This is a genomic window from Bradyrhizobium sp. URHA0013 (assembly GCF_000518345.1).
Classification (GTDB): domain Bacteria; phylum Pseudomonadota; class Alphaproteobacteria; order Rhizobiales; family Xanthobacteraceae; genus Bradyrhizobium.
Window position 1 is genome coordinate 1,283,853 of the sequence record NZ_KI912426.1, and the last position, 115,343, is coordinate 1,399,195.

Genomic DNA, 115,343 nt, shown 5'->3' on the forward strand with positions numbered 1-115,343 from the left:
GTCGCTGCAGCTCGCAATAGGTTCAATCAGAAACATCATTAGAAAGTTATCGCGCGTCGTTCGATCGAATGACGCGATTTTCCGCGCTCTATTCTACTGAACATCACACGGTCTGTTGTTCGACGTATCGGGCATTTGTGTGAAGCAATTCACTGCAGACGGAAGTGGATCCCGTCAACCTCTCGAACAGGTTGAGAGGAGATTGTCATGCGAACGGCGTCACCAGTTCTGACAGGCAGGTTCCGCGATATCGTCGCCCGCATAGGCGCGGTACTCCGCGCGCAGCGTGAAATCGACGCGCAGCGCGTGTTGCAACGCTATCGCCATCTGCTGGTGCAGCCGCACGAAACATTGCGTTTGAATGAAATCATTCCGGTCAGCAACGAAGAGGATATTGCAGAAAATGCCCACGGATCTGATGGGTGCGAGCGCGCCGCCGAACACCCCAAATTCGAACGTGCGTAACGTCAACTTCGTCGCGATCGCGCTGACCGCGGCGCTCGTCACGCTCCAACTGGTCGGCCTCGCGATGGTGGAGCGATCTCACGCTTACGCGATGCATCCGTCGGCTCCACTCGAGCCGGCCGCTTGCACGGAGAGCGCCGAGGTCCCTGTCTCGCAAATTCCCTACGATTGACCGGAGGGCGGATTGTGCCTGATGTCACGACTCTGATGCTGCTCAGCGTTGCCGTGTTCGCCGGTGCCTTCGTCTCCGGGCTCTCGGGATTTGCCTTCTCGGCGGTGGCGGGCGCCATCCTGCTCCGGGTGTTTCAGCCGCTCGAAGCCGTGCCGCTGATGATGGCGTGCAGCATCGGCGTGCAGGCCACCAATCTGTGGGCGCTTCGACGCAATATCCGCTGGGAAGGCAGCCTGCTGCTGATCGTCGGTGGATTGATCGGCGTTCCCATCGCGGTATCGCTGCTCCAGAGCACCGATACGCATCTGCTCCGGCGCGGCTTCGGCATCATCGTTGCACTCTATGCGGCCTACATGTTGCTCCGGCCGACGTTGGTGACGGCCGGCGAGGCGGTCGGGCGGCATTGGGTTGCCTTGATCGGGTTCGGGGGAGGGCTGGTGGGCGGGCTGACCGCGATGCCCGGCGCGATCCCGACGATCTGGTGCGACATGCGCGGCATGCCCAAGAGCGAGCAGCGCGGCCTGGTGCAGCCGTTCATCGCCGCGATGCAGCTGTTCGCGATCGCGCTGCTGGTCGGACATCAGGATCTGTCGTCAAAAGTGTTCGTCGATCTCGCGGTCAGCCTGCCGGCGCTGTTCGCAGGCTCCGCGCTCGGCGTGATCGCCTTCCACAGGGTCAACGAGACGGTCTTTCGCAAGACCGTGCTCGTTCTGTTGTTGCTGTCGGGGATTTCCCTGATCTAGTGCCCGATGGTTTGCACCGGCGCCGCGCTGGTGTCGCTGCCGTGATGCGTCAGCGGCTTCATGCCGGTGACGGTCCGCAGCAGCACATAAAACACCGGCGTCAGGAACAGGCCGAATACGGTGACGCCGATCATGCCGGAGAACACGGCGACGCCCATGGCGCGCCGCATCTCCGAGCCTGCGCCGGTAGACAGCACCAGCGGCAGCACGCCCATGATGAACGCCATCGACGTCATCAGGATCGGGCGTAACCGCAGCCGGCTCGCCTCGATCGCGGCCCGGATCGGCGTGCGGCCTGCGAACTCGAGCTCGCGCGCGAATTCGACGATCAGGATCGCGTTCTTGGCCGAGAGTCCCACCAGCACGATCAAGCCGATCTGGGTGAAGACGTTGTTGTCGCCCTTGGAGATCCAGACGCCGAACATCGCAGCCAACAGGCCCATCGGCACGATCATGAGGATCGAGAGCGGCAAGGTCAGGCTTTCATAGAGTGCGGCCAGCACCAGGAACACCAGCAGGATCGCCAGCGGGAACACCCAGAGGCCGGAATTGCCGGCGATGAACTCCTGATAGGTCAGGTCGGTCCATTCGAAGGCGAAGCCGGGCGGCAATGTCTCCGCCGCAATCCGCGTCGCGACCTCCTGTGCCTGGCCGGAGGAAAAGCCGGGCGCAGCCGCCGCGTTGATGTCGGAGGACAGGAAGCCGTTGTAGCGGATCGCGCGCTCGGGGCCCGCGCTCTGGCGGATCGTGAGCAACGCCGACAGCGGCACCATGTCGCCGGAGGACGAGCGCACCTTCAACTGCCTGATGTCGTCGGCACGCGCGCGGAACGGCGCGTCGGCCTGCACGTAAACGGAATAGGTGCGACCAAACTTGTTGAAGTCGTTGACGTAGTAGGAACCGAGATAGATCTGGAGCGTGTTGAACACCTCCGTCACGGGGACGCCGAGCTGGAGCGCCTTGGTGCGGTCGATGTCGGCAAAGAGCTGGGGCACGTTGACCTGGAAGCTCGAGAACACGCCCGCGATCTCCGGTGCCTTCTGCATCGCCGCCATGAACGCATTCGTCGCCTGGTTCAGCGCCTCATAGCCGAGGCCGGCGCGATCCTCGATCTGCAGCTTGAAGCCGCCGATGGTGCCGAGACCGTTGACCGGCGGCGGCGGGAACATGGCGATGAAGGCCTCCTGAATCCCCGCGTATTTCTTGTTGAGGTCAGCCGCGATTGCATTGCCGCTCAGCGCGGGGCCCTTGCGCTCGTCGAACGGCTTCAGCGTCGAGAACACGATGCCGGCGTTGGAGGAGTTGGTGAAGCCCGAGATCGACAGGCCCGGGAATGCAACCGAGCTCTCGACACCGGGCTGGGTCAGCGCGATGTCGCTCATCTTGCGGATGACGTCTTCGGTGCGGTCCAGCGTTGCGCCATCAGGCAGTCGTGAGAACCCGACCAGATACTGCTTGTCCTGACCCGGCACGAAGCCGCTCGGGACCTGCTGGAACAGGAAGGCGGTGAGGCCGACCAGGACCACATAGAGGCCCATGACGGCCGCCTTGCCCGAGATCACCTTGGTGACGGTGCCGCTGTAATTCTCCGACGAGCGTGTGAACACCTTGTTGAAGCCGCGGAAGAACCAGCCGAGGCCCTTTTCCATGATGTTGGTCAGCCGGTCTTTCGGCTCGTTGTGTCCCTTGAGCAGCAGGGCCGACAACGCCGGCGACAGCGTCAGCGAGTTGACGGCCGAGATCACGGTCGAGATCGCGATCGTCAGCGCGAACTGTTTGTAGAATTGCCCGGTGAGGCCGGAGATGAAGGCGAGCGGCACGAACACGGCGATCAGAACCATGGCGATCGCGATGATCGGCCCCGACACCTCGCGCATCGCCTGGTAGGTCGCATCGCGCGGCGACAGCCCGCCCTCGATGTTGCGCTCGACGTTCTCGACCACGACGATGGCGTCGTCGACCACGATGCCGATCGCAAGCACCAGGCCGAACAGGCTGAGCGCGTTGATGGAGAAGCCGAAGACGTGCATCACCGCGAAGGTGCCGACGATCGACACGGGCACTGCCAGCAGCGGAATGATCGAGGCGCGCCAGGTCTGGAGGAACAGGATCACCACCAGCACCACCAGCGCGATCGCCTCCAGCAGCGTGTGGATCACGGCCTCGATCGACGAGCGGACGAATTGGGTCGGGTCGTAGACGATCTGGTAGGACACGCCTTCCGGCATGTTCTTCTTGATCTCGGCCATGGTGGCCCGAACGTGGTCGGAAATCTCGAGCGCATTGGAGCCGGGCGCCTGGAAGATCGGGATCGCAACCGCCTGCTTGTTGTCGAGCAGCGAACGCAGGCCGTATTGCGAGGCGCCGAGCTCGATGCGTGCGACGTCGCGCAGCCGCACCACCTCGCCACGCGTGCCGGTCTTGACCACGATGTCGCCGAACTGCTCCTCGTTCGCAAGCCGTCCCTCGGCGTTGACGGACAGTTGCAGGTCGATGCCCTTGACGTTCGGGGACGAGCCGACCACGCCGGCGGCGGCCTCGACGTTCTGCGCCTGGATCGACTTGACGATGTCGCTTGCGGTGAGGCCGTGCTCGGCTGCCTTCTGCGGATCGACCCACACCCGCATCGAATAGTCGCCGGCGCCATAGAGTTGAACGTCGCCGACGCCGTCGATCCGCGCCAGCCGGTCCTTGACGTTGAGCACGGCGTAGTTGCGCAAATACGTCATGTCGTAGCGATTGTTTGGCGACAGCAGATGCACGACCATGGTGAGGTCGGGCGAGGACTTCTTGGTGATGATGCCGAGCTGCCGCACCACGGCGGGCAGGCGCGGCTCGGCCTGCTGCACGCGGTTCTGCACCAGCTGCGTCGCCTTGTCAGGATCGGTGCCGAGCCGGAACGTCACCGTCAGCGTCATCGCGCCGTCGGTGGTCGCCTGGCTCGACATGTAGAGCATGTTCTCGACGCCGTTGATCTGCTCCTCGATCGGCGTCGCCACCGTTTCCGCAATCACCTTCGGATTGGCGCCGGGATAGGTTGCGCGCACCACCACCGAGGGCGGCACGACGTCGGGATATTCCGAGATCGGCATCGCGAACAGCGAGATCAGGCCCGCGAGAAAGATCAGGACCGACAGCACGCCGGCGAAAATCGGACGATCGATGAAGAATTTCGAGAGATTCATGGCCTTGCCCCTGCGCGAGAGATGACTCTCCCGTCATTCCGGGGCGCGGACAAAGCCGCGAACCCGGAATCCAGAAGTATGTCTAGGTAGTTCAACGATTTCGACATTCCGGTTCGCGCTGCCCGCGCGCTCCGGCATGGCGGCGACGCTAACGCTGCACGACGTCCTGATTGCTGTGGTTGGATGCCTGCTGCGGCCCGCGCGCGCCCATTGCCGCGATCTCCGTCTTGAGCAGGGCACCCGGGCGCACGCGCTGGAGGCCGTTGACGATGATGCGGTCGCCGGTCTTCAGCCCGGCCGTCACGATACGCAACCCGTCCACCGAGCCGCCGAGCGTGATCGACCGGTAGACCGCGCGGCTATCGTCGCCGACCGCCATTACGAACTTCTTGTCCTGATCGGTGCCGATCGCGCGCTCGTCGATCATGACCAGCGATTGCTGCTTGGGTTGGCCCATGCGCACGCGGGCGAACTGACCGGGGATGAAACGCCCGTCCTCGTTGTCGAACACCGCGCGGACACGGATGGTGCCGCTCTGGCCGTTGACCTGATTGTCGATGAGCTGGATGTGCCCCTTCGCCGAGAGACCACCGGAGGTCGCCATCGCGACCGGGATCTGGTCGAGATTGCCGCGCTTGCCGGAGTCCTCGGAAATCGAGTTCAACGCCCGCACCACCAGCTCTTCATCCGCATCGAATGACGCATAGATCGGATTGACCGAGACCAGCGACGTCAGCACCGGAGAGGCGGTGCCGGCGGCGACGAGATTGCCGACGGTGATTTCGATCTTGCCGACGCGGCCGTCCACGGGCGCACGGACCTCGGTGTAATCCAGATTGAGTTTTGCGGTCTGGAGCGTCGCCTCGGCCGCCTTCACGTTGGCGATGGCCTCGCGGTTGGCGTTGTCGCGCTGATCGTAGTCGCGCCGCGTGACCACCGCGTTGCCTACCAGTTGCGCGCCGCGCTCGAGCTCATTCTGCGTGAACACGACGCGCGCTTTCGCAGCTTCGAGCTGGGCCGCGGCCTTGTCGACCTCGGCCGCGTAGGGCGCCGGGTCGATCTTGAACAGGACGTCGCCTGCCTTCACCAGCGCACCTTCGGTGAAGTTGGTCGACAGGATCGCACCGGCCACGCGCGGGCGAAGCTCGACGCGCTGGATGGCCTCGAGCCGGCCGGAGAAATCGTCCCACAGCACCGTCTGCTTTGGTTCGATCAGCGCGACAGTGACGGGGACGGCTTGCTCGGCCGCGGCGGTCGCGGCCGCCTGCGCGGCACGAAAGTAATGGCCGGTCGCGATCGAGCCGGCTACGACGAGAGCGCCCATGATGGCGACGCCGCCGAGAAGGCGGCGGACACGGCCAGGGCGAGAGGTATTTTGGGAGGGGGGCATTTGCGCGCTCCAGATATGTAGTGTTCACTACAGATGTGGAGCTGGATACCGCAGCGCAAGATACTTATGTACCGTCCGCTAAGAAAATTGTAGCCACTTACCGCAAGAGTTGGCAAGTGGAAGAGAAAATAAAGCGAGAACAAAGAGATAGGGTCTGGCGTTAGGCTCAGGGACGACGCCGATTTCGAGGAGAACAGGCACATGGGCATGGGACGCCCCCGCGAATTCGACGCCGAAACGGCGTTGGACCAGGCGATGGAAGTGTTTTGGCGCCATGGCTACGAGGGTGCCACGATCGCCCAGTTGACCGAGGCCATGGGGATCAATCCACCCAGCCTCTACGCCTGTTTCGGCAACAAGGAAGGGCTGCTGAAGGCCGCACTCGACCGCTATACCAAACTGCGCAACGTCTGGATGGACGAGGTGGTGGCGGCACCCACCGCCCGCGACGTCGCCGAGCGGATGCTGATGGGCATCGCCGACAAGCAAACTGATCCGGCCAACCCGCCGGGCTGCCTGCTCGTGCAGGGCGGCATTGCGTGCGGCACCGGATCAGAGAGCGTCCCTTTTGAACTCGCCGCCCGCCGCGCCGAGAACGAAGATCAGCTCCGCGATCGCTTCATTCGCGCAAAGGCCGAAGGCGATCTCAAGGAGAGCGCCGATCCCGCGGCACTCGCACGCTATGTCTCAGCGGTATCCGTCGGTATGGGCGTGATGGCGTCGTCAGGCTCGGACCGCGAAGCGTTGCAGCAGGTCGCGAGTGTCGCCGTGCAGGCGGTCGAAGCGCAGTCGGCCAACAGAACTTAATCGCCCTCGATCAGTTCGTCACTACTTGGCAGACAGCGACGGCGGCGGGACGAAGCCGCCGAACTCGCGTTCCATCAGTCCGGCGAGCGCAATCGTGGTGCGGTCCTCGAGATAAGGCCCGATGATCTGGACGCCGATCGGCAGGCCCGATGGCGTGCGCTCGATCGGAACGGCGGTCGCAGGCAGTCCGCAGGTCGAAGCGGGGTCTGCCCAGATGAAGCACGCATCGGCATAGGGATAGAGCTGTCCATCGATATCCAGTTGCCGCGCGTCGAACGGCTCGGACTGGTCCTGGGGAAAGGCCGGCACGGCGGCGGCGGGGTAGATCACTGCGTCGAAGTCGCGGAAAAGCTCCTGCCATCGTTGTTGCAGCCGCAGGCGCGCCGCATCGGTCGCCAGCCATTCACGATGGACCATCGCCCAGCCCCGCGCGCGCTCGGCCTGCAGGCTGCGGTCCTCGGGCGAGAGTGCCGCGGCAACTCCTTGCGCCTCCGCGAGGGCGGCCGGTGTCAGGCGCGGGCTGCGCGCGGCGTTGAGCAGCTTCATGTAGAGCCGCGCGGATTCGGCGAGGTCGGGCAGCGATGCGCTCGAGCGCGCAACCCGCGCGCCTGATCGTTCGAGCCGTTCGGCCAATCGCCCGATGGCGGAACGCACGGCGTCGCCTGTCGGCATCAACGGATGCGTATCGATCACGAGGATCCTGAAATCCCTGAGCTGGTCGTGGCGCGGGGCCGGTAACCCGAGACGATACCCGATCCCCTCGCGTGTCTCATCGGGGCCGGCGATCACGTCGAGGGCGAGCGCAAGATCCGAGGCGGTGCGCGTCATCGGCCCGACGACGGCCAGATCGCCCTGGCCAGGCACGGGCGGCGCCGGCGGCAGGCTGTATCCGCGCAGCGGGACCAAGCCGAGGCTCGGCTTGTGTCCGAACACACCGCAGAAATGCGCGGGCACCCGGATCGAGCCGCCGATGTCCGAGCCGATCGAGAGCGGTCCGAATCCCGCAGCCAGCGCCGCACCCGATCCGCCTGAGGAGCCGCCGGGCGACCGGCCGAGATCCCATGGATTGCTCGTCGTCCCGTAGATCTCATTGTAGCTCTGAAAATCCCGCAGACCGATCGGGATGTTGGTCTTGCCGATGATGACAGCGCCCGCTGCCTTCAAGCGCGAGACGACAAGGGCGTCCTCCGCCGGCTGGAAATCCCTGAAATGCGGAAAGCCCCATGTCGTCGGCAGGCCGGCGACGTTGAACGGTTCTTTCAACGTCACGGGGATGCCGAGCAATGGCTGCTGCTCGCCGCGGCCAAGCGCGGCATCGGCGGCGCGTGCGGCGTCTCTTGCGCGATCGAAATCGCGAACGACGACGGCATTGATCCGCCCGTCCAGCGCCTCGATGCGCGCGATCGTATGCTCGATCAACTCCGACGCAGAAACCTTGCGCGCGTGCAGGGCGCTCAGCAGTGTGCTGATCGAACCGTAGTCCCAGTCAGTGGGCATCTGCGGCAGTCCCCGTTGCATCACGATCTCCATTGTCTCGCCTCGCCGTGTCGAGGTCGTTCGGCTGCAAGCCGCGAGTCGATTCATGTATCGAACATGCGGCGGGAAAAGGTGCGGTCGGCCATGCCATCCGAACCGCTCACGGCGTCGGCGCGACTTGCGGATTCAAAATCTGGGATCATCCAATTCTGCGCCTGTTTTGCCCGACGAGTCAAACCGTCTTTGCGGGCAGGATACCCGCCACGCGGTGCGAAATTCTTCAATGATTTGTACTGTGCATGGGGTTGTTTTCGCGTTTTTTTTCGAGCGTCCTGCGGGGACCGGCGCTTGATGCGGATCGATGGGCTCTGTACGCGCTGCTGCTCGCGTGGCATTGGGGGCGGTGAAGTCTGGATACTGACGAGCATGTTCGCCCTGACATTCCTTGGGACCTCGGCAAGCGTTCCGTCGACGGAGCGCAACCATCCGGCTCTCCTCGTGGAGGCTGCGGGCAAGCGGGTCCTCATCGATTGCGGCGAGGGCACGCAGCGCCAGTTGCTGCGCAGCGGTGCGGGGTTTCGGCGGCTTGACCGCATTCTGCTGACGCATGCCCATCTCGATCACGTGCTCGGCATCCCCGGTCTCTTCTCGACGCTGGGGTTGCGCCAGCAATCGGACGTGATGACCGTCCATGGTGGGCAGGGGACACTCGACATCGTCATCCGCATGCTTGCCGGCCTGTGGGGCACAGGCAGGGCGCCGATCCCTGCGGAGTTCGCGCCGCTGATTGAAGGACAAGTTATCGACGCCGGTGACTTCACCATCGACTGCTTTCCGGTCCGCCACCGGGACACCGACAGCTTTGGTTTTTCCTTCCGGAGCCCCGCACGTCGCCATCTGGAGCGGGAGCGACTCGCTGGGCTCGGTGTTCCCGATGGGCCGATGCGCGGAGAACTGGCGGCGGGACGACCGGTCGTGATCGCCGGCCGTACGATCGATCCGGAAGACGTTTTGGGGCCGCCGAGCGGCGGCAGGAAGCTCGTGGTAATCGGCGACACCGAAACCACCGACGGGCTATCCAAACATGTCGTCGACGCCGATCTGCTGGTGGTCGAGGCGACCTTCCTCGATCGCGACGCCGCGACCGCACGGGACTATGGCCACCTCACCGCCCGCGAGGCGGCTGCATTTGCCGCAGCGAACAACGTCGGGCAACTCGTGCTGAATCACATGTCGGGGCGTTATCGGGACGAAGAAATTCTGGCCGAGGCGATAGGGATTTTTCCAAATACCCGGATCGCTGCCGACTTCGATCACATCGTGATTTGAACGCCGCCCTCAGCTCGTCAATCCCGACTTGATCGCGAGGTCCTGCACCTCTCGCGTCGCCTGCATCAGCCTTGGCAGTGCCTGGTCGCGGAAGGTCTGCATGTCCATGCGCATCGCATCGACAGTGACGCTCAATCCCCCGATCACGAGACCCCGGGCATCGAAGATCGGCGTTGCCAGCGTGCGCAGGCCATAGGCGTTCTCGCCGTCGGAGACGGCATGGCCCTTCTTCTTCACCTGATCGAGCCGGGCGAGCAGGGCATCGAGATCGGTCAGCGTTCGCTCCGACAATTTGACGCGAGGGCGCGCTTCCAGTCGCTCGATCTGCTCGTCCCGCGCCAGATGCGCCAGCATGGCATGACCGAGCGCGGCGCTGTAGGCGGGAATGCGCGTGCCCGGCCGGCGATCCATCTTGTGGCGGTCGAGGCCCGCGCCGATGCGCGCGAGATAAACCACGTCGCCGCCGTCGAGGATCCCGAGCGAGGCCGCATCGCCGACATCAGGCACGAGATCGCGCAGCAGCGGTTCGACGATCGGCCGCAACGATCCGTGCGACAGCACGGTGTAGCCAAGGTCGAGACAGGCAACCCCGAGGATCTGCTCAGTGGCCAGATCGATCTGGCCTTCGACAACGTGCCGCTGCTGCTGCCGCAGGTGAAGACCGGCCAGCTCGCGATGCTTGCGACCGCAACGCCCAAGCGCGCCGCCTTCGATCCGGAAACGCCCGCGGTCGCCGAATTCCTGCCCGGCTTCGAGGCCGTCGCCTGGCATGGCTTCTTCGTTCCCGCCGCGACGCCGAAGCCGATCGTCGAAAAGCTCTCGGCCGAGATCCGCGCCTTCATGCAGCAGCCGGAGACGGTGCAGAAGATGGCTGAGCTCGGCGCAACCGCGGCTGCGGTGGATTCCGAACCGTTCGCGGCCTACATCGCCGCGGAAACGGCGCGCTGGAAGAAGGTGATCGAAGCCGCGAACATCAAGCTGGAGTAGCTGACCGCGGGATCTCCGGGGGAGGCACGCAGCCCATCCACTGCAGCGCTTGCCAGCCCACGGCCGAGCGGGTAGAACGCTGCCACGCCTGAGCCGTGATTTGCGCTGAATGCGCTTCCGGCCCCAGCCGGGCTATTCAATAAGCCATTGAATTTGTTCGGCTATTCCGTTGGGGAATGGTGTAACGGTAGCACAACAGACTCTGACTCTGTTTGTCTAGGTTCGAATCCTAGTTCCCCAGCCAACTTCCGCACACGTCGACAACCACCTGAAAACATTGAATAGTTGTGCTCTGGGTAGCTGACGTACCCCAACGCCGACCCTAACGCCTGCCCCCAACGGCAAACTTCGGTGCCCGCCGTGTCGAGCGCCACCGCCACGCCGACCCAGAGTTGACATGCGACCAATCAAGTTGCTCACCCTCTCACTGTCTCTGCTGGCTGTCCAAGGGGCTTCTGGGAAGGATTGGGAGGTCTTTGGGCTCAGACCAAACATGTCGATGAAGGATGCTGCTCCCGTCATGGCTGCTGCTTGCGCCAGCAAAATTGACAGGCTTCAGCCTCCAAATCCCGTCGAGAATCTGGACATCCGAATTTGTAGGCGGCCCGATGGGGCATCGCTTGAAGTTTGGTATCGATGCGGAAAGCTCCTCTCGACGTCCGTCCGCAAGCAGGTCGAGAGTGGCGGTGAAGCAATGCGAGCGTTAACCGGCGCATGCATCCCACCTCTCTCAATCGACAATGTTGGTGTACGGCGGATCAGTTTACGTTGTGCCGACGGTGGGGCGGCGACCATTGAGTTTCCCGAGGTCGGAGAACGACTCGCTTTAACTCTGAGCTACGTATCCGGAAACGCGACTTGCCCCTGAAATTTTCTGACCAATCGAACACCCAGCAGAGCGTTGGGCGCCCTATGACAAAAGGATCGTCCATCAAGCCGCTCGCGACCGATCGCATCAGCTCGCAACGGGTGGCACCACTAGAGGCCGAGATCACACAGTTTGAGAAACTGCGGAGAGAAGCAGACATCTACCTTTTCGCTGTCCCTCTTGAAGCTGTAGCAATGAAGCTCAACCCCGCATTCACGGACGGCTGCAACGAGCGGGATGCTAGGTGAGCCGGGAAGAAGCAGAATTCGGCGGTGCCCGGAAAGCCTCGGCAACAGCCTCGGATAGAGGGTTAGCTGACCTATGCCCTCATAAACGTCTGCCGCCGCGACACCGGTCTTAATCTCAAGCAGCAGCTTCCCAGCTTGGGCTTCGACTACACCATCAACCTCGTAGCCGTAAGCGTGCAGGGGTTTGATCAGTTCACGCCCATCCGCGTCGACGAGGCCCTTCAGCTTCTGCCAGACCTCGCCATGGATGCGCCATCGCTCCTTGCTACTAAGCGTAGGTTGCCCCGCGATCTTGCCGCCTTTCTCCGGCGGACCGAATAATTCGACGAGGCGCCTATCGTCCTGTTTCGCCGCCGCCGCCGCGTCGGGGTTTCTCGCGAGGCCGCACCGAAGTACAAAGGCCGCCGTGTTCTGACAGATTTCCGCTGCCGGGCGGTCAAGCGGCGTCACTATGAACCACGCCCGTTTTGCTGGTTTGCCTTCTATCGTTACCGCAGCGGGCCTAAGGCCAGTTCGTTCTTCGAAATCAGGGCTCTCAATGCGAGCAGATTGAGCATTCTTGTGCAGCGTGCCTTGTCTAAGTAGATAACGTTGCCCGGCTGAATCTCGCGCCACGCCAGACAAAGGATTTTCTGTTCCTTGCTCGGGCTCGTTCAGCTCGACAGTCCAATGATCACCAGTAGGATCCAAGCCCAGTTTGTTATCATTGCCATTTCTGCGGAAGTAGATCTTCCCAGTCGAAAGCCACCAAACGCTCGCAAGCCTCTCGCCGTGCTGCTCCATAGCATCTCGCCAAACCGAGAAAGCATCACGGATGTCATCCAGGTCAGTCAACAATTGAAGCGATTCTTGGACCATTCATCCTCTTGGATTCTGCTTTGGCCGCGCGTGCCGATTTCCAGGGAAGCTGCTGACGCCACCCATCCATTCACCTCACAAAATCTTCAGACCGTAAACGAGGTGCCAAGCCCAATTCGTACGGGTTTCCGCACCATCAAGGCACGCCTCACGGTCAATTCGCTGTTGAGCATCCTTGATGTTGAACTGCGAACAGGCGCCAATAAAGTTAGCGTAGGGATAGCTTTCGAGCCGGACCACGGCCGCGCCGAGCCATACTACCGAGATCACGAGTGCCGCAATCGCAAAAAACAACACAGGCTTCACTGAGTTCCCCATGTCCTCCAAATCCTAGGCGGAGGGCTGAGCCTCGGGTTGCCCGACCTCGATCTCCTGGGCCAGATTCAGATTTCTTACTCGCGGGCCGAAGGCTTTCCTAAAGTTGTCGACCTCATTGACTAGCCAGTCGATGTACTCCGGCCACTTCTCTCGTTCATAGAGGTCTGCCTCGCGAGAAAGCGAGATGATCTTGTCATCATTCTCGGGATTCGGATTCCACTGCAATTTATGGCCGATCTCAGTTTCAACGGCGGAACGATGAACAAGCAGCTGGGGCAGAGCAGTTTCAGCAACTTTCTTTCCGAGGTACACTCGCACGCCGATACGGCCGTCAGCTGTGTTCGCGATGTTCGACAGATATATATTGGCTTTGCCAAGCGGCACATTGAACCAGTACTGCGCTTGTGGCGTTTGGGTAGACGGGACCACCTTTCTTTCCAACAGCTTCTTGCTAAACTCAGTCCAAAATTCCAGTTGCAATTTCCGAGCGTCGCTTAGTGGCGCAGTGGACTTTGCGACGTTTGCCTGCCGTGCAATATTTGTTGGCTTACTGAGTACATTGAAACGCACCGCAGGTTTCGACGCATCGATTTGCCAAAGCTCAACCTCTACGGCGTAAAGATTAAGATCGACACTTGTGTGCTCGTTGAGCCACTCGATCGCCTTCCGATGCTCATCCGTAAATCGCTCTGCAATCCAAACGACCGCACTCGCCCCGAGAGTCGCCGCATATGTAAGAACTTTTCCAAGATGATCGTGATCGGTTTTGCCGAACTGGTTTTCGATGACGACATAGCCGCCTTGAAGTTCTCGGGCGAGTATGTCTGCCCAATAAGGACCTACCGGGACCTCAACTCGTTCGACTTGCAACTCCAGTCCAATCTCCTTGCCTAGCTTCGCAATGTTCTCTTCTCGCGCCAACCAGGGGGTGAAGTCGATCTCCTCATGCGCCCAAACGCTCTTGGCGACAATTTTCTTTATCTCGCCTAAATCGGTCAATTCTAACCTCCCAAGCCGCGAGCCGACTCGATGAAGAGCCTGCAATCTGAAGAGTTGTATCGCAAGTCCCACACGCCTTGCCAAGCCTACTTTAGGCTCTTGCTTGTAGGGTGTTACGGCATTGCGTTCCCTCGGGCTGCAAATGCCTATTCGACCCCCTCAGAGCAATTATCCGACTTACGACCTTCATTGATGCAAGCGCGATATCGCCAAGGCGCCACGTAGCTCCCCGCCCATACTCCCCGCCCGGCGCGTTCGGCCTCGCGCTGTGCGCCATCGTATTTGCCTTTGGAGTAACGAGGCCAATCGAACGCGAGCCCGGCCCGGACTAGCCAGTCTCCCAGGTCCAAGTCCCCAACTGAACACTTTGCGACTGTGCGACCATAGACATCATGGCTTACGGGCTCAGAGCTAACTGGCCTGCTGCTATATATTTATCCAGCTCATTCGCTGACTTCGCTCCGCATCGATATGGCAAGCTGTCCTCGCCACGGCAGAACTGCGAGCTTTCGGGAGCATCGATACCCCACAGGCGAATGTGCGTGCCGTGGATGTCGAGCGTATCTCCATCTATGATGCTTGCTTGTCCCTTGATCACTGCGCTGGCGCTCACCGAGTGACAGAATGTGGCCAGGGTGAGCAATACCGACAAGCTTACGGCTCTCAACGGACCGGCTTCCAGTCCCGGGCAAGCTTTTGCGCTTCGGCGATCTGAGTCGCTGTCATCCTAGTAGCCAGCTCATCCCGTCGTTTTATGATGTCGTTGCGCATGTCGGCATATTTTACTCTAGGAGCCGCGACATTCAGCAGCTTGTGCGCTTCGACGTAATCTTGCGCAACGCCAATTCCCTCCGCATACGCGGTAGCTAGTGTTACTAGTGAGTCGAAATCACCTTGATCCGCGCCCCTCTGGAACCAAGTAATAGCTTCAGCCAGGTTCCCGGCGATTCCTGGAGTAGGCCTTGTCGCGTCGAAGCCTGGGTCGCCAATGGGGTAGTTCATTAGTCCGAGACTGTATTGAGCAACCGCGCTTCCTCTCTTTGCCGCCTTCTCGACCTCGGCATAAATCTCTGACGGCAGGGGCTGCCCCCGATTCATAAAGCGCCAGTTGCGCCCGATATGGCTCAGCGAAGCGATCGCCTCCTGGTCTCCGGCGTCGGCGGCTCGGCTGTACCAATTCGCAGCCTCACGCCAATCGCGCTTTGCACAATATCCAATACTACTAAAGTAACCCAACCTCGAAAGCGCCTGTGCAACGCCATGCGCCGCTTGCTCCCGATAAAGTTTAACCGCGGTTTGACAATCGTCGCGGCGTTCCGCTGCGGTAGCCTCCTCGATAGGCCCGGCATCGACGGATGAAGCAAAGCCCAACTCCAATCCGACAAGGATGATTGCCCACACGCGCATTTTCCTTCTCTCCTTACCTTGACTCGCTTAGAACACAATGAGAACTTTTCAATGAATATTGCGGGAGATAGAGCAATGCCTGCCACTACCGCCCCTACACTCCAGTCAGACGCACTAGCACTAGAAGCCGCGGCCGATCAGGCCATCGCAGCCTGTGGCAGTGACGCCCGCGAAGCTGTGAAGGCGCTGTTGATAGCGAACGAGTTCTTAGAACGCGAGATAGAACAGCGGGTGTCGGGCGGATACACTCGCGGCGTGAAGCACGGCAGGTTCGGTACATATTCGGGGTAATTATGCGTTTCATTCGTGCGCTTGCGGTTCTTCTCTTTTGCGCCGGCCCTTCAGTTGCAGCAGAGAAGGCAGAATCGTTCTTCAAGAAGCAGATCGACAATACGTGGGCTGTTCACGGCACCTCTTATCCGCTCAATTCAGGAAGGCCAGCTGCTTGTTTTGCTAATACTACACTGCCTGACGGTTCCCTGGCTCAGCTCACGGTGCGTCCGTCGTCGTTCGGCGACAAACGGGAGCCTCATCCCCAAGGATCGAAGCTCGTTATCCGCAATATGCAGTGGAGCATACTTCCTAAGACAGGAAAGCGCGTTGCACATATAAACCTGTACAACGGACGAACCGGTGTTCGCGAGATCGACGCGCCGTTTGCTGCTCAGGATAAGAACACTATCGTGATAGCAGATCTGTCTCGTGATTTCTTTGCGACTGTTTCAAAGTCCGACCGGATTATTTTGACGTTGCGGGATGACGATGCATCTATCGTACTCACATTCATGCATTCGCAAGAAGTCGTTAAGGGGCTTTACGACTGCTCGTGGAAGTACGAGAGCCTATACAACGGATAGCGCTTGCGGCGGACACGGGGCGATACGATGGAGCGTTTCGAACCTCGCAATCACGCTGGATGCATTGCAGTCCTATATAGCTTGCGGAGCCAACGAAGTTGAGCCGTCTTACTTTCATACTTTCTCTTTTCATGTTGGTTTCGGCACCAGCAGCCGCCGCGGAGCGCGTAGCATTGGTCATCGGCAACAGCGCGTACTTGCGAGTACCAACGCTTCCGAATCCGACACGAGATGCGGCAGATGTTGCGCGTGCTTTGGAACGCCTAGACTTTAAGGTCACCCAGATTAGTAATGGGACCGCTGCCGATATGCGCAAGGCAATCGTCGAGTTTGGCCGGGCTGCGGAAGGCTCAACGATGGCCGTTGTTTTCTATGCGGGCCATGGAATGGAAGCCGCGGGAGAAAACTGGCTGATTCCCACGGACGCTGAGTTAAGAAGCGACACTGATGTCGAAAGCGAAGCGGTCAGTCTGAGATCGCTCAATCTTCAAGTCAGCAAGGCGCGACAGTTGGGAATGATCGTTCTGGACGCCTGCCGCAACAACCCGTTTGAATCGAAAATGAAGCGTTCCTTGGCGACCCGCGCCGTATCGCGTGGATTAGCTCCTACAGAGCCAACAGAGAACGTCCTTATTGCATACGCCGCTCGTGACGGGACCACTGCCAGCGATGGCGACGGAAGAAATAGTCCATTCACGACCGCGCTTCTTCGACACATCGAGACGCCCGGGTTGGAAGTCTCGTTTTTATTTCGTCGGGTGCGCGATGATGTAATGACCGCGACCAAGCGCGGACAGCAGCCTTTTGTGTACGGGTCGCTGTCAAAGGAGGAGATCTACCTTAAAGGACCAATTGTAAGTCCTCCGGCCGCTCCCGCTTCTAGCGTCCTCGCATCGCCCGTTGCTCCCGCGCCGATCGTGTCTGCAGTTGACACGGAGATCAGACCCCCGAAAGAAGCAGCGGCCGGGAGCACAATAACAGCTGATCGCAACGTATTTACCACTGAGGCCAGTCGGCGGGTAGCGGCGATAGGAGCCGAGCAGCAATTAAAAATACCGGACTTCACCATCTCCGCCAGTAGGTCGGGGTCATCTGGCGCAAAGGCGAAGTTTGTTGGCGTGTGGTCCAGCAAGCAAGGCTGGGAAAAAGGCAGAGGCCGCCACGCGATGCTGATTATCACTGATGTTTCAGCCGCCGGCTTGGCCAGCGGGTACTGGCTCTGGGGCCCAGCCACAAAGGCCTCATGGCAGCAAACGCCGGCCGGATATTCCCAATTTGCCGAATACATTGAAGGAGACGGCTTCTCACTAAAGTTCCGCGAGACGATTGCCGTAAAGCTGGACGGAAAGAACGTGATTAGATTGTCGAACTCTAATCCCGACCATCCGACTGAGAAGCCCATCATTGATCTGTACCCGGTGTGGCAATTGATTAAGCCAGCTCTTACGGCCGGCGACCCGTCGAGCAATTCGGAGCGTTCCCAAAAGCCAAAGGAGACAGTCAATCGAGAGAACCAAACGCGAGCGGCGAAGCAGGCACAGCCGCCTAGCGGCGATTCTCGATGCGACAGAATGCACGATCGACTAGGTTGTCTCTGCGCGGTCCAAAACGGAGGTGGATTCTCGCCCGATGGGAAAAGTTGGTGGTCGAAGCGCCGCACGGGTGACGCTCCTAATGAGGCATTCGTTCGTTGCCAAATCCGAGCCGGCAGAAAGTAGGGAGTTCCGATGGCTCTTTACTTTAAAGGTGCGAAGGTTTGATGGACCACGGGGCTCACACTCGTCGGTATTGAGGATCAGCACCTCTATTGGGACGGTATCGACTCCCAACGTTTCGATCCTCAGTGAGACATCAGATCTTTGAGAAAAAAGGAGCTTCTTAATCTCGTGGCTAGCGCACCTTTGCCGTGGTGGTGAACCGTGCTCTTGGGCGGCAATTTCGTCCGGTGTCAAGTCGATCACTTTGAGCACCGGCCGCGAGGGAGCGGGGTCCGTCACAAGTAGCCGGACGACGCATTGCCGAAAATCGCTCCCGATCCAAAGCGGACTTCGGCAGTCACTCACACGATGTCAGCATGTGACCCAAAACGGAAGTCGCGCCGTATGGCTTCTATTTCGCCGCTACGATGGCAGGCGGCTGCCAAGTCCCCCCGCCAGCTGGCAAGACCGACGGCGGTTCGGTCTTCGGCCAATAGAGCCGCAGAACAATATAAATTGGCCCATTGGGAGCAGCCAGCCAGTTGGCCTCCTTATCAGCGCCTGGTGATTTGTTCTGGATGTAGAGCGTTAAGGAGCCGTCGGGATTTTTCTTCATCGTCGGCAGCATTGGCGTGTTTATCAAATACCGGTTGATCGGGTTTTCGATCAGCAATTGCGTCTTGCCGTCATACATGGTCACCGACCAGAAGGCGTCTACTGGCGGGAGTTGTCCTGCCGGAAAGGTGATCGAGTAGTTGGACTTTGACCCGTCAAGGATCTCGCCGTTAGCAAGCGCCTTAGTCATGGGGTAGACGGCTTCTACAGCGTCATTACCATAGATACCGCCCTTGGCGGCGGCAGCCCGCTTCAGCCAGTCGCCGCTATAAAATTCCCGGTTTCCAAACCACGATCCGATTTGCCAGCCATTTACTTCTTTCTGTCCGCTCGCAAGGTACTTCTCAACCTTGGCCTCGCCGTCCTTCATGCCCAGCCCGACTTCGAGCTTGTGCTCCAGTGGTAGATCCTTGAAGTTGAAGGTCTTGCCGGAGCCGACCCCAATGCGAGCGAGCTTCTCTCGGATCTGGCTTTCTTCCGGACCCGCTGGCGCGAACTGCAACGCGAAGTCGAGGTATTCGAAGAAGTTTTTTTTGACCAACTCGCTATTGGCTTTGGGAAAATCGATTGCGGGCGCGGCTGATGGCGCTGGCTGCTTCAGGTAAGTCGACAAAGGTTGCACTCCGTAGCCCGCCTGCACCTTCTCGACATTCGGCATGTCTTCCGGATTGAAGAGTTGGGTGCGGTAGGCTGCGACGGAAAATTGCGTCGTTGACTGAAATACCTTTTTGATGCCGGGCGGTGTCGGTCCGTTCCAATTGGGGCCGACTACTAGGTAGTCACCCGGCTCGCTGCCAGTCGCACGGCTACCAATATAGCCGTAGTTGAATGTGTTGCCGTCGCACAGCATGACCGAATAATAACGGCCTTTTTCGATGGCGGGCACCGACAGCACAATTGGTTCTGCACGCAAATCGAGCCATAACATGGAATACGGGGTATCGCTGTTGGGGGTGATGACGGCCGTATCCTTGTAGGTGAATACGCGCGGTTCATTTTTGATCTGATTGAATGGCGCCTTGTACTGCCCTGAGTTCTTGTCAACTGAATACTCGTACATCACAGCGTAGTTCATCACGATGGGCAGCCCGTAAATAAATCCTTCCTCTGCGATGGCCTTGGCTTCGAACAGATTCGGCCACGAGGGGTTTGTCTGCGCCTGCGCCAAGACGGAATTGGTTGAGGCCGTGATTGACGCTAGGGCGGCGGAGCGAAGAAAATCGCGTTTTGTGAACATGAGGGCGTCCCTTCGTCGAACGATGCGCCAACCGGCATCGCCTCGGAAAATGCGACCGCAAACTAGACCTAAGTTGTATGAGTAAATACGGGCAATCTCTGGCTTTAAGCGTGGCGTTTGGCCGCCTTTGGGAAGGTGAACCAAAAGCCTCTTGCGTCGACTAAGTCATTCGAAGCGAGTGCCCAATTCTTGTCTGTACCTTGCTCGTGGTGGGGCGGATGTCGGCCCCTCGCCAAAACAGACCCCAGTAGGCTCGGTCATTCTGCGTCGCGCTATCCCTTCGGCTTCATCATCGAGGGGGCTCAATAAAGGGACTGGGGGACTGATCCGCCCGAACTAAGAGGTGGCCCTACTGGATCGACCTTCGGGGCTGCAAGCTCGGCCTTCGTGGATATTAAAGGTGGCCATGTAGGAGGGGTGTGTAACCTCCCAACTTGAAGGAAAACCCTAGAGGCCCACAGGGATAAACCCACCAAGGTTGCTCCCCCCTCTAGGTTCTCACCCCCTCTAGCTTCCTCCTCCATTAGCGGAGGCGTAAGAATCAGGGTGCTGTAGTTATTGCGGAAATTTCACTGAGACGATCGCGCAGGGAGAGCGACTCCACCGCTGAAAAACGGCCCCCATCGTTTCTTGCGCCACACCCGCGTGGGCTTCAGCGACGAGCACCGCATCGTGGAGAGGCAGGGCGGTGACCCCAGCAGCTGACAACTCAGCAAGTACCGCGATGAGCATGTCACTCTCGATGCGCATCAGTTGGAACCCGAGGCCCTTCCCAAACAGGTGCGCAATGGGCGCATGCTTCGCGGTGAGTATCTCGACTGCTGTTCGAAGATTCATGCCGCGCGGAAAATGCTGGCGCGTGTCCTCGGGCCAATTCTTCAGCGGCCCCTTTACGAATAGGAGCGCGTTCATGAGCTTTTTGCAGCCATCGCGCCCGGTGCCATCTCCGAACACATCATAGAGGTCGACTTCTGGCAGCGGCGCTCCGGCCCGGACATACGCGAGGCGTGGGAATAGCTGTCGATAATCGACCTCCGCTATGCGTTGGCCGTCGATGCGGATGCGCTGGCGTTCCGCTCGCCCCATTGAGAGCCAAAAAGCGGCGCCCGCAAGGCGACCACCGTGCTGCCAAGTGCCGTTATTAAAGACGCGCCTGAGCGACCGGAGATAGGGCGCGATCACTTGCCCACCCTTACCTAGAGAGGGCCCGGAGTCGTCCTGGCCGGCGACCTCTATGTCAGCCCTGCGCAAGAAACTTCTTATGCTCCGAACTTGGCTCGCAAACTTTCTGGATTGGGCCGTTTCGCGATAGAGGATAGCAGCGGCGTTTCCATCCTCATCCTTTCCTTCCTTCAGGACAATCAGCACAGGATCATCAATCTGGTGGATTGCGCGCCAATCCGGCGGAGACATTGGAAGATGTTCTGCAAGACGTTCCAGTGGCTCGATAAGCGACGGCATCTTCGATCTAGCGGTGATCCTGTAGCCCCGCCGCCCCTGTACGATGAGGTCTAGAACGGACATGAGTTCGATAGCGTCTAGGAAGTGTTGGCCGAAAACAGAGTTTGCATTCCTCTTCCCCTGCCAGATAATGGCGTGTGACCGAGGCACTGCGAGCTTGGAGGCGCCCCCCGTGGCCTCTAGCAGAATAAGATTGCAGGCGAGCGCCTCCACGGCGACAATGAATTTCGCCTCGTCCGTCTTCTTTCGCGCTCGCTTGCGGGACCCGCTCGCGGCCTCGTAGTCCAACAACAGGCGCGCCAGCCCTTTGATTGCGGCTTGAAGCTCCGCGCTTTTCGCTCGAAGCAGGGAATCGAACATCATGCGTTGGGATTGAGGCATTGGCTTTAGTTATGTGTTGAAAATGATCAGCTCGAACGTCGAACATTGACGCACCCGGAGCCTGGAACGTGATCTTCCACGGGCGTTGCGTGGGGGGTGAAAAAGTACAGTCGGCTAGAACAGCTGATTGGGTGTCTGTCGCGGATGGCGTCCGTAGCGCTTCTTATGGATCAATACGCCCGAGAGGTGCTTCTCGACGACCCAATCGCAGGGCTCTTCAATCATGCGGCCCATTATTCGTAACACCTTCCCAGATGACCTGGGAAAGGCGTGGAGTTCGGTTCGTCTCGTCCGGCCTTGCCAGTCTTGAACTTCCCAAACCTTATGGGTGCCGCTCGCAAGGCGGTGTAAAGCCTTGCAGATCTGGACCGTTCGAAACTCCCTTATACGATGCGACTTGGGGTCATCCTCAATCAGCGCTGAAACTGCGAGTACTGTTGCGACGATCCGCTCCGGAGCCACCTCTGCGACCCTCAATCGAGCCAGGCCAATCTTCGCCCGCTTGGCAGCTGACATGCCCCTCAGCCGCGTAGCGATTTCTACGGGCCCAGCCTCATCTAGCGCGACGCGAATGTTGGTAATGGCGGCAGCTATGAATTTGTCAGAGGTTCGTCGCAGGCGAACGTACGTCGCAGCGGCCGTGAGATAGGGCCTCAGCTCACGCGACTTGTACGTGCTTTTCCAAAAAGAGCCGTGACGGGCGCGATGTTCGCAGTGACGTCTGCAGAATAACGACGAAAGTCCGACACCAGCTGCCCGCATTGTGGGGCGACCACATGCCTTCCCGCTTTCCGGGTGGGGGATGGAGCAGCGGAGCGCAAAGGCTGAGCCATCACGCAGCCGTTGCTCCATAGCGATCTTCCCGGACTTTGCATATCGCCCGCGAGGCATCGCGACTTCACTTCTTGCCGGGGCCGGGGCCGGGGCCAGGGCCAGATCGACCGATCTGATTGCGCAGCCTCCGCACTTGTTCGCGCAGCTGCTGGAAGAGGTGACGTCTTGCCGTACGCATCCGCCTAGCCACCAGATTTTCTAGGAGCACTAGATAGCCGCCGGTTATATCCAAGGCATACTGGGGCCTTTTTGAATCTCCTCCGTTGTCGAATGGACCATAGGATTTGCCTGCCATGCCAAGGATCGTTTCGGCGGCCACGATACGGTCGGGCTCCGTTGTCTTTAATTGCACGAACGGCTTGTTATCCTTGATGCCGAAATAGCCGACGCCATCGAGCAGTCCTGCCAACCATGTGGCGTCGATCTCTCGTTGTAGAATTTCCATGGTGTTTAGTCCTTGATTGGGTATTTAGTTGAGTGTCCGTCATTCGATGCGACGGGATGAGATTTTGTTTCTCGAGTCTTTTCGTAGTTCGTCGATCAAGTGCTCATTTCCTTCTTCGTCTTTGAATTTCCAGTTCAACCACGCGTTTTCCTCGCCGTCGTGCACCGAGCGCGAGAGCTTATTCAGAGAGTGATACGACTTGCCCGAAGCAGGCACGAACAACCTATCGCGCTCCGCAATCGCCTCATATTTTCGACCTTTATAAACTCGGAAGATTCGGCGCCCTTCAGGGAAATGCGTTCCGCTTCGCTCGTCATAGAACCCCCCGATCCGGCCGGCACCCGATTCAGAAGCAACGGGCGACGGGCCCGGAGGAAGATTGAGCAACCGGCGCAAAATTGTATCTTCGGACTCATCTCCGTCTTTGTGAGCCTTCCAAATAGCTGCGAACACCGCGCTCGAAACCGTGATCGTTTTCATTTCAATTTCTCTCCAATTACTGCACTACAGTAAACTCCAGTGATTGCAGTAACGCAAGCTGTTTCTCGCGCGTCAGGCTGCGAATCGCCAGAATGCTCGTAAGTCCCTGTAATTTCGCTGGAAAAAGAATCGACCGGACTTGGCGCGTCACCGTTCTAAAATGAGCAGTGCGCTGGCTTCTCTGCGTGAAAGGCCCGAGCTACGCGGTAAGTTCATCACTGCTCTAGCGCGCCATCAAGCCGCGTGGCACTTCCCCGCGAGCAATACGCCGGTCCCAGAAAGCCGGTCGGCTCTCGGCTAAGATGACCAGTGTCCTCCGGAGCTTCGGAGAGTCGTCGCCATGAGCGCAGTTAAGCTTCGTGGGCCGGAATGGTGCTGGCGTCGGAGCTTGCTTTGCAATGCTGGCCTAAGGCGGCCAAGCGGCGTTGCAGCTTGATAACAGCCTTAGAATCCCAGCGAGCCCCGCGCGGAGTCAATACACCCCTGGCATTGAGCTCAGTGGCGATGCTACGAGCCGACGTTGCGCCCGTTTCCATGACTGCCAGTAGACTTGGCCGGAGACGCCTTGCAGTGTCGTCGGCAGTTGCCTTCAGCGCAGAGACAGCAGCCAGATTGCCGTACCGCTTCAGGTGAGCCGCACCGTTCGGGTTGCCAAGGCGACGAACTTGGGGATGCCCTCGCTGACCGGTCTCTCTGATCCGTTCCTTCGCAACGGCCAGCGCAGCTCTTGTGCGTTCTGCTATCATCTCCCGCTCATGCTCGGCAACCGCGGCAAGAATTGTGATTGTTAATCTGTTAGCGTTTGGCAGGTCACACGCGATGAACTCGATGCCGGCTCGTTCAAGACCGGTGAGAAAGTGAACATCTCGTGACAGCCGATCCAGCTTTGCGATGACAAGGGTAGCGCGCGCATTTCGGGCGTGATCGATGCTCAGCAGCAATTGTGGTCGCGCATCCCGCTTACCGCTCTCGACCTCCACGTATTCTGCGAGGAGCGCCTCTGCGGCCCCCAGCCGCGAAACATAATCCTTAACCGCTCGCCTTTGCGCTTCAATCCCTAGCCCGTGAAGGCCTTGGGATTCCTTCGATACGCGCAGATATGAAATGAAACGCAAAGCCGCTCTGTCGTTCTGTGCTCGTTTCGCCATGAAGCCCTCCCTGTGCGGCTCATAGGCTACTGAACGTTTGGCAATTGGCCATGAGTCAAAACGACTCATATCCTCCCCGAAAGGGTTGGCGACGGGTGCAACGGGAAGTTCGAGGAAACTTAGTTCCCCCAGCGAGAGACCCACTGTGGCTGCGAGCTGCCACCCCCACGGGGGAACGACGACGTTCCAGCGGTCGAGGTCACGCCTCAAATTTGTGACCCAAAATTGATTTCGTTCCGGGGACAACCCAGGCCGATGCAATTCTCTCTAGGTAGTCAGGGTGCCCCTCTGACAGGCCGGCGCATCAAGCTTTCAAGAGAGCATCACGGGCAGACCACAATCGGATGAGCACGAGGAAAGGGCGTGCCATGATGAGCGCTGAAAATTACTTTGGCACCGACCTTAGCTTGCCCCGCGCCGTACAGGCTATCCTTGTGATAGAATATCTTTTCGCCGGTTGAAGATCGTACAAAACCGGTCGTCAGCCTGACTTCGCTGATTACGCCAAATTTGCGTGGTGCGAAATAGAAGCATAACTCCTCGCAGGATTGTACTAAGTCCAGAGCGAGCGGTCGCTGTGTTTTGTCGTATACAAGACACTTCTCGACAATCGCGACGATTGAACTTGAAAGCGGAGCGAATTGAGCTTTGCGCGTCAAGAACGCAGGCCAGGTGAGAGGTTGCTTCTTCTCAACATTCACGGGCACCATCATGCCTTCGCCGAACGGATACGTCCCTGTCATTAGACGGAATATCAGAGCCCCAAGAGACCAAATGTCTGCCTCGCACCCGATGTAATCGCCGGGCTTTCGAAAGATCATTTCGGGCGCCATATAGGGAAGAGCACCCTTTACGGTTCCAGACGTTGAACGCGTTAGGTCCCCGTTCTTGGCGATCACTTCCTCGAAAAGCTCCTCTGCAAGCGTCGCAATGCCGAAGTCGGTAATTTTGACAGAAGAGAAATCTGAACCGACCAAGATGTTGCTCGGCTTCAGGTCTCGGTGTGCCACCTGAGCTTGGTGCGAAGCAGCCAGACCTTTCGAGATACGAAGCATCAAATACGCTGCTAGATGCGGATCAATTTGTGGAATGATATCGAGTGTCGCTGCCTCTAACGTCGTCCCCTCAATGAACTCTTCAATTAGGTAGCAGGCATTGCCGGCTTCGAAGTAATCGAAGGTCTTTGCAACGTTGTAATTGCTTATTCGCGCCGACAAGATTGCGCTTTGCTTAAATCGCTTGTTCGCTTGACCAGCCTGCGGGGTCTTTAGGGCGACGACTTCGCCGGTCAACTTGTCGTTGGCTTTGTAGACATCTTGCATGCCACCCGAGGCGACGTAGGAAATGATCTCATACCGCGAAGCTAGCTCGGTGCCCGGCGCGATCATGCCATCACCTCGGGATTGGAAATATCAAAAGTGACGAATGCTCGCGGAGGGGCGGACCCGATAGTTATGACGCAGGCTGACAGCATAGTCATACCAACGGCGGCCCTTGTGTTGTTTACGTAAACGTCGCCAGTTAATGCGGTGATTGTGAATTGATACCCATCGTATCGAATCGATATGCTGCCTTGATTTTTGAAAGACAGATTCACGGAGCGTTTGGCAGCGTTCAACTCATGTGCGCCCTGGCTCTCCGTACCGACGCGAGCTCGGTGTTTGTCTCGAAGTAGATCGCGACCTAAGAGAGTCATAACGTCGTGCATCGAGGGCCGGCCTGCGGGGGATAGGTCGAGGCAAGCTTCCAACGTTTTGGCTACCTCGGCGTTCAGGCTGGGCTGTGCCGCAACGATTGTCCCAGCCGGAATGGCCTTCGGCTTCTCGTTATGCGGGTGGATGCCAAGAAGAGACAACGCGGTGCGAGCAAAAGCAAAGGTATCGATGGCGCCAGTGAAGGAAATTGTATTCGTGCCAAATAGCTCGGGCGCCATGTAGCCGATCGTTCCGATGATGCTTTTGGTCTTATCATCTTTGCCAGCTTCTCTCGCGAGACCAAAGTCGAAAATCTTTATGATTCCATTTGCATCACGACGAATGTTTTGAGGCTTGATATCACGATGGATCACACCTGCCGCGTGAATTTCCGAGATTCCAGTCGCAATCTGCCACAGCGTCTTTTGGTAGTCGGTGCCAGCTGAGAATTTAAGCTGGTCCAAGTCTGTGCCGGATATGTGCTCCAGCACAAGGCATCGAACATCTTGTTGGTTCCATTTGAACGACACTACGTCCAAAAGCTGCACAACGTGTTTTGAACGCAGACGTATGAGGGCTTTTTGTTCGTCCAGTAATCGTGGCAAGTCAGCCGGCTTGATGACACGTTTGAGCATCACTTTGCGCGACAGGTTCTTGTCTTCGCACTCGTTTAGCTCACCCATTCCTCCCCAGGACGCGTTTCCGGTCGGCTCGTACCGATTAGCTATCAGCGGCATCCTCGCCCTCATCGGAGGAGATCTTGATCTCCAGTTGGTCGCCTTGCTCGGACTTTTTTGAAGTCCTGCTCTTGCGTTTATTCGCGATCTTTTGCTTGGTCGCTTGTGAGCGTACCTGCTCATCGGTCGACTGACTCGGCGGAGAATCAACCGTCGATACTTTGCTTGGCGTGCGCTGGAGGTGGAGCTGAGAATAACCGCTCCAAACCGTGGGCAGCGAGCGATTCACGCGATTGAGCTTATTTAACAGGTGCGAAACGGTGAACGCGGCGACGGATGCGTTATCGGGCCCACCAAGCCAACGAGCCAAGGCAAGCAGCCTATCGGTTGCTCGAAGAGGCTCGGTGGCGCTGAGCAGCAGTTTCTCGAATATCTTATCATCGAAGTAATGCGCGCCATCAGACGTTACGAGAAAGGAATTTAAGCCGGCAGAGACTTGTTGAACATTCGGAACTAGCGATTTTCCGATGCCGATGAATTGGACCAGCCCTCGATCTGCACCGCCGAAGGCCTCTTTCAGATTGTCGTCGACGGTCACACGACTCAACTTCGACCATTCGGCATCAAGCGCGTAGACGCGACTATCGCCGACATTGGAGACGAAAATTGACTGGCTACCCTCGATTAGAACAGCCGATAGGGTGGCGCCGCCACGCCCCTGCCAGGTTCTGTAAACCGTCTCGTTCGCGATATTGGTGGCGATATGAAGCTTTCGCTGTGGTTCTAACTCTGAGGCAGAGATCAATGCGGAGAAGAAGGCCGCAATACTCACGGTCGCGCACGCTCCACCGTCCTTCATTCCTCCCATTCCGTCGCTTAGCGCGAAGCAGATGAAAGGTCTCGGACCGTCCGACACCCGCATGGCAGCTACGCGATCTTGGTTCTCTGTTCGCAACACTCCTACATCACTCGCAATTATAGCTTGGTCATCAAATAGCAATTGGCGCGACCGTTGATGCTCGGTCTCGGCTATCCACTCTGCTAGGAGGGTAAGATGATCAGAAATGGGGGGCTCCCGCTAGAGTTGTTGCGAAGACGATCACATCTTCCCCGCTGATGGCAATGGCCTTTCGAGTGCGCTGGCTGAGTTGTGGAATTCTCGGTGAGCGCCGGACTACGACCAGCATACATAAGTTCGAGCAGAATCATATAGTTATCGCTAAGCGTCCTTTCGTGCCAGTTCTTAATGCCGTTCGCAGAGGCCGAAATGGAGCGGCCAAGGCTCGCCATGCGGAGGTGCAACGAAACGGCCGGCTTGGCAGCGCAAAACGATGGTGCAGCGACCTCTAGGGGGCGCGGAGATAGCCGATCGCTTGATCTCCCGCGTGAGTTGCGAGAAGGTCAGCGTGTTGGGGGGCTTATTGCTTTCAGCGCAAACGCAAGAATTCATTCCGCAACTCGGTCTAGGTCGGGGGCACCACCCGCTGACGCGGAGATCGGAACGACTCGCCGAGGAGGCTGCCGGCGAGGAGTTATCGGTTGATTCGTCGTAAGGCTAGTGCGCCCTGCGCATCCTCTGGCAGTTAAGAAATAAATCCGCAGGCAGGAAATGACAATACTCACGCTGACGGCACAACAGGACCACTTAGAAAAGGTCGCCAAGACCCACGATCCCATAAAGGCGATCTCGGAATTCGTTTGGAATGGATTGGATGCCAATGCAACGAATGTCGAGGTGAGCTTCGCGTTCAACACTCTCGGTGGAATTGAATCGATCTCTATTGCCGATAATGGCGACGGGATTTCACCCCTACGTGCCAATAAGGACTTTTCAAATCTCGGTGACTCTTGGAAGAAGACTGCTTCCCGCGTTCGTTCGCAGCGTGCTCTGCACGGCAAGGAGGGCCGAGGGAGACTGCGTTTCTATTCATTAGCACAGAGGGCCGTGTGGGATTCGACATTTAGTATCGACAACAAGCTGGGGGATCTCCGCATTGAGATCGAATCCGCAGCGCTCGGGAAGTCGTCGGTGTCGGATCAGACGGTATCCGAGCGGGAGCACACGGGCACGCAAGTAGTTCTATCAAATCTAAAGGGCACCTTTGACTGGCTCGCTTCGAGGGTAGCCTTTTTGGAGATTAGCGCGGTGTTCGCCCCGTATCTCTTGCGGTATCCAACCGTATCGATCTCGTACAACGGCGAGAGGATACGTCCCACTGACGCGATCTCCGCGTCGTACGACTTCCCGACCGAGACAATCGTTTGCCCCCATCGCACAGTCAAAGATCTGGCTATCTCTGTAGTCGAATGGAATTCCCATGTTGAGAACCGCCGCATACACCTCGGCGGTGAAAACGGAATCGTCCTTGGGTCGCAGCCGGCGAACGTGGTTGCGCCCGGGTTCGAATATTCCGCTTACGCCTATTCCTCATTTTTCCAAGAGATTGCAGATGCCCATCTCCTCGAACTAGACGATCTGACCGATCCAGACTTCTCCTATCTTCTGACCTATATTCGGGATGCGCTCTCGGATTACTTCCGCCAGAGACAGGCCGCGCGATCAAAGGGTCTCATCGAGGAGCTGAGAGCGGAGGGCGCGTACCCATATGATGGCGAGCCGCGAGACGAGATCGAACGAAAGGAGCGGCAAGTCTTCGAGATCGCCACCTATGCTGTTTCTTCTTATTCGAAAGATTTCACCAGAGCCGACGCTTCGCTTCGAAAGATGACACTCACTTTTTTGAAGGAGGCGATAAGGCACAATCCCGATTCTTTGTCGACGATTTTGCGTGCCGTCGTGAACTTGCCGAAAGCGCGACAGGACGAGTTCTCTTCCTTGCTAGAAAAGACCCAGCTAGGAAACATCATTTTAGCTTCGAGCCTGATAGCTGAGCGCGTGGTGGCCCTGCAAGTCCTGAGAGGAATGGTTTTCGATCCAGAGTATCGGCACAACACAAAAGAGCGCGGAGAACTCGACGTCATTATTAGGGACAATACGTGGATGTTCGGCGAGCGGTTTCACATCGCTCTTTCCGAGGTCGGGCTTACCCGAGTCATGGAGCGGGTAGCTCAAGAGCTGGGCGTGAAGGGGGCAAAGAAGAGTGTCAAGAAGGTGGACGGGTCTTCAGGCCGGCTGGACAATTTCCTGGGGCGGGTCGTGCCGCATCCCGACCGGAGTAAACAAGAATTCATCGTGATCGAACTGAAACGTCCTTCTCTGAAGGTTGGGCGTAAGGAACTTGATCAGTTAGAAGATTACGTGAATGCTTTGATGGCGCAGTTGGACTACGCCCACACCGACACGCAATGGACCTTCTTTCTCGTTACCGGCGAATATGACGCTGCGATCGCTCCGAGAATAACGCAAAAAGATAGACCAGTTGGGCTTTTCTTGAAGACGTCAAATGCTGAAGTCTGGGTGAGAACCTGGGCCGAGCTCATCCGAGATTGTGACGCGCGACTGCATTTCATTCAAGACAAGCTGAGGGTTGAGGTGTCTGCTGATGAAATCGACGCAAAGATCGCAGCACTTCGCGCATCGGTCTTGAAAGAAGACCGCGCTACAACTTCAAGATTCTCGCGGCAGGCGCCTGGGGCCAAGGCGGCCGACAAGAGTTGATAGCCGGCGGGTGCGGCCAGCCCTGTGCGGAGGCGTTTCGTGGCGGCTGCGGTAACTTCGAACTGTATTCGATCGCCAGCAATGTAATGAGGAACAATGGTTGTCGATGAATGACACAGGTGCGTTTGCCTTTAGATCGGCAATTTGACGGACTCCACGCAAGATCTCTTTAGACGCTTTAGTTGAGCGTTCGAATAGAGCCCGAAAGTGATGCCAACCTCGCTCTCGTGACCCATAATGTCCGCCACGACATTCTCTCGGTGTCCGGCGTCTTCTGCCTTCGTTGCAAACCAGCGTCTAAAGCTGTGGAAGTTGACTTTGGACCTCCGCGCTCCCGGCCGCTTGTCATGCACGCCCAGCTTCTTGCGATAGTAGGTAAACCGCTTAGAGAGGGCCATAGTCCGGTTGCCATCCCAGCCGGTGTCCTGAAAGTTAGGAAACAGATAAGCCGCCGCATCGCGTTTACCCACGAGTTTCGCGATCATCGGTCGCAGCGCCGAATGGATCGGAATGATGCGAACGCCCGCCGCAGATTTACTCCGAGTAATGCTGAACGTGTCGTCGCGGCAATCACCAACGCGAAGCTGGCCGATCTCATCGAGGCGCATTCCCGACAGGGCTGAAATCCTCATAGCGTTGGCCATGTCGGCGTCTGCTTGGCCCCTAAGAAGGATGCGTACCTCGTCATCCGTGAACGGCCGCTCGGGTCCCATCGGACCGTCTGGGGCAATTCTGTGTGCCTTGGCCTTAGGAAGCGACTTGCGCATCCACGGATTCGACTTCACACCGAAGCTCTTCTCCAGCCAAGTCCAATATTGCCGTAACGCGGATAGCTTCTTGTTGGCCGTCTTGAAGTGCACGCCAGCCTTGACGAAAGCCTCATCGCGGAAATCGGCGGCAACCCGATCGGTCGTTGTCTCGATGAAGAAACCTTGGCTTGCCTTTGTGCACCAATCCTTGAACTGCGATAGTGCCGTGCGGGCGTCGGCTTTAGTGCGCTCGCTGTAGGTCGAGGCCGCAAGCCACCGTTCGATGTAGAGGTCGGCGGGGGTGACCTTTGCGGACGCCAGTTGAACGAACCCGACGGCTTGCTTGGCCGCCGCCCGGTGTTCTCCGAAAGGATCGTAATCGTCCCGGGTACCGCCGGCCGCGAGGTCGATCTCTTCGGCGCGGTCCGTGATCTGATACATGAGGTCATTGCGCCGCGCGGCATCTGCCCGGACGAACTCTTCCCGGAAAGCCATGGCCTCCAAGAGTAGCGGGTCCTGATCTTCGGGGCCGGGCGTCCGGTGCTTGGCAATCTCGGACTTCAAATCCGCAACGGCATTCCAACGGGCAATGCGGGCCACCCGGACGTCCGTGGTCTCCAGGGACTTCAGAAGCCGCTTCTTACCAATGGCCGGCCGTAGCGTTCTGGGGACCTCAGCGACGGCGTACCAAGTCGTCCCTTCGCCCCGGGGCTGGGTCAGGTAGCGTCGATCACCGCCGCCTTTTTCTGATCGTAGAAGGATGTTCACAGGCCTCTGCCCCTAACGGCGCCCCCAACGGGTCGCCCCCAACGCGGGGATCAACATAGGCCTGTTTTTGCAGTATTTCCAGTGCTTCAGACCGATCCGGCGTAGGGTCCTAGTTCCCCAGCCAATTCCGGCGCCTTTCTGTTTCGCCCGCTGCGCCGTGTCGGCGTTACCTCGAATTTCTGCGCGCCGGATTCTTTCCTTTTTTCGCTGCTGATTTCTTTTTCTTCGCTACGGCCTTCTTCGTCTTGGCCAGGGTGAAGGGGCGGGCGGCCATGAAGGCCGGATTGCTGGCGCCCACCAGCGACAGTTTGGGTGACTGATCCGGCGGCATCTTGGCGCCGATGGCGGTGTGGAAGCGCCGGTAAGATCCCTTGAATGTCCCGCCGTTCCAGACCGCCTTCAGCGTTCCCGTGAACAGGCCGTTGAATGTGCCGTCCTGCGAGAGCTGGTTGTCCTGGCAGCCGGAGATCAGCAGCACCGACGCCTTGACGTTGGAGAAGGCCTCGGAAAGATCGCGTCGCTTCAGGATCGGATCATAGGTCTTCCTGTTGGCCTGATAGACGCGCAGCGCCATCTCGTCCGGCATCGCACGATAGATGGTGCCGGGGACCGTGCGTGCCCTAGCCTGATAGTGCAGGGCTTTGCTCACGCTGCCGCTATGACAGCTATCCGAGAGCAGCAGAATGCGCACGCCGGCTGCAAATGCGCCCCATGAGGAATACAGCTCGTCATCGACCAACTCGCCGTCGTAGAGGCACCAAGTCTCGTCCTTGCCGTCAGGCTCGTCGCCGTTGAGGTCTGGCAACTGACCGCCGTGGCCCGAATAGGTCAGGAAGAACATGTCGCCGGATTTGAGGGACTTGGCCGCGTGCGCGATGCCGCCCAGGACGGCCGCGCGTGTCGCCTTGCGGGTGACGAGCCTGGTCGGCGCGAAGCCGCTTGTGTGGGCGAGATCCGCCATGTCGTTGGCGTCGGCTTCGCAGGCGTTGAGAGGGCCGCTCCAGCCTTCGTAATGCTGCGGATCGACGGCGTTCAATCCGATGTGCAGGGACATGCCTGTTGCCATGATTACTTCTCCAAAGCCTGATCGCGAGTGCTTTGCTATCTCTTCTTTCTCGTCGCCTTCTTTGTCGCCGGCGCCTGCTTGCGCCCCGTCTTACGCGGCCGCCTGGACGGTGTTTTCGCAGCAGGCCTGGCGGACGCCGCGCCTTGCGATTTGCCCCACGGCACAGGAGCCGCACAGCGAACCTTGGCGCCGACCAGATTCGGCGTCTGGCTGTATCGCATCCGCCTCAGTTTCTCCGTGACCAGCTCGTTGAGCGTCTTGAACGAGGGATTTTCGCCCTTGGCCCTCAGCTCGCGCAGAGTGCTGGCCATGGAGTAGGTGTAGATGCCATAAGACGTCACGCCATCCCGGTATTCATAGGAGAGCTGCTGCTCCTGACAGGCCTCGAGCAGGATCGGCATGTACGGCCCGAGATGGTCGAGCTCCTTGCGCGTCTTGTCGTAATCCTTGTCCGGCTTGGTTCGCAGCATCATCGCGCGCCCGAGCCGTTGTGTCGCCCCGTTCTGTCCGAGGAAGTCGGCTCCATTCTTCCTGTCCTTCAAGCTCCTGTTCAGCGGCGTGAAGTCGCGCGGCACCCACATTCGCTCGGCGGCATCCCATTTCAGCGCACGGTGGCGGACGTCGTCCGGCGGGCTCAAACCCCGTACACGAGGACCGCCATCGCGCGTCATCCCGCCCGAATGGCAGCAATCGAACATCGCTACGAAATAGCTGTCATAGGGCAGTTGCGAATACAGCTCGGCGAACTGGCGGTCCAGAATGGCGTGGGCCGGGGACCAGTCGAAATCATAGGGAACGAGACATTCGTCGACGTGATCAGGCTCGCCCTGGATGTTGTAGCGGGGAATTTGGGCGCCGTGCCCCGAATAGAACAGCATGCGCTCGTCACCGCCACGAACGCCGTCGAGCAACCAATGCAACCGGTCCATGATCCCTTGCGTCGTCGCGCGCTCGTTGAGAACGATGCGGATATCTTCCGGCTCGAAACCGCTCTCCTGGAGCACCGAGCTCATCAGGAACACATCGTTGACGCAGCCTTCGAGCCTGCTGGCCGGGTCAGGATAGTCGTTGATGCCGATCAGCAGCGCGCGGCGGCCGGGTTTGACAGCAAGGCTCGCCATCTCGCGCGTAGCGCTCAGGATCGCGCGCGAGGCAGGCGCCGGAGCGCCCTCATGCCAGACCGTCGCAACTGTGCTGGTGTGCGACAGGTACCATGTCGCATCGTGATTGAGCGCGTCGTTGGGAACGTCGAAGGACACGATGACCTGCTGATAATTATCCGCACGAATGTCGAGCGGATAGGTCAGCACGTGATCGCCGGGATTATAGAGGTGGTACCATTTTCGGCAGGTTAGGGGCTGAATGCGGCCGGCAAAGACGTCGCGCACCGCCGGGTTGCCGATTTGCGAGCCGAAGCTGACGAAGATCGCATCCTTGATCGCGTCGCCGTCGTGCAGGAAGGTGTCGTAGCAGATCAGCGAGCCGAGGCTGTGCGCCAGGACCATATCGTAGGTCTTGCCGTCGATCTTGTCGAGAATGAGCTGGCGGAGGTCCTTGCGGAGCTGTTCGTCGGTTGACCACTGGGCGATCATGCCTGCGGTCCATTTGATGACGGCGGGGATGTCGCCGATGCCTCGTGCGCCAGTCAGGAGGTCGCCGATGCCGTGAACGACCGCGCTCGCCAGCAGCTTGGCCGCGGCCGCGGCGTAGGTGAGGGAATTGAGCGGGGCCCTCTCGAACAGATCGTCGTAGCGAACGAAATCAATCTCGAGCTGGACTCCCTGGTCGACCTGCTCGACGGCACGCGTGATGACTTCGGACCAGGACTGCTGAAACCCGGCATCGATCTCCGCGTGACCGACGCCGTGGACGCAAAGCAACGACAGGCGGGTGCTCATGAAAGCGGCCTCCTCAAATACAATCTGAAATAGCGGCTGTGCGGATGCAAACGTCAGGGATGATGTCACGGAGCCGCGACGGGCGAATGTGAAGTAGCGCACGAATTGCTCGCGACAGTTTGCCTCACCTTGTGGGTGCCACGACGAGTCGGGCCGCCGCGCGCTGGATCGTCCTCCGGACACACAACCCAAGGAGATCCGTGATGCCCTATGTCGATGGTTTCGTGCTGGCCGTGCCAAAGGACAACATCGAGGCGTACAAGGCGCTGGCGACAACAGCCTGCGCCATCTGGATGGAGCACGGTGCGCTCGATTATGTCGAATGCATTGGCGACGACGTGCCCTATGGCGAGCTGACCTCGTTTCCGCGCGCGGTGATGGCGAAGGAGGACGAGATCGTGGTGTTCTCATGGATCGTCTATCGCGACCGGGAGACTCGCGACGCCGTCAACAAGAAGGTGATGGCGGACCCGCGGCTGAAGTTGGAGGGCATGCCGTTCGACGGCAAGCGCATGATCTATGGCGGCTTCACGACGCTGCTGAGGGCGAGCGACCCCGTGAAGTGAGGGCGCTGACCAGCCCCACATATCGGTGCTTGCCCATGCAGCAGCATCGTGGCTAGCCGTTTCACTTGCCGGCTACAGCCTTTACGTCAAGGACGGCGATCTCGTGCATGACCTCAGCATCGGCGGCAGTCACCAGATCGTCCGCTCGGAGCGCTAGGTGCCGTCGGGCGCGCGGCGGCTCGGCGTGCATGTCGAACGTCTCGTGCGCAAGGAGCCGCCGGCCAAGGGCTCGCGTACCGGCGTCACCGGCGTCACCGGCTACACGCGGCTGATCGACGGCGAGCCCGCGGGAGCGCTGCAGACCCAGCTCAGATTCCACATGCTGATCTCGTGGTCCGGCCTCGACATCGGCCGCGACAGCTCGGTGTCGCATTACGATGCGCCGTTCGAATTCGAAGGACGCTCTCGCGCGTCACTGTCGTCATGCACGACGACCAGAAGCTCGACGGCGACGCCGTCGGCAACGCGCAGATGGCGCGGCGGTGAACGCGCGAAAGAGCTACTTGATCTTGTCGTAGGCCGCCGCGAAATCGCCCAGCGGCATCGGGATCGCGATCGTTTCCTTGGCCATGTTCTGGAAGGAGACCTTCAGCTGCTTGCCTGACCTTAAAGTGGCCAACAGGTCTGGTGCGATCGGCGTCGATGCGTAGCAGCCGCGGTTCTCGCAGGTCTGGATTGGGAGATCGACCGTCTTGCCGTCGTCGACCTGGAGCTTGGTCCCGATGGGAAGGTTAAGGCCAAGCGGCAATTGCAGCAGCGCCACGGGTGTGCGGGTGTCGGGCGCGATGCGGATGTTGATCAGGACGACGGTCTGGCCGGTCTTGGTGAGCACCGCGTTCTGCTCCATCGCGCATTCGAGCGGTGCGTCGCGGCTGACGCTGGTGCAGCGCACGACCCAGCCGGGCTGCTGCGCCACAGCGCCGTCAGCCTGCGGCTGCGTCGGAGCGGGCGCAGGCTGTGCCGCCGGGGCAGAGGGAGTCGCGTTCTTCTTGGCGCCTTGCTGGGCATACGCGCCACCCGCAGACAACAGGACAGCGGCGACAAGGGCGACAAGTCTGGATTGCATGGGCATGGCAAGACCGCGTTGACGTGAACCAAGGGCCTCGCTGTAACGTCGTGAGGCGTGCGGTGCAAGCTGCTACTCGGCAGCTTCCTTAACGGTGCCGTGCTCGACCGTCTCGTCGCCTTCGCCGTCACCCTTACGGCCCCAGCCCGAGAACCAGTTGTTGAGCTCGTCGAGATAGAGATAGACGACCGGGGTGGTGAACAGCGTCAGCGCCTGGCTGACGATCAGACCGCCGACCATGGCGTAGCCGAGCGGCTGGCGAATCTCGGCGCCGGTGCCGTGGCCGAGCATCAGCGGCACGCCGCCGAGCAGGGCAGCCATCGTCGTCATCATGATCGGACGGAAGCGCAACAGCGCCGCCTGCCGGATCGATTCCGCCGGCGTCTTGTGCTCGTCGCGCTCTGCGGCGATGGCGAAGTCCACCATCATGATGCCGTTCTTCTTCACGATGCCGATCAGCAGAATGACTCCGATCAAAGCAATGAGGCTGAACTCGAAGCCGGCCGCCATCAGGATCGCGAGCGCGCCGACGCCGGCCGAGGGCAGGGTCGACAGAATCGTGATCGGATGGATGTAGCTCTCGTAGAGGATGCCGAGGATCAGATAGACCACGACCAGCGCGGCGAGGATGAGGAGCGGCACGGTGCCGAGCGATTGCTGGAACGCTTGTGCCGTGCCCTGGAAGCTGGAATTCAGCGTCGGCGGCGCGCCGAGATCGGCCATCGCCTTCTGCACAGCCTCGGTGGCCTGGCCGAGCGCGACGCCCTGGGCGAGGTTGAAGCTGATCGTGATCGCGGGGAACTGGCCCTGGTGGCTGATCGAGAGCGGGCGGACCGGATCGGTGCTCCAGGTCGCGAAGGTCGACAGCGGCACCTGGTCGCCGGTCAGCGGAGATTTCAGGTAGAGCTTGTTCAGGCTCTCGAGGCTGCCCTGCATCTCCGGCAGGATCTCGAGGATCACCTTGTAGGTGTTGAGCTGGGTGAAATACTGCGTGACCTGGCGCTGTCCGAAGGCGTCGTAGAGCGTGTCGTCGATCAGCTGCGGCTGGATTCCGTAACGCGCTGCAGTATCGCGGTTGATCTTGAGCTGAACCGTGGTGCCCTGGGTCTGCTGGTCGGTCGCAACGTCGCGCAGTTGCGGCAAGGTCTGCATCTTGGCGAGGATCTTCGGTGCCCAGTCGTTGAGCTCGGCGAGATCGGCGTCCTGCAGGGTAAACTCGAACTGGGTGCGCGTCGGCCGGCCGCCGAGCCGGACGTCCTGGGCTGCCTGCATGTAGAGGCGGGCGCCGGACACCTTCTCGAGCTTGGGACGCAGCCGCGCGATGATCTGCTGCGCGGAGGCTTCGCGCTCGTTGCGCGGCTTCAGCGTGATGAACATGTTGCCGTTGTTGCCGGCGCGGCCGCTGCCGCCGATGTTCATCGCGATGGATGCGATGTCGGGATCGTCCATCACGATCTTGCCGAGCTCGACCTGGCGGCGCTGCATCTCCGCGAACGAGATGTCCTGGGAGGCTTCCGAGGTCGCAGTGATCAGGCCGACGTCCTGTTGCGGGAAGAACCCTTTCGGGATCAGCACGAACAGATAGACGGACAGGGCAAGGGTCGCGAAGAAGATCGTGAGCGTGGTGCGGCGCCAGGCCAGGGCATGGTCGAGCATCCATTCGTAACCGCGCAACATCCGGTCGAAGCCGCGCTCGCTCCACTGGTAGAACTTGCCGTGGGTGACCTCGCCATGGGCGCGCAGGAAGCGCGAGGCCATCATCGGCGTCAGGGTCAGCGACACGAACATCGAGACGAAGATCGTCATCGCCAGCACGACGGCGAATTCGCGGAACAGGCGCCCGATGATGCCGCCCATCAGCAGCAGCGGAATCAGCACCGCGACCAGCGAGATGCTGATCGAGACGATGGTGAAGCCGATTTCCTTCGAGCCCTTGAAGGCCGCCGCCATCGGCGATTCGCCTTCCTCGATGTAGCGCGTGATGTTCTCCAGCATCACGATGGCGTCGTCGACGACGAATCCGACCGCGATGGTGAGCGCCATCAGCGACAGATTGTCGAGCGAGTAGCCGAACACCCACATCAGCGCGCACGCGCCCAGCAGCGCCAGTGGCACCGTGATGGTGGGAATGACCGTTGCCCAGAAGCTGCGCAGGAAGATGAAGATGACCATGACGACCAGCGCAATGGTCAGCAGCAGCGTGAACTGGACGTCTTCGACCGCGGCGCGGATTGTCGTGGTGCGGTCGCTGATGACCTCGATCTTGATCGCGGGCGGGATCGCTGCGACGAGGCGAGGCAACGTCGCCTTGATCCGGTCAACGGTCTCGATGACGTTGGCGCCGGGTTGCTTGAACACCACCAGGAACACGCCGCGCTTGCCGTTGGCCCAGGCCGCCTGCTTGGCGTCCTCGGGGCCGCTGACCGCCTGGCCGATGTCGCGGATTCGCAAGGGACCGCCGTTGCGATAGGCGATGATGACGTCGTTCCAGTCCTTGGCCTGGGTGAGTTGGTCGTTGGCGTAGATCGTGTAGGCGCGCTTCGGGCCGTCGATGTTGCCCTTGGGGCTGTCGACCGTGGTGATCGCGATCTGGCTGCGCACGTCCTCCATCGACAGGCCCTTGGCGACGAGCTTCGCCGGGTCGATCTGAATGCGGATCGAGGGCTTCTGCTGGCCGCCGATGAAGACCTGCGCGACGCCCGAGAGCTGGCTGATCTGCTGGGCGAGCTGGGCATCGACCGCGTCGCTGACGCTGGTCAGCGGCATTGTCTCGGAGGTTGCCGACAACAGCAGGATCGGGGCGTCGGCCGGGTTGACCTTGCGGTAGGTTGGTGGGGAGGGCAGGTTCTTCGGCAGCTGACCGCTCGCGGCGTTGATGGCGCCCTGCACGTCGTTGGCGGCGCCGTCGATGCTGCGGTTGAGGTCGAACTGGATGGTGATCGACGCGGTGCCCAGATAGCTCGTCGAGGTCATCTGGGCGATGCCCGGGATCTGGGCGAATTGCCGTTCGAGCGGCTGGGCCACCGACGAGGCCATGGTCTCGGGGCTGCCGCCCGGCAGATTGGCGGTGATCTGGATGGTCGGGAAGTCCACCTGCGGCAGGGGCGCGACAGGCAGCAGGGGATAGGCGACGAGACCGACGAAGAGAATGCCGGCCATCAGCAGCGAGGTGCCGATGGGATAACGGATGAAAGGTGCCGAAATCCCGCCCGCGTTCATTCCTGTCGAACCTTGTTCTGCGCCGGATCCGTACTCGCCACGGCCGTGGAGACGAGGCTTCCGGGCTGGACCTTGAATTGGCCCCCGGTGATCACCTGCTGCCCGGGCGTCAGCCCTTCGTCGACGACCGAACGTCCGTCAATCGCGTAGCTGACCTTGATCTTGTGCACCTCGGCCTTGTTGTCCTGATTGACGGTATAGGCGTAGAGGCCGTTGGTGGAGTGCTGGACCGCGTCATCCGGGACAACGGTCGCATCCTTCAGAGTGCGCACCAGCAGGCGCGTCGACACCGACTGCCCGGGCCACAGCGCGTGGTCCTTGTTGTCGAACACCGCCTTGAGCCGGATCGTCCCGCTGCTGGTGTCGACCTGGTTGTTGATGACCGCGAGCTTGCCCTCGGCCAGTGTCTTCTTGCCGTCGGTCGTGAAGGCGATCACCCTGAGCGCGCCGGCCTTCTGGCCCTCGCTGATATAGGGCAGCTGGTCTTCTGGTGCGGTGAAGATCACCGAGATCGGCTCGACCTGCGAGATCGTGACGATGCCGGTCTGCGTCGAGGAATTGACGATGTTGCCGACGTCGACCTGGCGCAGGCCCGCGACGCCGGTGATCGGCGCCTTGACCTGGGTGTAGTCGAGCTGGGTCTGCGCGTTGGAGATCGAAGCTTCGTCGGCGGCGATCTGCGCGGTGAGCTGGGCGACCGTGGAGCGCTGGGTGTCGACCCGCTGTGCGGTGGCGAATTCGCCGAGTTTCATGGCGCGCTGGAGCTCGAGATTGGCGTTGGCCAGATTTGCCTCGTCCTGCGCCTTCTTGGCCTTGGCCTGGTCGAGCGTGGCCTGATAGGGGCGGGGATCGATCGAGGCGAGGAGCTCGCCCTCCTTGACGATCTGGCCTTCGGTGAAGGCAATCTTGTCGATCTGCCCATCCACCCGGGTCCGGACTTGGACGGTGTTGAAGCCCGCAACCGTGCCGAGACCGGTCAGGTAAACCGGAAAGTCCACCTTCTGGACCGGCGAAACGCTCACGGGGACGGCGGGCGGGCGCTGCGGCCCCTTCTGTGCGGTCTGGGTTTTTCCAGCGTCGGGCGAGCCGAATTTCTGCCAACCATAGTAACCCGCGGAGGCCACGGCCGCGATGATCAGAATCCAGAGGATCGGCCGGGACTTTTTCATATCGTCTCGTGTCGGCTCTTGTGCCTTAAGCTACGAATTGTGAGGCAATCATAGGGTTCCAGCGCGCTTGTATAATACACGCCAAGTTCCAGTGTAAACAGCACTATCGGCTGAGAATCCTAAACAATTGGAAAGCTTTGCACTGTCTAGGCAGCTCCGTGTCACTACGGTGTGCAGTGCTGCATTCTCCCGCCACGAACGATCTGCGAGCAAATCTTGTGCAATGCTCGGAAGCGGTGTGCGCGGGATAGGGATGCGCTACGCGGGGCGGCTCCCAAGAACGGTTCTAAGTCGCGCAGAGGCCGTTTCGGTTGTCAGGAAATTCGGCATCGGCCATATCGGCGCGTTGCAATGGGAGCGCAGGATGGACGAACTGAACGGCAAGCTGATCGCGTGTCAAATCCTGATCACGGGACTGATCGCACGCGTCGCCAACGAGCAGCGTGATCCCTTGCACTTTCTCACCGACTTCCGCGACGAGATCAGAGCCGTCGTCGGGGGCGTCAACATTGCCGGCATGGACAACAGCGATCGCGTGCGCGCGGTGGCGCAGAAGACTGTCGATGAATTGTTCTCGCTGATGAAGCCGACGAGCAGTGATTGACGATGCGCGCGCGACCGCCGATCTCGCGCTCGCTTTAGAACAAATCCAATCTTGATTTAGAACGATTTCAAACTGCAGTTTAGAATCGTTTTGATCTGGACTTATTCAAGGGTTCTCGCGGCTTGCTCGCATTGACCCGCTATTTTGCGGCCGATACCAACACTCCAATCGCTCATCGAAGTGAATGGGCGAACAGGAATATGGGGCGTGTTGGTAATGGGGCAGGTGGTCGCACCGAAGTCGTTGCGTTCGGTCGCAGCATTCGATGAAAAGTTCACGGGCGTTTCCGGCAAGAAGGTCTCGGCTGTCGCGGGCCTGATCGCGGCAGCATCGGTGTCGAGCGGCGCGGAGGCGCAGCAGTCGAACCTGCCGCCGGTAACGGTCGATGCGCCGGTCGCGCGTCCGCGCCCGGTGGCTTCGAAGCCGACGGCGGACCAGGTCCGCGCGCGCAATGCGCTTCGCCGCGCCGCGCAGCGGCAGCAGGCGGCGCAGCAGACCGCTCCTACCGTTCCGGCCGGCGAAGCCGATCGCAATCCCTATTCCGATCCGGCGGCACCCTACAAGGTCGACCACGTCCAGGCCTCCGGCAAGTTTCCCGAGCCAATGCTGAACACGCCGAAGACCATCACCGTGCTCAGCAAGGAAGTGCTCGAGGACAAGAACGCCACGACGCTGAAGGAGATCGGGCGCTCGACCGCCGGCGTGACGCTGGGATCTGGGGAAGGCGGCAACGCGTTCGGGGATCGCTTCTTCATCCGCGGCTTCGATGCGCGCAACGACGTCTTCATCGACGGTATCCGCGATCCCGCGGTCTCGATCCGCGAGAACTTCTTCACCGAGCAGATCGAGATTCTGCGCGGGCCGGCCTCGTCCTACGCAGGCCGCGGCACCGCCGGCGGTGCCATCAACATCGTCACCAAGCAGGCTGGCGACGTCAATTTCAAGCGAATGGACACCGAGTTCGGCACCGACCGGACCAAGCGGGTCACGCTCGACGTCAACCAGGTCATCGATCCCACTTTCTCGGTGCGCGCCGGCGGCCTGTTCCAGGACGCCAACGTCGCCGGCCGCGATTACGTCACCGACAATCGCTGGGGTTCGTTCATCGCGACCAAGTATACCCCGACCAACGACATCAAGATCACGACGAACTACGTCCACACCGACCTCAGCGGCTATCCTGATTTCGGCGTGCCCTACTACAAGCAGGGCAACGTCCCGGTGACGTCGGCGGGCATTCCGCGTGGTAACTGGTACGGCTTCCTCAACCGCGACTTCCAGACCGCGCGGCAGGATTTCGGCACCGGCACGATCGAGTACAAGGTCAACGAGGCCATCACGCTGAGCAGCAAGGTGCGCGGCGAGCACTCGCTGCTGAATTATATCGGCACGCTGCCGCAGAACCCGGTTACGACGAGCCCCAATCCGCTGCTCTGGACCACGACGGCCAGTGCGCAGAGCCGCTACCAGAACGTCGACGTGTGGGCCAACCAGAACGAGGCCACGTTCAAGCTCAACACCGGCGGGGTCAAGCACACCGCGGTGTTCGGCGTGGAATATGCCAACGAGAACATCTCGATCGACCGTTACACCGGCCTCTCGTCGGAACTGTTCGGCGGCGGCTCGACCAGCAGCGGGGCGGTCCCGGGGGTCAACCTCTACTCGCCGCAGTACACCTACATTCCCTTCAGCAACACGCCGTCGCTGGTTGGAAATCCGACGCGCTATGGCGTCAACACCAGCAGCGTCTACGTCATGGACACCGCGAATTGGCAGGACACGATCATCGTCAATGGTGGCGTGCGCTACGACGGTTACAGCCAGAGTTCGTCGACCAACGCGGATCATCTCAAACAGAATGCCGATCTCGTCAATTACAACGTCGGCCTGGTCTACAAGCCGATGTCGATCGGCAGCCTCTATGCGGCCTATGCGACCTCGGCCAATCCGTTCGGATCGGAGCTTGACGCGACCGCCACCGACTACGGCGGCATTCCTGCCAACACGGCTATCTTGCTCGGGCCGGAGCGCAACAAGGCAGCCGAACTCGGCACCAAATGGGAACTGGCTGATCGCCATTTGCTGGTCAGCGCCGCGTTGTTCCAGACCACGAAGGACAATGCGCGCGAAACCGTCAGCGGCCTGCTGACTTCGGGCGCTGCCTACAGGATCCAGGGCATCGATATCGAGGCCGAAGGCAAGATCACCGATCGCTGGAGCATCTTCGGCGGCCTGGTGTTGATGCAATCGAAGGTCACGCAGAGCGGTCTCGCCTCAAATCTCGGCCTGCAGCTTGCCAATGTGGCTCATCAATCGTTCAGCATGCTGACCAAGTACAAGTTCGACGACGGCTGGGAGCTGGGCGGTCAGGCGGTGTACCGTTCGAAGGTGTATGGCGGCACGTTCGCGGCCAATACCGGCAACGAGCTGCCGAGCTACTGGCGCTTCGACGCGTTCGTCGAGAAGAAGATCGACAAGAACTGGACAATGAAGTTCTACGCCCAGAATCTCACCAACAAACTCTACTACGATACGCTCTATCGCAGCGCGGTTCCCTTCGTCGCGGTCGCGCCGGGGCGGGCGTTCTACCTCATCACGACGGCGAAGTTCTGATCATGTTGACCTGCCTTCCTGGCGTTCTGAGCAAGGATGATGTGGCGGATTTCCGCCGCATCATGGAGGCCAGCGAATGGGAAGACGGGCGCTCCACCGCGGGCTCGCAGTCGGCGATGGTCAAGCGCAACGAGCAATTGCCGCCGGACAGCGAGGTCGCGCGCAAGCTCGGCAACCGCATCGTTTCGGCGCTGACTTCGAACCCGCGCTTCATCGCCGCGGCGATCCCGCTCCAGATCTTCCCGCCGCTGTTCAACCGCTATGCGGCCAGCAGCGGCCACCATTTCGGCCTGCACGTCGACAATGCCATCCGCGGCGACCGGCTGACCGGCCTTCGGATCCGCACGGATCTGTCGGTGACGCTGTTCCTGGCCGAGCCGGAGGAGTACGACGGTGGCGAACTTGTGATCGAGGACAGTTACGGTTCGCACGAAGTCAAGTTGCAGGCCGGGGACTGCGTGCTCTATCCCTCGACCAGCCTCCATCTGGTCACTCCGGTGACGAGGGGAACGCGGGTTGCGTCTTTCTTCTGGCTTCAGAGCATGATACGGGACGATCAAGCCCGGAGCATGATCTTTGACTTCGACACCGCGATACAGGCGCTGGTGGAACGGCTCGGGCGTGACGATCCCGAAACGGTCAAATTGACGGGTATCTATCACAATCTCATTCGCTACTGGGCCGAAGTATGAAGATCATGTCCTTCCAAGCAAGCCTTGCCGCAGCTCTGGTGCTGGCGGCCGCCTGGCTTGCATCCCCTGTTTCTGCCCAGACACAGGCCGCGCCCGCGGCACCGGTCCAGTCGACGGCTCAGCCGTCCGCGGTCAGCCCGGCCCCGGTTGTTGCTCCGCCTGCGGCGCCCCAAGCTGTCGTGTCCGCGGCTGCAAAGTCCGATACGGCAGCCGGCATCGCGCCCGCCATGAAGGAATTGTCGCCCTGGGTGATGTTCCAGTCGGCGGATATCATCGTGAAGGCGGTGATGATCGGGCTCGCCTTTGCGTCGCTCGTGACCTGGACGGTGCTGATCGCCAAGTCGATCGAATTGTCGATCGCCTCGACCAAGCTTCGCTCGGCGCTGAAGAAGATCGCGGAGGCGCGCTCGCTCGCGGAAGCGCAGATGGCGCTCGGCTCCAAAGCGGGGATCCTGCCGTCCTTCCTGGCGGCGGCGCTGCGGGAGGCGCGGATGTCGGCCGGCCTGTCCAGTGACACCGGCATCAAGGAGCGGGCGGCTTCGAGCTTCTCCGAGATCATGCGCGCGGAGGCGCGGCGCATCCGCGTCGGCATGGGCGTGCTCGCGACCATCGGCTCGACCTCGCCCTTCGTCGGCCTGTTCGGCACGGTGTGGGGCATCATGAACAGCTTCATCGGCATCTCGAAGTCGCAGACCACGAACCTCGCCGTCGTCGCGCCCGGCATCGCCGAGGCGCTGCTCGCCACCGCGATCGGCCTGGTCGCCGCCATTCCCGCTGTCATCATCTACAATTACTTCTCGCGCGTGACGAAGAGCTATCTCGAGCTCGTCAGCCGTGCCTCGGGCGCGGCGGGGCGGTTGCTCTCGCGCGATCTCGACCGGAGCCACGGCAGCGTGCATTCGCGTGCGGCGGAGTGAATCATGGGCGTTTCGCTCGCAGACAATGATGACGACGACGATTTCGGCGAAACGCATGAAATCAACGTCACGCCGTTCATCGACGTCATCCTGGTGCTGCTGATCATCTTCATGGTCGCAGCGCCGCTCTCGACCGTCGACCTGCCGATCGATCTGCCGACGTCGAGCGCGACGCCGCAGAAGAAGCCGGACAAGCCGACCTATCTCAGCATCAAGCCCGATTTGACGCTTGCCATCGGAGAGAACCCGGTGCACCGCGCCGAGTTGATCGGCACGCTCGATGGTCTGTCCGACATGAGCAAGGACAAGTACGTCTTCCTGCGCGCCGATCGCTCGGTGCCGTATGGCGAGTTGATGGGCGTCATGGAGCTGTTGCGCTCAGGCGGCTATTCGCGGGTGAAGCTGGTTGCGCTGGAAGGCGCTCCGGGGGCGCCTGCGGCAGGCGCCGCTCAGCCTTAGAGGCCCGCGATGTCGGACGAGTCCAGACCAGCCAGGACGCTTTGGATTTTCGCAGCGATGGCGGCGCTCGCGCTGCATCTGGGCGGTGCGGCGCTCGCGCTGGCGCACCTGCGGGCCGATGACGGCGACGACGGCCTCGGCGCGGCCGGCGCGGAGTTCGCTGTCGAGATGGCCTCGCCGAAGGCGCCTGACACCGACCTTCCGCCGGGACCGGATAGCGAAGCGATGCAGGAGCAGCAGGCGCTTCCCGAGCAAAAGGCCGAGACCAAGGAAACCGAGCTTCCAAAGGATCAGTCGCAACAGGTCGACGATCCCGATCGGGTCGTCACGGAGAACATCTCGAAGAAGCCGCAGGACGAGGATCCGAAGATTGCAGCGGTCGAAACGCCCGCTGCGGAAGCTTCGCCGAAGTCCGTTGCGACGGCGCGGCAGACGCTCGACGAGGACGCGCGCGAGGCCGAGAAGGCGCTGGCGCCTGTGCTCGGCATCGGCAAGGACATTCTGAAGCTCACGGCGGACTGGAATCGCAAGATCAGCGCGCATCTCACGGCCCACAAGGTCAACCCGGAGGGCAAGGAGCCCAACAATCAGAAGGTCAAGGTCAGCTTCGCGATCAACCGACGGGGCAACGTGCTTTCAGTCGACGTTGTCGAGTCGTCGGGGGATGCAGCTTACGATGCGGCGGCGATCTCGATTGTCCGCAAGTCCGATCCCATCCCGCAACCGCCCGCCAGCCTGACCGACGACCGGTTCGAGCGCACCGTCGACATCATCTTCACGCCGCCGGACGCAAAGAAAAAGAAGAAGACGGCTCAGCGCCAGTAGAGCCGGATCCCGACATAGACCACGACCAGGCAGGCGAAGATCAGCGCCACTGGGAGCGGCCGTTTCTGGCTTGCGCCCGCGGTCGCTGCTCCGAAGAAACTGGCCTTTTTCGGCTTCGGGTCTGGGCGGCGGAACGCGGTAACATTGTCCGCCGCCGGCTCGGCCGCCCGTGGGCGGACGTCAGGCGGGGTTCCCGCGCCGCCCATCTCGGCATAGTAGGCCTTGTAGATGGCGCCGATGGTGGCCTCGGTAGCCTCACCCTCGTTCATCTGTGCCTGCAGGTTCTTGTAGCTCACGAGGAATTCCTGCGCCCCCGGAGGCAGCGCCGACGACCCGTTGAGCTTGGCCATCATCTTCCAGGTGGCGAAATCGGCGCGGGCGCGGGTATCGGCGCGTCGCGCGATCAGCATGTCGGCAGCTTTGACCAAGTCGGCCTCGAGCCCTTCGGCTTGTGTTCGGGTGTGTTGCTGTTCAACTAAGCATTGCCGGTCAGAATGAGAACAGCCTGAATCACATAACCGGTCAACGTTCGCAGTATTGCTGAAATAACATCAAGATTTAGACCGAACTGGGAGCCTGCCAGCGGTAGCAGGATCAGCAAGCCGATCAGGATCAGCATCCCGAAAGGCTCGAGCCGCGCCAGCGGCAGGGCAAGCGGCTGGGGCAGCAGCCCCACCGCGACGCGCCCGCCGTCGAGCGGCGGGATCGGCATCATGTTGAACACTGCCAGCACCGCGTTGATCAGCAGTGCGTTCTTGAGATTGTCGAAGATCCATTGCGCCGAGTTGGCCGGAGCCCAGGGCAGGGCGTGCAGGGCAAGAGCTGCGGCCAACGCCAGCAGGATGTTGGTGGCGGGCCCGGCCAGTGCCACCCACACCATGCCGAGCCTGGGGTTGTTGAGTTTGCGAAAATTCACCGGCACAGGCTTGGCGTAGCCGAACAGGAACGGCGAATGCGCGAACAGCAGCATCGCCGGCAATATCAGCGTGCCGAACGGGTCGATGTGGCGGAGCGGGTTGAAGCTGACACGGCCAAGCTGCCATGCGGTGTCGTCACCGAGACGATATGCGACGAAGGCGTGCGCAGCCTCGTGGAAGGTGATGGCGAGCAGCAGCGGCAGCACCCACACCGACAGGTCATACAAAGAAATGTTCACGGCCCGTCCGTCCCGGTTGCCTGCGGTCATGCAGCCGACCCAGCCAACCGGCGGTGCAGCAACGCTTCACCTCAACATAGGGTGGCCGGTTCCGAAATGCCACGCCGCAAATGATCGGCGCCCCGAACCTGCCGTGCAGTCGTGCAATTCATGCAGGAATGGTCCCCGGATATTGCGTCAGCCCGTCGTCGAGCTTCAGCCAGGCGAGCTTCTCGGAGACCCAGATGTGCTCGGTCGGCGCGAAGGCGTTGCGATCGTCGAACGTCGTCAGTGCGACGCCCGCCAGCGTGCCGTTGCGCCGCCAGGAGAACAGCCGCGTGCCGCAGCGTTTGCAGAACACGCGGTCGATGTTCTCGGACGACGCATAGCGGGCGGTGTCGCCCTCGACGGTCAGTGCGCGCTGGTCGAACTGCGCGCGGACGAAGTAGGGCGAGCCCATTGCCTTTTGGCATATGCGGCAATGGCAGATGCGAACGTTGAGCGGCTCGCCTTCCGCCTTGAATCGCACCGCGCCGCACAGGCATCCGCCTTCTCTGACCATGACGCCCTCAGTAAGTTGCGCGCCCGCCGGAGATGTCGAACACGGCGCCGGTCGAAAACCCGCAGTCCTCGGATGCGAGCCAGCTCACCATCGCGGCCAACTCCTCCACCAGCACGAAGCGGCCTTTCGGAATCTTCGACAGCATGAAGTCGATATGCTGCTGCGTCATCTGGTCGAAGATCGCGGTCTTCGCAGCCGCGGGCGTCACCGCATTGACGAGGATGTCATGTGCCGCCAGTTCCTTGCCGAGCGACTTCGTCAGCGCGATCAGGCCGGCCTTGGACGCCGAATAGTGCGAGGCGTTCGGATTACCTTCCTTGCCGGCGATCGAGGCGATGTTGATGATGCGCCCGTATTTTTGCTTGAGCATCGCGGGCACGATTGCCTTGCAGACGATGAAGGGGCCGTCGAGGTTGATGCGCAGAACTTTCCGCCATTCCTCGAGATCGGTCTCCCAGACCGGCTTGTTGACCCCGGCAATGCCGGCGTTGTTGACGAGGATGTCGATCTTGCCGAAGGCGGCCAGCGTGGCGTCGCGGGCCTGCTCGACGGCCGCGGCATCGGTGACGTCGACCTTGAAAACGCGGGCATTGTCGCCGATTTCCTTTGCCGTCTTCTCGGCGAGGGCTGCATCAAAATCCCAGATCGCGACTTTGGCGCCGGAGGCGACGAAGCGCTGAACGATGGCGCGGCCGAAGCCCTGCGCGCCGCCGGTGACGATCGCGACACGGTCGTTGAGATCGATCTTGTTCATGCTGGATGCCTTCTGGATGCCTTGGCGTCAGAGCATGTAGCCGCCGTCGACGACGAGGTCGACGCCGGTGGTGAAGGCGCTCTCGTCACTGCCGAGATAGACCGCCATGGACGCGATCTCGTCGGCGGTGCCGAGCCGGCCCATCTTCTGGCGGGAGACGAACATCTCCTTGCCCTGCGGCCCTTGCGCCGCGGCGCGGTCGAGCATCGAAGGCGTCTCGACGGTGCCAGGGCAGATGCTGTTGCAGCGGATGCCCTTGGTGATGAAGTCGAGCGCGACCGCGCGCGTCAGCAGCGACACCGCGGCCTTCGAGGAGCTGTAGACGTAGCGGTTGGCCGGCGGCCGCAGCGCCGCGCAGGAGGAGATGTTGACGATACTGCCGCCGCCGCCCGCGAGCATGTCCGGCAGGAAGGCCCTGATGGTCCGGTGCATCGACTTGACGTTGAGGTCGAACGAGAAATCAAAATCCTCTTCCGAACACTCCAGGATGGTGCCGTGATGCACGAAGCCCGCTGCGTTGAGCAGGATGTCGACCTTGCCGACGCGCTTGGCGAAGGCGTTGACGTCGGCGGTGTTGCGAACGTCGAGCTTCGCGGTCTCGGCGATACCTTCCTTGGCCAGGCTCGCGATGCCGCTCTCGTTGATGTCGGTGGCGATGACGGTCGCGCCTTCACGCGCGAATGCGACGGCGCATGCGCGTCCGATGCCTGCCGCTGCAGCCGTGATGACGGCGCGCTTTCCCTTGAGGCGGTCTGCCATTTTTTCTTCTCCCTTGCCTGAAAGTTCTATCGGATCGTCATTGCGAGAAGCACTTGCGACGAAGCAATCCAGACTGTCTCCGCGGAGATAGCTCTGGATTGCTTCGCTGCGCTCGCAATGACGGTGTGGCTATCAGTGATTATCCCGCGCCACGCCAAATGTGCCGGCGACGTTCTGGTAGCGCGTGGCGAGTTCCATGCAGGCACCGGTCGACTGCTGTCCAACGGTGTTGCGATAAAGCTCCTGCCACGGCGTCTGGTTCGGCGGATGCTTGAAGCCGCCATTGGCCTTGAGCTCGGCATGGCGCTTCTTCACCTCGTCGTCGGAGATGAGAATGTTGGCGCTGCCCTTGTTCAGATCGACGCGCACCTTGTCGCCGTTTCTGAGGATCGCGAGCCCGCCATTGGCGGCGGCTTCCGGCGAAGCATTGAGGATCGAAGGCGAGCCCGAGGTGCCCGACTGGCGGCCGTCGCCAATGCAGGGCAGGGACATGATGCCGCGTTTGATCAGCGCCGCAGGCGGCTGCATGTTCACGACCTCGGCGCCGCCGGGATAGCCGATCGGGCCGGTGCCGCGGATGAACAGCACGCAGCGCTCGTCGATCTCGAGCGAGGGATCGTCGATCCGCTCGTGATAGTCCTCAGGCCCCTCGAACACGACGGCGCGGCCCTCGAAGGCATTGAGATCGGTCGGATTGCTAAGGTAGCGATCGCGGAATTCCTTGGAGATCACGCTGGTCTTCATGATCGCGGAATCGAACAGATTGCCCTTCAGCACCAGGAAGCCGGCGTCCTTCACCAGCGGCTTGTCGTAAGCCCAGATCACGTCGTTGTCCGGCTTTGGCGCATTGGCGCAGTTCTCGCCGATGCCGCGGCCGTTCACGGTGACCGCGTTCTCGTGGATCCGCTTGTGCTTCATCAATTCGCGCACCACCGCCGGCACGCCGCCGGCGCGGTGGAATTCCTCGCCGAGATAGAAGCCGGCCGGCTGCATGTTGACCAGCAGCGGCACGTCGTGGCCGACCTTCTGCCAGTCGTCGATGGAGAGCTCCACGCCGATGTGGCGCGCCAGCGCGTTGATGTGGATCGGCGCGTTGGTCGAGCCGCCGATTGCCGAGTTGATCACGATGCAGTTCTCGAACGCCTCGCGGGTGAGGATGTCCGAGGGCTTTAGATCCTCCCAGACCATCTCGACGGCGCGCTTTCCCGTCTCATAGGCGATCTGGCCGCGCTCGCGATAGGGAGCGGGAATCGCCGCACAGCCCGGCAGCGAAAAGCCGAGCGCTTCAGCAAGTCCGTTCATGGTGGAGGCGGTGCCCATGGTGTTGCAATGGCCGACCGAGGGCGCCGAGGACGCTACGATCTCCATGAATTCTTCATAGTCGATCTCGCCGGCGGCGAGCCGCTCGCGCGATTTCCAGACGATGGTGCCGGAGCCGGTGCGCTCGCCATTGTGCCACCCGTTGAGCATCGGCCCGCCCGACAGCACGATCGCGGGCAGGTTGACGGTCGCCGCCGCCATCATGCAGGCCGGCGTGGTCTTGTCGCAGCCGGTGGTCAGCACCACGCCGTCGAGGGGATAGCCATAGAGGATCTCGACCAGGCCGAGATAAGCGAGGTTGCGGTCGAGCGCCGCGGTCGGGCGCTTGCCGGTCTCCTGGATCGGATGGGTCGGGAATTCCATCGCGATGCCGCCGGCCTCGCGGATGCCTTCGCGGACGCGATGGGCAAGCTCGATGTGGTGGCGGTTGCAGGGGGAGAGGTCGTTGCCGGTCTGTGCGATGCCGATGATCGGCTTGCCGGACTGGAGCTCGGCGCGGGTGAGACCGTAGTTCAAATAGCGCTCCAGATAGAGCGCGGTCATGCCCGGATTATGCGGATTGTTGAACCATTCCTGCGAGCGGAGGTGGCGGCGAGCGCCGTTGCCGGCGGGGGCATGCCCATTGGTTGTTTTTTTTGTCATTGGTTTCTCCTGCAATGCAAACGCACCGGCGTCCGTTCTATGGTATCGGCTTGTGCGATGCCCAACGGCGCGAGCGACGATTTGCCTGCCCGCTGGCGGGTCGTTCTCTCACAAATCCGATACTAGTCATGGCCGCTTGGTAACGCTACCATTTTGTTCGCAGCGCCCGTGCCTGAAGCGGCTGGCCGGTTGTCCGACCGCCGGGCCAACGAGCTTTGCCGCTCGATCACCTTGAAGCCGAGATCGAGCACCGGATGCTCCGGGCGCCGTCCGTCGATAGCGTCGATCAGCATGCTGGCGGCCGTGTTGCCCATCTCGTAGCGGTTGGTGCGCACGCTCGTGAGAGTCGGGACCGCGGAGGCCATGAATTCGAGATCGTTGAAGCCGACGATCGCTATCTGTTCGGGGATGGCGATCTCGCGGCGCCTGCATTCGAACAGCACACCCAGAGCGAGGTCGTCATTGGCGCAGAACACCGCGTCCATGCCGGGCTCCCGCGCCAGGAGATCGGTGAACAGGGCGCCTCCGAGCGTTACCGAGGTCGGAGTCGCCGTCGTGACGACGAGGCGTTGCTCGAACAGTCCGGCGTCCTTCATGGCCGAGACATATCCGTCGAGCCGCCGCTGCACCCGCGGATCCATCCGCGCGCCGACGAAGCCGATCTTGCGGTGACCTTGCGCGAACAGATGCGCAACCGCCGCACGGGCTGCGTCATAGTGCGAAAAGCCGATCATCATGTCGACCGGATTGGGTCCGATCTCCATGATTTGCACGATCGGGCAGTCGGCGGCATCGAGCATCGCGCGCGATTCCGTGGTCTGGTCGATGCCGGTGACGATCAGCCCGGCCGGCTTCTGCGCAAGAAACAGGCGCAGCAGCTTCTCCTCCTGGAGAATACTGTAGCGTGTGTTGGACAGCTGGATCGAGTAACGGCTGTTTTCGGAGGCGTCGTAGATGCCGCGCAACACGTCGGAGAACACATTATTGGTTAGTGACGGAATCAAGACACCGATCACCTCGGTGCGCTGCGAGGCCAACGCGCGTGCCGCCAGGTTCGGCACATAGCCGAGCTCTCTGGCCGCGCTCTCGACCCGGGTCCGCTTGGCGACCGACAGCGCCTCGGGATTGCGGAAGAAGCGGGACGCCGTGATCGGGCTTACGCCGGCAAGCTCGGCGACTTCCGCCAGCCGGATTTTGCCTGACTTGGTGCGGTTTCGACCCATTTGCTGCTCTTAACACACTCACTGTCGCAAACAAAGGAACGTTGACAGCGCTACCAGCACAGACTAACCAAAGACAAATTGCCAAAACCGCACAAACTGCCGACAATGGCGCCCGCTAAGGTTGGGCTTCGTTCGGTGAAGTCTGAAAAAACAAGACGGTCGCGGCGCGAGATGCGTCGTGGACTTTCGAGGAGGGAGCTAGATGTCGTCTGTGCAAATCCGCGACGTGCGGAAATCGTTCGGCAATTTTGAAGTCCTGCACGGCGTTTCGATTCCGATCGAGGACGGCCAGTTCGTCGTCCTGGTTGGTCCCTCCGGCTGCGGCAAGTCGACGCTTCTGCGCATGCTCGCCGGTCTCGAGAACATCACCTCAGGCACGATCTCGATCGGCGACCGGGTCGTCAACAATGTCCAGCCCAAGGAGCGGGACATTGCGATGGTGTTCCAGAACTACGCGCTCTATCCGCATATGACGGTCGGCGAGAACATGGGCTTCTCGATGAAGCTGCGGGGCGAGAGCACCGAAGAGATCAACAAACGCGTCAAGCGCGCCGCCGAGATCCTTGCGCTGTCGCCGCTGCTCGAACGCTATCCCCGCCAGCTCTCCGGCGGGCAGCGCCAGCGCGTCGCCATGGGCCGCGCCATCGTGCGCGATCCGCAGGTGTTCCTGTTCGACGAGCCCTTGTCGAACCTCGACGCCAAGCTGCGCGTCGCGATGCGCACCGAGATCAAGGAGCTGCACCAGCGGCTGAAGACCACGACGGTCTACGTCACCCACGATCAGATCGAGGCCATGACCATGGCCGACAAGATCGTCGTTATGCACGATGGCATCGTCGAGCAGATGGGTACGCCGCTCGAGCTCTACGACAAGCCCGAGAACCAGTTCGTCGCCGGCTTTATCGGCTCGCCGTCCATGAACTTCCTGAAAGGTCATGTGCGCGTTAACGGCGTTGCGACCTTCGAGGGGCCGAATGGCGTCAAGCTGCCGCTCAGGAACGCGCCGGCGGCATCCGACGGGCGTCCTGTCGTTTACGGCGTGCGTCCCGAGCATTTCACCATCGCTGACGACGGTGCCGATGCCGAGATCGTGGTGGTCGAACCGACCGGCTCGGAAACGCAGGTGTTTGCGAAGCTCGGCGGTGAGCAGGTCGTCGCGGTCTTCCGCGAACGTCACCAGTTCAATCCGGGTGACAAGGTCAAGCTGAAGCCCGATCCCTCCGTGATTCATCTGTTCGACGAGGCGACGGGTAAACGCGTGTAGCGACGCCAAAGAACTGCCCAAGCAGAACTGCCCAATACAAGACGACCCAAATACAAATATAAAATTTAGGGAGAGAACGATGAGCGATTTCGACAGGCGAAGTGTGCTTAAAGTCGGTCTGGGCGGCGCGGCGCTGCTGGCCGGCCCGGGTATCGTCCCGGTGCGCGCGGCGGAGTGGACCAACACGCCCGAGCCGAACGCCTCTATCCGCGTGCTGCGCTGGAAGCAGTTCATTCAGGCCGAGTTCGACAAATTTGCCGAGCAGACCAAGGCGTTCTCCGAGAAGACCGGCGTCAAGATCAAGCTCGAGGCCGAGAGCTGGGAGGACATCCGTCCCAAAGCCGCGGTCGCCGCCAATGTCGGCGCCGGTCCTGACCTGATCATCGGAACGCTCGATGATCCCCACAAATTTCCGGAAAAGCTGATCGACATGACTGACGTCGCCGACTATCTCGGCGCGCAGTATGGTGGCTGGTACCCGGTTGCCGAGCGCTACGGCAAAAAGGGCAACAGCTGGATCGCCATTCCGCAGGGCGCGACCGGCGGCTGCCTGAACTACCGCGTCAGCCACGTGAAGGCCGCCGGCTTCGATGAATTCCCCAAGGACACCGCCGGCTTCCTCAAGCTCTGCCAGGCGCTGAAGAAGAACAACACGCCGGCCGGCTTCGCGCTCGGCCACGCCACGGGCGACGCCAACGGCTGGTGCCAGTGGGCGCTGTGGGCCTTCGGCGGCAAGGTCGTCAACGACAAGAACGAGGTCGTGATCGATTCGCCGGAGACGATCGCCGCGCTCGAATACGTCAAGCAGCTGTACGAGACCTTCATCCCCGGCGTGCTGTCGTGGAATGACTCGAACAACAACAAGGCGTTTCTCAACGGCGAGCTCAGCCTGACGCTGAACGGCATCTCGATCTGGACCGTCGGAAAGAACTCGACCGATCCGAAGCAGCAGGAAATCGCCAAGGACATGAACCACGCGCCGATGCCGATCGGGCCGGTCGGCGTGTCGACCGAGCAGCAGAACGTGCTCGTCTATTACGGTTACAAGCACTCGAAGTATCCGAAGGCCGTCAAGGAATACATCAAGTTCATGATGGACAAGGCGAACTACGACGCCTGGGAGGTCTCCTCCAACGGCTACGTGTCGCCGCCGCTGCCGGCCTACAACGACAATCCGGTGTGGACCTCCGATCCGAAGATCACGCCGTATCGCGACTGTCTGAAGCGCTGCCGCGACAACGGCTATGCCGGCGATCTCGGCTATGCCTCCGCCGCCGTCATGGGCGACTTCGTCGTCGTCGACATGTTCGCGGAGGCCGCGTCAGGCTCCGTGACGCCGAAGGCGGCAGCCGCACGCGCAGCCGAGCGCGCCAAGCGCTACTACCAGGTCTGATCAGCTCCAATCTACGCGGCGTCCGGTTCGCCGGACGCCGCGACTTTTCGTCGAGGGGAATCCGACATGGCAGTTATGGCCGAGCCCGTTGCCGCGCAGGTCAAGCGCAGCAGCTTGTGGACCAGAGCATTCGAGAGCCGGAATTTCCTCGGCGCGATGTTCATGGTGCCGGCGATCGCCATTCTCATCCTGTTTCTGGCTTACCCGCTGGCGCTGGGCTTCTGGCTCGGCATGACCGACACCAAGATCGGTGGCGCCGGGCGCTACATCGGCTTCCAGAATTTCGTCTCGCTGGCGAAGGATTCGGTGTTCTGGCTTTCGGTGTTCAACACCATCTTCTACACGGTCGCCGCCAGCGCGGTGAAATTCGCCATCGGCCTCTATTTGGCGCTGCTGCTCAACGAACGGCTGCCGATGAAGTCGATGGTCCGCGCCATCGTCCTGTTGCCCTTCGTCGTGCCGACGGTGCTCTCTGCGATCGCGTTCTGGTGGATCTATGACAGCCAGTTCTCGATCATCTCCTGGGTGTTGATCAAGGCCGGCCTGATAACACGCTATATCGACTTCCTCGGCGATCCCTGGAATGCGCGCTGGTCGGTCGTCGCCGCCAATATCTGGCGCGGCGTGCCCTTCGTGGCGATCACGCTGCTGGCGGGATTACAGACCATCTCGCCCTCGCTCTACGAGGCCGCCAATCTCGACGGCGCCACCAATCTGCAGCGCTTCCGCCACATCACGCTGCCGATGCTGTCGCCGATCATCGCGGTCGTGATGACGTTCTCGGTGCTGATGACTTTCACCGACTTCCAGCTCATCTACACCATCACGCGGGGCGGGCCGATCAACTCCACCCATCTGATGGCGACGCTGTCGTTTCAGCGCGCCATCACCGGCGGCAATCTGGGCGAGGGCGCGGCGATCTCGAACGCGATGATTCCGTTCCTGGTTGCGGCGATCCTGCTCAGCTTCTTTGGGCTTCAGCGTTCCCGCTGGCAGCAGGGCGGGAGGGACTGACCATGACCACGGCAGACGACCAAAGCGTCGGAATGGACTACCTCGAGAGCTTCCCGCGGAAGTTTTTTCGGGTCTACCTTCCGCTCGGCCTGATCATCTTCTTCCTGCTGTTCCCGTTCTACTGGATGGCGGTCGCGACGTTCAAGCCGGACGCGGAAATGTACGACTACGAAAAGTACAATCCGTTCTGGATCGTGCATCCGACGCTGGAGCACATCAAGAAGCTGTTCTTCGACACCGACTATCCGCTCTGGATGTGGAACACCGTGATCGTCTCGGTGTCCTCGACCTTCATTTCGCTGTTCGCCAGCGTCTGCGCCGCCTATGCGATCGAACGCCTTCGCTACAGGGGCTCGCGCTATGTCGGCCTTGCGATCTTCCTCGGCTATCTCGTGCCGCCCTCGATCCTGTTCATTCCGCTGGCGGCGATTGTATTTCAGCTCGGCCTGTTCGACGGCAATCTGGCGCTGATCCTGACCTATCCGACCTTCCTGATCCCGTTCTGCACCTGGCTGCTGATGGGCTATTTCCGCACCATCCCCTATGAGCTGGAGGAGTGTGCGCTGATCGACGGGGCGACGAGGTTGCAGATTCTGATGAAGATCACGCTGCCGCTTTCGCTGCCGGGCGTGATCTCGGCGGGCATCTTCGCCTTCACGCTATCCTGGAACGAGTTCATCTACGCGCTGACCTTCATCTCCTCGTCCGAGAACAAGACGATCCCCGTCGGCGCGATCACCGAGCTCGTCAATGGCGACGTCTACCATTGGGGTGCGCTGATGGCGGCGGCTCTGACCGGCTCGGTTCCCGTAGTTATCCTTTATTCCTTCTTCGTGGAGTATTATGTGTCGGCGATGACCGGCGCCGTGAAGGAATGATCGCGGGGCCTGCCTCGAGAGCGTGCCAGGACGAATCGCCAAGGGCGCGTTCCGGCCAATAAAAAGGAGTAGGCTCTTGCACATCCTGGTTCTCGGCGCCGCCGGCATGGTCGGCCGCAAATTGTGCGAACGGTTGTTGCGCGACGGCCGGCTTGGCAAGAGCGACATCACCAAGCTGACCATGCATGACGTGGTCGAGCCGAAGACGCCGGAAAAGGCCGGTTTTGCCGTCGAGACCGTGTCGAGCGATTTTGCCGTCCCGGGTGCGGCCGAAAAGCTGATCGCCGGCCGTCCGGACGTGATCTTTCATCTCGCCGCGATCGTCTCGGGCGAAGCCGAGCTCGACTTCGACAAGGGCTACCGCATCAATCTCGACGGCACGCGGATGCTGCTCGATGCCGTCAGGGTCGCAGGGGGCGGCTACAAGCCGCGCGTGGTCTTCACGTCCTCGATTGCGGTGTTCGGCGCGCCGTTCCCCGATGCGATCGGCGACGAGTTCTTCCACACGCCGCTTCTGAGCTACGGTACGCAGAAGGCGATCGGCGAATTGCTGCTGGCCGACTATTCCCGCCGCGGCTTCCTCGATGGCATCGGCATCCGCCTGCCGACCATCTGCATTCGGCCCGGCCTGCCCAACAAGGCGGCATCGGGCTTCTTCTCCAACATCCTGCGGGAGCCGCTGGCCGGCAAGGAAGCGGTCCTTCCGGTGTCCGAGGACGTCCGCCATTGGCATGCCACGCCGCGCTCCGCCGTCGGCTTCCTGCTGCATGCGGGCACCATGGACCTCGCCGCGGTGGGGCCGCGCCGCAATTTGACCATGCCGGGCCTGTCGGCGACGGTTGGCGAGCAGATCGCTGCGCTGAAACGCGTCGCCGGCGACAAGGTCGCCGCCCGCATCAAGCGGGAGCCCGATCCCTTCATCGTCGGCATCGTCGGCGGCTGGCCGCGCAACTTCAATGCAAAGCGGTCGCTCGAGCTCGGCTTCACCAGCGCCGAAAAGATTTTCGACGACATCATCCGCATTCACATCGAAGACGAGCTCAGCGGCAATTTCGTCGCCTGATCTCTGACTGAGCGGGTAAAGTGATGGCGAGCGTTGCTTGCATCGGCGAATGCATGGTCGAGCTCCGGCAGGCCCAAGGTGGACAATCCGCCGGACATTCCAGCGGGCAGGGCGGGGGCCTCTACTCGCGTGGATTCGGCGGCGACACTCTCAACACGGCCGTGTACCTCGCGCGGCTCGAGGTCAAGGTCGACTATCTCACCGCGCTTGGCGACGATGCCCTGAGCGATGAGATGATCGCAGCCTGGACTGCGGAGGGCGTCGGCACGAGGCGCGTCGCGCGGCTGCCCGGCAAGCTGCCCGGCCTCTACATGATCCAGCTGGACGCGAAGGGCGAGCGCCAGTTCTTCCACTGGCGCGACAGTGCGGCGGCGCGCCAGCTGATGAATCTGCCGGAGACGGACGATCTCCTCAACTCCCTGATGAGCTACGACATCGTCTATCTCTCTGCGATCACGCTCTCGATCTACGACGCGGCCGGGCGCGAGCGCCTCTTCGCGGCGATCAAGCGCGCGCGCCTGCTCGGCACCCGCTTCGTGTTCGACACCAATTTCCGCGCGCGGGGATGGCCGGATCGCGACGTCGCGCGTGAGGTGTTTTCAGCCGCCTTCGCGGCTGCCGACATCGTGCTGACCTCGACCGAGGATCTGCTCGCTCTCTATCCCGGCGAAAGCCACGAGCAGTTGATGGCGCGCATCCCGACCCCCGAGTTGGTGTTCCGGCTCGCCGAGCCGGTCAGCCTGCTGCGCTTTCCCGGGGGCCCCTACGAGGTCCGCGCCGAGCCCATGACCAAACCCGTGGTCGACACCACCGCGGCCGGCGACAGCTTTGCGGCGGCCTATATCGCGGCGCGGCTCGCCGGTTCCAACCCGGTCGAGGCCGCCCAGGCCGGGCACCGCCTCGCCAGCCTCGTGATCTGCTATTCCGGCGCCATCATTCCGGGTTATGCCATGCCGCCGAAGAAACGGCACCGGCCGGCGACGACGCGTCAAGCGACCAAGTGAAACGAAAGCCAAGATGACCACGACTGCCCAGCAGAACCACCTCGCCGCGCTGTTCAAGGCCGCGACCGTCATTCCCGTCCTCACCATCGAGCGTATCCAGGATGCTGTGCCGCTGGCGCGTGCGCTGGTGGCCGGCGGCGTCCGTACGCTGGAGGTGACCATGCGTACCCCTGTTGCGATCGAGGCTGCGAGGGCGATGATGGCCGAGGTGCCCGAGGCGGTGATCGGCATCGGCACGATTCTCAATCCGGCCGACTTCACCCGTGTCGAGAAGCTCGGCGTCGCCTTCGGCATCAGCCCGGGCTTGACCCCGGACCTGTTGAAGGCCGCCACCCATAGCTCCTTGCCGTTTGCGCCGGGTATCGCCACGGCGTCCGAACTGATGATGGCGCTATCCTACGGCTTCGACATTGCAAAATTTTTCCCGGCCGAGCAGGCCGGCGGCATCAAGGGGCTGCGTTCGCTGGGTGGGCCGTTCCCGAACGTGCGGTTCTGCCCGACCGGGGGGGTCGGCGAGGCCAATGCGGCGACCTGGCTCGCGGAGCCCAATGTGGTCGCGGTCGGCGGTTCCTGGCTGTGCCCGACGGCGGAGATCAGGGCCGGGAACTGGGCCGGCATAACTGCCATCTGCCAGCGCACCCTCCAGGCCCTTAAACCCGCGTGAAGTCTTGCCATCCCTGGGCTAAGACTTAGGTCAGCAAGAGACCGCCAGGGAGAAAGACCATGACCGCCAGCATCGTCGGATGGGCGCATACGCCGTTCGGCAAGTTCGACACCGAGACCGTGGAAAGCCTCGTGGTGAAGGTCGCCAATGAGGCGCTGGCGGATGCCGGCATTTCGGCTGGCGATGTCGACGAGATCGTGCTCGGCCATTTCAACGCCGGCTTCTCGCCCCAGGATTTTACCGCCTCGCTGGTGCTCCAGGCCGACCCGAAGCTGCGCTTCAAGCCGGCGACCCGGGTCGAGAACGCCTGCGCCACCGGCTCCGCCGCCGTCCATCAGGGCGTGCGCGCGATCGCGGCCGGCGCGGCCAGGATTGTCCTCGTCGTCGGGGTCGAACAGATGACGCGCACGCCGGGGCCGGAGATCGGCAAGAACCTGCTTAAGGCGTCCTATCTGCCTGAGGACGGCGACACCGTCGGCGGCTTCGCCGGCGTGTTCGGCAAGATCGCCAGCTCCTATTTCCAGAAATACGGCGACCAGTCCGATGCACTGGCGCTGATCGCGGCCAAGAACCACAAGAACGGCGTCGCCAATCCCTTCGCCCAGATGCGCAAGGACTTTGGCTTCGAGTTCTGCCGCGCCGAGAGCGAGAAGAACCCCTACGTTGCCGGCCCCCTGAAGCGCACCGACTGCTCGCTGGTCTCAGACGGTGCCGCTGCCCTGGTGCTGGCCGACGCGGAAACCGCCAAGGGCATGAGCAAGTCGATCGGCTTCCGCGCCACCGCGCACGCCCAGGATTTCCTGCCAATGTCCAAGCGCGACATCCTCCAGTTCGAGGGCTGCACGGTCGCCTGGCAGCGCGCGCTGGAGAAGGCGGGCGTTACACTTTCCGATCTCTCCTTCGTCGAGACCCATGACTGCTTCACCGTCGCCGAACTGATCGAGTACGAAGCGATGGGCCTGACGCCGAGGGGGCAGGGCGCCCGTGCCATCAAGGAAGGCTGGACGCTCAAGGACGGCAAGCTGCCGGTCAATCCGTCCGGCGGCCTGAAGGCCAAGGGCCATCCGATCGGCGCCACCGGCGTCTCCATGCACGTGATGACCGCGATGCAGCTCGCCGGGCAAGCGCCGGAGGGCATGCAGCTCAAGAATGCAAAGCTCGGCGGCATCTTCAACATGGGCGGTGCGGCGGTCGCCAACTACGTCTCCGTGCTGGAGCCGTTGAAGTAAGCCCCGATCTCGTAGGGTGCGCAAAGGCGCGCAAACGCCGTGCCCACCATCTTGTTTGCGCTAGATCATGGTGGGCACGCTTCGCTTTGCCCACCCTACGGCACTGATTGATTCGCGGGACATGCATCATGAGCAATGACTACGAAGATTCGCTGTCGATGGACGCACTCAACGATCGCATCGCGATTCTCGAGGACAATATCCGCCAGCTCATCGAGCAGGCCGCGGCCGCCTCGGGTGAGCAGAACGAGTCGCGGATCGCGGACCGCATCAACCAGCAGAATGAGGAGCTCGACCGTCTCCTCAAGATTCGCGAATCCCGTCAGAAGAAATAGCGGCCCTTCGCCGCCGGCGCATGCGACCATACGCCGGCCGCCCTTGCGCACGCGACGCCGCTGCCGTTAGCTGGACCGAAATCGCAGGGCTCATCTGAGCCCGCGCAATCGGGAGCGAACGATGGGACCGCTGAAGGGCATCAAGGTCGTCGACATGACCACCGTGCTGATGGGTCCCTATGCGACCCAGATGCTCGGCGACTACGGCGCAGACGTCATCAAGGTGGAATCTCTCGACGGCGACGTCACCCGCCTGATCGGTCCGATGCGGCACGCCGGCATGGGCCCGGTGTTCCTCAACACCAACCGCAGCAAGCGCTCGATCTGCCTCGACCTGAAGAAGCCCGCCGGCCGCGGGGCCGTGCTGCGCTTGCTGAAAGATGCCGACGTTCTCGTCTACAACGTCCGCCCGCAGGCAATGGCGCGGCTTCAACTGGGCTATGACGTTGTTGCCAAGATCAATCCGCGTTTGGTCTATGCCGGCGTGTTCGGCTTCGGCCAGGACGGGCCGTATGCTGCAAAACCCGCCTATGACGATCTGATCCAGGGCGCCACCGCGCTGCCGGCTCTGATGGCGCAGACCGGTGACGGCGTGCCGCGCTATGTGCCGAACGCACTGGTCGATCGCATTGTCGGCCTTACCGCCGTCGGCGCGATCTGCGCCAGCCTCGTGCACCGCGACCGCACCGGACGCGGTCAGCGCGTCGACATCCCGATGTTCGAGACCATGGCCGGCTTCGTCATGGGCGACCACATGGGCGGGCTCACCTACGAGCCCCCGCTGGACAAAGGCGGTTACGCCCGCCATCTCTCGCGCGACCGCCGGCCCTACAAGACGTCGGACGGCTATCTCAGCGTCATCGTCTACAACGACAAGCAGTGGGAAAACTTCTTCAAGGCGACGGGACGCGACGATCTGCGGGCCGACGCGATGTTCGCGACATTCGCCGGCCGCGCCGCCAATATCGACGTGGTCTATGCCGAGCTCGCGCGCATCTTCGAGACGCGTTCCACAACGGAATGGATCGACCTGCTCACCAAGGCCGACGTGCCTGTGATGCCGATGCACGACCTCGCCTCGATGCTGCACGATGAGCATCTGGAGGCGACCGGCTTTTTCCCGGTGGTGAACCATCCAACTGAAGGGCCGATCCGGAGTATGAGGGTGACGGCGACCTGGTCGGAGACCGAAGCCGAACCGGTGCGGCTCGCGCCGCAGCTGAACGAGCACGGCGCGGAAATCCTCCGTGAGGTCGGCTACTCCGCGGACGAGATCGACGCCATGGTCCGCGATGGCGTCACCCGTTCGCCGCCCCGGAATGACGATGCACAGGTGCGCTCATGAGCTTCATCACCGGCGTCGGCCTCACGCCTTTCGGCAAACACGAAGGTTCGTCCTCGCTCGACCTGATGAGCAGGGCCGCGCAGGCCGCGCTCGACGACGCCGGGCTCGAGCGCGCCGACATCGACGGCATCCTCTGTGGCTACTCCACCGTCTCGCCGCACATCATGCTGGCGACCGTCTTTGCCGAGCATTTCGGCATCCGTCCCAGTTACGCCCACGCCGTCCAGGTCGGGGGCGCGACCGGCCTCGCGATGACCATGCTGGCGCATCATCTCGTCGAGGCTGCAGTCGCCCGCAACGTGCTCGTGGTCGCCGGTGAGAACCGTCTCACCGGACAGAGCCGCGATGCCTCGATCCAGGCGTTGGCGCAGGTCGGCCATCCCGACTACGAGGTGCCGCTCGGCCCGACCATTCCCGCCTACTACGGTCTGGTCGCCAACAGATACATGCACGAATACGGCGTGACGGAACAAGACCTCGCCGAATTCGCCGTGCTGATGCGCGCCCACGCCTGCACCCATCCCGGTGCGCAATTCCGCGATTCCATCACTGTTGGCGACGTCATGGCCTCGAAGCCGGTGGCGATGCCGCTGAAGCTGCTCGATTGCTGCCCGGTGTCCGACGGCGGCGCCGCCTTCGTCATCAGCCGCGAGCGGACCGGAGAGGCCGGCGTGCGCATTCGCGGCTGTGCCCAGGCTCATACCCATCAGCACGTCACTGCAGCGCCCGCCCTAAGCGAACTCGGCGCCGAGATCTCCGTCGCCCGCGCCAGGGAGGCCACCGGCCTCGCGATTTCCCACGTGCGCTACGCGGCGATCTACGACAGCTTTACGATCACGCTCGCGATGCTGCTGGAAGACCTTGGCCTTGCTGGCCGGGGCGAGGCAGCCGCACGCGTGCGCGCCGGCCATTTCAGCCGCGACGGCGCGATGCCGCTGAACACCCATGGTGGCCTGCTCAGCTACGGTCATTGCGGCGTCGGTGGCGCCATGGCGCATCTTGTCGAAACGCATCTGCAGATGACGGGGCGAGCGGCGAATCGTCAGGTGCGCGACGCCTCGATCGCGCTGCTGCACGGCGACGGCGGCGTGCTGTCGTCTCACGTCAGCATGTTCCTGGAGCGGGTGCGATGAGCGAGCGTCTAGCCGACTGGACCAAGGGCGAACAGGCCGTCATTTATCAGACCTGCACCGCATGCGGCCATGTGCAGTATTTTCGTCGCGCCTTCTGCGCGGCCTGCGGCGCGTCCGATCCGCGCGAGCAGCGCGCCAGCGGCAAGGGCAGGGTCTACGCGACGTCGCTGGTCTGTCGCGCCGCCACGCCCGAGACGCGCGCGCACGTGCCTTACAACATCCTGCTGGTCGATTGCGCCGAGGGTTTTCGCATGATGGCGCATGGTGAGAATGATCTCGCCATCGGCGATGAGGTCAGCGCGAGCTTCAAACGGTTCGCCGGCAAGCTGGTGCCGTTCTTCGCCAAAGACGGATAGTGAAATTGGATGTAGCCCCGATTGCGCTGCGCTCCATCTGGGCTACTGCAGCAACGCGAGCGGTGGGATCCGTCATTCGGGGGCGGTCCTGAGAGACCGAGCCTGGAACGGGAATTCTGGGCCTGGCCTGTGCGAGGGCCACCCCGGAATGACGAAAGCACTCACCCGACTCTTAACTAGCGCCCGTAGAACAGGATGCTGGCGATGACGAGCATCGCCATCACCGCCAGCATATGCGCGAACGCTTCCGAGGCCGCCCCCTTGGTGGCTTCCTTCATGCCGTTTTCTCCCTAGACTTGGGCGTGACTCATCGATGCGCGGTTAGCGCCCAACGGCCAATTGTTTTTACTCGGAACACCCCTTGCGAGTATCCGCCGCGATTAAGTCCCCACGCGGCGAATATCGACTGTACCAAGGTCGTTCAGCAATGCGGCGGCATTTTGACTCGATGTTGTTGCTCCTGCGGACGCGCAAGAATACAGTTTCGTGGAACTTTCGCCGCTAACGACAAAAAGCATCAAAGGCTTAGGGAAAAACTTCAGGAAAATCATGGCCCGTATCAACTACAGCGACCCATCCAAAGCATCCGACCGCACCCGCGAAATCCTCGACAAGAATCGCAATGCCAACATCTTCCGCATGATGTCGCATTCGCCGAGCTACTTTGAGCAATACTGTCGCCTCGGCGGTGCCATCCGCCACAAGGGCGAGCTCGATCCGATCGTGCGTGAGCTCGCGATCACCCGCACCGGCATCCTGTGCGAGGCGCCGTACGAGATCGTCGCGCACAAGCGCATCGGCAAGAATGTCGGCGTAACCGACGAGCAGAACGAGGCGCTCGAGAACTGGCAGGCCGCCAAGTGTTTCGACGAGGTGCAGCGTGCCGCGCTCGCCTTCACCGACGAGATCGTGAAATTGAACAAGCCTACAGACGCTGCCTTCAGGGCGATCGCGTCAAAACTGACGCCCGCCGCACTGGTCGAGTTGCAGCTTTCGGTTGGCTTCTACATCATGACGTCAAAGTTTTTGGAGACGTTTGAGATCGATCTTCAGCCGGTCACGGAAGTGGTGGGCTGATCCAAAGCCGCGGCGAGGGATGCCGATGACGATCGATGAATATGCGGCCTGGGCCGCCACCGTTGCAAAAGTCGATGAGCGTCCGTCCAACGAACGGCTGTCCTATCTCGGGCTCGGCCTCGCCGGCGAATCCGGCGAAGTCGCCGACCACATCAAGAAGCTGCTCCGCGATGACTGGCTCGACCAGGCGGGCCTCGTCGAAGAGCTGGGTGATGTCATCTATTACTGGGCATGCCTGTGCGTGGCGACCGGCCAGCAGCCATCCGAGCTGCTCAAGACCAGTGCCGCAAAGATCAAGCGGCGGATCAGCGAGGCGGCGAGCCGCTAGGCCGCTCAGGTCGACGTCAGGATATCCACCCTGGCGTTGGCGACGATCAGGCGGTCGGCGAGAAGCTGCGCAAGATTGCGCATGATGCGTTCGCTGGCGTGCGGGTGCTGCTTGCGGAAGCGTTCGAACGCTTTCAGAGGCGCCTCGAACGCGGTCGCCGCCATATCCGCGAACACGTCGGCGGAGCGAGTGGTCTCGATCAGCGCCATCTCGCCGAACGCCATGCCGGCGGTGAGTGTTGCGAGCCGTACTCCGTCGGGCAGGGTGACATGCACCGCGCCGCTGCGCAGGAAGAAAAGGGAATCGGCTGCGGCGCCCGTGGTGAGGATTTTCGCGCCAGACTGATAGGTCCGGATCGTGCAGATCGAGGCGAGGTCGGTCAGCTCTTCCTCGCTCATGCCGGCCAGCAGCGGCTGCTCGGCAAGTTCGGTGGTCTCGTGGAAATCGATCGAGCCTCCGTACCGATAGATGATCTGGTCTTCGGCCCATTCGATCGCGGTGTCGAGCAAATAGAAGTCGCGGACGTTCTTGAGCTCGGCGGTCCATTCCCGCAGGCTGTCCCATTCCTTGGAGGCACGCCTGACGCCTGACAGCACGACGGTCACATTCAGCACCGCGAGTTCCTCGAACGCCTCGGCCACCAACCGCGCTCCGGCGCGTGTGGTGGAGGTGACGCGGTGGAGATCGAAGATCACGAATTGCGGCCGCGGCCGCCCCGCAAGCCGGCGCGAGACATAGTCGACCGCCGACAGCGACAGCGTGCCGACCAGCTCGATGATCCGCACCTCCTGCTCGTGGGCTGCGAGAATATCGCGCTCCTGCGGGCGGCGCACGCGCCGCGACGGACTCTTGCCGATGTCGTAATCGGCGATGACGGCGTTGCGCGCGTCGTCGCTCCGGTTGAGCATGTGCAAATCGTAATGCGAGGACAGCGCCTCGCACACCTTGATGCCGCGCACGCTGTTGCCGTGCTTGTCGAGTCTTGGCGAATAGCTGCTGAGCCCGAGGCGAGCGGGGAGGGCGGCGAGAATTCCGCCGCCGACGCCACTCTTGGCGGGGATGCCGATCCGGTAGATCCATTCGCCGGCATAGTCGTACATGCCCGACGACGTCATCACCGAGAGCGTGCGCGAGATCGCGTAAGGCGTCAGCACCTGCTCGCCGGTAACCGGGTTGACGCCGCGGTTGGCGAGCGTTGCCGCCATCACCGCGATGTCGCGCGCGGTGACCAGTACCGCGCATTGCCGGAAATAGACGTCGAGCACGGCGGCGACATCGTCCGAGATCACCGCATTGGTCTTGAGGAGATAGCCGATGGCGCGATTGCGGTCGCCGGTCTGGCTTTCGGAAGCGTAGACGGCCTCGTCGACGGCGAGGTCGCGGCCGGCAAAACGACCGAGCGCGAGGCGAATGTGCTCGAACGCGTCCCGACCCTTGCTGTCGTGGATCAGCCCGGTGCAGGCGATCGCGCCGGCATTGACCATCGGGTTGAACGGATGGTTGTCCGAGTTGAGCCGGATCGAGTTGAAAGGATCGCCGGAGGGCTCGACGCCGATCGCGCTCTCGACCCTGCTTGCGCCGAGCAGGTCCAGCGCCAGTGCGAACACGAACGGCTTTGACATCGACTGGATGGTGAAGGGTACCCTGGAGTCGCCGACCTCGTAGACATGACCGTCCAGGGTCGCGAGGCTGATGCCGAAACAAGCAGGATCGGCCTTGCCGAGCTCGGGAATGTAGTCGGCGACCGCGCCCGAGGTCTCCGCCGAGAATTCGTTGAGGCAATTGTCCAGAAACCGCAGCAATGGCGGCTTCGAGCGGGTCCAGGCGGTGGCGAGTGGCGAAAGCGGTTTCATCGCCTCTCTTTGTGCAACGCAATCAGGGCACGCGCAACCCGTCCGGCACCATGGTCTGCCGCCGGACCAGCAGCAAGGCGAGCAAAACCGTGGGGACGAGGATGGCGAGGCCGAGCAGCGTCACCTGCATTTGCGATAGCGGCATGATGCCGCCGCCGGGGGTGGCCACCACGAACCCGCCGATCACCAGCAGCACGCGGATCGGCCATTCCAGCGCACCGGCGCCGCGGAGATCGCCGACGAAGGGCTGGTAGCCCTGGATGCCCCCGCAGATGAACAGCGTGCCGAACGCCGCAAGCGCCATCAAACCGAGGCCGGCCAAATAGGGGCTCGGCCCCTGCAGCACCAGCGCGGGATTGAGCACGAAGAAGAACGGGATGAAATAGATGATGCTGCCGACCCACATCGATTCCCAGCCCGTCTTCATCGCCGGCGAGCCGGCAATACCTGCCGCCGCGAACGAGGCGATCGCAACCGGCGGGGTGATCGACGACAACATGCCCCAGTAGAAGATGAACATGTGCACGGCCATCTTGTTCAGCCCGAGCTTCTCCAGCGCCGGTGCGACCAGGATGGCGAGGAAGATGTAACAGGCCGTCGTGGTCAACCCGAGGCCGAGGATCAGGCTGGTGAGGGCGCACATGCCGAGCAGCAGGAACGGATTGTCACCGGCAATGCGCAGCAGGTCGTTGGCGAGGCTCGACACCACGCCTGTCATTGAGAAGGCGCCGATCAGCAGGCCGCAGCCGGCGAGGATGCCGACGAGCTCGACGAAGGTGCGGCCGTTGACCTCGAGGAATTTGCCGATGGTCGCCACAGTCCAGCGCGTCTCCTTCGAGAACAGCTGGTTGAGGACCAGAAGCAGGGCGGTAGCGTAGAATGGCGCATGGCTCTCGCGCTTGAAGTAGAGCAGCATCACGATCAGCAGCGCGATCACGAAGACGTAGTACCAGCCGTCCCGGATCGTATCCATGACCCGCGGCAGCTCCGCGCGCGGAATACCCTTCAGCCCGTGTCGTGCGGCGTAGGAATCGACCTGCATGAACAGGCCGATGTAATACAGCGCGGCGGGAATGATGGCCGCGATCGCGACATCGGCGTAGCTGACATTGAGGAATTGTGCGATCACGAAGGCGGTCGCGCCCATCACCGGCGGAGCCAGCACCGCGCCGGTCGAGGCACAAGCCTCGATCGCGCCGGCATAAGATGCGCGAAAGCCGCTCTTCTTCATCACCGGAATGGTCATGGTGCCGGCGGTGAGCACGTTGGAGATGATCGAGCCCGACATCATGCCGAGCAGGCCGCTGGCGAAGATGCAGACCTTCGCCGCGCCGCCGCGGAAGGTGCCGCACAGCGCGAAGGCGAGATTGATGAAGAACTTTCCGGCGCCGGTCATCATCAGCGCGGTGCCAAACACCAGGAAGCCGATCACGGTGTCGGCAAACGCCTGGATGGGAATGCCGAGCAGGCTCTCGCCCGACAGCACGTGATAGGCGGTCGCCTGCTCCAGCGTCGACTGCGTGCCGCGGAACGGACCTAACCAGCTGGATTCCGCGAACAGCGGATAGACGGTGAAGGGGAGCACGCTCAGTAGCAGGCTCCAGCCGCCGGTCCGGCGCAGCGCCTCCATCAGCATCACCCACATCACGAGACCCGCGGCTGTCACGCTGTTCGGCGCGCCGCCGAATTCCCAGCCGGCCTCCGCGGCCTTGCGCACGTTCGACATCAACACAAGCGCTGCGGCAAAAGTCACGACGAAGCAGAGAAGATCATACCAGGGAATGCGGTCGAGCGGCGCGCGTGCGGTTCCCGGGAAGATCAGGAACGTGAACGGTAGCATCAGGGCGATCAGGAGATAGAAGTACTCCGTGTTGAGCTGGGTGTAGCCGACGAAGAAGCGCAGCGAGAATTGCTGGTTGATGCAGAGCAGGACGGTCGCGGCGGTCGCGACGACGAGCATCCAGCGCCACGCGCCGGGCAAGCTTCGGACGCGCGTGACCTCCGCTTCCTGCATGTTGCCGGCGGCGCCATGCGGATCGTCGAACACGATCCGCTTGGCCTCGTCCTGCGCGGCGGTAGAGACTGAAGCAGACGACATGATCGACCCCGCGCGTGGGCAATAAACGCTGAGAACTAATCCTCGAACCCGTTCGGCATGTCGGTCTTCGCAAGGGCTGTGGCACGCGCCTTCATCCAGCCGTCGAGGAACGCCTTGTCATCCGCAGGCGGGTTGGACTTTCCGTAGTCGGTCCACGCTGCGCCAAGCACCTCCTGGCGCTTGATCAGTCTGTTGTTGTGAGCGTCCTGCGCGTCGCTCCATTGCCCGGCTTCCTTCAGCGCCTTTACCGCGCCGGGATGCACCGGCACCACCCAGTTCTTGGTCTGGCGATCGGCCGCAAGCCCGCCGGCGCCGGGCGCGGCGTCCTTGTAGGAATCGTAGTTCACGATCATGGCTTTGGTGATCGCATAGACCTGGTCGGGGGCTTGCGAGGCGTAGGCGACGAAAATCGGGTAGGGGTAGTTACCGAGCTCGATCGGTTTGTCCGGCGAGATGCCGGCGCCGCAGGTCGCGGTCTGCGGGAAAAAGAATGAGCCGACCTTCTGCATCCGCGCCCAGCCTTCCTTGTCCTTGGCGGGCAGCGGCGGCCAGATCAGGCCGCGCGGCGAGGTCTCGGCTTCCTTGGCGGGGCCGGTGATGGTGGTGCCGAAGGCCGCGTCGGTGTCGTTGTTGATCAGGCCCTTCCACATCGCGCCGTAGCTTGCGAACTCGACGACCCTGACGTCCTTCTGCGTCAGGCCGGCGAAGGCGAGCACCGCGAGCGAGTTCTGGTTCAGCGCCGGCGAGCCGACGACGAATCCGACGCGCTTGCCCTTGAGATCCTTCAGCTCCTTCACGCCTGTATCCGCAGCCACGCCGAGCGTGCCGCAATTGCAGTCGACGGATGAGAGCAGGATCTGGAGCGGTTGCGGGCCCCACTCCCTGGAGCCGAACTCGAACACGCCTTCCTGCGCGAAATAGGTCCCCGATCCCATCGCCGCGGAGACCGCACGCTTGGCGCGCAGCGGCGCCAGACGCGCGACGTCGTTGCCTGCGGGGAGCACGCGCACGTCGGTCGAATATTTGTCCTTCATCATCTTGCCGACGCCGACCGCGATGTTGAAGCCGGCGGTGCCGGTGTCATAGGCGGTGAACGTCAATGTCGCCGGTAGCTTGATGTCTTCGGCGAATGCATAGCGTGTAGACGCAAAAGAAAGGCCCGCCACCAAGGCAGGCGCGAGCACGATCAGCCCACGAAGCATGTTTCCCTCCAATGATCCTCGCGTTTGCCGCGACGATTTTCTTTCTTTGTTTGAAACAGGTTTTGTTTGAAACGGATCATGTCATCGCGATCAAGCAATGGCAACGCCGTACCGCGAACGCAGCAATGAGGCTGACAGATTGTCGCGGAAAAGACGGAGAATGCAGTCAGTTCGCAACGATCGCGATCGCCTGTCCCTCGGCAACGACGTCGTCGATCTTCACCAGGATAGATGTGATCTCGCCGCTCACAGGAGAAAGCACAGGTATCTCCATCTTCATCGCTTCGACCAGCACAATCTCATCACCATCCGCAACGGTTCCTCCAACTTGCACGGGAGTTGAGCAGATGCGACCCGCGATCTCCGTGACGATCTTAATCTCTGGCATGCCATCGCCTTCTTCTTGTGGTCGCAAAATGCCTGAGGTAGTTTCTTCTGCAAGCGGAATTTAATTCCGCACAGCGGAACAAGCGGTAGGGATCATGGGACGACGTTCAGAGCGGTTGAGTAGACAAGGTGCGCTCGCCGGCGATGCCGGTGAGGGTGATGTCATCCAAGTGGTGTCGCGCGCGTTCGACGTGTTGCGATGCTTCGAGGGCCACGATAGCAGGCTCGGCAATCTCGAAATTTCAAACCGCTGCGGCCTGCCGCGCTCGACCGTGTCGCGGCTCACGCACACGCTGACGCGAATGGGTCAGCTGGTCTATCTGCCGCGCGATCAGAAATATCGCATCGGGCCGAGCGCGGTGGCGATGAGCGCCTCGATGATGAAGGGCGCGCAGCTGCGCAGCATGATTCGCCAGCGGCTTCAGGAAGTCGCCGAGCAACTGCCCGGCACGGTTGGTTTCGTGGTCCCCGATCGCTTCCATCTGGTCTATCTCCAGTTTGCGCGCTCGGCCTCGGCACTCGGCCTGCACGAGGGCACCGGCAGCCGCATCTCGATGGCCTCCACTGCTGCGGGCGCAGCCTACACCGCGGCATTGGCGCCCGAGGTCGGCGATGCCTTCCTCGCGGACATGGAGCGGGAAGCTCCCGAGGCTGCGAAAATCCTGCGGCCCCGCATCGAGGCCAACCGGCAGTCGCTGCATGAGCGCGGCTATGTCGTGGCCTGCGGCTTGTGGAGCCCGCACATCAACGGGCTCGCGGTGCCGATCTGGTCGCCGCAGTATCAGACGTTTGTGGTGATCACGATCGGTCTTCTGTCGTCGATGTATAACGAGCAGCGTCTGCATGCCGAAGTCGCCCCGTTGATGGTCGCGCTCGGCCGCTCGCTCGGCAGCCTGATGGACGGCGCGGAGGGCGACGTATTCAACGCCCGCATCCCGCGCAAACCGGTCGCCATGGCCGTGCACAACAATAACAAGCCGATCAATTCGGAGGGAGTGAATGAACTGGAAGTCGGAACTCGACGAGCTCGCCCGGCGCGAAGCCTTCGCGCGGGAGATGGGCGGCGTTGACAAGGTCAAGCGTCAGCATGACCAGGGCCGACTGACTGTTCGGGAACGTATCGACAGACTGACCGACAAAGGTAGCTTTCACGAAATCGGTGCCGTCTCCGGCGTCGGCGAGTACGATTCCAGCGGCGAGTTGCAGAAATTGACGCCGGCGAACTGCGTGTTCGGCCGTGCCCGCGTCGAAGGCCGCACCGTCGTCGTGGTCGGCGACGATTTCACCGTGCGCGGCGGCTCGGCGGACGCGTCCATCTCCGCAAAACCGCTGATGGCGGAGGAGATGGCGCATGATCTCCGCCTGCCCATCGTCCGCATCATCGAAGGCTCGGGCGGCGGCGGCTCGGTCAAGACCATCGAGACCAAGGGCGCGGCGAACCTGCCGGGTGGTATCGGCGGCACACGCTGGTATCGCTTCACCACCGAAAACTTGTCGCGCGTGCCCGTGGTCGCGCTCGGCCTCGGCTCGGTCGCAGGGCTCGGTGCCGCGCGTCTTGCCGCCAGCCACTATTCCATCATGACCCGGAAGTCCGCGATGTTCGTTGCAGGCCCGCCGGTGGTGAAGGCGCTGGGGCAGGATCTCTCGAAGGAAGAACTCGGCGGCGCCGACATCCAGACCCGCGCCGGCGCGGTCGATCATGCCGTCGACACCGAGGAGGAGGCCTTTGCCTGCGCCCGGCGATTCCTGTCCTATCTGCCGTCGTCGGTTGACGGGCTGCCGCCGACCTTGCCCTGCACCGACAATCCGGAGCGCACCGAAGAGGCGCTGATGAGCGCGGTGCCACGCAACCGCAAGCAGGTCTACAAGATACGGCCGATCGTCGAACAGGTCGTGGACAAAGGTTCGTTTTTCGAGGTCGGCAAGAATTTCGGCAGGCCGATCATCGTCGGCCTCGCGCGGCTCGAGGGCAGGGCGGTGATGGTACTCGCCAGCGACAGCTTTCACTATGGCGGCTCCTGGACGGCGGATGCCTGCCAGAAGGTGGTGCGCTGGGTCGACTTCGCAGAGACCTTCCATTTGCCGATCGTCTATCTCATGGACTGCCCCGGCTTCATGATCGGGCTCGATGCGGAGAAGGCGGGCACCATCCGCCATGGCGTTCGCGCCATGGCCGCGGTCAACCAGACCACGGTGCCCTGGTGCACGGTGATCCTGCGCAATGCCTTCGGCGTCGCCGGCGTGGTGCATCAGCCCGCCGACCGCTTCTCGATCCGCTACGCCTGGCCGTCGGCCTATTGGGGCTCGCTCCCGCTCGAAGGCGGCATCGAAGCCGCCTACCGTGCGGACATCGACGCGGCTGAGGACAAGGCGGAGAAACTGAAAGAGATCGAGGACCGCCTCAACAAGCTGCGCTCGCCGTTCCGCTCCGCCGAAAAGTTCTGGGTGGAGGAGATCATCGATCCCAGGAAGACGCGGTCGCTGCTGTGCGAGTTCGCGCGGCTGGCGGAGCCATTGCGAAAGCCGGGGCCGCCGGGGAATTTTTCGATCAGGCCGTAGTTTCAGCCGTCACTGCGAGCCGCTGATGCCGACCTCTGCCCAATGCCAATTGAGCAAAATTGATCTATCGCAACGCCACGCGTCCGATTGTCTGCAAGCGTCTCGTTTGAAACGAGGGAGAGACGTCATGACAAATGCGGGTAACGCGCTGCTTTGGACGGCCATATTTTTCTGTCTGTCGTTTGCTTCAATTTTTGTAGTCTGGTTTGCCGAGCGGTTGCGCGCGGGCTTCGTGAGGAAGCCTTAAAGCCTCCGGGGTTCGCTACCTCATCACCTGCTGACCGGGCGGCGGATGCCTGCCGCTAGGCCGTGCCTTCGGGGTCGCCGGCATCTCTGCTCGCGCTTTGTCGCGGCAGCGATGACGTGACCTCAAAACAATTACGCGCTACGCTTCCCGGGCAAGAACAAGAGGAAGCGCCAATCGTGTACGACTTCATTATCGTGGGCGGCGGCTCGGCGGGGTCCGTGCTGGCCCACCGGCTCTCCGCGAGGAGCGCCAACAAGGTCCTGCTCTGCGAGGCTGGACAGGACACACCGCCCGGCGACGAGCCGGCCGAGATCAGGGACAGCTATCCGGGTACGGCCTATTTCGATCCGCGCTTCCACTGGACCGAGCTCAAGGTCACGACCCAGATCGTCAGCCACAACAATCCGGACGAAGGACGTCCGCCCTTACGCAAATACGAGCAGGCACGCGTGCTTGGCGGCGGCTCCTCGATCAACGGCCAGATGGCCAACCGCGGCGCGCCGACCGACTACGACGAATGGGAAGCGCGCGGCGCTGCGGGGTGGAGCTGGAACGATGTGCTGCCCTTCTTCAAGAAGGTCGAGCGCGACCTCGATTTCGACGGTCCGTATCATGGCAAGGACGGCCGGATCCCGGTTCGCCGGATCCCGCGCGAGCACTGGACGCGACATTCTCAGGCGTTCGCCGATGCCTTCCAACAGGCCGGCCACCAATACTTAGCCGACCAGAACGGCGAGTTCGTCGACGGGTTTTTCCCGGTGACGCACTCCAACCAGGCCGAGCAACGCGTCTCGGCCGCCATGGGCTATCTCGATCGTGATACGCGCAAGCGCGCCAATCTGACGATCTCCACCAACACGCAGGTCAGAGAGCTGCTGTTCGAAGGCACGCGATGCGTCGGCGTGAAGGCCGTGGTCGACGGACGGGAGCAGGAATTCCGCGGCCGCGAGATCATTCTCTCCAGCGGCGCCATCCATTCGCCGGCGCATCTGTTGCGCGCCGGCATCGGCCCGGTCGGTCACCTCAAGGATATGGGTATTCCCGTGCTGATGGGGTTGCAAGGCGTCGGCCAGCGCCTGATGGATCATCCCTCGATCTCGTTGTCGTCCTTTGTCCGCCGCGGCGCGCGCATGAACGAGCACACCAGGCGCCACATGCAGCTTGGCCTGCGTTATTCGTCCGGGCTCGAAGGCGTGCCGAAAGGCGACATGTTCGTCGTCCTGCTCAGCAAATCAGCCTGGCACGCCGTCGGTGAGCAGATCGGATCGCTGCTGACGTTCGTCAACAAGACCTATTCCGAGACAGGACAGGTCAAGCTTGCCTCGCGCGACCCGGCAGCCGAGCCGATCGTCGAGTTCAACCTGTTGTCCGACCGGCGCGACCTCGATCGCCTGATGAGCGGTTTCCGCAAGATGGCGGCCGTGCAGATGAGCGACGTCGTCAGGGCCGTGACGGACAAGCCGTTCCCGGCCTCCTATACCGACCGCGTACGCAAGATCGGCGTGGTCAACACCCGGAACAGGATGCTCACCAAGATCGCCGCGGCCCTGATGGACGGGCCGGCGGCGCTGCGCCACTACATGATCGACAATTTCGTGGTCGAGGGCTTCACCTTCGACGACGTCATCAACGACGACGAGGCGCTGGAAGCGTTCGTGCGCAAGGCCACCATCGGCGTGTGGCACGCCTCCTGCTCATGCCGCATGGGCCGGGCCGATGATCCGATGGCGGTGGTCGATCCGGAGGGGCGCGTGAAGGGCGTGCAGGGCCTGCGCGTCGTCGATGCCTCGATCTTTCCGGTGGTGCCGTGCGCCAACACCAATTTTCCGGTCCTGATGTCGGCGGAGAAGATCGCGGCCGCGATCATGCAGTGAGCCGGGGCGGTTTGCACCGTCCGCCGGGAAGCATGTCGATCGAGCCCTTGCACGCTGAAATGATGCAGCCAAAACTGTTCCGCTGGGACAGGCTGAGGCCCATGCGCCCGCTTGCGGAACCGGGAACCGGCCTCGGGCGTTTCTTTGCCAAATCTCGCCTTTCGGCTTGGAACCGGGGCGCTAGGCTGCGCGGTCCGTGTCGGGCCTGAGCGCGTCTTTTTGGCGACAGACCTTAAGGGGGTTCAATGATCGATTCTTCGAGCGGGGCGCAAACCAGCGACCCCGAAGACTTGCCCAGGATTTCGACCGGCAGCGACGGTCTGGACGACATCCTCTGTGGCGGGCTCGATCCCAATCGCATGTACCTCTACGAGGGTCGGCCCGGCTCGGGCAAGACCACGATGGCGCTTCAATTCCTTCTCGAGGGCGTCCGCTGCGGTGAACGCGTGCTCTATATCTCCTTGTCGGAAACCAAGCGTGAGCTGACGCTGGTTGCGCAGCGGCACGGCTGGTCGCTGCAAGGTGTCGACATCTTCGAACTGGTTCCGCCGGAGACGACGCTGGATCCCGAGCGGGAGCTCACCGTCTTCCATCCCGCTGAAATGGAGCTGAGCGAAACCACGGGCCTGATATTCAAGGAAGTCGAACGGATCAATCCCGCGCGCGTGGTGCTGGACAGCCTGTCCGAGCTGCGCCTCCTCGCGCAGAACCCGCTGCGGTACCGGCGCCAGGTTCTGGCCCTGAAGCACTTCTTCACCAACCGCAATTGCACGGTCATCCTCCTCGACGACCTCTCGTCGTCCCAGGACGATTTGCAACTCCATTCGATCGCGCATGGCGTGGTGATGCTCGAACAGCTCGCCATCGATTATGGAGCAGAGCGCCGGCGGCTGCGCGTCATCAAGATGCGCGGCATTCGATTTCGCGGCGGCTTCCACGATTTCACCATTGAAGCGGGAGGGGTGCGGATATTCCCCCGGCTGGTCGCGGGGGAACATCACGCCTCGTTCATCGGTGAGTTGACGCCGAGCGGCAATGCGCAACTCGACCAGCTCCTGGGAGGAGGGCTCGAGCGCGGCACCAGTGCGCTTCTTTTGGGCGCCGCCGGTGTCGGCAAGTCTTCTCTCGCGCTGACCTATGCGATCGCGGCGGCAGCCCGTGGTGAGCATGCGGTGTTCTTTGCCTTCGATGAAGGTCGCGGCACGGTGGAAGCCCGGGCTCGGACGCTTGGCCTGCCCCTTGAAACGCACCTGCAATCGGGACTCATCCGCTTTCAACAGATCGATCCCGCCGAGATGTCCCCCGGGGAATTCGCCGCGAATGTACGAAAGAGCGTCGAAAAGGATAACGCCCGGATTGTCATCATCGACAGTCTGAACGGTTACCTCAACGCGATGCCGGATGAGCGATTCCTCATCCTTCAGATGCATGAGCTCCTGAGCTATCTCGGGCAGAAAGGCGTGCTGACCGTCCTGATCCTCGCTCAACATGGGCTGATCGGTCCGATGGAAACGGCTCTCGATATCAGCTATTTGAGTGATGCGGTGCTCATGCTGCGCTATTTTGAGGTCGGCGGAACGGTGCGGCGTGCCCTCTCCGTCGTGAAGAAGCGCAGCGGCAATCATGAAAACTCAATCCGCGAGTTTCGTCTTGGCCGCGCTGGCGTCACGCTAGGCCCTCCGCTGAGCGAGTTCAGCGGCATTTTCTCCGGAAATCCGCGTTATACGGGCACGAGCATGCCAGAGGGGCCGGCGGAATGAGCGCGGACCGCGATCATTGCGTTCTCGTGTTTGCTCCGATCGGCCGTGATGGGGCGGCATCGGTCGAGCTTTTCCGCAATTCGAATCTCGTCGCAATCAATTGTCGTGGTCTGCCTGAACTGGTCAGCGAGATGTCGGCGGGAGTGGGCGCGGTCCTTCTCGCCGAGGAGGGCTTGTTCGGGAAGGATACCCAGCCGCTGGCACGTTGGATCGAGCGGCAGCCGCCCTGGTCCGACCTGCCCTTTGTCATTCTTACCAGCCACCGCGAGCAGCCGGCGGTGGTTGCCTGGCGCCGCAGCATCGTCGAGACACTCCGCAACGTTTCGCTGCTTGAACGTCCGGTTCAGCCGATCACGCTGACGAGCGCAATTCAATCCGCAATGCGGGCCCGCCGGCGGCAATATGAAATTCGAACCTTGCTGCAGGCGCGCGAGCGGACGGCCCAGGAGCTCGAGAAGCTCGTGGTCGAGCGCACCCGTGCTCTCGAGGAGGCCAACAAGCATCTGCGGGCCGAAATGGAAGAGCGCGCCCGGGTCGAGGAGACCCTTCGTCAAGCCCAGAAGATCGAAGCCATCGGACAATTGACCGGCGGAGTAGCTCACGACTTCAATAATCTGCTGATGGTGATCTCCGGTGGATTGGACATGCTCGATCGGCAGACAGATCCTGATCGGCGGCGTCGTCTGTTGCAGGGAATGGTTCAGGCGGCGCAGCGCGGTGCCGGCCTGACCCGGCAGCTTCTGGCTTTTTCACGGCGGCAGAAGCTCCGGCCCGAGGCCGTCGACATCGCATCGCAGATCGGCGGCATGCGCGAACTGCTCGATCGGAGCCTGAGAGGCGACGTTCACGTCGAGTTCGATTTTCCGGATGGTCTTTGGCCGGTGGAGGTCGATCCGGGAGAGCTCGAACTGGTCATTCTCAACCTGGCGGTCAACGCCCGCGATGCGATGCCGAACGGCGGCACGATCGTTGTTCGTGGCGAGAACCTGGCCGGCTTCGACGAGGATGAAATTTCGGGCGATTACGTCCGCCTGTCCGTGGTCGACAGGGGTGTCGGGATGAGCCCCGAGATCCTGGCGCGGGTCTTCGAACCGTTCTTCACGACCAAGGATGTCGGGAAAGGCTCGGGCCTGGGGCTTGCGCAGGTGCACGGATTTGCGACGCAGTCACGCGGGATGGTTCGAATAAAATCGATCGTCGACGAGGGCACCAGCATCGAGCTCTATTTGCCGCGATCCAGGAATATTCCTTCGGGTGAACGGCATCTCATCGACCTGAACAGGGCGCGTCCCAAGAAGGCTAATCATGGCCGGGTTCTCCTCGTCGAAGACGACGACGAGGTCGCCGCGCTGGTCAGCGAAATGCTTGCGCAGCTCGGTTACCAGGTCACGCGCGCGGCCAGTGCTGCGGCGGCCCTCGGTGCCCTAGCGGACGGCCGCTCCGTCGATCTGGTGTTTTCCGATATCATGATGCCGGGCGGCATGAACGGTGTCGAACTCGCGTCCGAGATAAAGAGGAGGCGAAGCGACATCCCGGTCCTGCTGACGAGCGGATACGCCGAAGCCGCGGTTCACGACGCCGAAATGGCCGGGATCCGGATCCTATCGAAGCCCTACCACATCGACGAGCTCGCCGCAGCGCTCAGTGCTGCAAAATCGGACTTTGCGATAGCCACAGGAGCGGGTTTGGCGACGACTCGGGGCTGACCACGCGCGCAACAATTACTGCCCGGGTTTATGGCTCGAGGGGCGCCCTGGGCGTTTGCGCGCTCGGCCGGTCGACGCCCGTCGCTGGGCGGCGTGCACATGCGGTAGCGTCTCAGTTGCGACGACACGCATTCGTTCTCTGCGAGTAGTCCATCTCTGCCGCTACGTCTGGGCTATGAGGACTGCAGAAATCGGCCCGCAAATGAAGCCACTTTCGGCCGCTTTTTAGCCCATTTCAGCCAAACTGTTATTGGTTTCTCATTGCCGGGGCAGGGATCTTCAATTTGGAGCCCTGCAATGTTCAAGGCGGTTCTTTCTGCGTGTCTCTTGGTTGCCCTCAGCTCCGTCGCTTCCGAAGCACGGACTTATCGCATTCATCAAGTACCTGAATGCAACGTCACGATGCCCTGCGACTTCTCGTATGCGCAAACGCGCCGTGAGCGGACTTCCCGGTCCCCACTGAATCCCAGGTCCTCGCTACAAGCCTATCGCGCAACGCAACTGACAGCGACCGACGCGGGCGGCGCCCCGACGACGAGCATCTCCGGTGCCCGCATCGTCGGCAGTCGTCCGGCAGGGTGTCCTTCATCCTTCTGCGGCTGCGGCGCGGCTCTGCGCGTGTTCGGCCGTATCGTGCCGGAATTGAATCTTGCGGCCAATTGGCTGCGCTTCCCGCGGACATCACCCGCACCGGGAATGGTCGCAGCGCGACGTGGACATGTGTTCGTCCTCGAGCAGCACCTGGAAGGGGACACCTGGATGGCGTACGACGCCAACTCGGGCGGACACGCGACGCGAATGCATGCGCGTTCATTGCGTGGCTATACGATCGTCAACCCGCGCGGTGGTTCCGTCGCCTGAGAGGCCAGCCGACATAATTGCGACGCATGAACATCCGCAAGGCGTCTGTCGACGGCTACGGCAGGTTCGCCTTGCTGATTTTTCGATCTGCGACGGCTGGTCGCGTTTTATTTCAGGTACGTCTTCCGCAATCGAGCGGCATCCCGAACCCGAACGACCCGCCTCGTGTCGAGCGGATCGGTGACGCCGCACTCTACGGCGTCACCGGCACCATCAGATACTAAGCCATCGCGGCTTGCGGCTTTGGCTTCGGTTGTCGCGACAACGTCAGCACGATCAGCGCGGCGAACACGCAGAGCGCGCCGGCGATGAAGAAGGCGGGCAGGTAGCTCTGATAGACCGTCCGCGAGAAACCGGCGCCGAAGGCGGCGGTGCCCGCGCCGAGCTGGTGGCCGGCAAAGATCCAGCCGAACACCAGATTGGCGCGCTCGGGTCCGAATTTCTGCGCGGTGAGGCGCACCGTGGGCGGCACGGTTGCGATCCAGTCGAGCCCGTAGAACATCGCGAAAATCGAGAGCCCATAGAACGAGAAATCGCTGAAGGGGAGGAAGATCAGCGAGAGCCCGCGCAGGCCGTAATACCAGAACAGCAAATAGCGATTGTCGTAGCGGTCCGACAGCCAGCCAGACATGATGGTGCCGAAGAAGTCGAAGATGCCCATGGCTGCCAGCAAGCCCGCGGCCTGCACCTGCGGGATGCCGAAATCGAGGCACATCGGAATCAGATGCACCTGCACGAGGCCATTGGTGGATGCGCCGCAGACGAAGAACGTCGCAAACAGGACCCAGAACGCGCTGCTCTTCGAGGCGTCGCGCAGCGTGCCGAGTGCCACGCCGGTGATCGAGCCATGGCTGACGGGCGGGGCGGGCAGGGGTGTGGTGCCTTCGTCGCCGAACGGGCGCAGGCCCAAATCGCTCGGACGGTCGCGCATCGCGAGCAGGACCGCGAGGGCGGAAACACCAAGCGCGATGCAGACGAAGCCGAGCGCAAGCCGCCAGCCGAAACGTTCGGTGAGGCTTGCCAGCAGCGGCAGGAACACGAGCTGGCCGGTGGCGACGCTCGCGGTCATGATGCCGACGACGAGGCCGCGCCGCGCTGCGAACCAGCGCGTCGCGATGGTGGCGCCCAGCACCAGCGCAGTCATGCCGGTGCCGATCCCGATCACGACGCCCCACAGCGCGACGAGCTGCCAGACCTCTGTCATGCCGAGCGAGAGCACCAGCGCCGAGACGACGATGAGCTGCGCGGTCAGCGTGACGTTGCGGAGGCCGTAACGGTTGAGCAGGGCTGCCGCAAACGGCGCCATCAGCCCGAACAGGATGAAGCGGATTGACAGCGCGGAGGAGATCTCCGCCGTGCTCCAGCCGAATTCCTTCTGAAGCGGAACGATGAACACGCCGGGCGCGCCGACCGTGCCGGCGCTGATCAGCGCGGTGAGGAAGGTCACGCCGACCATCACCCAGCCATAGTGGATATTGCGGCGGCCGAGTGTTGCCGCGAGCCAGTTCGAGATCATTGGGCCTCAATCTTGGTAGGCAGGATTTGAAACACCTGCGCAAGTTTGCAGAATGACACGAGATGCGTCTGTCTGAAATGACGGAGTTCCCTCATTTCCGGACTTTCACCTCAGTGCGTCAAGCGTTCCACCGCGATCGCTGTGGCTTCGCCGCCGCCAATGCAGAGCGCCGCGACACCGCGCTTGAGGTTTCGCGCCTCGAGCGCATGCAGCAGCGTCACGATCAGCCGTGCGCCGGTGGCCCCGATGGGATGGCCGAGCGCGCACGCGCCGCCGTTGATGTTGAGCTTTTCGCGGGGAATGCCGAGATCGCGCTGCGCCGCCATCGCCACCACGGCGAAGGCTTCGTTGATCTCGAACAGGTCGACGTCGCCGGCGCTCCAGCCGACTTTGTCCAAGAGCTTGCGGATCGCCGGGATCGGGGCCGTGGTGAACCATTGCGGCTCCTGGCTGTGGGTGGCGTGGCCCTTGATCACGGCGAGAGCCGGCAGGCCGTTGCGATCGGCGAGTGAGCGCTTCGTCAGCACCAGCGCAGCGGCGCCGTCGGCGTTGGCGGAGGAGGCCGCTGGCGTGATGGTGCCGTTGGCGCGGAACGCCGGCTTCAGCCCGGGGATCTTCGCGGGATCGACCTTGAGCGGATGCTCGTCATTAGCGACGATGCGGGGGCCTGCCTTCTCGCTCAGCGTGATCGGCGCGATCTCGGCCTTGAACGCGCCGCCCTCGACCGCCTTGCGCGCGCGGCTCAACGTTTCCATCGCGAAGGCGTCCTGGTCCTTGCGGGTGAACTGGTAGGCTTCGGCGGTGGCCTCGCCGAAATCGCCCATGGAGCGGCCGGTCTCGTAGGCGTCTTCAAGGCCGTCCATCATCATGTGGTCGATGATGCGGTCGTGGCCGGCGCGATAGCCGCCACGCGCCTTGACGAGCAGATACGGCGCGTTGCTCATGCTCTCCATGCCGCCGGAGACGACGATCTCGGCCGAGCCGGCGCGAATGATGTCGTGCGCCAGCATGGTCGCTTTCATGCCGGAGCCGCAGACCTTGTTCACAGTGGTCGCCCCTGTGGCGTCGGGCAGGCCGGCCGCACGCGCAGCCTGGCGCGCCGGTGCCTGGCCCTGGCCGGCGGGAAGGACGCAGCCCATGAAGACCTCGTCGACCTTCTCCGGCGCAAGCTTGGCACGCTCGAGTGCCGCGCCGATCACGTGCGAACCGAGCTTGTGTGCGGGAAGCGGCGACAGCTCGCCCATGAAGCGGCCGAGCGGGCTACGGACGGCGGAGACGATGACGACGAGATCGGCGGCTTCGGCCATGGGGAGACTCCCTGCGATGTCGGACATGTAAGATTATGATCATCATATGATGCGGCGCAAAAAATGCAACTGCGTCCGGCATGAGAAAATCTTGTGGTTCGCATGAGATTGGGTCGTGCGAACGGAAGAAGTTGAGAGCGCCTAACGCTTCCGATTCACAAACGCGCCCATCAGCCGCGTCGGCTCGTCGGTCAGGAACGACTCGCCGAACACCTTCACGCTCAAATTCACCGACTCCGTCAGCGGCAGTTCCTCCCATTGCCGCAGGAGTGCTTTCTGCGAGCGCAGCGCCTCGGGGCCGCATTCGAGCAGCGCCTGCACAAGGTGCTCGACCTCGGCATCGAGCCCGCCTTCCGGCGCGACCTTGTCGACCAGCCCCCAGGCCAGCGCCGTCGACGCGTCGATGTTCTCAGCGGTCATCACCAGCCAGCGCGCGCGGGCCCAGCCGATCAGACGCGGCAGCAGCGCGGCATGGATCACTGAGGGAATGCCGACGCGCACCTCTGGCATGCCGAAATGCGCATCATGGGCTGCGATCCGGAAGTCGCAGGCGGCAGCGACTTCGAGCCCGCCGCCGAGGCACCAGCCGGGCATGCGCGCGATCATGGGAGCCGGGAAGGCGCGCACGGCCTCGCAGAGGTCGCGCAGGCGGCTGATGAAGGCTTCGGCGGACTTCTGGTCGAGCCTGGCCATCTCCTTGATGTCGGCGCCACCGATCATGCTCTTCTCGCTCTGGCCGCGCAGCACCACAATCCGGATGCTGCGGTCGGACGAGAGCTGCTGCAAGCCTTCGCGCACCGCATCGGTGACGGGCGAGCCCAAAATATTCAGCGAGCCGGCGTTGCAGATGGCGACATGAACGACGCCGCGCGCATCGCGCGTCACGCCGCAGTGGTGGTTGAGCATTTCCATGGTGGCATCTCGAAGGTTTGGTGGACTTGCGCGAGGGCGCGCCTGTCGGGATCACTTCCGAGCCGAAACGCATTGGTTGTCAAGCGGGCGGGAGGGAGTTGCCAGCGCGAAGTCCGCAGAATAGTATGATGAAAATCATACCAAGAGGCCGCGATGACCAGCAACGATCAACTCGACCTGTTTTCGCCTGCGGGCCGGCGCGAGCGGGTGGTGGAGTGGCAGGTGCCTGCGCCGGTCGCGAAAGTGGCGATGGGCCTGTCAGGCATGGATGCGATGCTGGGTATCCGCGACGGACGGTTACCGCCGCCCCCCTTTGCCAAGCTGATCGGCTTCGTCATGGCCGTGGTCGAGCCGGGCCGGATCGTCATGGAACTCGAGCCGCGCGAGGATCTCGAAAACACCATAGGCCTCCTGCACGGGGCCACAGCCGCCGCGCTGCTCGACACCGCGATGGGGTGTGCGATCTCGACCAGGCTGGAGCCCGGGCAGGGCTCCGTCACCCTCGATCTGAAAATGACCTTCCTGCGTCCGCTCTCGGTCCGGTCCGGGCTGATCGCCGCCGAAGGCAAGGTGATCAAGCTGGGACGCCAGACCAGCTACACCGAGGGTTTCGTCCGAGACGGTCAGGGGGCGCTTGCGGTGCACGCAACGGCGACCTTTTCCATGATCGGCAACAATTTTACCGGGAATTAATGCGCCGTCCTGCCGATATCCGTGTTATTAGATGACCTCCGACATCCAATGAGATCCGCATGCGCTATTCTCGGGAACACAAGCAGGAAACCCACGACCGCATCGTGAAGAAGGCCTCCGTGCGGCTGCGCGAAAAGGGCGCCCACGGCATCGGCGTCGCCGACCTCATGAAGGAGGCGGGCCTGACCCATGGCGGCTTCTACGCCCATTTCGATTCCCGCGAGGCGCTCGTGATCGAGGCGTTCGACTATGCCATGGATCGCTCGATGGAGCACTGGCGCAAGCAATCTGATCAGGTCGCGCCGGAGAAGCAGCTCCCCCAGATCGTGGAGACCTATCTCTCGACGGTGCATCGCGACAACCCCGGTCACGGTTGCTCGATTCCCGCGCTCGGCGCCGAGATCGCCCGGGAGAGCCCGAAGACACGAAAGGCCTTTGCGGGCAAGCTCGACGAGATGATCGAGATGATCACGGACTTCATCCCGAATCTGCCGCGCAAGGCCGCGCGCAAGCAGGCGATCGCGACGCTGGCGACCATGGCCGGCACCATGCTGCTCGCGCGCATTGCCGGCTCGAGCGAGCTGTCGGACGAGGTGTTGAAGACGGGCAAGGACAGTGCGCTCGATGGCGCGCGGCGTGAGCCGAAGGTAACGGCGGCGAAGAAGCCGAAGCAGAGTTAGGCCGAGGTGCCGTAGGGCGGGCAAAAGCGAAGCGTGCCCACCATCCAACCGCGAGTGTGGAGACATGGTGGGCACGGCGCTAGGGCGCCTTTGCCCCCCTACGAGACCGTCCTTACCGCCCCGCAAACAGCGCCCGCTCGCGCTCGACAATCTCGGAAATATAATCCGCCACCGCGCGGATGCGTGCGAGGTCCTTGCTGTCGGCGTGCATCAGCATCCAGAAGGTGCGGGTGATCGAGACCTCTTCCGCCAGCACCGCAAGCAGCTGCGGATAGTCGGCCGCCATGAAGTGCGGCAGGACGGCGATACCGAAGCCGGCGAGCGTGGCATTGAGTTGTGCGATCAGATTGGCGCTGCGCAAGCGTGCGGAGACCTTCGGCGACACCTGCGGCAGATAGTCGAGCTCGGGCGTGAACAAGAGCTCCTCGATATAGCCGACGAAGCGATGCTGCGGCAGCACCTCGCGCGAGGTGATTTTCGGGAAGCGGTCGAGATAGGCGGGCGCGGCATAGAGTCCGAGGCGGTAGTCGAGCAGTTTGCGGCCGACGATGCGGCCTTCCTTCGGCATGGTCAGGCTGATCGCGATATCGGCCTCGCGCTTGGAGAGGCTGAACAGCCGCGCGGTGGCCACCAGTTGCAAATCGAGATCGGGATACCGGTCGGCGAACTGAGCGAGCCGGGGCGCCAGGAAGGCGGTGCCAAATCCGTCTGGCGCGCCGATCCTCACTGTGCCGGTCAGCCGCGCCACGGAGCCACCGACCTGCTCCTGGTTGGCGACGATGGTCGATTCCATGGCTTCCGCGCTGTCGGCGACGCGCTGGCCGGCCTCTGTCAGCAGGTAGCCGGTCTTGCGCCGGTCAAACAGCTTGGCCGAGAGGTGCTTCTCCAGCCGGTCGACGCGGCGGATGACGGTAGCATGGTCGACGCCGAGCTGTTTTGCCGCAGCCGAAACCGAGCCGCCCCGCACGATGGCCAGCACGAAGCGGAAGTCGTCCCAGTCGATAGCGCCTTGATCCAGCATTTTCGCACATCTATGGTGCATTATCTCAGACTTGAATCCTATAAAATGCAGGTCGATAGGATTTGTCAAAGCGTTCAAGCTCGCCTTAAGGAGACCATTCCATGCGTTCAGTCGGACATTTCATTGGTGGCAAGGAGGTCAAGGGCACCTCGGGCCGCACCGCCGACGTTTTCGAGCCGATGACCGGTGACGTCCAGGCCAAGGTGGCGCTGGCGTCGAAGGCCGAGGTCCGCGCCGCCGTGGAGAACTCCCGCGCCGCGCAGCCGGAATGGGCTGCGACCAACCCGCAGCGCCGCGCCCGCGTCATGATGAAATTCGTCGAACTGGTGCAGCGCGACTACGACAAGCTCGCCGAGTTGCTCGCCCGCGAGCATGGCAAGACCGTTCCTGACGCCAAGGGCGACATCCAGCGCGGCCTCGAAGTCGCGGAATTTGCCTGCGGCATCCCGCATCTGATGAAGGGCGAATACACCGAAGGCGCCGGCCCCGGCATCGACATCTACTCGATGCGCCAGGCGCTCGGCGTCGTCGCCGGCATCACGCCGTTCAATTTCCCGGCGATGATCCCGATGTGGAAGTTCGCTCCTGCGATTGCCTGCGGCAACGCCTTCATCCTGAAGCCGTCGGAGCGCGATCCCGGCGTGCCGATGATGCTCGCCGAGCTGATGATCGAGGCGGGCCTGCCGGCCGGCATCCTCAATGTCGTCAACGGCGACAAGGAAGCGGTCGACGCCATCCTCGACGATCCCGATATCAAGGCCGTCGGCTTCGTCGGCTCCACGCCGATCGCGCAATACATCTACGAGCGCGCCGCCCAAACCGGCAAGCGCTGCCAGTGCTTTGGCGGCGCCAAGAACCACGCCATCATCATGCCCGACGCCGACATGGACCAGGCGGTCGACGCCCTGATCGGCGCCGGCTACGGTTCGGCCGGCGAACGCTGCATGGCCGTGTCCGTCGCGGTCCCCGTCGGCAAGTCCACCGCCGACCGCTTGATGGAAAAGCTGGTCCCGCGCGTCGAGTCGCTCAAGATCGGCACCTCGATCGATCCGTCCGCCGATTACGGTCCGCTGGTGACGCGCGAGGCGGTCGAGAAGGTCAAGGGTTATATCGACATCGGCATCAAGGAAGGCGCGACGCTTGCCGTCGACGGCCGCGGCTTCAAGATGCAGGGCTACGAGAACGGCTTCTATCTCGGCGGTTCGCTGTTCGACAACGTCACGAAGGACATGCGGATCTACAAGGAAGAGATTTTTGGTCCCGTGCTCTCGGTCGTGCGCGCGCACGATTACAAGGAAGCGCTGGCGCTGCCGTCGGAGCATGATTACGGCAACGGCGTTGCGATCTTCACCCGCGACGGCGATGCCGCGCGCGACTTCGCGGCCAAGGTCAATGTCGGCATGGTCGGCATCAACGTGCCGATCCCGGTGCCGATCGCCTATTACACCTTCGGCGGCTGGAAGAAGTCGGGCTTCGGCGATCTCAACCAGCACGGCCCGGATTCGGTGCGCTTCTACACCAAGACCAAGACGGTGACCTCGCGCTGGCCGTCCGGCGTCAAGGAAGGCGCGGAGTTCTCGATCCCGCTGATGAAGTAAGGCTGTAGCCCAGCCCGTCATTGCGAGCGTAGCGAAGCAATCCAGACTTTCTCCTCGGACCCACTGGATTGCTTCGTCGCTTCGCTCCTCGCAATGACGAGAACAGTGAGCAGCCCAACATGCAGTTCGCTCTGAACGAGGATCAGATCGCGGTTCGCGACATGGCGTTGGCGTTTGCGGCGGAAAAGATCGCGCCGCACGCGCTTCGTTGGGACGAGGAGAAGCATTTTCCCGTCGAGGTGATGCGCGAGGCAGCAGCGCTCGGCATGGGCGGCATCTATATCCGCGACGATGTCGGCGGTTCCGCGATGTCGCGGTTCGATGCCGCGCTGATCTTCGAGGCGCTGGCAACGGGCTGTCCGACCACCTCGGCCTTCATCTCCATCCACAACATGGCGTCCTGGATGATCGATGCCTACGGCAGCGACACCCAGCGTCACACATGGCTGCCCAAACTCTGCACCATGGAACTGATCGCGAGCTACTGCCTCACCGAGCCGGGCGCCGGCTCGGACGCGGCAGCGCTCCGCACCCGCGCGGTGCGTGAGGGCGATCATTACGTACTCAACGGCCAGAAGCAGTTCATCTCCGGCGCTGGCGGGACCGATCTGCTGGTCGCGGTGGTGCGCACCGGGGGCGATGGCCCCGGCGGCATCTCGACGCTCGTGATCGACGGCAAGACGCCGGGCGTCTCGTTCGGCGCCAACGAGCGCAAGATGGGCTGGAACGCGCAGCCGACCCGCGCCGTGATCTTCGAGAACGCCCGCGTGCCGGTCGCCAACCGGCTGAGCGAGGAGGGCGTCGGTTTCAAGATCGCGATGGCGGGTCTCGACGGCGGCCGCCTCAACATCACGGCGTGCTCGCTCGGCGGCGCGCAGACCGCGCTCGACAAGGCGCGTTCCTACATGAAAGAGCGAAAGGCTTTTGGAAAACGCCTCGACGAATTCCAGGCATTGCAGTTCCGTCTCGCCGACATGGCGATCGAGCTCGAGGCCGCGCGTACGTTCCTGTGGCGCGCAGCGGCGGCGCTGGACCGCAAGGATCCCGACGCCACGATGCTCTGCGCGATGGCCAAACGCTTTGGCACCGATGCCGGCTTCGAGGTCGCCAACCAGGCGCTCCAGCTTCATGGCGGCTACGGCTATCTCAGCGAATACGGCATCGAGAAGATTGTGCGCGATTTGCGCGTGCACCAGATTCTCGAAGGCACCAATGAAATCATGCGGCTGATCGTGGCGCGCAAATTGATCGAGGGCGCCCGATGAGTGGAATGGAGGAGGGCGATCTCGTCGCACGGGTCGAGGGCTCGGCCGGCATTATCAGGCTCAATCGCCCGAAGGCGATCAACGCCGTCACGCTGGAGATGTTTCGCGACATCGACAAGGCGCTCGACCGTTTTGAGGCCGATCCCGCCGTTGCCGTGATCGTGCTGGAAGGTGCCGGCGAGCGCGGCCTGTGTGCCGGCGGCGACATCCGGGCGCTCTGGGAGAGCTCGAAGGTCAAGGGCGACCTCGGCAAGATCCTGTGGCGGGAAGAGTACATCCTCAATGCCCGGATCAAGAAGCTCCCAAAACCCTATGTCGCCTTCATGGATGGCATCGTGATGGGCGGCGGCGTCGGGCTTTCGGCGCACGCGAGCCATCGAATCGTGACCGACCGCACCAGGCTTGCGATGCCCGAGGTCGGGCTTGGCTTCTTCCCTGACGTCGGCGGCACCTGGCTGTTGTCACGCTCGCCGGGCGAGATCGGCACTTATTTCGGCCTGACCGGCCAGACCATGAACGGCCCCGATGCGATCCACGCCAGGTTTGCCGATGCAGTGGTACCGGCAGCCAAATGGCCGGAATTGCGAGAAGCGCTGACCAAGGTTCGCCAAGGCGTCACAGCGGCCGATGTCAGTAAGCTCATCAACGGCTTCGCGACCGGGGAGACCGCTGGGCCGGTCGCCGCAAAGGAGCCGGCGATCGACGCACTGTTCGGCTTCGACCGCATGGAAGACATTTTTGCCGCGTTGAAGCGCGACGGTTCCGAGTTCGCGCTGGCGACATTGAAGACGCTCAACGAAAAATCGCCGCGCGGCATGGTGGTGACACTCAAGCTGTTGCGGCTCGCGCGCACCGCGTCGAGCCTGGAAGAATGCCTGGTGCGCGAATATCGGGCTGCGCTGGAAGTCTTCCGCAGCGACGACTTTCGCGAAGGCGTGCGTGCCGCCGTGATCGACAAGGACCGCAATCCGACCTGGTCGCCGCTGCGGATCGAGGACGTCACGCCGGATATGCTTGCGCACTATCTCGCCGAGATCGGCGCCGACGAATTGAAATTCAACTAATCAACGAAACGTTCAGCGGAGGAAACGAAGATGGCCACGATCGCATTCATCGGTCTCGGCAACATGGGCGGCCCCATGGCCGCCAATCTGGTCAAGGCCGGCCACAAGGTCGTCGCTTTCGACCTCGCCGAGGCCTCCCGCAACCAGGCCAGGGCCGATGGCGCCGGCATCGCCGAGAGCGCGGCAGGCGCCGTGAAGGGCGCCGATGTGGTCGTCACCATGCTGCCGGCCGGCAAGCATGTGCTCGGCGTGTGGGGCGAGGTCGTTCCTGTCATGACCAAGGGCGCGCTGATTATCGACTCCTCCACCATCGACGTCGAGAGCGCGCGCCAGGCGCATGCGCTGGCGGCCAAGCACGGCGTGCTTTCGGTCGACGCCCCGGTCTCCGGCGGCACCGGCGGCGCCAAGGGTGCGACGCTCACCTTCATGTGCGGCGGCGAGGACAACGCGTTTGCAGCGGCAAAGCCCGTGCTGGAGAACATGGGCAAGAAGATCGTGCATTGCGGTGGTGCCGGCGCGGGCCAAGCCGCAAAAATCTGCAACAACATGATCCTCGGCATTTCCATGATCGCGGTGAGCGAGGCGTTCGCGCTGGCTGAGAAGCTCGGGCTCTCGCATCAGGCGCTGTTCGACGTCGCCTCGACCTCGTCGGGCCAGTGCTGGTCGCTGACGACCTATTGCCCGGTGCCCGGGCCGGTGCCGACCTCGCCCGCCAACAACGATTACAAGCCGGGCTTTGCCTCGGCGCTGATGGTGAAGGATTTGACGCTGGCGCAGGACGCCGCCAAGGCCGCGGGCGCGGCAACGCCGCTCGGCAAACATGCGCAGGAGATCTATCAGTCATTCGACGCAGCCGGCCAGGGCGGGGTGGATTTTTCCGGAATTATCAAGCACGTTAGGGGGCTGGCCGGGAAAGCTTGATGACGACATTTCAGGAAGCGCGCGCGTTTCTGCTTCACAACCGCACGGACTACGAGACAGCGGTCAAGGGCTTCCGCTGGCCCGATACTGTTCCCTTCAACTGGGCGCTCGACTGGTTCGACGCCGAGCTGGCGGCGAATGCGGACAGCAAGGATCGTCCTGCGCTCTGGATCGTCGATGCCGCGCAGGACCGGCAGACCAAGCTCTCGTTCCGGGCGTTGTCGCGCCGCTCCAACCAGGTCGCGAACTTCCTCCGCGCGCAGGGCCTCAAGCGCGGCGATCATCTCCTGCTGCTGCTCGGCAATGTGGTTCCGCTGTGGGAGACGATGCTGGCCGCGATCAAGCTCGGCGTCGTCGTAATTCCCGCGACGACGCTGCTCACGGCCGATGAACTTCGCGACCGGCTCGATCGCGGCCAGGCGAAGGCGGTGGTGGCAGCGCAGGACCAGGTTGCGAAGTTCGCAAGTCTTAGTGCCGACAATATCGTCCGCATTGTCGTGGGCGAGGCCTCCGATGGCTGGCTTTCCTATGATGACGCGGCAGAGGCGTCGGAGAGCTTTGCAGCCGACGGCCCGACCAACGCCGACGACCCGATGTTGCTCTATTTCACCTCAGGCACCACCGCAAAGCCAAAACTGGTGCGGCACAGCCAGCGCAGTTATCCCGTCGGCCATCTCTCGACCATGTACTGGATCGGACTGAAGCCCGGCGACGTCCATCTCAATATCTCTTCGCCCGGCTGGGCCAAGCACGCCTGGAGCTGCTTCTTCGCGCCGTGGAATGCGGGCGCAACCGTCTTTGTGGTCAACCAGCCGCGCTTCGACGCCAAGGGGCTGCTTGCCACCATCGGCCGCTGCGGTGTCACAACGCTGTGCGCGCCGCCGACGGTGTGGCGGCTGTTCATCCAGGAGAACTTGGCGTCGTTCAAGGTGGCCTTGCGCGAGGTCTGTGGTGCCGGCGAGCCGCTCAATCCGGAAGTGATCGATCAGGTGCAGGCCGCCTGGGGCCTCACCATCCGCGACGGGTACGGCCAGACTGAAACGACGGCGCTCGCCGGCAACTCGCCGGGGCAAAAGATCAAGGTCGGCTCGATGGGCCGACCGCTGCCGGGCTATCGCGTGCAGGTCAGCGACGCCGACGGTCATCCGGCCAAGGAGGGCGAGGTGGCTCTGGTGCTCGGCGAAAACCGCCCCGCCGGCCTGATGCAGGGCTATCAGGGCGACAACGGTGAGCTGTCCGGCGCCGAAGGCGAGCTCTATCGCAGCGGTGACGTCGTGTTCGAGGACGACGATGGCTATCTCACTTTCGTCGGCCGCTCCGACGACGTGTTCAAATCTTCCGACTACCGCATCAGCCCGTTCGAGTTGGAGAGCGTGTTGCTCGAGCACGAGCTCGTCGCGGAAGCCGCCGTGGTACCAAGCCCGGATCCGATCCGGCTCGCGATCCCCAAGGCCTTTGTGCTGCTGACAGCCGGCGCGGAACGGTCGCCGGAAACCGCGCTCTCCATCTTCAGGCATCTGCACACGCGCCTTGCGCCGTTCAAGCGCATCCGCCGCCTCGAAATCGTCACGGAGCTGCCGAAGACGATCTCGGGAAAGATCCGCCGCGTTCAGCTCAGACGTCTCGAGCGCGACGACGACCGCAACGATCCCCTGCGCGGCCGGGAATTCCGCGAAGAGGATTTTCCGGAGCTGCCGAAAACACGGAGTGAGACCTAAGTGAACGAAGTCTGGAAGAAGCCGCCGATTACGCTTCAGGCCTATCAAGCCATGGTCGGCAAGGAGATCGGTGTGTCGTCGTGGCACCTGGTCGATCAGCCCCGCATCGACACCTATGCCGACGTGATCGAGGATCACCAGTTCATTCACGTCGACCCGGAGCGTGCGAAGAAGGAGACGACGTTCGGCACCACCATCGCGCACGGCTTCCTCACGATGTCGCTGCTGTCGATCATGTCCTACGAGGTGATGCCCGTCATCGCGGGTACGACGATGGGGGTCAATTACGGTTTCGACAAGTTGCGTTTCATCTCGCCGGTGCGTTCGGGAAAACGCGTTCGCGGCCGTTTCGTGCTGGCGGAAGCCAAGCTGCGCAAGCCGAATGAATTGCAGTCGCGCACCAACGTCACCGTGGAAATCGAAGGCGAGGACAAGCCCGCACTGGTCGCTGATTGGTTGGGGTTGATCTATTTCGCCTGACGCTAACAATTGTTGCCGGGCTTGACCCGGCAACCCATCGCTGCTCAAAAGCTGTCCAAATCGGTGGGCTCGAACCCTCTCCCCTTGTGGGAGAGGGTGCCTCGCGGAATGCGAGGCGGGTGAGGGGTTTCTCTCCGCGAGCACATCCGTTGCGAGAGACCCCTTATCCGGCGCCGTAGCCAACGCTACGCGTTGGCGTTTTAACTGGGAACGGCGGCCGTTGGCCGCCTATGCCACCTTCTCCCACAAGGGGAGAAGGAAGAAGAAGCAGGAGCTGCACTCATGGCAATCAGGTTCGACGAACGCGTCGCCATCGTCACCGGCGCGGGCAATGGTCTGGGGCGCGCGCATGCGCTGGGATTGGCGAGCCGCGGCGCCAAAGTCGTGGTCAACGATTTCGGCGGCGCGCGCGATGGCAGCGGCGGTTCGCTGTCGCCGGCGGAAGCCGTGGTCGAGGAGATACGTAAAGCGGGCGGCATCGCCATGGCCGACGGCGCCGACGTCTCCAATTTCGAGCAGGTCACGGCGATGGTTGAGCGCGCCACCAAGGAGTGGGGCAGCGTCGACCTCTTGTGTGCCAATGCCGGCATTTTGCGCGATAAATCGTTCGGCAAGATGGAAGCGGCCGATTTCCAGAAGGTGCTCGACGTGCATCTCGTCGGCACCTTCTATTGCTGCAAGGCGGCCTGGGCCGGCATGCGCGATCGCAACTACGGCCGCATCGTGCTGACGACGTCGTCCTCCGGCCTCTACGGCAATTTCGGCCAGGCCAATTATGGTGCGGCCAAGTCCGGCATGGTCGGCCTGATGAACGTGCTGGCCGAAGAGGGCCGCAAGGCCGACATCCGCGTCAACATCATCTCGCCGACGGCCGCAACCCGCATGACGGAAGAGCTGCTGCCGCCGCAGGCGTTGCAATTGATGAAGCCGAACGCGATCACGCCCGCCGTCGAGTACATGCTAAGCGAGGACGCGCCGACGCGCACCATCATGGGCGCTGGCGCCGGCTCGTTCGCGGTGATCAAGATCGTCGAGAGCGAAGGCATCAACCTGCCGGAGTCCGAGTGGACGCCGGACGCGGTCGCGGCGCATTTCGCAGAGATCAGCGACATGTCGAAGGCGAAGGCGTTGCAGGGAGCTTTCGAACAGACGCAGAAATACGTCGCCCAGGCCGCTGCGCGCGCTGGGGTAAAACTCTGACAGCCGTCGCCGTCATCGGGGCCGGCCCTGCCGGTCTGATGGCGGCCGAAGTGCTCGCGCAGGGCGGTGCTCGTGTCACGGTCCATGACGGGATGCCGTCCGCGGGCCGCAAATTCCTGATGGCCGGCCGCGGCGGCCTCAATCTCACCCACAGCGAACCGCTGCCGCAGTTCATGGCGCGCTACCGCGACGCGGCGCCGAGATTGCAGGCCGCGATCGAAGCGTTTCCGCCTGACGCGCTGCGCGCCTGGAGCGAGGCGCTGGGCGAGCCGACCTTTGTCGGCTCCAGCAGGCGTGTGTTTCCGAAAGCGTTCAAGGCCTCGCCGTTGCTGCGGGCTTGGCTACGACGCCTCGATGCCGCCGGCGTCCGCTTTGCCTTTCGCCAGCGCTGGATGGGCTGGGACCGGAACGGACGGCTGGTCTTTGACACATCCGGCAGTGGCGCCACGATCGCAGCGGACGCGACAGTGCTGGCACTCGGCGGCGCCAGCTGGCCGCGACTGGGCTCCGATGGCGGCTGGACGACGATCCTGGCCGACAAAGGCGTTGCGATCTCGCCGCTGCGGCCGGCGAACTCCGGCTTCACCGTCGACTGGTCGGAAATCTTCCGCACACGCTTCGAAGGCCAGCCGCTCAAGGGCATCACGCTGTCCTTCGGCCCGCAGCGCGTGCGCGGCGAGGCTATGATCACAAGCGGCGGGATCGAGGGCGGGGCGATCTATGCGTTGTCCGCCGAACTGCGCGAGGCAATCGCGGCGAACGGCGAAGCGGTTCTGCACGTCGCTTTGCGGCCGGATGTCGATCATGGCGAACTCGTCAAGCGCCTGTCCGCCTCGCGCGGCAAGCAATCCTTCTCCAACTTTCTGCGCAAGGCTGCGCAGCTGTCGCCGGTCGCGGTCGGGCTGTTGCAGGAAGCCGCCATCGGTGCTGGCCAGTCGTTGTCGGCAACGTCGGCTGAGCGATTGGCGGAGCTCATCAACGCCGTGCCGGTCAAGCTCACGGGCGTCGCGCCGATCGCACGCGCGATCTCCAGCGCCGGCGGGATTTCCTTCGACGAGCTCGACGCCGACTTCATGATCCGCAAGCTGCCGGGCGTCTTCGCAGCCGGTGAGATGCTGGACTGGGAGGCGCCGACGGGTGGCTATTTGCTCCAGGCCTCGTTCGCGACGGGAGCTGCGGCGGGTAGTGGCGTGTTGCGACGGCTCGCCCAATTGTCGCCCTGACCATCCTATCATGACGTTCCGGTCCGGGTTGTGAGATCCGTGAGGAGGCCGAGCACGCCGAAGCTTGCCGCCACCGTGCAGACCATGGTCCAGCCGCCAAAACTCCAGGCCAGCGATGCCGCCGCCGCGCCGACGCCACCGCCGATAAAGAACAGCGCGACGAACAGGCCGTTCATGCGACCGCGTGCTTCGGGGCGCAACAGGTTGATCGCGCGGCGGCCCAGCGTCTGGTCGGTGGTGATGCCGACGTCGAGCAGGATCGTGCCGAGGCTCAGTACCAGCAGACTGGTGATCTGGGAGTCCAGCATGCCCGCCCAGGCGCAGAGCGCGAGCGAGCCGATGATGAGCAGATGGGCGGCAAAGAACATCGGCCGCGCGCGGCCCTTGTCGCCCCAGCGGCCGGCCATCGGTGTCGCCGCGGCGCCCGCGACGCCGATCAATGCAAAAGCGGCAACTCCCTTGGCATCGAGATCGAACGGCGCCTCCGGCAGCCGCAGCGCGACCGCCGACCAGAACGCCGTGAAGGAGGCCATGACAAGCGACGCGGTCCAGGCCCGCACGCGCAGCACCGGCTCTTCGCGCAGCAGTCTTGGAAAGGACAGCAGCAAATCGGTGTAGCGCGCGCGTGCCGTCGGTCGAAGGGTTGGAAGATAACGGGCAAGTGCGCCGGCAAGCAGAGCCATCAAAGCGGCCGAGACGACGTAGTAGGCGCGCCAGCTCCAGAGATCTGCAATCAGGCTCGCCGCGGGTCGTGACAACAGGATGCCGATCATCAATCCGCCCATCACCTCGCCGATGGCCTGGCCGCGGCGATCCGGTGCCACCATGGATGCGACCAGCGGAACCATCATCTGGATCGCCGCGCAGCAGGCGCCGAGGATGAAGGTGGCGAGCAGCAGGAGCGAGGGCGTCGGCGCGAGCGCCGTCGCGAGAGCGGCAACGATCGCGCAGCCGAGGGTGCGGAGGATGACAAGCCGGTTCTCGACGAGATCGACCAGAGGTACGAGCAGCAGCAGGCCGAGTGCGTAGCCCAGCAAGGTCAGCGTGCTGATCAGCCCCGCCTGCCACGCGGGCATCGACATTGACCGGCCGATCAAGCCGAGCAGGATCTGCGGCGCGAACAAATTGGTGACGACGACACCGGCGGTGATCGCGCCGAGCCAGATCAGCGGCCGCTCGGCGAGCTGGTTTCGGGACGCAGGCCTGGTGGGTTCGGAGACAGTCATGGGACCTCGCAGCTGTGGCGCGGGACCCTTTAAGCGGGGGGATAAATATGCTACAATTCAAATAAGCCTATAAAGAATATGCGAGTTTGTTATGAATACCCATGACCTTGTTGCTTTCGTCGCCGTGGTCGAGACCGGATCGATTGTCGCAGCTTCGGCGCGTCTCAATCTTACCCAGCCTGGCGTGACCCGACGTATCCAGAATCTCGAGGAGATGTTGGGGGCGCAGCTTCTGGACCGGCTCTCGAAACCCCTGAAGCCGACGGCGGCGGGCCATGAGGCCTACGAGCAGGGCAGGCGTCTGCTCAGGATGCTGGACGACCTCAAGTCGGGCGTGGCCAACGACGGAATCGTCCGCGGCGAGTTCAGGCTCGGTCTGACGCCGTTTCTCTCGGAGGCAGGCCTGACCGCACCACTCGATGCGGTGCGCGCCGAATTTCCCGCGCTGGCGGTGCGGGTGGTCTCCGGTTGGTCGCCGAACCAGCTCGAGCGTGTCTGCCGCAACGAGCTCGATGCAGCCGCGATTTGTCTCCCCGACGGTGCAGTGCCGCCCGCCGATCTGGCGGCCGACGATCTCGGCGCGCAGCCCGTCGTCTTCGTCGTCGCACGCGAGATGAAGATCCCGCGCACCGTCGACCTGGAACGGCTGTCCCAACTGTCGTGGGTAATCAACCAGGACGGCTGTGGATTTCGCGATACGCTGAAGCGAAAATTCGATGCCTCGCATCTGCCGTTCAAGATTGCCGTCGAGGCGCTGGACAGTGAGCTTCGCCTGTCGCTGGTGTCGCGCGGCCTCGGCGTCGGGCTCGTCACCCCGATCGCCCTGAAACGCAGCGCATTTCGCGACAGGCTCAAGCCGGTCGCTGCGCGCGACTTCAAACCCGCCGTGCGCGCATGGGTGGTGCATCGCGCCCCCGCCGGTCGGCTGGAGCGGCCGATCAAGCTGTTCCGCGATGGCCTGGTCCGGGAACTCCAGGCGCTGATCGGGGGATAGCTACCGCAGCTTCCCCCGCGCTGCGATCGGCAGCGTGCCGATGATCTCATCGCCGCGCACCATCACCACTTCGTCCATCATGTTGACGACGACGCAGACATGATTGGGCACGATGCGGACGATGTCGCCGACATTGGGCCGGGTGTTGCTGCGGGAGAGGTCGAGGAAGCCATGCTCCTCGGCGAAGCGTGCGATCTTGGCTTCGGGATGCTCCAGGATCAGGCCGTGGCCGTCGAGGCCGCCGGTATCCGTGGTCAGCGTCTTGGAGCCGGCATCGAGGATGCCGCGCTCGGGCGCGGCACGGCTCACCACCGTCGAATAGATGTGAAGCGCGCAGTCGTCCCAGGTGGCGGAGCCGGCGGCGACCTGCATGCGGTCGTTGTAGATGTAGGTGCCAAAGCGGTGCTCGGTGCCGCCCTTGAGCTTGCCGAGATTCTTCAGGTTCGGCGTCCCGCCGGTCGAGACGATCTTTGCATCCAGCCCGTGCGCGCGCACGCCGGCCAGAGCTTCGTCGTAGAATTTTTGCGCATCCGCCCAGCCGGTCTCGGTCGGGTAGAGCATGAAGCCGGCGAATTGCAGGCCCTTGGATGCGGCAATCTCCTGTGCCAGCGCAATGGCCTCGGCTGGCGTCTCGACGCCGGCGCGCTTGCGGCCCGTGTCGCATTCGACCACGACCGACAGCGGTCGGCCTGAGGCCGCAGCGGCCTTGGGCAGGCCGGCAACGACGGTCGAATTGTCGGCGGCGACTGTCATGTTGGCCTTCGCCTGCAGCGCCCCTAACCGCGCCATCTTCTCCTCGCCGAGCAGATTGTAGCTGATCAGGATGTCATCGATGCCGGCATTGGCCATGATCTCGGCTTCACCGAGCTTCTGGCAGGTGATGCCCTTGGCACCGGCAGCGATCTGCATCTTGGCGATCGTCGGGTTCTTGTGCGTCTTGATGTGGGGACGGTTGGCGATCCCGGCGTCATCGCAGGCCTTCTGGATGCGCGCGATGTTGCGCTCGACCTTGTCCATGTCGATGACGGCGCAGGGCGTGCCGTATTCGCGGGCGATTTTGGCGGCAAGGGTCGTTGTCATGGAAGTCTCTGAGTTGGCGCGCATTCCGTTTGCAAAAGCGGTGCCCACTTTTGCGGAATGCACGCTAGGCCTGTTCAATCTCTTCGCGCCGCACTTCGAGCTCCAGCCATTTGTCCTCGGCCTCGGCCAATTCCTTTTGCGCCTTCGTCAGAGCGTCGGAGGCCTGATCGAAGCGCTTGCGATCCTTGCGGAAGAGATCGGGGTCGTCAAGGAAGCGCTGCTGCTTGGCGATTTCGGCCTGCAGCTTGGCGATGGTCTTGGGCAGCGTCTCCAGCGCGTGTTGCTCGTTGAAGGTCAACCGTCGTCTCGCGACGCCGGACGGCGCAACTGATCGCTGCTCTCTCGTCTCTTCGACGGCCTTCGCTGTCGCCCGCTTCACGTCGGCGCCGCGCTGGGCCAGCATGTCGGTATAACCGCCGGCATATTCGAGCCAGCGTCCGTTACCCTCGGGCACGATCACGGACGTCACCACGCGGTCGAGAAAATCGCGATCGTGGCTGATCAGGATCACGGTGCCCTCGTAGTCGCTGAGCATTTCCTCGAGGACGTCGAGGGTCTCCAGGTCGAGGTCGTTGGTCGGCTCGTCCAGCACCAGGAGGTTTGAAGGCTTCGCCAGCGCGCGTGCCAGCATCAGCCGGCCGCGCTCGCCGCCCGACAGCACCTCCAGCGGCGTGCGCATCTGTTCCTGGGCGAACAGGAAGTCCTTCATGTAGCTGACGACGTGCTTCGGCTTGCCGCCGACCATGACATGGTCGCCGCGGCCGCCGGTCAGCGCCTCGGCCAGCGTCGTCTTGGGATCGAGACTTTCGCGATGCTGATCGAGCGTCGCCATCTCGATGTTGGCGCCGAGCCGTATGCTGCCGCTGTCCGGCGCGCTGCCGCCGGTCAGCATCTCGATGAGCGTGGTCTTGCCGGCGCCGTTCGGACCGACGATGCCGATGCGGTCGCCGCGCTGGACGCGGATCGAGAAGCCGTCGACGATCTTTCGCTCGCCATAAGACCGGCTGATGTTCTTGGCCTCGATGACGAGCTTGCCGGATTTGTCGGCTTCGGCGGCCGCGAGGTTGGCGTTGCCCGTCGCGCCGCGATGGGTGCGGCGCTGGTCGCGCAGCGCGTGGAGATTGCCGAGCCGCTTGACGTTGCGCTTACGGCGGCCCGAGACGCCGTAACGCAGCCAGTGCTCCTCGTTGACGATCTTGCGGTCGAGCTTGTGCTGGTCGCGCTCTTCCTCCGCGAGCACCTCGTCGCGCCAGGCCTCGAAGGCACTGAAGCCGCGGTCGATCTGCCGTATCTGGCCGCGATCGAGCCAGGCGGTGCTGCGCGAGAGATTGCCCAGGAAGCGCCGATCGTGGCTGATGATCACCAGCGCGCAGCGGCGGCTCTCCAGTTCGCTCTCCAGCCATTCGATGGTCGGAAGATCCAGATGGTTGGTCGGCTCGTCCAGCAGCAGGATATCGGGCGAGGGCGCCAGCACGCGTGCCAGCGCCGCGCGGCGGGCTTCGCCGCCGGAGACATGCGCCGGATCTTCTTCGCCGCTGAGACCGAGCTGCTCGACCAGATAGCGCGCCTGATAGTGGTCGTCGCCGGCATTGAGGCCGGCCTCGACATAGGCGAGCGTGGTGGAGAAACCGGAAAAGTCTGGCTCCTGCGGCAGGTAGCGGATGGTGGCGCCGGGCTGCACGAAACGGCTGCCGCCATCCGGTTCGACCAGGCCGGCGGCGATCTTGAGCAGCGTAGATTTGCCGGAACCGTTGCGGCCGATCAGGCAGACGCGCTCGCCGGTCGAAACCGACAGTTCGACGCCCGCCAGGAGCGGCGTGCCGCCAAAGGTCAGCTTGATATCGCGCAGTTGGATCAACGGTGGCGCCATGCGGTGTCTCAGTCCTGTCTTGTTGCGGCCTGGTCGGCGCGGCGGCGCTGAATGCGGCGGATGGTCTGGTCGAGCGTCGACAGAAATGTCGAGCGGTCGCGCGCTGAATAGGATTTCGGACCGCCGGTGACTTCGCCGGCCGAGCGCAAATCGGTCATCAGGTTGCGGACCGCGAGCGTCATCCCGATCGATTCTTCGGTGAACGCCTTGCCGTTGGACGCAATCACATCGGCGCCGGCCTTCACGCAGCGGCTCGCGAGCGGAATATCCGAGGTAATGACGATATCGCCGGGCCCGGCACGTTCCGCGATCCAGTCATCGGCCGCGTCCATGCCGGCACCCGCGGCGACCCGCTCGATCAATGGATCCTGGGGCACGCGGATGAAATTGCCCGCGACCACGCTCACGGGCAGGCCGTGCCTGCCAGCGACGCGATAGATCTCGTCCTTCACCGGACAGGCGTCGGCGTCGACATAGATGCGGGTGGTGTTTTGAGGGTTCGTCATTGTCCGTAGATGGGGCTTGCGAAGCGGTTCCGCAGCAGCCGCGTGGTACCCCATTCGGGCCGCAAAGGCGAGGGGATTGACCCCGGTTCCTCAGGGCCTACGATCGGCCCGAAACAACAAGAATTTGGGGAAAGCCAAGCCATGCCGAACCGACTCGAAACCTATCGCGTCGAGGCCTACAACACGGCCAAGCAATCCGAAAACAAGATGCATGACGATGCAGTGGCGCGCCGCTTCGGCTTTTCCGGTGGGCTGGTCCCCGGCGTCGACGTCTTCGCCTACATGATGCATGTGCCGGTGGCGCGCTGGGGCCGCGATTTCCTGTCGCGCGGGCTGATCGAGGCGCGTTTCATCAAGCCGGTCTATGACGGCGAGACCGCCGATGTCGATGCGACCGAGCACAACGGCCTGCTCACCATCGAGGTGTTCAGCCGCACCGAGCTCTGTGCCACCGGCACGGCGTCGCTGCCGGCGACTGCGACTGCGGTGTCGTTGAGCGACTATGTCGAGGTCCCCGCGATTGCCGAGCGCAAACCGGTCAACCCGGCAACCTTCGAGACCGGCAAATGGCTGGGCACGACGCCGCGCCGCTGGACCGGGCAGGATGCGGCCGACTATCTCGCCGACATCCGCGAGGCCGATCCGATCTTCGCGCGCGAGGGGCTCGGCCATCCCGGCCTGATCCAGCGCGTCATGAACCGCGTGCTGGTGGACAACACCATCCTCGGCCCGTGGATCCATGTCGGCAGCCGTATGCAATTGCTGTCAGCCGCGCGCGCCGGCGACGAGATCACCGCGCGGGCCAAAGTCACCGCGAACTACGAGAAGAAGGGCCACCGCTTCGTCGAGCTCGACGCCCTGGTGGTCGCCAACGGCACGACGCCGCTGGCGCACTGCCAGCACACCGCGATCTACCAGCCGCGCGAGCAGGCGGCGGCGTAACTGACAGCTGGCCGTAGGTTCACCGACCGAATTCGCTGTCATGCCCCGCGAAGGCGGGGCATCCAGTACGCCGAGGCTTCTTCGTGAATCACTGCCGTCTCAGAGTACTGGATCGCCCGGTCGAGCCGGGCGATGAAAGTGTGCTTGTGGAGGCGGAAGGGCAGCTTTACGCCGCTTTCCCCTTCGCGTCCTGGATCGCACGCCACACGCGCTCCGGCGTCAGCGGCATGTCGATGTGCTTGATGCCGTAGTCGGAGAGCGCGTCGATCACCGCGTTCACGACCGTCGACAAGCTGCCGGCGCAGCCGGCTTCGCCGCAGCCTTTGCTGCCGAGCGGATTGGTCGTGGCCGGCACCGGGTGGTCGCCGACCGTCATGTTCGGGACGTCCTCGGCGCGGGGCAGTGCGTAGTCCATCAGCGAGCCCGTGATCGGCTGGCCGCTCTCGTCGTAGCGGACGTGCTCCATCAGCGCCTGGCCGATGCCCTGGACGACGCCGCCATGGAGCTGGCCCGCGACCAGCAACGGATTGATCACCGTGCCGAAATCGTTGACCGCGCTGTAGCGCACGATCTGCACGACGCCGGTCTCAGGGTCGATCTCGACCTCGGCGACATGGCAGCCGTTCGGGAAGGCCGACGGCACCGGTTCGCTGGTGTGATCGACGTCGAGGCTGTCGGGCACGCCCTCTGGCATCTTGCTGTCATGCAGGCGCTTGGCGAGCTCCATGATGTCGATGCTGCGGTCGGTGCCGGCGATGGTGAAACTGCCGCCTTCGAATTCGATGTCGGCTTCGGACGCCTCCAGCATATGCGCGGCGGCGCGCTTGCCCTTCTCGATCACAAGCTTGGCGGCGCCCACGATCGCCATGCCGGTCGCGGTAATCGAGCGCGAGCCGCCGGTGCCATTGCCGGTGTGGACGATATCGCTGTCGCCCTGCACCAGCTTGACGCTGTCGAAGGGCACGCCGAGCTGCTGGCAGAGTACCTGCGCGAATGCGGATGCGTGGCCCTGACCGTAATCGAGCGTGCCGGTGATGAGCTGCACGGAGCCATCGGGATCGAACACGATCTTGCCGAGTTCGACGCCGGGAGGTGCGGTCACCTCCAGATAAGAGCCGACGGCGATGCCGCGCAGCTTGCCGGACTTCTTGCTCTCCTTCTTGCGCTTGGCAAAATTCTCGTGGTCGGAGATTTCGAGCGCCTTGTTGAAGACAGCCTGGAAGTCGCCGCTGTCATAGGTGACGCCGGAGGACGCGGCGAACGGCATCTGGTTCTGCTTGATGAAGTTGCGCTTGCGCAAGGTCAGCCGGTTGATGCCCATCTCGTCGGCGGCGCGGTCGATCAGCCGCTCCATGTAGTAGTTCGCCTCGGGCCGGCCGGCGCCGCGATAGGCGCCCATCAGCGTGGTGTTGGTCAGCACCGTCTTGATGTCTACGGCCATCAACGGTGTGCGATAGACGCTGGAAAAGTTCTTGCTGGTGTTGAGCGAGAGCGGACTGGGCGCAACGCCGGTGATGTAGGCACCGAGATTGCCGTAGCCCGAGAGCTTGGCGGCGAGGAAATGCCCCTCGGCGTCCAGCGCGAGCTCGGCGTGAATCTTCTGCGCACGGCCGTGGCTGTCGGACAAGAAGCTGGTCGAGCGTTCGTCCAGCCATTTCACCGGCCGTCCCAATTCCTTGGCCGCGTACAGGATGCACATGTACTCGGGATAGTTGACGTTCTTCATGCCGAAGGAACCGCCGACATTGGCGGTGAGGATGCGGACCTTCTCGTTCGGCACCTTCAGGTTCTTGGCGAGGTTGGCGCGGTTGCCGGCGACGCCCTGCGTCGGCATCTGGATGGTGTAGCGCTCGGTCGTCTTGTCGTAGGAGGCAAGGCCAACGCGCGGCTCCATCGAGACCACGGCGACACGGGTGTTTTCGATGTCGACCTTGGTCACGTGAGCGGCGCTGGCGAAGGCGGCGTTGACCTTCTCGATGTCGCCATAGTGGTAGTCGAGCGCGACATTGTTCGGGATGTGGTCGTAGAGTTGCGGCGCGCCGGCTTTTGCGGCGTCTTCAGGGTCGGTCACCGCCGGCAGCGGCTCGATATCGAGCTCGACCGCCTCGGCCGCGTCGCGCGCTTGGGCCAGCGTCTCCGCCACCACGAAGGCGACGGGATCGCCGACGAAGCGGACCTTGTCGGTTGCGAGCGGCTGGCGGTTGGTCTGGAGCAGGGGCGAGCCGTCACGGCTCTTCAGCGGCAGGCCGCAGGTGAAGGGGCCGTAGCCGGCCGCATCGAGGTCTTTGCCGGTCCACACCCCCAGCACGCCCGGCATCGCCCTGGCGGCGTCGATGTTGATGCCGCGAATGACGCCGTGGGCATGGGTCGAGCGGACGATCGCGGCATGGGCCTGGCCGGGCAGGTTGAAATCGTCGGTGTAGCGGCCCTTGCCGCGCACCAGCGTGTCGTCCTCCTTGCGACGGACCGGCTGCCCGACGCCATATTTTTGCAGTGCAATAGCGTTTTCGAGCGTGGAGGATTTGGTGTGTTCTTGCATGGAATTGACCTGAAAAGCCGGCAAATGCGCGGTTTGGGGGGCGCCTGGGGACCGGACCCTTCAAAAATAACCCACCGGCCCGTTCACGACAACGCACGAATGGGCATGGTCCCATGTGATGCGTTGTTGCGCAGGATTGGCGCGCTGCTAAGGTTTCAGGCGAAAAAGCAATTCCAGATCGGCCCAACCGGCCGCGGAAAGACAGTTTGTATGAATGACCACACGCGGCTCCGCGACGGCCTTGCGCCGCACGGTGAGCTGGGGTCGATGGCGGCGGCGTTCGCCACTGAACCGGCCGTCGGCGCGCAAGCGCCGGGAACCGGCGTCTACGCGGCGCTCGACCTCGGCACCAACAATTGCAGGCTCCTGATCGCCTGTCCGACCCACGACGGCTTTCGGGTGGTCGATTCCTTCTCGCGCATCATCCGGCTGGGCGAGGGCGTCTCGGCAACCGGGTGCATCAGCGAGGCCGCGATCGAGCGCGCCATCGTGGCGCTCGGCATCTGCCGCGACAAGATCAACCTGCGCAAGGCGCGGCGGTTGCGGCTGATCGCCACCGAAGCCTGCCGCGCCGCCTCGAATGCCGAAGGCTTTCGCAGCCGCGTCGCTGCCGAGACCGGGATCGAGCTCGAGGTGATCGACCGCCAGACCGAGGCGGCGCTCGCGGTGCTCGGCTGCTCGCCGCTGGTCGACCCCAGGGGCCGCGGCGCGATCCTGTTCGACATCGGCGGCGGCTCGACCGAGCTGGTGCGGATCGAGCGCGACGCCGCAAATCCGGAGCCGCGCATCAAAGCCTGGATGTCGATTCCATTCGGTGTGGTCACGCTGGCCGAGCAGTTCGGCGGCCGCGACGTGACGCCGGAGATCTACGCCGCGATGGAGCGCGAGGTCGCCCATCACATCGCGCCGTTCGCCGAACAGCATGGCGGCGATCTCGCCGAGATGCATCTGCTCGGCACCTCAGGCACTGTGACGACGCTCGCCGGCATCCATCTCAATCTCGCGCGCTACGACCGCCGCCGCATCGACAGCGTCTGGATGAACGACACCGACGTTACCGCGACCATCAACAAGCTGCTCGGCATGAGCTACGAGGAGCGCGCGGCGAACAGCTGCATCAGCGTCGAGCGCGCCGATCTCGTGCTGGCCGGCTGCGCCATCCTCGACGCGATCCGCCGCGCCTTTCCGCTGCCACGCCTGCGCGTCGCCGACCGGGGCCTGCGCGAAGGCATGCTGGTCGAAATGATGCGCGAAGACGGCGCGCTCAGGAGCTGGTGAGATGGCCAAGGATACCACCGGCCGCTTGCACGTCCAGGTCAAGACCCACGGCAAGCGCAAATTGTCATCGAAGCTCTGGCTGGAGCGGCAGCTCAATGATCCCTATGTGGTGAAGGCGAAGGCGCTGGGTTATCGCTCGCGCGCCGCTTTCAAGCTGCTCGAGATCGACGACAAATACCGGCTGCTCAAGCACGGCATGGCGGTGGTCGATCTCGGTGCGGCGCCGGGCGGCTGGAGCCAGATCGCCGCCAAGCGCGTCGGCTCGGTCGACGGCAAGGGCAAGGTCATCGCGATCGACCTGCTGGAAATCCCCGAGATTGCCGGGGTCGAGTTCGCGCAGCTCGACTTCATGGACAATGACGCGCCGGACAAGCTCAAGGCGATGCTCGACGGCGGCGCCGACATCGTGATGTCCGACATGGCTGCCAACACCACCGGTCACCGCAAGACCGACCAGCTTCGCATCGTCGGCCTGATCGAGACCGCCGCCGCGTTCGCCTGCGACGTGCTGAAACCGGGTGGGACCTTCCTGGCGAAGGCGTTCCAGAGCGGCGCCGACGCCGAGCTGCTCGCCCAGCTCAAGCGCGATTTCGCCATGGTGCGTCATGTGAAGCCCGCCGCGAGCCGTGCGGATTCCTCGGAGCGCTACGTTCTCGCGACGGGATTTCGGGGCGGGGCGACGCAGTAGCCGCGAATTCCGTCATTGCGAGGAGCTCTTGCGACGAAGCAATCCAGACTGTCTCCGCGGAGGGATTCTGGATTGCTTCGCTGCGCTCGCAATGACGAGAAGAGAGGCTACCCCAGCCGCTGATCCCGCACGTCCTGCGTATCCTCGGTCGCCGCCTTGACGGCCGCCTTGGCCGCGCCCTTGCCGGCACCCTTACGGCTCGCGATCTCCACGGCCTTGCGGCCGGAGACTTCGTGGCCGGCATCGGCGGGCATCTGCCAGAAGAACCAGCTCGACGCGGCCGAGGTCAGCGCGATGACGACGAAGGCGGGCGCGAACACGGTGGCATTGAGCTCGCTGACGTGGCTGAGCCACATCGTCGTCTCCACCGACGCGGCGCCGACGGCGACGCCGGCCGAGACCGCGAGCTGCTGGTTGACACTGACGAGCGTGGTGGCGCGGCTCATCTGCGCGTGCTCGACCTCGGCATAGGCAACCGTGTTGATCGCGGTGAACTCGAGCGAACGGAAGAAGCCGCCAACCACGAGGATGATCATGATGATCAGCAGCGGCGTCGTCACCGTGAAGAGGGCACAGGCGGCGAGAAAGACTGCGCTGATGATCGCGTTCACCGTCATCAGGTTGCGGAAGCCGAAGGCGCGGATGATGCGTGCGGCCAGCGCTTTCATGCCCATGGCGCCGAGCGAGGAGCCAAACGTGACGAGGCCGGACTTGAACGGCGAGAGGCCGAAGCCGATCTGCATCAGCAGCGGCAACAGAAACGGCAGCGCGCCGATACCGAGCCGGAACATGAAGCCGCCGAGAATGGCCGCGCGCAGTGTCGGCAGCCTCAGCAGCGTGAAGTCGAGCACCGGCGATCCGGTTCGCCGCGCGTGAATGACATACAGCGTCATCGAGATCGATCCGCCGACGACCAGGGCGGCAATCGTGCTCCATGGCAGCAGATTGAGTCCGGCGACCGACAGCCCGAAGGCGATGCCGGCGAGCCCGAGGCCCGCGAGCACCATGCCGTAGAGGTCGAACGGCTCTCGTTCCTCGCTTTTGATAGGATCGATGAAGCGCAAGGCCATGAAGATGCCGAGTAGCCCGATCGGGATGTTGATCAGGAAGATCCAGTGCCACGACGCATAGGTGGTGATGAAGCCGCCGAGCGGCGGCCCGATCACAGGTCCGATCAGGGCAGGGACCGTCACCCACGCCATGGCGTTGACCAGCGCGCTCTTGTCGACCGACCGCAGCAGCACGAGGCGCCCGACCGGCGTCATCATTGCCCCGCCCATGCCTTGCAGGATGCGCGCGAACACGAAGTCGGAGACCGAAGTCGAGAGCGCGCAGCCGACCGAGCCGACCATGAACACGCCGACGGCAATCGCAAACACCATGCGCGCGCCGAACCGGTCGGCGGTCCAGCCGCTCGCCGGGATGAACACCGCAAGCGACAGCAGATAGGAGGTGATCGCGAGCTTGAGCGTCAATGGGCTCGTGCCGATGTCGGCCGCGATCGCGGGCAGCGACGTGGCGATGACCGTCGAGTCCATGTTCTCCATGAAGAGAGCAGTGGCCACGATCAGCGGAATGATGCGTTGCTTGTCGACCATGACGGATTGGAAATGGAAATTGGAAAAGGGCGAGAATTGCGGCTTATCACCGCCACTGGGCCGCGACCATTGCGGATCGACGCATGGCACCTAAATCCTGCGTGACCCCAGGGTGGGGTGCGTCCTGCGTCGGAGAACGTGATGATCTGCCGGAACAGGAGGGGCGTGGACGCCGTCCGCCGGCACAAGCTGCCGCCGGTTATCCCGGCTGAATTTGCCTAAAAAGCCTGTGCATGGCTGGCCGGCGGTCCGAATTGCTTTGATTCGTCGCCCGCCCGTGCTATCGACCCGCGTCAACCCCACCGATGGGCTCCGATTCTCCGGCGTTGCCGCAAGGTACGCCGAGGGCGGCGCTCATCCATAGCTATTTGCGGCAGGGCCGCGGAAGGAGTTGGCACATGGCCACGGTGCAACAAGGCATTCGCGAAGCCCTTACGTTCGACGACGTGCTGCTGAAGCCGGGCCTGTCGGACGTCATGCCGGGCGAGGTCGACATCCGCTCCCGCGTCACCCGCGCCATTCCGCTCAACATTCCGATCATGGCTTCCGCCATGGACACGGTCACCGAAGCCCGCATGGCGATCGCCATGGCGCAGGCCGGCGGCATCGGCGTCATCCACCGCAATTTCGATCCCGAAGGGCAGGCCGCCCAGGTGCGGCAGGTCAAGCGCTACGAGTCGGGCATGGTGGTGAATCCGCTCACCATCAGCCCCGATGCCACGCTGGACGACGCGCTCAAGCTGATGAGCGATCACGGCATCTCCGGCATTCCCGTCGTCACCGGTGCGGGCAAGTCCACGCCGGGCAAGCTGGTCGGCATCCTCACCAACCGCGACGTCCGCTTCGCCACCGACCGCCAGCAAAAAATCTCCGAGCTGATGACGCATGAAGGTCTCGTCACGGTGCGCGAGAATGTCAGCCAGGACGAGGCACGGCGGATGCTGCATCAGCATCGCATCGAGAAGCTGCTCGTGGTCGACGAGCAATATCGCTGCGTCGGCCTGGTCACTGTGAAGGACATGGAGAAGGCGGTCGCCCATCCGCTGGCCTGCAAGGACGCGCAGGGCCGCCTGCGCGTCGCCGCCGCCACCACGGTCGGTGACAGCGGCTTCGAGCGCACCGAGCGGCTGATCGACGCCGGCGTCGATCTCGTCGTGGTCGACACCGCGCACGGCCATTCCCGTCACGTGCTCCATGCGGTCAACCGCATCAAGCGTCTCTCCAACTCGGTGCAGGTCGTTGCCGGCAACGTCGCGACATCGGAGGGTGCGCAGGCGCTGATCGATGCGGGCGCGGACTGCATCAAGGTCGGTATCGGCCCGGGCTCGATCTGCACCACGCGCATCGTCGCCGGCGTCGGCGTGCCGCAGCTCACCGCGATCATGGATGCGGTCGAGGCGGCGAAGAAGTCCGACATCCCCGTCATCGCCGACGGCGGTATCAAGTTCTCCGGCGACCTCGCGAAAGCGCTCGCTGCCGGTGCCGACATCGCGATGGTCGGCTCACTGCTCGCCGGCACCGACGAGACGCCAGGCGAAGTGTTCTTGTGGCAGGGCCGCTCCTACAAGGCCTATCGCGGCATGGGTTCGGTCGGCGCTATGGCTCGCGGCTCGGCCGACCGCTACTTCCAGCAGGACATCAAGGACACGCTCAAGCTCGTGCCCGAAGGCATCGAGGGCCAGGTGCCTTACAAGGGCCCGGTCGGCAACGTCATGCACCAGCTCGCCGGCGGCCTGCGCGCCGCGATGGGGTATGTTGGTGCAAAGGACATGAAGGACCTGCACGACAAGGCCCAGTTCGTCCGCATCACCGGCGCGGGCCTGCGCGAAAGCCACGTCCACGACGTCACCATCACGCGCGAGGCGCCGAACTATCCGGGCGGGGGTTAGTCTCCGGCTGCGCGTTGGAATTCGCGCGCATGCCCAAATGACGGTGTCATGCCCCCGCGAAGGCGGGGCATCCAGTACGTCGCGGCCTTTCGGCTCAATCATAACCGTCTCGGAGTACTGGATCGTCCGCCTTCGCGGACGATGACGGCGAGTGTGTCGCGTGCGCGTGCCAAAAGCTCGTCATTGCGAGGAGCCCGCGACAAAATTGCGAAGCAATTTTGCGCTGGTGCGACGAAGCAATCCAGCCCTTTTGTGTTGACGAGACTGGATTGCTTCGCTTCGCTCGCAATGACAGAAAATTGGAGGAAGCCATCATGTCCCAAGGCAAACGCATCGTTCTCGCCGCGCGTCCCGTCGGCGAGCCAAAGCCGTCCGATTTCCGCATCGAGGAATTCGCGGTTCCTGCGCCTGCCGCAGGCGAAGTCCTGCTGCGCACGATCTGGCTCTCGCTCGATCCCTACATGCGCGGGCGCATGAGCGACGGTCCGTCCTACGCGACGCCGGTGCCCGTCGGTGGTGTGATGGAAGCCGGTACGGTCTGCGAGGTCGCAGCCTCCAACAATCCGAACTTCGCCAAGGGCGACATCGTGCTCTCGCGCGCGGGCTGGCAGACGCACGCGATCTCCGACGGCAAGGGGCTGAACAAGATCGACCCGAAGCTCGCGCCGATCTCGACGGCCGTCGGCGTGCTCGGCATGCCCGGCATGACGGCCTACACGGGCCTGCTCGATATCGGCAAGCCGCAAGCAGGCGAGACCGTCGTCGTCGCCGGTGCCTCCGGTGCGGTCGGCTCGGCCGTTGGACAGATCGCGAAGATCAAGGGCGCACGCGCGGTTGGAATCGCCGGCGGCAAGGACAAATGCGATTACGTCGTGAAGGAGCTCGGCTTCGATGCCTGCATCGATCACCGCGATCCCGATCTCGCGGCGAAGCTGAAGGACGCCTGCCCGAAAGGCATCGACGTCTATTTCGAGAATGTCGGCGGCGCCGTGTTCGAGGCGGTGTTCCCGCTGCTCAATGCGTTTGCGCGCGTGCCGGTCTGCGGCCTCATCGCCCATTACAACGACACTGAAGCGAAGCCGCCGAAATGGGCCGCCAGCATGATGCGCGCGACGCTGACCAAGCGGCTGACCTTCCGCGGCTTCATCGTCTCCGACTTCGCCTCCCGCCATGGCGACTTCCTGCGCGACATGTCCGGCTGGGTCCGCGAAGGCACGGTCAAGTACAAGGAGTTCGTCACCGAGGGCCTGGAGAGCGCGCCCGAAGCCTTCATGGGGCTTCTGAAGGGGGCCAATTTCGGCAAGCAGCTGGTGCGGGTCGGGCAGGATAAGGCCTGATCCGCCGCTCTCGGCCCCCTCGGCGCCCGGGTATGGTTAACAAAGAGTGACCGATCGGCCACACCCGCCCGTAAAAGCCGCAGGTGTGACCGTCGGTTCATTGACGAGCAGGCGAAGGCATTGAATCATTGCGCATATTTCAGGTGCGATGATGTTAGAGCTTGTTGTTTTCTGCGTAATCCTTGTGGCCGCCGGTTATTGGGCGACGATGTTTGTCATGGGACGTCGCGACGACGTCATCCATGGCAAGTTCGTTCACACCGAGGACGCCGGCGCGTTGGCGCAATCCGCGATACCCACGCCTATGCCGCCGTTCCCCAAGCGTCCGGTCCAAGCCACGCGGCCTGCCAATGCTGCGCCTGCCAACACCGGGGCTAAGCCAGTGAACAGCGACGCGCTGCAGTCCTTGCTTGCCGCGATCCAGCAGGATCTCAAAAGCGTCGCTTGAGCAGCGACGGGCAGCGCTAATCCTCGCCGCCCATCTTGCGGCGATCGAACAAGGTTAAAGCACGCGATAGCGGATCATGTAGGCGTCCTGCGGCGCGACCGGGCTCGCCAGTGGCGAGGCGATGCGGTCGGCGAGGTGCCAAGGGCCGAACTGAGGGCCGAATTGGGCGCCCGACTGCTCGGAGCGATGCGGCTCGGCCGGCAGGCGGAGGCGGAATTCGAAGGTGCCCTTGCCGGGCAGGTTCACGACCAGCACGCGGTCCGCGGTGCGGTGGTTGAGCGCCACCGCGCCACGCAGGACGGAGCGGCCATCACCGAGCTCCCGCACGCCCTCGACCAGTGCCAGCGTCTGGTTTCGGTCGGTATGCAGCTCGATCTGGGTGTCGGACGCCGCCGCCAAGGTCTCCCTGGGCATGCGGATCTCGAACTCGACCGCGGGTTTTGACGGATTGAGGCCGAGATAGGCCAGCGCGGCATGGCGCATGTCGTAGGCGGCAAAGGCGAACAGAGCGAGGGCGGCGAGCGCAGCGAGGCCGTGCCTGAGGACATCGCGCCAGGTCCGATAGCTCATTCGGAAGTAGACCGTCATCGCCAGCGCCACCGCAAGCGCCGTCGCGATGCCTGCCAGCGCCGACATCAGGATGCCGAACTGGCCGTCGGCCGACTCGGTCAACGCGCCGGTCAGGCTGGCGAACTGGCTGAAGAGGGTGTTCATGGCGGTCTCTCGCCTTGCGCGCCCAAGGGGCGAAATCGCTTTAACTGTCGACGGTTGGTCGCCTCATCGGGAACGCCGGTTCAACTCGTTGATTGTCAGGACCAGCGGTGACCGCTAATGGACGCTAGCTGTGGCTTCCGCCGGATGGGACAACCCCGGGAATTCCGATGTCCGTTCAAATGGTTTTGCTGCCGGTCTTCGTGCAGGTCGGTCTCACCTTCGCGCTCCTGATCGCCATGGCGATGGGACGCCGGCGCGCGCTCGTCTCCGGCGAGACCAAGAGTCGTGACATTGCGCTGGGCGAGCCCAACTGGCCGAAGGGGGCCACACAATTCGCCAATTGCTACCGCAACCAGTTCGAACTGCCGGTGCTGTTCTATGTCCTGATCGCGCTGGCGCTCCCGTTGCGCCATGCCGATCTCTTCATCGTGCTGATGTCCTGGGTGTTCGTCGTGACGCGCTTCGTCCATGCCGGAATCTTCGTCTCCTCCAACAATCTCGGACGCCGCTCCACGATCTGGCTCGCCGGCGTGCTCGTGCTGCTCGCGATGTGGATCTACTTCGCACTGAAGATGCTCTTGTTGATCTGACGGTTAGCCGTCGGATTTGATCTGAAAGATTCAAATGACTCCCGCTGCCCGGCTGTCCGCAGCCATCGAACTGATCGACACCATCGAGAAGGACCGCGTGCCCGCGGCCAAGGCGCTGAAGGAGTGGGGCACCGCGCACCGCTTCGCCGGCTCCGGCGACCGCGCCGCCATTGCCGGTCTCGTCTGGGACGTGCTGCGCCGCTATGCCTCGAGCGCCTACCTGATGGATTCGGATACCGCGCGGTCGCGGCTGATGGGCATGCTTCGCCTCGAGCGCAACATGGATACGGCCACCATGGCCGCGCTGTTCGACGGCAGCCGCTTTGCCCCCGCGCCGTTGACCGAGGCCGAGCAGGCCGCGCTCGCCTCGCGGTCCCTTGAAGGTGCCCCGGCCGCGATCGCCGGCGACTATCCGGAATGGCTGGATCCGTATTTGGCAAAAGCGTTCGGCGACGAGCGCGTCGCGGAGGCGGCCGCGATGGCGAGCCGGGCGCCGCTCGACCTGCGCGTCAATACGCTAAAATCCAATCGCGACAAGGCGCTGGGGGCGCTTGCTCATCTTCATGCGAAACCGACGCATTGGTCCGCAACCGGCCTGCGCATCGAGCTTTCGGCCGATGCGCGCAACCCCGGCATCCAGGCCGAAGAGGATTTCATCAAGGGCGCCATTGAAGTGCAGGATGAGGGGTCGCAGCTTGCGGCTGCCTTGACCGCGGCAAAACCCGGCGAGCAGGTGATCGATCTCTGTGCGGGGGCCGGCGGCAAGACGCTGGCGCTCGCCGCGATGATGCAGGGCAAGGGCCGGCTGATCGCGACCGACAGCGACAAGCGGCAGCTTGCGCCTATCCACGAACGCCTGTCGCGCGCCGGCGTCCACAATGCCGATGTGCGCACTCCCAAGGGCGAGGCCGATCCGCTGGCCGAGATCAGCGCCACCGCCGACCTCGTCGTGATCGACGCGCCCTGCACGGGAACCGGAACCTGGCGCCGCAACCCCGATGCCAAATGGCGCA

The 115,343-nt window shown here is 62.6% G+C and carries 104 protein-coding genes and 1 tRNA gene (1 of these 105 only partly in view); 58 read left to right on the plus strand and 47 right to left on the minus strand.

The annotated features are described in order from the left end of the window. The first annotated feature begins 207 nt into the window (after positions 1-207). The 3 genes from N551_RS37430 to N551_RS0126585 are packed head-to-tail and all read left to right on the plus strand — an operon-like array spanning position 208 to position 1,380. Positions 208-465 (plus strand): hypothetical protein, encoded by a 258-nt coding sequence (locus N551_RS37430; RefSeq protein WP_081747948.1) that lies wholly within the window; start codon positions 208-210, stop codon positions 463-465. Further along, on the plus strand, positions 458-637 hold the full coding sequence (locus N551_RS37435) for a hypothetical protein (protein WP_245287854.1): 180 nt from the start codon (positions 458-460) through the stop codon (positions 635-637). Before N551_RS37430 ends, N551_RS37435 begins: the two co-directional genes overlap by 8 nt. Positions 638-651: 14 nt before the next feature. Then, positions 652-1,380 carry a sulfite exporter TauE/SafE family protein gene (locus N551_RS0126585; protein WP_007592375.1) on the plus strand — a complete coding sequence of 243 codons (729 nt, stop codon included), beginning with the start codon at positions 652-654 and terminating at the stop codon, positions 1,378-1,380. Here the strand turns inward: N551_RS0126585 and N551_RS0126590 are convergent. Both N551_RS0126590 and N551_RS0126595 read right to left on the minus strand, forming a co-directional pair. Continuing rightward, a complete protein-coding gene (locus N551_RS0126590) occupies positions 1,377-4,565 on the minus strand; it encodes an efflux RND transporter permease subunit (protein ID WP_027569501.1) in 3,189 nt (1,062 codons plus the stop codon). The genes N551_RS0126585 and N551_RS0126590 overlap by 4 nt on opposite strands. A 148-nt stretch (positions 4,566-4,713) precedes the next feature. After that, positions 4,714-5,955: an efflux RND transporter periplasmic adaptor subunit gene (locus tag N551_RS0126595; RefSeq protein ID WP_027569502.1), complete on the minus strand. Its 1,242-nt coding sequence runs from the start codon at positions 5,953-5,955 to the stop codon at positions 4,714-4,716. A gap of 201 nt (positions 5,956-6,156) precedes the next feature. Here N551_RS0126595 and N551_RS0126600 point away from each other — a divergent pair, with 201 nt between their 5' ends. After that, on the plus strand, positions 6,157-6,762 hold the full coding sequence (locus N551_RS0126600; RefSeq protein WP_027569503.1) for a TetR/AcrR family transcriptional regulator: 606 nt from the start codon (positions 6,157-6,159) through the stop codon (positions 6,760-6,762). A gap of 21 nt (positions 6,763-6,783) precedes the next feature. Here the strand turns inward: N551_RS0126600 and N551_RS0126605 are convergent, their stop codons facing one another. Together N551_RS0126605 and N551_RS38395 are read right to left on the minus strand one after the other, a co-directional pair. Further along, on the minus strand, positions 6,784-8,280 hold the full coding sequence (locus N551_RS0126605) for an amidase (RefSeq protein ID WP_035963125.1): 1,497 nt from the start codon (positions 8,278-8,280) through the stop codon (positions 6,784-6,786). A gap of 62 nt (positions 8,281-8,342) precedes the next feature. Continuing rightward, positions 8,343-8,666: a hypothetical protein gene (locus tag N551_RS38395; RefSeq protein ID WP_155809944.1), complete on the minus strand. Its 324-nt coding sequence runs from the start codon at positions 8,664-8,666 to the stop codon at positions 8,343-8,345. Here N551_RS38395 and rnz point away from each other — a divergent pair. Next, positions 8,665-9,567: a ribonuclease Z gene (rnz, locus tag N551_RS0126615; protein ID WP_027569505.1), complete on the plus strand. Its 903-nt coding sequence runs from the start codon at positions 8,665-8,667 to the stop codon at positions 9,565-9,567. The two genes, N551_RS38395 and rnz, sit on opposite strands and share 2 nt — an antisense overlap. A 9-nt stretch (positions 9,568-9,576) precedes the next feature. Here rnz and N551_RS36295 read toward each other — a convergent pair whose 3' ends face one another. Further along, positions 9,577-10,128 (minus strand): IclR family transcriptional regulator, encoded by a 552-nt coding sequence (locus N551_RS36295; protein ID WP_245287855.1) that lies wholly within the window; start codon positions 10,126-10,128, stop codon positions 9,577-9,579. Here N551_RS36295 and N551_RS36300 point away from each other — a divergent pair. Next, positions 10,117-10,554, plus strand: coding sequence for a tripartite tricarboxylate transporter substrate-binding protein (locus N551_RS36300; protein WP_245287856.1), 438 nt, complete (start codon positions 10,117-10,119; stop codon positions 10,552-10,554). The genes N551_RS36295 and N551_RS36300 overlap by 12 nt on opposite strands. A gap of 170 nt (positions 10,555-10,724) precedes the next feature. After that, positions 10,725-10,798, plus strand: a tRNA-Gln gene (locus N551_RS0126630). A gap of 734 nt (positions 10,799-11,532) precedes the next feature. Here the strand turns inward: N551_RS0126630 and N551_RS0126635 are convergent. From N551_RS0126635 to N551_RS0126650, 6 genes are all read right to left on the minus strand, one after another. Further along, positions 11,533-12,528: a hypothetical protein gene (locus tag N551_RS0126635; protein WP_027569506.1), complete on the minus strand. Its 996-nt coding sequence runs from the start codon at positions 12,526-12,528 to the stop codon at positions 11,533-11,535. Between the two features lie 75 nt (positions 12,529-12,603). Then, positions 12,604-12,846 (minus strand): hypothetical protein, encoded by a 243-nt coding sequence (locus N551_RS0126640; RefSeq protein ID WP_051462913.1) that lies wholly within the window; start codon positions 12,844-12,846, stop codon positions 12,604-12,606. Between the two features lie 12 nt (positions 12,847-12,858). Next, on the minus strand, positions 12,859-13,845 hold the full coding sequence (locus N551_RS0126645) for a DUF4268 domain-containing protein (protein ID WP_027569508.1): 987 nt from the start codon (positions 13,843-13,845) through the stop codon (positions 12,859-12,861). 146 nt (positions 13,846-13,991) lie between these two features. Next, entirely contained in the window at positions 13,992-14,279 is a 288-nt protein-coding gene (locus N551_RS39785; protein WP_371180138.1) for a thermonuclease family protein, read from the minus strand. Beyond that, on the minus strand, positions 14,243-14,497 hold the full coding sequence (locus N551_RS39790) for a thermonuclease family protein (protein WP_371180105.1): 255 nt from the start codon (positions 14,495-14,497) through the stop codon (positions 14,243-14,245). The genes N551_RS39785 and N551_RS39790 overlap by 37 nt, the downstream gene beginning before the upstream one ends. Before the next feature lie 11 nt (positions 14,498-14,508). Further along, on the minus strand, positions 14,509-15,252 hold the full coding sequence (locus N551_RS0126650; protein ID WP_027569509.1) for a tetratricopeptide repeat protein: 744 nt from the start codon (positions 15,250-15,252) through the stop codon (positions 14,509-14,511). 293 nt (positions 15,253-15,545) lie between these two features. On the opposite strand from N551_RS0126650, the gene N551_RS38400 reads away from it, so the two are divergent. Both N551_RS38400 and N551_RS36700 read left to right on the plus strand, forming a co-directional pair. After that, positions 15,546-16,109, plus strand: coding sequence for a hypothetical protein (locus tag N551_RS38400; protein WP_155809945.1), 564 nt, complete (start codon positions 15,546-15,548; stop codon positions 16,107-16,109). Positions 16,110-16,207: 98 nt separating this feature from the next. After that, positions 16,208-17,827, plus strand: coding sequence for a caspase family protein (locus N551_RS36700; RefSeq protein WP_155809946.1), 1,620 nt, complete (start codon positions 16,208-16,210; stop codon positions 17,825-17,827). Between the two features lie 391 nt (positions 17,828-18,218). On the opposite strand, the gene N551_RS0126670 is transcribed toward N551_RS36700, so the two are convergent. The 8 genes from N551_RS0126670 to N551_RS39020 all read right to left on the minus strand — a co-directional run bounded on the left by N551_RS0126670 (position 18,219) and on the right by N551_RS39020 (position 27,610). Next, on the minus strand, positions 18,219-19,658 hold the full coding sequence (locus N551_RS0126670; protein ID WP_027569512.1) for a DUF1254 domain-containing protein: 1,440 nt from the start codon (positions 19,656-19,658) through the stop codon (positions 18,219-18,221). Positions 19,659-20,213: 555 nt separating this feature from the next. Beyond that, positions 20,214-21,482: a hypothetical protein gene (locus N551_RS0126675; RefSeq protein WP_027569513.1), complete on the minus strand. Its 1,269-nt coding sequence runs from the start codon at positions 21,480-21,482 to the stop codon at positions 20,214-20,216. A 916-nt stretch (positions 21,483-22,398) separates the two neighbouring features. Next, positions 22,399-22,779 (minus strand): hypothetical protein, encoded by a 381-nt coding sequence (locus N551_RS0126685; protein ID WP_027569514.1) that lies wholly within the window; start codon positions 22,777-22,779, stop codon positions 22,399-22,401. Between the two features lie 39 nt (positions 22,780-22,818). After that, on the minus strand, positions 22,819-23,259 hold the full coding sequence (locus N551_RS0126690; RefSeq protein WP_027569515.1) for a hypothetical protein: 441 nt from the start codon (positions 23,257-23,259) through the stop codon (positions 22,819-22,821). 350 nt (positions 23,260-23,609) lie between these two features. Then, complete coding sequence (locus N551_RS36315; RefSeq protein WP_051462963.1) at positions 23,610-24,407, minus strand: recombinase family protein; 798 nt, start codon at positions 24,405-24,407, stop codon at positions 23,610-23,612. Between the two features lie 323 nt (positions 24,408-24,730). Beyond that, positions 24,731-25,795 (minus strand): serine/threonine-protein kinase, encoded by a 1,065-nt coding sequence (locus tag N551_RS0126700; RefSeq protein WP_027569516.1) that lies wholly within the window; start codon positions 25,793-25,795, stop codon positions 24,731-24,733. Continuing rightward, positions 25,792-26,838, minus strand: coding sequence for a serine/threonine-protein kinase (locus tag N551_RS0126705; protein WP_197031192.1), 1,047 nt, complete (start codon positions 26,836-26,838; stop codon positions 25,792-25,794). The genes N551_RS0126700 and N551_RS0126705 overlap by 4 nt, the downstream gene beginning before the upstream one ends. Next, positions 26,822-27,610 carry a PP2C family serine/threonine-protein phosphatase gene (locus tag N551_RS39020; protein WP_197031193.1) on the minus strand — a complete coding sequence of 263 codons (789 nt, stop codon included), beginning with the start codon at positions 27,608-27,610 and terminating at the stop codon, positions 26,822-26,824. The genes N551_RS0126705 and N551_RS39020 overlap by 17 nt, the downstream gene beginning before the upstream one ends. Positions 27,611-28,387: 777 nt before the next feature. Here N551_RS39020 and N551_RS36325 point away from each other — a divergent pair. Next, positions 28,388-30,397 carry an ATP-binding protein gene (locus N551_RS36325; protein WP_035962457.1) on the plus strand — a complete coding sequence of 670 codons (2,010 nt, stop codon included), beginning with the start codon at positions 28,388-28,390 and terminating at the stop codon, positions 30,395-30,397. 131 nt (positions 30,398-30,528) lie between these two features. On the opposite strand, the gene N551_RS0126720 is transcribed toward N551_RS36325, so the two are convergent. From N551_RS0126720 to N551_RS0126730, 3 genes are all read right to left on the minus strand, one after another. Then, the gene (locus N551_RS0126720) at positions 30,529-31,914 is read right to left on the minus strand and encodes a tyrosine-type recombinase/integrase (RefSeq protein ID WP_027569518.1); all 1,386 of its coding nucleotides are present in this window, start codon (positions 31,912-31,914) and stop codon (positions 30,529-30,531) included. A 166-nt stretch (positions 31,915-32,080) separates the two neighbouring features. Continuing rightward, a complete protein-coding gene (locus tag N551_RS36330; RefSeq protein WP_051462920.1) occupies positions 32,081-32,980 on the minus strand; it encodes a caspase family protein in 900 nt (299 codons plus the stop codon). 35 nt (positions 32,981-33,015) lie between these two features. After that, on the minus strand, positions 33,016-34,878 hold the full coding sequence (locus tag N551_RS0126730) for a caspase family protein (protein ID WP_027569519.1): 1,863 nt from the start codon (positions 34,876-34,878) through the stop codon (positions 33,016-33,018). A 203-nt stretch (positions 34,879-35,081) separates the two neighbouring features. Between N551_RS0126730 and N551_RS0126735 the strand changes: the two genes are divergently transcribed. Further along, positions 35,082-35,444, plus strand: a complete 363-nt coding sequence (locus tag N551_RS0126735; RefSeq protein ID WP_027569520.1) for a DUF1428 domain-containing protein — start codon at positions 35,082-35,084, stop codon at positions 35,442-35,444. Positions 35,445-35,601: 157 nt separating this feature from the next. Further along, positions 35,602-36,048 carry a hypothetical protein gene (locus tag N551_RS37445; RefSeq protein WP_245287857.1) on the plus strand — a complete coding sequence of 149 codons (447 nt, stop codon included), beginning with the start codon at positions 35,602-35,604 and terminating at the stop codon, positions 36,046-36,048. Here N551_RS37445 and N551_RS0126745 read toward each other — a convergent pair. From N551_RS0126745 to N551_RS0126755, 3 genes are all read right to left on the minus strand, one after another. Continuing rightward, a complete protein-coding gene (locus N551_RS0126745; RefSeq protein ID WP_027569522.1) occupies positions 35,944-36,516 on the minus strand; it encodes an invasion associated locus B family protein in 573 nt (190 codons plus the stop codon). The two genes, N551_RS37445 and N551_RS0126745, sit on opposite strands and share 105 nt — an antisense overlap. A gap of 66 nt (positions 36,517-36,582) precedes the next feature. Continuing rightward, positions 36,583-39,729: a multidrug efflux RND transporter permease subunit gene (locus N551_RS0126750; RefSeq protein ID WP_027569523.1), complete on the minus strand. Its 3,147-nt coding sequence runs from the start codon at positions 39,727-39,729 to the stop codon at positions 36,583-36,585. Further along, positions 39,726-40,898, minus strand: coding sequence for an efflux RND transporter periplasmic adaptor subunit (locus tag N551_RS0126755; RefSeq protein WP_027569524.1), 1,173 nt, complete (start codon positions 40,896-40,898; stop codon positions 39,726-39,728). The genes N551_RS0126750 and N551_RS0126755 overlap by 4 nt, the downstream gene beginning before the upstream one ends. A 364-nt stretch (positions 40,899-41,262) precedes the next feature. Here N551_RS0126755 and N551_RS0126760 point away from each other — a divergent pair, with 364 nt between their 5' ends. From N551_RS0126760 to N551_RS0126785, 6 genes are all read left to right on the plus strand, one after another. Then, complete coding sequence (locus N551_RS0126760; protein WP_027569525.1) at positions 41,263-41,502, plus strand: hypothetical protein; 240 nt, start codon at positions 41,263-41,265, stop codon at positions 41,500-41,502. 216 nt (positions 41,503-41,718) lie between these two features. Next, on the plus strand, positions 41,719-44,115 hold the full coding sequence (locus tag N551_RS0126765; protein ID WP_027569526.1) for a TonB-dependent siderophore receptor: 2,397 nt from the start codon (positions 41,719-41,721) through the stop codon (positions 44,113-44,115). A gap of 2 nt (positions 44,116-44,117) precedes the next feature. Then, positions 44,118-44,807, plus strand: a complete 690-nt coding sequence (locus tag N551_RS0126770; protein ID WP_027569527.1) for a Fe2+-dependent dioxygenase — start codon at positions 44,118-44,120, stop codon at positions 44,805-44,807. After that, positions 44,804-45,724 (plus strand): tonB-system energizer ExbB, encoded by a 921-nt coding sequence (gene exbB / locus N551_RS0126775; RefSeq protein ID WP_027569528.1) that lies wholly within the window; start codon positions 44,804-44,806, stop codon positions 45,722-45,724. Before N551_RS0126770 ends, exbB begins: the two co-directional genes overlap by 4 nt. A 3-nt stretch (positions 45,725-45,727) precedes the next feature. Then, on the plus strand, positions 45,728-46,183 hold the full coding sequence (gene exbD / locus N551_RS0126780; RefSeq protein WP_018459254.1) for a TonB system transport protein ExbD: 456 nt from the start codon (positions 45,728-45,730) through the stop codon (positions 46,181-46,183). Between the two features lie 9 nt (positions 46,184-46,192). Further along, the gene (locus N551_RS0126785) at positions 46,193-47,008 is read left to right on the plus strand and encodes an energy transducer TonB (protein ID WP_027569529.1); all 816 of its coding nucleotides are present in this window, start codon (positions 46,193-46,195) and stop codon (positions 47,006-47,008) included. Here the strand turns inward: N551_RS0126785 and N551_RS0126790 are convergent. From N551_RS0126790 to N551_RS0126820, 7 genes are all read right to left on the minus strand, one after another. After that, the gene (locus tag N551_RS0126790; protein ID WP_027569530.1) at positions 46,996-47,418 is read right to left on the minus strand and encodes a hypothetical protein; all 423 of its coding nucleotides are present in this window, start codon (positions 47,416-47,418) and stop codon (positions 46,996-46,998) included. The genes N551_RS0126785 and N551_RS0126790 overlap by 13 nt on opposite strands. 65 nt (positions 47,419-47,483) lie before the next feature. Next, complete coding sequence (locus tag N551_RS0126795; protein ID WP_027569531.1) at positions 47,484-48,164, minus strand: site-2 protease family protein; 681 nt, start codon at positions 48,162-48,164, stop codon at positions 47,484-47,486. A 148-nt stretch (positions 48,165-48,312) separates the two neighbouring features. Continuing rightward, on the minus strand, positions 48,313-48,705 hold the full coding sequence (locus N551_RS0126800; RefSeq protein WP_027569532.1) for a GFA family protein: 393 nt from the start codon (positions 48,703-48,705) through the stop codon (positions 48,313-48,315). A gap of 7 nt (positions 48,706-48,712) precedes the next feature. After that, entirely contained in the window at positions 48,713-49,459 is a 747-nt protein-coding gene (locus N551_RS0126805; RefSeq protein ID WP_027569533.1) for an SDR family NAD(P)-dependent oxidoreductase, read from the minus strand. A 27-nt stretch (positions 49,460-49,486) separates the two neighbouring features. Beyond that, complete coding sequence (locus N551_RS0126810; protein WP_027569534.1) at positions 49,487-50,218, minus strand: SDR family oxidoreductase; 732 nt, start codon at positions 50,216-50,218, stop codon at positions 49,487-49,489. A gap of 132 nt (positions 50,219-50,350) precedes the next feature. Next, positions 50,351-52,180 carry an IlvD/Edd family dehydratase gene (locus N551_RS0126815; protein ID WP_027569535.1) on the minus strand — a complete coding sequence of 610 codons (1,830 nt, stop codon included), beginning with the start codon at positions 52,178-52,180 and terminating at the stop codon, positions 50,351-50,353. Between the two features lie 122 nt (positions 52,181-52,302). Continuing rightward, complete coding sequence (locus tag N551_RS0126820) at positions 52,303-53,403, minus strand: LacI family DNA-binding transcriptional regulator (RefSeq protein ID WP_027569536.1); 1,101 nt, start codon at positions 53,401-53,403, stop codon at positions 52,303-52,305. Between the two features lie 202 nt (positions 53,404-53,605). Here N551_RS0126820 and N551_RS0126825 point away from each other — a divergent pair, with 202 nt between their 5' ends. The 14 genes from N551_RS0126825 to N551_RS0126895 all read left to right on the plus strand — a co-directional run bounded on the left by N551_RS0126825 (position 53,606) and on the right by N551_RS0126895 (position 66,486). Then, entirely contained in the window at positions 53,606-54,667 is a 1,062-nt protein-coding gene (locus N551_RS0126825) for an ABC transporter ATP-binding protein (protein ID WP_007592328.1), read from the plus strand. Positions 54,668-54,746: 79 nt separating this feature from the next. Then, positions 54,747-56,060 carry an ABC transporter substrate-binding protein gene (locus tag N551_RS0126830; protein ID WP_027517383.1) on the plus strand — a complete coding sequence of 438 codons (1,314 nt, stop codon included), beginning with the start codon at positions 54,747-54,749 and terminating at the stop codon, positions 56,058-56,060. Between the two features lie 66 nt (positions 56,061-56,126). Further along, positions 56,127-57,074, plus strand: coding sequence for a carbohydrate ABC transporter permease (locus tag N551_RS0126835; RefSeq protein ID WP_027569537.1), 948 nt, complete (start codon positions 56,127-56,129; stop codon positions 57,072-57,074). 2 nt (positions 57,075-57,076) lie between these two features. Continuing rightward, entirely contained in the window at positions 57,077-57,952 is an 876-nt protein-coding gene (locus N551_RS0126840; protein ID WP_027569538.1) for a carbohydrate ABC transporter permease, read from the plus strand. A 76-nt stretch (positions 57,953-58,028) separates the two neighbouring features. Continuing rightward, positions 58,029-59,015 carry a D-erythronate dehydrogenase gene (denD, locus tag N551_RS0126845; RefSeq protein ID WP_027569539.1) on the plus strand — a complete coding sequence of 329 codons (987 nt, stop codon included), beginning with the start codon at positions 58,029-58,031 and terminating at the stop codon, positions 59,013-59,015. A gap of 23 nt (positions 59,016-59,038) precedes the next feature. Next, the gene (locus N551_RS0126850) at positions 59,039-60,019 is read left to right on the plus strand and encodes a sugar kinase (protein ID WP_027569540.1); all 981 of its coding nucleotides are present in this window, start codon (positions 59,039-59,041) and stop codon (positions 60,017-60,019) included. Positions 60,020-60,032: 13 nt separating this feature from the next. Continuing rightward, positions 60,033-60,683: a bifunctional 4-hydroxy-2-oxoglutarate aldolase/2-dehydro-3-deoxy-phosphogluconate aldolase gene (gene eda / locus N551_RS0126855; RefSeq protein WP_027569541.1), complete on the plus strand. Its 651-nt coding sequence runs from the start codon at positions 60,033-60,035 to the stop codon at positions 60,681-60,683. A 59-nt stretch (positions 60,684-60,742) separates the two neighbouring features. Continuing rightward, the gene (locus N551_RS0126860) at positions 60,743-61,912 is read left to right on the plus strand and encodes an acetyl-CoA acetyltransferase (RefSeq protein WP_027569542.1); all 1,170 of its coding nucleotides are present in this window, start codon (positions 60,743-60,745) and stop codon (positions 61,910-61,912) included. Positions 61,913-62,040: 128 nt separating this feature from the next. Then, entirely contained in the window at positions 62,041-62,247 is a 207-nt protein-coding gene (locus N551_RS0126865; RefSeq protein WP_027517389.1) for a hypothetical protein, read from the plus strand. Positions 62,248-62,368: 121 nt separating this feature from the next. After that, positions 62,369-63,592 carry a CaiB/BaiF CoA-transferase family protein gene (locus N551_RS0126870; protein WP_027569543.1) on the plus strand — a complete coding sequence of 408 codons (1,224 nt, stop codon included), beginning with the start codon at positions 62,369-62,371 and terminating at the stop codon, positions 63,590-63,592. Further along, positions 63,589-64,725: a thiolase family protein gene (locus N551_RS0126875; protein WP_027569544.1), complete on the plus strand. Its 1,137-nt coding sequence runs from the start codon at positions 63,589-63,591 to the stop codon at positions 64,723-64,725. Before N551_RS0126870 ends, N551_RS0126875 begins: the two co-directional genes overlap by 4 nt. Then, a complete protein-coding gene (locus N551_RS0126880) occupies positions 64,722-65,081 on the plus strand; it encodes a Zn-ribbon domain-containing OB-fold protein (RefSeq protein WP_027569545.1) in 360 nt (119 codons plus the stop codon). The genes N551_RS0126875 and N551_RS0126880 overlap by 4 nt, the downstream gene beginning before the upstream one ends. Positions 65,082-65,630: 549 nt before the next feature. Continuing rightward, positions 65,631-66,158, plus strand: coding sequence for a carboxymuconolactone decarboxylase family protein (locus N551_RS0126890; protein ID WP_027569546.1), 528 nt, complete (start codon positions 65,631-65,633; stop codon positions 66,156-66,158). Positions 66,159-66,183: 25 nt separating this feature from the next. Beyond that, positions 66,184-66,486, plus strand: a complete 303-nt coding sequence (locus tag N551_RS0126895; RefSeq protein WP_027569547.1) for a nucleoside triphosphate pyrophosphohydrolase family protein — start codon at positions 66,184-66,186, stop codon at positions 66,484-66,486. Between the two features lie 5 nt (positions 66,487-66,491). Here the strand turns inward: N551_RS0126895 and glsA are convergent, their stop codons facing one another. From glsA to N551_RS0126915, 4 genes are all read right to left on the minus strand, one after another. Next, entirely contained in the window at positions 66,492-68,339 is a 1,848-nt protein-coding gene (gene glsA, locus N551_RS0126900; RefSeq protein WP_027569548.1) for a glutaminase A, read from the minus strand. Positions 68,340-68,361: 22 nt separating this feature from the next. Next, complete coding sequence (locus N551_RS0126905; RefSeq protein WP_027569549.1) at positions 68,362-70,437, minus strand: TRAP transporter permease; 2,076 nt, start codon at positions 70,435-70,437, stop codon at positions 68,362-68,364. Between the two features lie 35 nt (positions 70,438-70,472). Continuing rightward, complete coding sequence (locus N551_RS0126910; protein WP_027569550.1) at positions 70,473-71,639, minus strand: TAXI family TRAP transporter solute-binding subunit; 1,167 nt, start codon at positions 71,637-71,639, stop codon at positions 70,473-70,475. A gap of 166 nt (positions 71,640-71,805) precedes the next feature. Then, on the minus strand, positions 71,806-72,027 hold the full coding sequence (locus tag N551_RS0126915) for an acetyl-CoA carboxylase biotin carboxyl carrier protein subunit (protein WP_027569551.1): 222 nt from the start codon (positions 72,025-72,027) through the stop codon (positions 71,806-71,808). 94 nt (positions 72,028-72,121) lie between these two features. Here N551_RS0126915 and N551_RS0126920 point away from each other — a divergent pair, with 94 nt between their 5' ends. From N551_RS0126920 to N551_RS39025, 7 genes are all read left to right on the plus strand, one after another. Further along, the gene (locus N551_RS0126920; protein ID WP_027569552.1) at positions 72,122-73,096 is read left to right on the plus strand and encodes an IclR family transcriptional regulator; all 975 of its coding nucleotides are present in this window, start codon (positions 72,122-72,124) and stop codon (positions 73,094-73,096) included. Then, on the plus strand, positions 73,026-74,585 hold the full coding sequence (locus tag N551_RS0126925) for an acyl-CoA carboxylase subunit beta (protein ID WP_027569553.1): 1,560 nt from the start codon (positions 73,026-73,028) through the stop codon (positions 74,583-74,585). The genes N551_RS0126920 and N551_RS0126925 overlap by 71 nt, the downstream gene beginning before the upstream one ends. Positions 74,586-75,008: 423 nt before the next feature. Continuing rightward, the gene (locus tag N551_RS0126930; protein WP_027569554.1) at positions 75,009-76,706 is read left to right on the plus strand and encodes a GMC family oxidoreductase; all 1,698 of its coding nucleotides are present in this window, start codon (positions 75,009-75,011) and stop codon (positions 76,704-76,706) included. Positions 76,707-76,951: 245 nt separating this feature from the next. Then, on the plus strand, positions 76,952-78,466 hold the full coding sequence (locus tag N551_RS0126935; RefSeq protein WP_027569555.1) for an ATPase domain-containing protein: 1,515 nt from the start codon (positions 76,952-76,954) through the stop codon (positions 78,464-78,466). Further along, positions 78,463-80,172 carry a response regulator gene (locus N551_RS0126940; protein ID WP_027569556.1) on the plus strand — a complete coding sequence of 570 codons (1,710 nt, stop codon included), beginning with the start codon at positions 78,463-78,465 and terminating at the stop codon, positions 80,170-80,172. The genes N551_RS0126935 and N551_RS0126940 overlap by 4 nt, the downstream gene beginning before the upstream one ends. Before the next feature lie 297 nt (positions 80,173-80,469). Further along, positions 80,470-81,033, plus strand: a complete 564-nt coding sequence (locus N551_RS36335; RefSeq protein ID WP_035962523.1) for a hypothetical protein — start codon at positions 80,470-80,472, stop codon at positions 81,031-81,033. 26 nt (positions 81,034-81,059) lie between these two features. Then, positions 81,060-81,257 carry a hypothetical protein gene (locus tag N551_RS39025; protein WP_027569558.1) on the plus strand — a complete coding sequence of 66 codons (198 nt, stop codon included), beginning with the start codon at positions 81,060-81,062 and terminating at the stop codon, positions 81,255-81,257. On the opposite strand, the gene N551_RS0126955 is transcribed toward N551_RS39025, so the two are convergent. From N551_RS0126955 to N551_RS0126965, 3 genes are all read right to left on the minus strand, one after another. Beyond that, complete coding sequence (locus tag N551_RS0126955; RefSeq protein ID WP_027569559.1) at positions 81,254-82,549, minus strand: MFS transporter; 1,296 nt, start codon at positions 82,547-82,549, stop codon at positions 81,254-81,256. The genes N551_RS39025 and N551_RS0126955 overlap by 4 nt on opposite strands. A 110-nt stretch (positions 82,550-82,659) precedes the next feature. Next, positions 82,660-83,856 (minus strand): acetyl-CoA C-acyltransferase, encoded by a 1,197-nt coding sequence (locus N551_RS0126960; protein ID WP_027569560.1) that lies wholly within the window; start codon positions 83,854-83,856, stop codon positions 82,660-82,662. Positions 83,857-83,997: 141 nt separating this feature from the next. Then, the gene (locus N551_RS0126965) at positions 83,998-84,768 is read right to left on the minus strand and encodes an enoyl-CoA hydratase (RefSeq protein ID WP_027569561.1); all 771 of its coding nucleotides are present in this window, start codon (positions 84,766-84,768) and stop codon (positions 83,998-84,000) included. Positions 84,769-84,921: 153 nt separating this feature from the next. Here N551_RS0126965 and N551_RS0126970 point away from each other — a divergent pair, with 153 nt between their 5' ends. Beyond that, positions 84,922-85,461, plus strand: coding sequence for a PaaI family thioesterase (locus N551_RS0126970; RefSeq protein WP_027569562.1), 540 nt, complete (start codon positions 84,922-84,924; stop codon positions 85,459-85,461). A gap of 59 nt (positions 85,462-85,520) precedes the next feature. Then, positions 85,521-86,141, plus strand: coding sequence for a TetR/AcrR family transcriptional regulator (locus tag N551_RS0126975; protein ID WP_027569563.1), 621 nt, complete (start codon positions 85,521-85,523; stop codon positions 86,139-86,141). 112 nt (positions 86,142-86,253) lie between these two features. Here N551_RS0126975 and N551_RS0126980 read toward each other — a convergent pair whose 3' ends face one another. Further along, positions 86,254-87,162 (minus strand): LysR family transcriptional regulator, encoded by a 909-nt coding sequence (locus tag N551_RS0126980; RefSeq protein WP_027569564.1) that lies wholly within the window; start codon positions 87,160-87,162, stop codon positions 86,254-86,256. A gap of 101 nt (positions 87,163-87,263) precedes the next feature. Between N551_RS0126980 and N551_RS0126985 the strand changes: the two genes are divergently transcribed. The 8 genes from N551_RS0126985 to N551_RS0127020 all read left to right on the plus strand — a co-directional run bounded on the left by N551_RS0126985 (position 87,264) and on the right by N551_RS0127020 (position 96,631). After that, positions 87,264-88,760 carry a CoA-acylating methylmalonate-semialdehyde dehydrogenase gene (locus tag N551_RS0126985; protein ID WP_027569565.1) on the plus strand — a complete coding sequence of 499 codons (1,497 nt, stop codon included), beginning with the start codon at positions 87,264-87,266 and terminating at the stop codon, positions 88,758-88,760. A gap of 119 nt (positions 88,761-88,879) precedes the next feature. After that, positions 88,880-90,025 carry an isobutyryl-CoA dehydrogenase gene (locus N551_RS0126990; RefSeq protein WP_027569566.1) on the plus strand — a complete coding sequence of 382 codons (1,146 nt, stop codon included), beginning with the start codon at positions 88,880-88,882 and terminating at the stop codon, positions 90,023-90,025. Beyond that, complete coding sequence (locus tag N551_RS0126995) at positions 90,022-91,089, plus strand: enoyl-CoA hydratase/isomerase family protein (RefSeq protein ID WP_027569567.1); 1,068 nt, start codon at positions 90,022-90,024, stop codon at positions 91,087-91,089. The genes N551_RS0126990 and N551_RS0126995 overlap by 4 nt, the downstream gene beginning before the upstream one ends. 30 nt (positions 91,090-91,119) lie before the next feature. Continuing rightward, positions 91,120-92,010 (plus strand): 3-hydroxyisobutyrate dehydrogenase, encoded by an 891-nt coding sequence (mmsB, locus tag N551_RS0127000; RefSeq protein WP_027569568.1) that lies wholly within the window; start codon positions 91,120-91,122, stop codon positions 92,008-92,010. Then, entirely contained in the window at positions 92,010-93,728 is a 1,719-nt protein-coding gene (locus N551_RS0127005) for an AMP-binding protein (protein WP_027569569.1), read from the plus strand. Before mmsB ends, N551_RS0127005 begins: the two co-directional genes overlap by 1 nt. Next, positions 93,729-94,208: a MaoC family dehydratase gene (locus N551_RS0127010; RefSeq protein WP_027569570.1), complete on the plus strand. Its 480-nt coding sequence runs from the start codon at positions 93,729-93,731 to the stop codon at positions 94,206-94,208. A gap of 282 nt (positions 94,209-94,490) precedes the next feature. Beyond that, positions 94,491-95,408, plus strand: coding sequence for an SDR family NAD(P)-dependent oxidoreductase (locus N551_RS0127015; RefSeq protein ID WP_027569571.1), 918 nt, complete (start codon positions 94,491-94,493; stop codon positions 95,406-95,408). Further along, a complete protein-coding gene (locus N551_RS0127020) occupies positions 95,405-96,631 on the plus strand; it encodes a TIGR03862 family flavoprotein (protein ID WP_081747963.1) in 1,227 nt (408 codons plus the stop codon). Before N551_RS0127015 ends, N551_RS0127020 begins: the two co-directional genes overlap by 4 nt. Positions 96,632-96,639: 8 nt before the next feature. Here N551_RS0127020 and N551_RS0127025 read toward each other — a convergent pair whose 3' ends face one another. Beyond that, the gene (locus tag N551_RS0127025; RefSeq protein WP_027569573.1) at positions 96,640-97,857 is read right to left on the minus strand and encodes an MFS transporter; all 1,218 of its coding nucleotides are present in this window, start codon (positions 97,855-97,857) and stop codon (positions 96,640-96,642) included. A 91-nt stretch (positions 97,858-97,948) separates the two neighbouring features. Here N551_RS0127025 and N551_RS0127030 point away from each other — a divergent pair, with 91 nt between their 5' ends. Beyond that, positions 97,949-98,851, plus strand: coding sequence for a LysR family transcriptional regulator (locus tag N551_RS0127030; RefSeq protein WP_027569574.1), 903 nt, complete (start codon positions 97,949-97,951; stop codon positions 98,849-98,851). Here N551_RS0127030 and N551_RS0127035 read toward each other — a convergent pair whose 3' ends face one another. From N551_RS0127035 to N551_RS0127045, 3 genes are all read right to left on the minus strand, one after another. Continuing rightward, the gene (locus N551_RS0127035; protein ID WP_027569575.1) at positions 98,852-99,931 is read right to left on the minus strand and encodes a D-TA family PLP-dependent enzyme; all 1,080 of its coding nucleotides are present in this window, start codon (positions 99,929-99,931) and stop codon (positions 98,852-98,854) included. A 64-nt stretch (positions 99,932-99,995) separates the two neighbouring features. Then, entirely contained in the window at positions 99,996-101,801 is a 1,806-nt protein-coding gene (locus N551_RS0127040) for an ABC-F family ATP-binding cassette domain-containing protein (protein ID WP_027517420.1), read from the minus strand. Between the two features lie 8 nt (positions 101,802-101,809). Continuing rightward, the gene (locus tag N551_RS0127045) at positions 101,810-102,307 is read right to left on the minus strand and encodes a YaiI/YqxD family protein (RefSeq protein ID WP_027569576.1); all 498 of its coding nucleotides are present in this window, start codon (positions 102,305-102,307) and stop codon (positions 101,810-101,812) included. A gap of 141 nt (positions 102,308-102,448) precedes the next feature. Here N551_RS0127045 and N551_RS0127050 point away from each other — a divergent pair, with 141 nt between their 5' ends. Beyond that, positions 102,449-103,249, plus strand: coding sequence for a hypothetical protein (locus N551_RS0127050; protein ID WP_027569577.1), 801 nt, complete (start codon positions 102,449-102,451; stop codon positions 103,247-103,249). A gap of 166 nt (positions 103,250-103,415) precedes the next feature. Here the strand turns inward: N551_RS0127050 and N551_RS0127055 are convergent, their stop codons facing one another. After that, entirely contained in the window at positions 103,416-105,788 is a 2,373-nt protein-coding gene (locus tag N551_RS0127055; protein ID WP_027569578.1) for a xanthine dehydrogenase family protein molybdopterin-binding subunit, read from the minus strand. 210 nt (positions 105,789-105,998) lie between these two features. On the opposite strand from N551_RS0127055, the gene N551_RS0127060 reads away from it, so the two are divergent. Together N551_RS0127060 and N551_RS0127065 are read left to right on the plus strand one after the other, a co-directional pair. Further along, positions 105,999-107,066 (plus strand): Ppx/GppA phosphatase family protein, encoded by a 1,068-nt coding sequence (locus tag N551_RS0127060; RefSeq protein ID WP_027569579.1) that lies wholly within the window; start codon positions 105,999-106,001, stop codon positions 107,064-107,066. A 1-nt stretch (position 107,067) separates the two neighbouring features. Next, entirely contained in the window at positions 107,068-107,754 is a 687-nt protein-coding gene (locus tag N551_RS0127065; protein ID WP_027569580.1) for an RlmE family RNA methyltransferase, read from the plus strand. A gap of 107 nt (positions 107,755-107,861) precedes the next feature. On the opposite strand, the gene N551_RS0127070 is transcribed toward N551_RS0127065, so the two are convergent. Beyond that, entirely contained in the window at positions 107,862-109,352 is a 1,491-nt protein-coding gene (locus N551_RS0127070; protein ID WP_027569581.1) for an MFS transporter, read from the minus strand. 398 nt (positions 109,353-109,750) lie between these two features. Between N551_RS0127070 and guaB the strand changes: the two genes are divergently transcribed. The 3 genes from guaB (at position 109,751) to N551_RS0127085 (ending at position 113,026) form a co-directional block, all read left to right on the plus strand. Beyond that, positions 109,751-111,241, plus strand: coding sequence for an IMP dehydrogenase (guaB, locus tag N551_RS0127075; RefSeq protein WP_007609139.1), 1,491 nt, complete (start codon positions 109,751-109,753; stop codon positions 111,239-111,241). A gap of 314 nt (positions 111,242-111,555) precedes the next feature. Then, on the plus strand, positions 111,556-112,578 hold the full coding sequence (locus tag N551_RS0127080; protein ID WP_027569582.1) for an NADP-dependent oxidoreductase: 1,023 nt from the start codon (positions 111,556-111,558) through the stop codon (positions 112,576-112,578). Between the two features lie 151 nt (positions 112,579-112,729). Next, positions 112,730-113,026 carry a hypothetical protein gene (locus tag N551_RS0127085; protein WP_081747964.1) on the plus strand — a complete coding sequence of 99 codons (297 nt, stop codon included), beginning with the start codon at positions 112,730-112,732 and terminating at the stop codon, positions 113,024-113,026. 54 nt (positions 113,027-113,080) lie between these two features. Here the strand turns inward: N551_RS0127085 and N551_RS0127090 are convergent, their stop codons facing one another. Continuing rightward, positions 113,081-113,740, minus strand: coding sequence for a hypothetical protein (locus tag N551_RS0127090; protein WP_027569584.1), 660 nt, complete (start codon positions 113,738-113,740; stop codon positions 113,081-113,083). 167 nt (positions 113,741-113,907) lie between these two features. Here N551_RS0127090 and N551_RS0127095 point away from each other — a divergent pair, with 167 nt between their 5' ends. After that, positions 113,908-114,330, plus strand: a complete 423-nt coding sequence (locus N551_RS0127095) for an MAPEG family protein (RefSeq protein WP_027569585.1) — start codon at positions 113,908-113,910, stop codon at positions 114,328-114,330. Positions 114,331-114,364: 34 nt separating this feature from the next. Further along, positions 114,365-115,343, plus strand: partial view of an RsmB/NOP family class I SAM-dependent RNA methyltransferase gene (locus tag N551_RS0127100; protein ID WP_027569586.1) — the 5' portion only. It continues 320 nt past the right edge of the window; 979 of the gene's 1,299 nt are visible here — the first part of the coding sequence; its start codon is at positions 114,365-114,367; the stop codon falls past the right edge of the window.

Bases quoted from the DNA above. Each gene is read 5' to 3' on its own strand.
- N551_RS37430 (WP_081747948.1), top strand. From the start codon at position 208: ATGCGAACGGCGTCACCAGTTCTGACAGGCAGGTTCCGCGATATCGTC.
- N551_RS0126590 (WP_027569501.1), bottom strand. From the start codon at position 4,565: ATGAATCTCTCGAAATTCTTCATCGATCGTCCGATTTTCGCCGGCGTG.
- N551_RS0126595 (WP_027569502.1), bottom strand. From the start codon at position 5,955: ATGCCCCCCTCCCAAAATACCTCTCGCCCTGGCCGTGTCCGCCGCCTT.
- N551_RS0126600 (WP_027569503.1), top strand. From the start codon at position 6,157: ATGGGCATGGGACGCCCCCGCGAATTCGACGCCGAAACGGCGTTGGAC.
- N551_RS0126605 (WP_035963125.1), bottom strand. From the start codon at position 8,280: ATGCAACGGGGACTGCCGCAGATGCCCACTGACTGGGACTACGGTTCG.
- rnz (WP_027569505.1), top strand. From the start codon at position 8,665: ATGTTCGCCCTGACATTCCTTGGGACCTCGGCAAGCGTTCCGTCGACG.
- N551_RS38395 (WP_155809944.1), bottom strand. From the start codon at position 8,666: ATGCTCGTCAGTATCCAGACTTCACCGCCCCCAATGCCACGCGAGCAG.
- N551_RS0126635 (WP_027569506.1), bottom strand. From the start codon at position 12,528: ATGGTCCAAGAATCGCTTCAATTGTTGACTGACCTGGATGACATCCGT.
- N551_RS0126640 (WP_051462913.1), bottom strand. From the start codon at position 12,846: ATGGGGAACTCAGTGAAGCCTGTGTTGTTTTTTGCGATTGCGGCACTC.
- N551_RS0126650 (WP_027569509.1), bottom strand. From the start codon at position 15,252: ATGCGCGTGTGGGCAATCATCCTTGTCGGATTGGAGTTGGGCTTTGCT.
- N551_RS38400 (WP_155809945.1), top strand. From the start codon at position 15,546: ATGCGTTTCATTCGTGCGCTTGCGGTTCTTCTCTTTTGCGCCGGCCCT.
- N551_RS0126670 (WP_027569512.1), bottom strand. From the start codon at position 19,658: ATGTTCACAAAACGCGATTTTCTTCGCTCCGCCGCCCTAGCGTCAATC.
- N551_RS0126675 (WP_027569513.1), bottom strand. From the start codon at position 21,482: ATGATGTTCGATTCCCTGCTTCGAGCGAAAAGCGCGGAGCTTCAAGCC.
- N551_RS0126685 (WP_027569514.1), bottom strand. From the start codon at position 22,779: ATGGAAATTCTACAACGAGAGATCGACGCCACATGGTTGGCAGGACTG.
- N551_RS0126690 (WP_027569515.1), bottom strand. From the start codon at position 23,259: ATGAAAACGATCACGGTTTCGAGCGCGGTGTTCGCAGCTATTTGGAAG.
- N551_RS36315 (WP_051462963.1), bottom strand. From the start codon at position 24,407: ATGGCGAAACGAGCACAGAACGACAGAGCGGCTTTGCGTTTCATTTCA.
- N551_RS0126700 (WP_027569516.1), bottom strand. From the start codon at position 25,795: ATGATCGCGCCGGGCACCGAGCTAGCTTCGCGGTATGAGATCATTTCC.
- N551_RS0126705 (WP_197031192.1), bottom strand. From the start codon at position 26,838: ATGCCGCTGATAGCTAATCGGTACGAGCCGACCGGAAACGCGTCCTGG.
- N551_RS36325 (WP_035962457.1), top strand. From the start codon at position 28,388: ATGACAATACTCACGCTGACGGCACAACAGGACCACTTAGAAAAGGTC.
- N551_RS36330 (WP_051462920.1), bottom strand. From the start codon at position 32,980: ATGGCAACAGGCATGTCCCTGCACATCGGATTGAACGCCGTCGATCCG.
- N551_RS0126730 (WP_027569519.1), bottom strand. From the start codon at position 34,878: ATGAGCACCCGCCTGTCGTTGCTTTGCGTCCACGGCGTCGGTCACGCG.
- N551_RS0126735 (WP_027569520.1), top strand. From the start codon at position 35,082: ATGCCCTATGTCGATGGTTTCGTGCTGGCCGTGCCAAAGGACAACATC.
- N551_RS0126745 (WP_027569522.1), bottom strand. From the start codon at position 36,516: ATGCCCATGCAATCCAGACTTGTCGCCCTTGTCGCCGCTGTCCTGTTG.
- N551_RS0126750 (WP_027569523.1), bottom strand. From the start codon at position 39,729: ATGAACGCGGGCGGGATTTCGGCACCTTTCATCCGTTATCCCATCGGC.
- N551_RS0126755 (WP_027569524.1), bottom strand. From the start codon at position 40,898: ATGAAAAAGTCCCGGCCGATCCTCTGGATTCTGATCATCGCGGCCGTG.
- N551_RS0126760 (WP_027569525.1), top strand. From the start codon at position 41,263: ATGGACGAACTGAACGGCAAGCTGATCGCGTGTCAAATCCTGATCACG.
- N551_RS0126765 (WP_027569526.1), top strand. From the start codon at position 41,719: ATGGGGCAGGTGGTCGCACCGAAGTCGTTGCGTTCGGTCGCAGCATTC.
- N551_RS0126770 (WP_027569527.1), top strand. From the start codon at position 44,118: ATGTTGACCTGCCTTCCTGGCGTTCTGAGCAAGGATGATGTGGCGGAT.
- exbB (WP_027569528.1), top strand. From the start codon at position 44,804: ATGAAGATCATGTCCTTCCAAGCAAGCCTTGCCGCAGCTCTGGTGCTG.
- exbD (WP_018459254.1), top strand. From the start codon at position 45,728: ATGGGCGTTTCGCTCGCAGACAATGATGACGACGACGATTTCGGCGAA.
- N551_RS0126785 (WP_027569529.1), top strand. From the start codon at position 46,193: ATGTCGGACGAGTCCAGACCAGCCAGGACGCTTTGGATTTTCGCAGCG.
- N551_RS0126790 (WP_027569530.1), bottom strand. From the start codon at position 47,418: ATGCTGATCGCGCGACGCGCCGATACCCGCGCCCGCGCCGATTTCGCC.
- N551_RS0126800 (WP_027569532.1), bottom strand. From the start codon at position 48,705: ATGGTCAGAGAAGGCGGATGCCTGTGCGGCGCGGTGCGATTCAAGGCG.
- N551_RS0126805 (WP_027569533.1), bottom strand. From the start codon at position 49,459: ATGAACAAGATCGATCTCAACGACCGTGTCGCGATCGTCACCGGCGGC.
- N551_RS0126810 (WP_027569534.1), bottom strand. From the start codon at position 50,218: ATGGCAGACCGCCTCAAGGGAAAGCGCGCCGTCATCACGGCTGCAGCG.
- N551_RS0126815 (WP_027569535.1), bottom strand. From the start codon at position 52,180: ATGACAAAAAAAACAACCAATGGGCATGCCCCCGCCGGCAACGGCGCT.
- N551_RS0126820 (WP_027569536.1), bottom strand. From the start codon at position 53,403: ATGGGTCGAAACCGCACCAAGTCAGGCAAAATCCGGCTGGCGGAAGTC.
- N551_RS0126825 (WP_007592328.1), top strand. From the start codon at position 53,606: ATGTCGTCTGTGCAAATCCGCGACGTGCGGAAATCGTTCGGCAATTTT.
- N551_RS0126830 (WP_027517383.1), top strand. From the start codon at position 54,747: ATGAGCGATTTCGACAGGCGAAGTGTGCTTAAAGTCGGTCTGGGCGGC.
- N551_RS0126835 (WP_027569537.1), top strand. From the start codon at position 56,127: ATGGCAGTTATGGCCGAGCCCGTTGCCGCGCAGGTCAAGCGCAGCAGC.
- N551_RS0126840 (WP_027569538.1), top strand. From the start codon at position 57,077: ATGACCACGGCAGACGACCAAAGCGTCGGAATGGACTACCTCGAGAGC.
- N551_RS0126850 (WP_027569540.1), top strand. From the start codon at position 59,039: ATGGCGAGCGTTGCTTGCATCGGCGAATGCATGGTCGAGCTCCGGCAG.
- eda (WP_027569541.1), top strand. From the start codon at position 60,033: ATGACCACGACTGCCCAGCAGAACCACCTCGCCGCGCTGTTCAAGGCC.
- N551_RS0126860 (WP_027569542.1), top strand. From the start codon at position 60,743: ATGACCGCCAGCATCGTCGGATGGGCGCATACGCCGTTCGGCAAGTTC.
- N551_RS0126865 (WP_027517389.1), top strand. From the start codon at position 62,041: ATGAGCAATGACTACGAAGATTCGCTGTCGATGGACGCACTCAACGAT.
- N551_RS0126870 (WP_027569543.1), top strand. From the start codon at position 62,369: ATGGGACCGCTGAAGGGCATCAAGGTCGTCGACATGACCACCGTGCTG.
- N551_RS0126875 (WP_027569544.1), top strand. From the start codon at position 63,589: ATGAGCTTCATCACCGGCGTCGGCCTCACGCCTTTCGGCAAACACGAA.
- N551_RS0126880 (WP_027569545.1), top strand. From the start codon at position 64,722: ATGAGCGAGCGTCTAGCCGACTGGACCAAGGGCGAACAGGCCGTCATT.
- N551_RS0126890 (WP_027569546.1), top strand. From the start codon at position 65,631: ATGGCCCGTATCAACTACAGCGACCCATCCAAAGCATCCGACCGCACC.
- N551_RS0126895 (WP_027569547.1), top strand. From the start codon at position 66,184: ATGACGATCGATGAATATGCGGCCTGGGCCGCCACCGTTGCAAAAGTC.
- glsA (WP_027569548.1), bottom strand. From the start codon at position 68,339: ATGAAACCGCTTTCGCCACTCGCCACCGCCTGGACCCGCTCGAAGCCG.
- N551_RS0126905 (WP_027569549.1), bottom strand. From the start codon at position 70,437: ATGTCGTCTGCTTCAGTCTCTACCGCCGCGCAGGACGAGGCCAAGCGG.
- N551_RS0126910 (WP_027569550.1), bottom strand. From the start codon at position 71,639: ATGCTTCGTGGGCTGATCGTGCTCGCGCCTGCCTTGGTGGCGGGCCTT.
- N551_RS0126915 (WP_027569551.1), bottom strand. From the start codon at position 72,027: ATGCCAGAGATTAAGATCGTCACGGAGATCGCGGGTCGCATCTGCTCA.
- N551_RS0126920 (WP_027569552.1), top strand. From the start codon at position 72,122: ATGGGACGACGTTCAGAGCGGTTGAGTAGACAAGGTGCGCTCGCCGGC.
- N551_RS0126925 (WP_027569553.1), top strand. From the start codon at position 73,026: ATGAACTGGAAGTCGGAACTCGACGAGCTCGCCCGGCGCGAAGCCTTC.
- N551_RS0126935 (WP_027569555.1), top strand. From the start codon at position 76,952: ATGATCGATTCTTCGAGCGGGGCGCAAACCAGCGACCCCGAAGACTTG.
- N551_RS0126940 (WP_027569556.1), top strand. From the start codon at position 78,463: ATGAGCGCGGACCGCGATCATTGCGTTCTCGTGTTTGCTCCGATCGGC.
- N551_RS36335 (WP_035962523.1), top strand. From the start codon at position 80,470: ATGTTCAAGGCGGTTCTTTCTGCGTGTCTCTTGGTTGCCCTCAGCTCC.
- N551_RS39025 (WP_027569558.1), top strand. From the start codon at position 81,060: ATGAACATCCGCAAGGCGTCTGTCGACGGCTACGGCAGGTTCGCCTTG.
- N551_RS0126955 (WP_027569559.1), bottom strand. From the start codon at position 82,549: ATGATCTCGAACTGGCTCGCGGCAACACTCGGCCGCCGCAATATCCAC.
- N551_RS0126960 (WP_027569560.1), bottom strand. From the start codon at position 83,856: ATGGCCGAAGCCGCCGATCTCGTCGTCATCGTCTCCGCCGTCCGTAGC.
- N551_RS0126965 (WP_027569561.1), bottom strand. From the start codon at position 84,768: ATGGAAATGCTCAACCACCACTGCGGCGTGACGCGCGATGCGCGCGGC.
- N551_RS0126970 (WP_027569562.1), top strand. From the start codon at position 84,922: ATGACCAGCAACGATCAACTCGACCTGTTTTCGCCTGCGGGCCGGCGC.
- N551_RS0126975 (WP_027569563.1), top strand. From the start codon at position 85,521: ATGCGCTATTCTCGGGAACACAAGCAGGAAACCCACGACCGCATCGTG.
- N551_RS0126980 (WP_027569564.1), bottom strand. From the start codon at position 87,162: ATGCTGGATCAAGGCGCTATCGACTGGGACGACTTCCGCTTCGTGCTG.
- N551_RS0126985 (WP_027569565.1), top strand. From the start codon at position 87,264: ATGCGTTCAGTCGGACATTTCATTGGTGGCAAGGAGGTCAAGGGCACC.
- N551_RS0126990 (WP_027569566.1), top strand. From the start codon at position 88,880: ATGCAGTTCGCTCTGAACGAGGATCAGATCGCGGTTCGCGACATGGCG.
- N551_RS0126995 (WP_027569567.1), top strand. From the start codon at position 90,022: ATGAGTGGAATGGAGGAGGGCGATCTCGTCGCACGGGTCGAGGGCTCG.
- mmsB (WP_027569568.1), top strand. From the start codon at position 91,120: ATGGCCACGATCGCATTCATCGGTCTCGGCAACATGGGCGGCCCCATG.
- N551_RS0127005 (WP_027569569.1), top strand. From the start codon at position 92,010: ATGACGACATTTCAGGAAGCGCGCGCGTTTCTGCTTCACAACCGCACG.
- N551_RS0127015 (WP_027569571.1), top strand. From the start codon at position 94,491: ATGGCAATCAGGTTCGACGAACGCGTCGCCATCGTCACCGGCGCGGGC.
- N551_RS0127025 (WP_027569573.1), bottom strand. From the start codon at position 97,857: ATGACTGTCTCCGAACCCACCAGGCCTGCGTCCCGAAACCAGCTCGCC.
- N551_RS0127030 (WP_027569574.1), top strand. From the start codon at position 97,949: ATGAATACCCATGACCTTGTTGCTTTCGTCGCCGTGGTCGAGACCGGA.
- N551_RS0127035 (WP_027569575.1), bottom strand. From the start codon at position 99,931: ATGACAACGACCCTTGCCGCCAAAATCGCCCGCGAATACGGCACGCCC.
- N551_RS0127040 (WP_027517420.1), bottom strand. From the start codon at position 101,801: ATGGCGCCACCGTTGATCCAACTGCGCGATATCAAGCTGACCTTTGGC.
- N551_RS0127045 (WP_027569576.1), bottom strand. From the start codon at position 102,307: ATGACGAACCCTCAAAACACCACCCGCATCTATGTCGACGCCGACGCC.
- N551_RS0127050 (WP_027569577.1), top strand. From the start codon at position 102,449: ATGCCGAACCGACTCGAAACCTATCGCGTCGAGGCCTACAACACGGCC.
- N551_RS0127055 (WP_027569578.1), bottom strand. From the start codon at position 105,788: ATGCAAGAACACACCAAATCCTCCACGCTCGAAAACGCTATTGCACTG.
- N551_RS0127060 (WP_027569579.1), top strand. From the start codon at position 105,999: ATGAATGACCACACGCGGCTCCGCGACGGCCTTGCGCCGCACGGTGAG.
- N551_RS0127065 (WP_027569580.1), top strand. From the start codon at position 107,068: ATGGCCAAGGATACCACCGGCCGCTTGCACGTCCAGGTCAAGACCCAC.
- N551_RS0127070 (WP_027569581.1), bottom strand. From the start codon at position 109,352: ATGGTCGACAAGCAACGCATCATTCCGCTGATCGTGGCCACTGCTCTC.
- guaB (WP_007609139.1), top strand. From the start codon at position 109,751: ATGGCCACGGTGCAACAAGGCATTCGCGAAGCCCTTACGTTCGACGAC.
- N551_RS0127080 (WP_027569582.1), top strand. From the start codon at position 111,556: ATGTCCCAAGGCAAACGCATCGTTCTCGCCGCGCGTCCCGTCGGCGAG.
- N551_RS0127085 (WP_081747964.1), top strand. From the start codon at position 112,730: ATGTTAGAGCTTGTTGTTTTCTGCGTAATCCTTGTGGCCGCCGGTTAT.
- N551_RS0127090 (WP_027569584.1), bottom strand. From the start codon at position 113,740: ATGAACACCCTCTTCAGCCAGTTCGCCAGCCTGACCGGCGCGTTGACC.
- N551_RS0127095 (WP_027569585.1), top strand. From the start codon at position 113,908: ATGTCCGTTCAAATGGTTTTGCTGCCGGTCTTCGTGCAGGTCGGTCTC.